The sequence below is a fragment of the Pantoea sp. JV6 genome (assembly GCF_025910055.1).
In the GTDB taxonomy this organism is placed as follows: domain Bacteria; phylum Pseudomonadota; class Gammaproteobacteria; order Enterobacterales; family Enterobacteriaceae; genus Pantoea; species Pantoea agglomerans.
Genome location: NZ_JAPCIM010000004.1, coordinates 342,579 through 442,645 on the forward strand (window position 1 = coordinate 342,579; position 100,067 = coordinate 442,645).

At 54.2% G+C, this 100,067-nt stretch carries 109 protein-coding genes and 2 pseudogenes (1 of these 111 only partly in view); 31 read left to right on the plus strand and 80 right to left on the minus strand.

Translation table 11 applies throughout. From position 1 onward, the window contains the following. From OK412_RS08455 to OK412_RS08490, 8 genes are all read right to left on the minus strand, one after another. Positions 1-491, minus strand: partial view of a YceI family protein gene (locus OK412_RS08455; protein WP_010245067.1) — the 5' portion only. It extends 94 nt beyond the left edge of the window; only the first 491 of its 585 coding nucleotides appear in the window; it begins with the start codon at positions 489-491; its stop codon lies off the left edge, out of view. 114 nt (positions 492-605) lie between these two features. Continuing rightward, a complete protein-coding gene (gene pqqF, locus OK412_RS08460) occupies positions 606-2,882 on the minus strand; it encodes a pyrroloquinoline quinone biosynthesis protein PqqF (protein WP_264353036.1) in 2,277 nt (758 codons plus the stop codon). Continuing rightward, positions 2,882-4,048 carry a pyrroloquinoline quinone biosynthesis protein PqqE gene (gene pqqE, locus OK412_RS08465; RefSeq protein ID WP_413629120.1) on the minus strand — a complete coding sequence of 389 codons (1,167 nt, stop codon included), beginning with the start codon at positions 4,046-4,048 and terminating at the stop codon, positions 2,882-2,884. Before pqqE ends, pqqF begins: the two co-directional genes overlap by 1 nt. Then, positions 4,011-4,289 carry a pyrroloquinoline quinone biosynthesis peptide chaperone PqqD gene (gene pqqD, locus OK412_RS08470; RefSeq protein ID WP_010245072.1) on the minus strand — a complete coding sequence of 93 codons (279 nt, stop codon included), beginning with the start codon at positions 4,287-4,289 and terminating at the stop codon, positions 4,011-4,013. The genes pqqE and pqqD overlap by 38 nt, the downstream gene beginning before the upstream one ends. A 3-nt stretch (positions 4,290-4,292) precedes the next feature. Further along, complete coding sequence (pqqC, locus tag OK412_RS08475; protein WP_010245074.1) at positions 4,293-5,048, minus strand: pyrroloquinoline-quinone synthase PqqC; 756 nt, start codon at positions 5,046-5,048, stop codon at positions 4,293-4,295. A 3-nt stretch (positions 5,049-5,051) separates the two neighbouring features. Beyond that, the gene (pqqB, locus tag OK412_RS08480; protein WP_052271963.1) at positions 5,052-5,969 is read right to left on the minus strand and encodes a pyrroloquinoline quinone biosynthesis protein PqqB; all 918 of its coding nucleotides are present in this window, start codon (positions 5,967-5,969) and stop codon (positions 5,052-5,054) included. Between the two features lie 54 nt (positions 5,970-6,023). Next, positions 6,024-6,095: a pyrroloquinoline quinone precursor peptide PqqA gene (pqqA, locus tag OK412_RS08485; protein ID WP_010245082.1), complete on the minus strand. Its 72-nt coding sequence runs from the start codon at positions 6,093-6,095 to the stop codon at positions 6,024-6,026. Positions 6,096-6,238: 143 nt separating this feature from the next. After that, positions 6,239-7,255 (minus strand): dipeptidase, encoded by a 1,017-nt coding sequence (locus OK412_RS08490; RefSeq protein WP_264353038.1) that lies wholly within the window; start codon positions 7,253-7,255, stop codon positions 6,239-6,241. Between the two features lie 86 nt (positions 7,256-7,341). Here OK412_RS08490 and OK412_RS08495 point away from each other — a divergent pair, with 86 nt between their 5' ends. Then, positions 7,342-7,533, plus strand: coding sequence for a hypothetical protein (locus OK412_RS08495; protein WP_264353039.1), 192 nt, complete (start codon positions 7,342-7,344; stop codon positions 7,531-7,533). Then, on the plus strand, positions 7,514-9,229 hold the full coding sequence (leuA, locus tag OK412_RS08500; RefSeq protein WP_167432951.1) for a 2-isopropylmalate synthase: 1,716 nt from the start codon (positions 7,514-7,516) through the stop codon (positions 9,227-9,229). The genes OK412_RS08495 and leuA overlap by 20 nt, the downstream gene beginning before the upstream one ends. Here leuA and OK412_RS08505 read toward each other — a convergent pair. Together OK412_RS08505 and OK412_RS08510 are read right to left on the minus strand one after the other, a co-directional pair. Beyond that, the gene (locus OK412_RS08505; protein WP_010245094.1) at positions 9,150-9,929 is read right to left on the minus strand and encodes an AraC family transcriptional regulator; all 780 of its coding nucleotides are present in this window, start codon (positions 9,927-9,929) and stop codon (positions 9,150-9,152) included. The genes leuA and OK412_RS08505 overlap by 80 nt on opposite strands. After that, positions 9,926-10,816, minus strand: coding sequence for an NAD(P)-dependent oxidoreductase (locus OK412_RS08510; protein WP_071785072.1), 891 nt, complete (start codon positions 10,814-10,816; stop codon positions 9,926-9,928). The genes OK412_RS08505 and OK412_RS08510 overlap by 4 nt, the downstream gene beginning before the upstream one ends. Before the next feature lie 165 nt (positions 10,817-10,981). On the opposite strand from OK412_RS08510, the pseudogene OK412_RS08515 reads away from it, so the two are divergent. Together OK412_RS08515 and pqqA (OK412_RS08520) are read left to right on the plus strand one after the other, a co-directional pair. Next, positions 10,982-11,251 (plus strand): annotated as a pseudogene (locus tag OK412_RS08515) (TonB-denpendent receptor); the annotation flags it as partial. Between the two features lie 152 nt (positions 11,252-11,403). Next, positions 11,404-11,475, plus strand: coding sequence for a pyrroloquinoline quinone precursor peptide PqqA (gene pqqA, locus OK412_RS08520; RefSeq protein WP_010245103.1), 72 nt, complete (start codon positions 11,404-11,406; stop codon positions 11,473-11,475). 30 nt (positions 11,476-11,505) lie between these two features. Here the strand turns inward: pqqA (OK412_RS08520) and OK412_RS08525 are convergent, their stop codons facing one another. The 30 genes from OK412_RS08525 to OK412_RS08670 form a co-directional block, all read right to left on the minus strand. Next, positions 11,506-11,829 (minus strand): phage repressor protein, encoded by a 324-nt coding sequence (locus tag OK412_RS08525; protein WP_264353040.1) that lies wholly within the window; start codon positions 11,827-11,829, stop codon positions 11,506-11,508. 2 nt (positions 11,830-11,831) lie between these two features. Continuing rightward, positions 11,832-12,071, minus strand: coding sequence for a DNA polymerase V (locus tag OK412_RS08530; protein ID WP_264353041.1), 240 nt, complete (start codon positions 12,069-12,071; stop codon positions 11,832-11,834). Between the two features lie 211 nt (positions 12,072-12,282). Then, positions 12,283-13,455, minus strand: coding sequence for a tail fiber domain-containing protein (locus OK412_RS08535; RefSeq protein ID WP_264353042.1), 1,173 nt, complete (start codon positions 13,453-13,455; stop codon positions 12,283-12,285). Between the two features lie 62 nt (positions 13,456-13,517). Beyond that, positions 13,518-13,802, minus strand: coding sequence for a TonB family protein (locus OK412_RS08540; RefSeq protein ID WP_264353043.1), 285 nt, complete (start codon positions 13,800-13,802; stop codon positions 13,518-13,520). An 81-nt stretch (positions 13,803-13,883) separates the two neighbouring features. Beyond that, on the minus strand, positions 13,884-14,534 hold the full coding sequence (locus tag OK412_RS08545) for a hypothetical protein (protein ID WP_264353044.1): 651 nt from the start codon (positions 14,532-14,534) through the stop codon (positions 13,884-13,886). Positions 14,535-14,845: 311 nt separating this feature from the next. Beyond that, positions 14,846-18,052, minus strand: coding sequence for a host specificity protein J (locus OK412_RS08550; protein WP_264353045.1), 3,207 nt, complete (start codon positions 18,050-18,052; stop codon positions 14,846-14,848). A 75-nt stretch (positions 18,053-18,127) separates the two neighbouring features. Next, positions 18,128-18,997 carry a hypothetical protein gene (locus OK412_RS08555; protein ID WP_264353046.1) on the minus strand — a complete coding sequence of 290 codons (870 nt, stop codon included), beginning with the start codon at positions 18,995-18,997 and terminating at the stop codon, positions 18,128-18,130. Next, positions 18,994-19,725 carry a hypothetical protein gene (locus OK412_RS08560; protein ID WP_264353047.1) on the minus strand — a complete coding sequence of 244 codons (732 nt, stop codon included), beginning with the start codon at positions 19,723-19,725 and terminating at the stop codon, positions 18,994-18,996. The genes OK412_RS08555 and OK412_RS08560 overlap by 4 nt, the downstream gene beginning before the upstream one ends. A gap of 199 nt (positions 19,726-19,924) precedes the next feature. Beyond that, the gene (locus OK412_RS08565) at positions 19,925-20,548 is read right to left on the minus strand and encodes a tail assembly protein (RefSeq protein ID WP_264353048.1); all 624 of its coding nucleotides are present in this window, start codon (positions 20,546-20,548) and stop codon (positions 19,925-19,927) included. Continuing rightward, a complete protein-coding gene (locus tag OK412_RS08570) occupies positions 20,541-21,260 on the minus strand; it encodes a C40 family peptidase (RefSeq protein WP_167432836.1) in 720 nt (239 codons plus the stop codon). The genes OK412_RS08565 and OK412_RS08570 overlap by 8 nt, the downstream gene beginning before the upstream one ends. A gap of 2 nt (positions 21,261-21,262) precedes the next feature. After that, positions 21,263-22,000 carry a phage minor tail protein L gene (locus OK412_RS08575; protein ID WP_264353049.1) on the minus strand — a complete coding sequence of 246 codons (738 nt, stop codon included), beginning with the start codon at positions 21,998-22,000 and terminating at the stop codon, positions 21,263-21,265. 52 nt (positions 22,001-22,052) lie between these two features. Continuing rightward, positions 22,053-22,394: a phage tail protein gene (locus OK412_RS08580; RefSeq protein WP_264353050.1), complete on the minus strand. Its 342-nt coding sequence runs from the start codon at positions 22,392-22,394 to the stop codon at positions 22,053-22,055. Positions 22,395-22,409: 15 nt separating this feature from the next. Continuing rightward, entirely contained in the window at positions 22,410-24,884 is a 2,475-nt protein-coding gene (locus OK412_RS08585; protein ID WP_264353051.1) for a phage tail tape measure protein, read from the minus strand. A 21-nt stretch (positions 24,885-24,905) separates the two neighbouring features. Beyond that, a complete protein-coding gene (locus OK412_RS08590; protein WP_167432832.1) occupies positions 24,906-25,076 on the minus strand; it encodes a hypothetical protein in 171 nt (56 codons plus the stop codon). A 5-nt stretch (positions 25,077-25,081) separates the two neighbouring features. After that, entirely contained in the window at positions 25,082-25,567 is a 486-nt protein-coding gene (locus tag OK412_RS08595; RefSeq protein ID WP_167432831.1) for a phage tail assembly chaperone family protein, TAC, read from the minus strand. A gap of 39 nt (positions 25,568-25,606) precedes the next feature. Beyond that, complete coding sequence (locus OK412_RS08600; RefSeq protein WP_167432830.1) at positions 25,607-26,104, minus strand: phage tail tube protein; 498 nt, start codon at positions 26,102-26,104, stop codon at positions 25,607-25,609. Between the two features lie 58 nt (positions 26,105-26,162). Further along, positions 26,163-26,528 (minus strand): DUF3168 domain-containing protein, encoded by a 366-nt coding sequence (locus OK412_RS08605; RefSeq protein ID WP_264353052.1) that lies wholly within the window; start codon positions 26,526-26,528, stop codon positions 26,163-26,165. Beyond that, positions 26,525-27,010 (minus strand): HK97-gp10 family putative phage morphogenesis protein, encoded by a 486-nt coding sequence (locus OK412_RS08610; RefSeq protein WP_167432828.1) that lies wholly within the window; start codon positions 27,008-27,010, stop codon positions 26,525-26,527. Before OK412_RS08610 ends, OK412_RS08605 begins: the two co-directional genes overlap by 4 nt. After that, a complete protein-coding gene (locus OK412_RS08615; RefSeq protein ID WP_264353053.1) occupies positions 27,003-27,335 on the minus strand; it encodes a phage head closure protein in 333 nt (110 codons plus the stop codon). Before OK412_RS08615 ends, OK412_RS08610 begins: the two co-directional genes overlap by 8 nt. Positions 27,336-27,338: 3 nt before the next feature. Beyond that, positions 27,339-27,536 (minus strand): hypothetical protein, encoded by a 198-nt coding sequence (locus OK412_RS08620; protein WP_167432826.1) that lies wholly within the window; start codon positions 27,534-27,536, stop codon positions 27,339-27,341. Positions 27,537-27,611: 75 nt separating this feature from the next. Beyond that, complete coding sequence (locus tag OK412_RS08625) at positions 27,612-27,941, minus strand: head-tail connector protein (protein WP_167432825.1); 330 nt, start codon at positions 27,939-27,941, stop codon at positions 27,612-27,614. Beyond that, the gene (locus tag OK412_RS08630; protein WP_264353054.1) at positions 27,941-28,927 is read right to left on the minus strand and encodes a phage gp6-like head-tail connector protein; all 987 of its coding nucleotides are present in this window, start codon (positions 28,925-28,927) and stop codon (positions 27,941-27,943) included. The genes OK412_RS08625 and OK412_RS08630 overlap by 1 nt, the downstream gene beginning before the upstream one ends. Next, positions 28,920-30,278 (minus strand): phage portal protein, encoded by a 1,359-nt coding sequence (locus OK412_RS08635; protein WP_264353055.1) that lies wholly within the window; start codon positions 30,276-30,278, stop codon positions 28,920-28,922. Before OK412_RS08635 ends, OK412_RS08630 begins: the two co-directional genes overlap by 8 nt. Before the next feature lie 19 nt (positions 30,279-30,297). Continuing rightward, positions 30,298-30,519 carry a hypothetical protein gene (locus OK412_RS08640; RefSeq protein ID WP_147408632.1) on the minus strand — a complete coding sequence of 74 codons (222 nt, stop codon included), beginning with the start codon at positions 30,517-30,519 and terminating at the stop codon, positions 30,298-30,300. After that, the gene (locus OK412_RS08645) at positions 30,488-32,425 is read right to left on the minus strand and encodes a phage major capsid protein (protein WP_167432821.1); all 1,938 of its coding nucleotides are present in this window, start codon (positions 32,423-32,425) and stop codon (positions 30,488-30,490) included. The genes OK412_RS08640 and OK412_RS08645 overlap by 32 nt, the downstream gene beginning before the upstream one ends. Before the next feature lie 57 nt (positions 32,426-32,482). After that, positions 32,483-34,144 (minus strand): terminase large subunit, encoded by a 1,662-nt coding sequence (locus OK412_RS08650; RefSeq protein WP_264353056.1) that lies wholly within the window; start codon positions 34,142-34,144, stop codon positions 32,483-32,485. Positions 34,145-34,146: 2 nt separating this feature from the next. Continuing rightward, complete coding sequence (locus OK412_RS08655; RefSeq protein ID WP_052271452.1) at positions 34,147-34,647, minus strand: terminase small subunit; 501 nt, start codon at positions 34,645-34,647, stop codon at positions 34,147-34,149. 168 nt (positions 34,648-34,815) lie between these two features. Beyond that, complete coding sequence (locus tag OK412_RS23450) at positions 34,816-35,124, minus strand: HNH endonuclease signature motif containing protein (protein ID WP_319633954.1); 309 nt, start codon at positions 35,122-35,124, stop codon at positions 34,816-34,818. After that, a complete protein-coding gene (locus tag OK412_RS08665) occupies positions 35,102-35,725 on the minus strand; it encodes a hypothetical protein (RefSeq protein ID WP_413629122.1) in 624 nt (207 codons plus the stop codon). Before OK412_RS08665 ends, OK412_RS23450 begins: the two co-directional genes overlap by 23 nt. Next, positions 35,707-37,161: a glycosyltransferase family 2 protein gene (locus OK412_RS08670; protein ID WP_264353058.1), complete on the minus strand. Its 1,455-nt coding sequence runs from the start codon at positions 37,159-37,161 to the stop codon at positions 35,707-35,709. The genes OK412_RS08665 and OK412_RS08670 overlap by 19 nt, the downstream gene beginning before the upstream one ends. Before the next feature lie 13 nt (positions 37,162-37,174). Between OK412_RS08670 and OK412_RS08675 the strand changes: the two genes are divergently transcribed. Further along, a complete protein-coding gene (locus OK412_RS08675) occupies positions 37,175-37,384 on the plus strand; it encodes a hypothetical protein (RefSeq protein WP_264353059.1) in 210 nt (69 codons plus the stop codon). Between the two features lie 153 nt (positions 37,385-37,537). Here OK412_RS08675 and OK412_RS08680 read toward each other — a convergent pair whose 3' ends face one another. The 22 genes from OK412_RS08680 to OK412_RS08785 form a co-directional block, all read right to left on the minus strand. Next, positions 37,538-38,314 carry a DUF4393 domain-containing protein gene (locus OK412_RS08680; protein ID WP_264353060.1) on the minus strand — a complete coding sequence of 259 codons (777 nt, stop codon included), beginning with the start codon at positions 38,312-38,314 and terminating at the stop codon, positions 37,538-37,540. A 145-nt stretch (positions 38,315-38,459) separates the two neighbouring features. Next, positions 38,460-38,729 carry a hypothetical protein gene (locus tag OK412_RS08685; RefSeq protein WP_264353061.1) on the minus strand — a complete coding sequence of 90 codons (270 nt, stop codon included), beginning with the start codon at positions 38,727-38,729 and terminating at the stop codon, positions 38,460-38,462. A gap of 104 nt (positions 38,730-38,833) precedes the next feature. Beyond that, complete coding sequence (locus tag OK412_RS08690; RefSeq protein WP_264353062.1) at positions 38,834-39,070, minus strand: hypothetical protein; 237 nt, start codon at positions 39,068-39,070, stop codon at positions 38,834-38,836. A 153-nt stretch (positions 39,071-39,223) separates the two neighbouring features. Further along, complete coding sequence (locus tag OK412_RS08695; RefSeq protein WP_264353063.1) at positions 39,224-39,658, minus strand: Rz lytic protein; 435 nt, start codon at positions 39,656-39,658, stop codon at positions 39,224-39,226. Positions 39,659-39,671: 13 nt separating this feature from the next. Beyond that, entirely contained in the window at positions 39,672-40,088 is a 417-nt protein-coding gene (locus OK412_RS08700) for a structural protein (RefSeq protein ID WP_264353064.1), read from the minus strand. After that, positions 40,072-40,425: a phage holin, lambda family gene (locus OK412_RS08705; protein WP_264353065.1), complete on the minus strand. Its 354-nt coding sequence runs from the start codon at positions 40,423-40,425 to the stop codon at positions 40,072-40,074. Before OK412_RS08705 ends, OK412_RS08700 begins: the two co-directional genes overlap by 17 nt. 156 nt (positions 40,426-40,581) lie before the next feature. Continuing rightward, entirely contained in the window at positions 40,582-40,989 is a 408-nt protein-coding gene (locus OK412_RS08710; protein WP_167432813.1) for a type II toxin-antitoxin system HicB family antitoxin, read from the minus strand. Positions 40,990-41,037: 48 nt separating this feature from the next. Continuing rightward, entirely contained in the window at positions 41,038-41,214 is a 177-nt protein-coding gene (locus OK412_RS08715; RefSeq protein WP_052271421.1) for a type II toxin-antitoxin system HicA family toxin, read from the minus strand. Positions 41,215-41,517: 303 nt separating this feature from the next. Continuing rightward, on the minus strand, positions 41,518-41,946 hold the full coding sequence (locus tag OK412_RS08720; RefSeq protein WP_264353066.1) for an antiterminator Q family protein: 429 nt from the start codon (positions 41,944-41,946) through the stop codon (positions 41,518-41,520). Positions 41,947-41,967: 21 nt separating this feature from the next. Next, positions 41,968-42,990, minus strand: coding sequence for a DUF968 domain-containing protein (locus tag OK412_RS08725; RefSeq protein ID WP_264353067.1), 1,023 nt, complete (start codon positions 42,988-42,990; stop codon positions 41,968-41,970). A gap of 7 nt (positions 42,991-42,997) precedes the next feature. Next, complete coding sequence (locus OK412_RS08730) at positions 42,998-43,777, minus strand: KilA-N domain-containing protein (protein ID WP_264353095.1); 780 nt, start codon at positions 43,775-43,777, stop codon at positions 42,998-43,000. 115 nt (positions 43,778-43,892) lie between these two features. Next, the gene (locus OK412_RS08735; protein WP_264353068.1) at positions 43,893-44,660 is read right to left on the minus strand and encodes a class I SAM-dependent methyltransferase; all 768 of its coding nucleotides are present in this window, start codon (positions 44,658-44,660) and stop codon (positions 43,893-43,895) included. Then, entirely contained in the window at positions 44,657-45,340 is a 684-nt protein-coding gene (locus tag OK412_RS08740; protein WP_264353069.1) for a hypothetical protein, read from the minus strand. Before OK412_RS08740 ends, OK412_RS08735 begins: the two co-directional genes overlap by 4 nt. Positions 45,341-45,555: 215 nt before the next feature. Further along, positions 45,556-45,924, minus strand: coding sequence for a RusA family crossover junction endodeoxyribonuclease (locus OK412_RS08745; protein WP_264353070.1), 369 nt, complete (start codon positions 45,922-45,924; stop codon positions 45,556-45,558). An 8-nt stretch (positions 45,925-45,932) separates the two neighbouring features. Further along, positions 45,933-46,697 (minus strand): hypothetical protein, encoded by a 765-nt coding sequence (locus OK412_RS08750; protein ID WP_264353071.1) that lies wholly within the window; start codon positions 46,695-46,697, stop codon positions 45,933-45,935. Beyond that, the gene (locus OK412_RS08755; RefSeq protein WP_264353072.1) at positions 46,694-48,010 is read right to left on the minus strand and encodes a ParB/RepB/Spo0J family partition protein; all 1,317 of its coding nucleotides are present in this window, start codon (positions 48,008-48,010) and stop codon (positions 46,694-46,696) included. The genes OK412_RS08750 and OK412_RS08755 overlap by 4 nt, the downstream gene beginning before the upstream one ends. Further along, positions 48,007-48,129 carry a hypothetical protein gene (locus tag OK412_RS08760; protein ID WP_264353073.1) on the minus strand — a complete coding sequence of 41 codons (123 nt, stop codon included), beginning with the start codon at positions 48,127-48,129 and terminating at the stop codon, positions 48,007-48,009. Before OK412_RS08760 ends, OK412_RS08755 begins: the two co-directional genes overlap by 4 nt. Next, positions 48,126-48,560 carry a PerC family transcriptional regulator gene (locus tag OK412_RS08765; RefSeq protein ID WP_264353074.1) on the minus strand — a complete coding sequence of 145 codons (435 nt, stop codon included), beginning with the start codon at positions 48,558-48,560 and terminating at the stop codon, positions 48,126-48,128. Before OK412_RS08765 ends, OK412_RS08760 begins: the two co-directional genes overlap by 4 nt. Positions 48,561-48,572: 12 nt before the next feature. Next, a complete protein-coding gene (locus OK412_RS08770; protein ID WP_264353075.1) occupies positions 48,573-49,469 on the minus strand; it encodes a conserved phage C-terminal domain-containing protein in 897 nt (298 codons plus the stop codon). After that, positions 49,447-49,641, minus strand: a complete 195-nt coding sequence (locus tag OK412_RS08775; protein ID WP_167432802.1) for a DUF4222 domain-containing protein — start codon at positions 49,639-49,641, stop codon at positions 49,447-49,449. Before OK412_RS08775 ends, OK412_RS08770 begins: the two co-directional genes overlap by 23 nt. A gap of 186 nt (positions 49,642-49,827) precedes the next feature. Beyond that, positions 49,828-50,376, minus strand: a complete 549-nt coding sequence (locus OK412_RS08780; protein ID WP_192377684.1) for a YmfL family putative regulatory protein — start codon at positions 50,374-50,376, stop codon at positions 49,828-49,830. Between the two features lie 13 nt (positions 50,377-50,389). After that, positions 50,390-50,644, minus strand: coding sequence for a helix-turn-helix domain-containing protein (locus OK412_RS08785; protein WP_264353076.1), 255 nt, complete (start codon positions 50,642-50,644; stop codon positions 50,390-50,392). Between the two features lie 97 nt (positions 50,645-50,741). Here OK412_RS08785 and OK412_RS08790 point away from each other — a divergent pair, with 97 nt between their 5' ends. From OK412_RS08790 to OK412_RS08830, 9 genes are all read left to right on the plus strand, one after another. Beyond that, positions 50,742-51,437, plus strand: a complete 696-nt coding sequence (locus OK412_RS08790; protein ID WP_110330202.1) for an XRE family transcriptional regulator — start codon at positions 50,742-50,744, stop codon at positions 51,435-51,437. Positions 51,438-52,342: 905 nt separating this feature from the next. Further along, positions 52,343-52,501: a DUF1317 family protein gene (locus OK412_RS08795; protein ID WP_110330201.1), complete on the plus strand. Its 159-nt coding sequence runs from the start codon at positions 52,343-52,345 to the stop codon at positions 52,499-52,501. Between the two features lie 10 nt (positions 52,502-52,511). After that, positions 52,512-52,955 carry a hypothetical protein gene (locus OK412_RS08800; protein ID WP_264353077.1) on the plus strand — a complete coding sequence of 148 codons (444 nt, stop codon included), beginning with the start codon at positions 52,512-52,514 and terminating at the stop codon, positions 52,953-52,955. Continuing rightward, positions 52,952-53,356: a hypothetical protein gene (locus tag OK412_RS08805; protein WP_052271435.1), complete on the plus strand. Its 405-nt coding sequence runs from the start codon at positions 52,952-52,954 to the stop codon at positions 53,354-53,356. Before OK412_RS08800 ends, OK412_RS08805 begins: the two co-directional genes overlap by 4 nt. Positions 53,357-53,366: 10 nt before the next feature. Continuing rightward, positions 53,367-53,987: a hypothetical protein gene (locus tag OK412_RS08810; RefSeq protein ID WP_264353078.1), complete on the plus strand. Its 621-nt coding sequence runs from the start codon at positions 53,367-53,369 to the stop codon at positions 53,985-53,987. Then, positions 53,987-54,646, plus strand: coding sequence for a hypothetical protein (locus OK412_RS08815; protein ID WP_264353079.1), 660 nt, complete (start codon positions 53,987-53,989; stop codon positions 54,644-54,646). The genes OK412_RS08810 and OK412_RS08815 overlap by 1 nt, the downstream gene beginning before the upstream one ends. After that, a complete protein-coding gene (locus OK412_RS08820; RefSeq protein WP_264353080.1) occupies positions 54,646-54,930 on the plus strand; it encodes a hypothetical protein in 285 nt (94 codons plus the stop codon). Before OK412_RS08815 ends, OK412_RS08820 begins: the two co-directional genes overlap by 1 nt. Then, the gene (locus OK412_RS08825) at positions 54,930-55,268 is read left to right on the plus strand and encodes a hypothetical protein (RefSeq protein ID WP_264353081.1); all 339 of its coding nucleotides are present in this window, start codon (positions 54,930-54,932) and stop codon (positions 55,266-55,268) included. Before OK412_RS08820 ends, OK412_RS08825 begins: the two co-directional genes overlap by 1 nt. Positions 55,269-55,320: 52 nt before the next feature. Further along, positions 55,321-55,512: a helix-turn-helix transcriptional regulator gene (locus OK412_RS08830; protein WP_264353082.1), complete on the plus strand. Its 192-nt coding sequence runs from the start codon at positions 55,321-55,323 to the stop codon at positions 55,510-55,512. Here OK412_RS08830 and OK412_RS08835 read toward each other — a convergent pair. Beyond that, positions 55,493-56,671 carry a tyrosine-type recombinase/integrase gene (locus OK412_RS08835; RefSeq protein WP_264353083.1) on the minus strand — a complete coding sequence of 393 codons (1,179 nt, stop codon included), beginning with the start codon at positions 56,669-56,671 and terminating at the stop codon, positions 55,493-55,495. The genes OK412_RS08830 and OK412_RS08835 overlap by 20 nt on opposite strands. Before the next feature lie 212 nt (positions 56,672-56,883). On the opposite strand from OK412_RS08835, the pseudogene pqqU reads away from it, so the two are divergent. The 3 genes and pseudogenes from pqqU to OK412_RS08850 all read left to right on the plus strand — a co-directional run. Beyond that, positions 56,884-58,758: pseudogene (gene pqqU / locus OK412_RS08840) on the plus strand (TonB-dependent receptor PqqU); the annotation flags it as partial. 91 nt (positions 58,759-58,849) lie between these two features. Then, the gene (locus tag OK412_RS08845) at positions 58,850-59,674 is read left to right on the plus strand and encodes an RNase A-like domain-containing protein (protein WP_010245254.1); all 825 of its coding nucleotides are present in this window, start codon (positions 58,850-58,852) and stop codon (positions 59,672-59,674) included. After that, the gene (locus tag OK412_RS08850; protein WP_010670106.1) at positions 59,643-59,984 is read left to right on the plus strand and encodes a contact-dependent growth inhibition system immunity protein; all 342 of its coding nucleotides are present in this window, start codon (positions 59,643-59,645) and stop codon (positions 59,982-59,984) included. Before OK412_RS08845 ends, OK412_RS08850 begins: the two co-directional genes overlap by 32 nt. Positions 59,985-59,997: 13 nt before the next feature. Here OK412_RS08850 and OK412_RS08855 read toward each other — a convergent pair whose 3' ends face one another. The 3 genes from OK412_RS08855 to OK412_RS08865 all read right to left on the minus strand — a co-directional run bounded on the left by OK412_RS08855 (position 59,998) and on the right by OK412_RS08865 (position 61,623). Beyond that, the gene (locus OK412_RS08855; protein WP_010245270.1) at positions 59,998-60,558 is read right to left on the minus strand and encodes an isochorismatase family protein; all 561 of its coding nucleotides are present in this window, start codon (positions 60,556-60,558) and stop codon (positions 59,998-60,000) included. A 15-nt stretch (positions 60,559-60,573) separates the two neighbouring features. Further along, positions 60,574-60,999, minus strand: a complete 426-nt coding sequence (locus tag OK412_RS08860; RefSeq protein ID WP_010245273.1) for a MarR family winged helix-turn-helix transcriptional regulator — start codon at positions 60,997-60,999, stop codon at positions 60,574-60,576. A 66-nt stretch (positions 61,000-61,065) separates the two neighbouring features. Further along, positions 61,066-61,623 (minus strand): helix-turn-helix domain-containing protein, encoded by a 558-nt coding sequence (locus OK412_RS08865; RefSeq protein WP_060680161.1) that lies wholly within the window; start codon positions 61,621-61,623, stop codon positions 61,066-61,068. 84 nt (positions 61,624-61,707) lie between these two features. On the opposite strand from OK412_RS08865, the gene OK412_RS08870 reads away from it, so the two are divergent. From OK412_RS08870 to OK412_RS08885, 4 genes are all read left to right on the plus strand, one after another. Next, positions 61,708-62,919: a benzoate/H(+) symporter BenE family transporter gene (locus OK412_RS08870; protein ID WP_264353084.1), complete on the plus strand. Its 1,212-nt coding sequence runs from the start codon at positions 61,708-61,710 to the stop codon at positions 62,917-62,919. Between the two features lie 172 nt (positions 62,920-63,091). Further along, a complete protein-coding gene (locus OK412_RS08875) occupies positions 63,092-64,459 on the plus strand; it encodes an SrfA family protein (protein ID WP_264353085.1) in 1,368 nt (455 codons plus the stop codon). 2 nt (positions 64,460-64,461) lie between these two features. Then, the gene (locus OK412_RS08880) at positions 64,462-67,425 is read left to right on the plus strand and encodes a virulence factor SrfB (RefSeq protein ID WP_062757599.1); all 2,964 of its coding nucleotides are present in this window, start codon (positions 64,462-64,464) and stop codon (positions 67,423-67,425) included. Then, the gene (locus OK412_RS08885; RefSeq protein WP_264353086.1) at positions 67,422-69,788 is read left to right on the plus strand and encodes a virulence factor SrfC family protein; all 2,367 of its coding nucleotides are present in this window, start codon (positions 67,422-67,424) and stop codon (positions 69,786-69,788) included. Before OK412_RS08880 ends, OK412_RS08885 begins: the two co-directional genes overlap by 4 nt. On the opposite strand, the gene OK412_RS08890 is transcribed toward OK412_RS08885, so the two are convergent. The 3 genes from OK412_RS08890 to OK412_RS08900 form a co-directional block, all read right to left on the minus strand. Further along, the gene (locus OK412_RS08890; RefSeq protein WP_010670099.1) at positions 69,785-70,048 is read right to left on the minus strand and encodes a barstar family protein; all 264 of its coding nucleotides are present in this window, start codon (positions 70,046-70,048) and stop codon (positions 69,785-69,787) included. The genes OK412_RS08885 and OK412_RS08890 overlap by 4 nt on opposite strands. 2 nt (positions 70,049-70,050) lie before the next feature. Beyond that, positions 70,051-70,485, minus strand: a complete 435-nt coding sequence (locus OK412_RS08895; protein WP_010670098.1) for a ribonuclease domain-containing protein — start codon at positions 70,483-70,485, stop codon at positions 70,051-70,053. An 86-nt stretch (positions 70,486-70,571) separates the two neighbouring features. After that, entirely contained in the window at positions 70,572-70,913 is a 342-nt protein-coding gene (locus OK412_RS08900; RefSeq protein WP_009090299.1) for a helix-turn-helix domain-containing protein, read from the minus strand. Between the two features lie 302 nt (positions 70,914-71,215). Here OK412_RS08900 and OK412_RS08905 point away from each other — a divergent pair, with 302 nt between their 5' ends. Together OK412_RS08905 and oqxB are read left to right on the plus strand one after the other, a co-directional pair. After that, on the plus strand, positions 71,216-72,370 hold the full coding sequence (locus OK412_RS08905) for an efflux RND transporter periplasmic adaptor subunit (RefSeq protein ID WP_264353087.1): 1,155 nt from the start codon (positions 71,216-71,218) through the stop codon (positions 72,368-72,370). 12 nt (positions 72,371-72,382) lie between these two features. Next, entirely contained in the window at positions 72,383-75,535 is a 3,153-nt protein-coding gene (gene oqxB, locus OK412_RS08910) for a multidrug efflux RND transporter permease subunit OqxB (RefSeq protein ID WP_010670097.1), read from the plus strand. 391 nt (positions 75,536-75,926) lie between these two features. On the opposite strand, the gene OK412_RS08915 is transcribed toward oqxB, so the two are convergent. The 4 genes from OK412_RS08915 to OK412_RS08930 all read right to left on the minus strand — a co-directional run bounded on the left by OK412_RS08915 (position 75,927) and on the right by OK412_RS08930 (position 79,205). Continuing rightward, positions 75,927-76,220 carry a contact-dependent growth inhibition system immunity protein gene (locus OK412_RS08915; protein WP_010670096.1) on the minus strand — a complete coding sequence of 98 codons (294 nt, stop codon included), beginning with the start codon at positions 76,218-76,220 and terminating at the stop codon, positions 75,927-75,929. Between the two features lie 8 nt (positions 76,221-76,228). Then, a complete protein-coding gene (locus OK412_RS08920) occupies positions 76,229-77,047 on the minus strand; it encodes an RNase A-like domain-containing protein (RefSeq protein WP_122458541.1) in 819 nt (272 codons plus the stop codon). A 271-nt stretch (positions 77,048-77,318) separates the two neighbouring features. Continuing rightward, a complete protein-coding gene (locus OK412_RS08925; protein WP_010245324.1) occupies positions 77,319-77,813 on the minus strand; it encodes an RrF2 family transcriptional regulator in 495 nt (164 codons plus the stop codon). A gap of 207 nt (positions 77,814-78,020) precedes the next feature. Next, positions 78,021-79,205 (minus strand): MFS transporter, encoded by a 1,185-nt coding sequence (locus OK412_RS08930; protein WP_264353088.1) that lies wholly within the window; start codon positions 79,203-79,205, stop codon positions 78,021-78,023. A 202-nt stretch (positions 79,206-79,407) separates the two neighbouring features. Between OK412_RS08930 and tus the strand changes: the two genes are divergently transcribed. Continuing rightward, a complete protein-coding gene (tus, locus tag OK412_RS08935) occupies positions 79,408-80,337 on the plus strand; it encodes a DNA replication terminus site-binding protein (RefSeq protein WP_033771708.1) in 930 nt (309 codons plus the stop codon). Positions 80,338-80,380: 43 nt separating this feature from the next. Here tus and fumC read toward each other — a convergent pair whose 3' ends face one another. Beyond that, positions 80,381-81,778, minus strand: a complete 1,398-nt coding sequence (gene fumC / locus OK412_RS08940) for a class II fumarate hydratase (protein ID WP_010245332.1) — start codon at positions 81,776-81,778, stop codon at positions 80,381-80,383. A 199-nt stretch (positions 81,779-81,977) separates the two neighbouring features. Between fumC and manA the strand changes: the two genes are divergently transcribed. Together manA and OK412_RS08950 are read left to right on the plus strand one after the other, a co-directional pair. Continuing rightward, complete coding sequence (gene manA / locus OK412_RS08945; protein WP_033767150.1) at positions 81,978-83,153, plus strand: mannose-6-phosphate isomerase; 1,176 nt, start codon at positions 81,978-81,980, stop codon at positions 83,151-83,153. A 132-nt stretch (positions 83,154-83,285) separates the two neighbouring features. Then, entirely contained in the window at positions 83,286-84,785 is a 1,500-nt protein-coding gene (locus OK412_RS08950; RefSeq protein ID WP_010245343.1) for a YdgA family protein, read from the plus strand. Positions 84,786-84,827: 42 nt separating this feature from the next. Here OK412_RS08950 and malI read toward each other — a convergent pair whose 3' ends face one another. Then, complete coding sequence (malI, locus tag OK412_RS08955; protein ID WP_033779241.1) at positions 84,828-85,853, minus strand: Mal regulon transcriptional regulator MalI; 1,026 nt, start codon at positions 85,851-85,853, stop codon at positions 84,828-84,830. A gap of 174 nt (positions 85,854-86,027) precedes the next feature. Here malI and malX point away from each other — a divergent pair, with 174 nt between their 5' ends. The 3 genes from malX to add all read left to right on the plus strand — a co-directional run bounded on the left by malX (position 86,028) and on the right by add (position 89,945). Continuing rightward, positions 86,028-87,617: a maltose/glucose-specific PTS transporter subunit IIBC gene (gene malX / locus OK412_RS08960; protein ID WP_031292964.1), complete on the plus strand. Its 1,590-nt coding sequence runs from the start codon at positions 86,028-86,030 to the stop codon at positions 87,615-87,617. Positions 87,618-87,633: 16 nt separating this feature from the next. After that, positions 87,634-88,806 (plus strand): MalY/PatB family protein, encoded by a 1,173-nt coding sequence (locus OK412_RS08965; protein ID WP_264353089.1) that lies wholly within the window; start codon positions 87,634-87,636, stop codon positions 88,804-88,806. Positions 88,807-88,949: 143 nt separating this feature from the next. Next, the gene (gene add / locus OK412_RS08970; RefSeq protein WP_052272060.1) at positions 88,950-89,945 is read left to right on the plus strand and encodes an adenosine deaminase; all 996 of its coding nucleotides are present in this window, start codon (positions 88,950-88,952) and stop codon (positions 89,943-89,945) included. A gap of 397 nt (positions 89,946-90,342) precedes the next feature. On the opposite strand, the gene OK412_RS08975 is transcribed toward add, so the two are convergent. From OK412_RS08975 to OK412_RS08995, 5 genes are all read right to left on the minus strand, one after another. Next, positions 90,343-91,389 carry an oxidoreductase gene (locus OK412_RS08975; protein WP_010670085.1) on the minus strand — a complete coding sequence of 349 codons (1,047 nt, stop codon included), beginning with the start codon at positions 91,387-91,389 and terminating at the stop codon, positions 90,343-90,345. A 102-nt stretch (positions 91,390-91,491) separates the two neighbouring features. Next, a complete protein-coding gene (araC, locus tag OK412_RS08980) occupies positions 91,492-92,409 on the minus strand; it encodes an arabinose operon transcriptional regulator AraC (RefSeq protein ID WP_003853440.1) in 918 nt (305 codons plus the stop codon). A 76-nt stretch (positions 92,410-92,485) separates the two neighbouring features. Next, positions 92,486-93,469: an L-arabinose ABC transporter permease AraH gene (gene araH, locus OK412_RS08985; RefSeq protein WP_010245363.1), complete on the minus strand. Its 984-nt coding sequence runs from the start codon at positions 93,467-93,469 to the stop codon at positions 92,486-92,488. A 12-nt stretch (positions 93,470-93,481) separates the two neighbouring features. After that, the gene (araG, locus tag OK412_RS08990; RefSeq protein WP_010245364.1) at positions 93,482-95,002 is read right to left on the minus strand and encodes an L-arabinose ABC transporter ATP-binding protein AraG; all 1,521 of its coding nucleotides are present in this window, start codon (positions 95,000-95,002) and stop codon (positions 93,482-93,484) included. A 99-nt stretch (positions 95,003-95,101) separates the two neighbouring features. Continuing rightward, a complete protein-coding gene (locus OK412_RS08995; RefSeq protein WP_010245365.1) occupies positions 95,102-96,085 on the minus strand; it encodes an arabinose ABC transporter substrate-binding protein in 984 nt (327 codons plus the stop codon). 365 nt (positions 96,086-96,450) lie between these two features. Here OK412_RS08995 and OK412_RS09000 point away from each other — a divergent pair, with 365 nt between their 5' ends. Both OK412_RS09000 and araA read left to right on the plus strand, forming a co-directional pair. Next, positions 96,451-98,154, plus strand: a complete 1,704-nt coding sequence (locus OK412_RS09000) for a ribulokinase (RefSeq protein WP_264353090.1) — start codon at positions 96,451-96,453, stop codon at positions 98,152-98,154. 202 nt (positions 98,155-98,356) lie between these two features. Next, entirely contained in the window at positions 98,357-99,856 is a 1,500-nt protein-coding gene (gene araA / locus OK412_RS09005) for an L-arabinose isomerase (protein WP_010670082.1), read from the plus strand. Positions 99,857-100,067 lie beyond the last annotated feature (211 nt).

The following is a 100,067-nucleotide window of genomic DNA, read 5'->3' on the forward strand; positions in this document are numbered from 1 at the left end:
GTGCCGGTGGCATCAAAACCAATCGCCTGCTTTTTCACCATCGGATGCTCGCCCTGCTTGTTCAGCGTCGCGTGCAGCGTAACTGGCTTGGTGATGCCTTTCAGGGTCAGGTTGCCTTCAACATCAAATTTGTTGTCGCCCTTCGCCACCACTTTGGTGCTGTGGAAGGTCGCAGTCGGATATTTAGCGGTGTCGAAGTACTCAGCGCCTTTGAATTCTTTGGTCAGCGCAGCCACGTGGCTGTCGATTTTGCTGACTGGCAGGGTCACGTCAACGCGTGATGCCTCTGGATGATCTTTATCAAACACCAGGTTACCGGTTGCATCAGGGATATCAGCGGTAGGGTTTGAGAAGCCGAAGTGGTTCCAGGCAACAATCACCGACGTATGCTCAGGATTCAGCTGGTAGTGCATCGCCTCAGCCTGAGACAACGGGGCGTAGAGGGTGGCAGCGGCTAACAGGGGCAGTGCAATACGTTTGAAGTTTTTCACGGTCAATTCCTTATGCGGACAAAGTGAATTGAGTGTGGTCCAGTTCGCCCGGAATAGACAGTGAAGAGATTTGTCGGTAATTTTCAAATAAATTCAGCAACTTTATACCGGGCGCTACACATTTTCACCGCCGGTGAACAGCACCCGCCAGCGGCGGCGATCCTGAATCAGCGTGCGGTGAAGCTGTTGCAGATCCGCAAGTGTCAGCGCCTCAATCTGCGCCGCATCCGGTTCTGCCAGGCCATTGTCAGCGCGTAAGCACGCCAGTGGCTGCTCCACTTCCCGGCTCAGAAGACGCGCTTTCAGTGCCGCCAGATCGTAACCCGCCAGCGTCTCGTTCAGTGACCGCAGGAAGTTGCGGCAGTAGCGCAGCAGTGACAGCGCGCTGTAATCGGGCGACTGCAGCGCAAACAGTACCCCATCTTCATCGGCACAGCGCATATAGCGGCTGCTGACCACATAACCGATAGGCTGCTCAACGCGATAGCGCTGGAAAAAGCGCGGCTCGTAGATCAGCGCCAGCGCGCGTAGCGCCGCCAGCTGTTCAGGTCGATGCAGCGGGATAAACAGCAGCAGAGCATTGTCCGCGCTGCTGTGTGGCAGGCGCGTCATACCGGTTTGTGTCGTCATGCGCTTTGGCGGCGTGTCAGGATTAACCGGTAGCGACAGTGCGCTCAGCCGCCGGGCAATCAGTGAATGCAGTGCCGCGTTGCCGCCTTTCAGCGCCGCCCGCCAGCAATGTGGCGTAATGGTGGCGGCCAGCTGCCAGGGCAACTGCCGCAACAGTGCACGAATCGCGATGCTTTCACCCGAAGAAGGCTGCGCCGCCTCAACCGGCAGCGTCAGTGCGGCGACAATCTGGCTCAGCGCCCGGTCAGCCACCGCCTCATCCGGCGTCAGTTGTAGTGTCAGTTGCCACACGCCCTCCACTTCCTGCCAGCTGCCGTTGCCGCCCTGATGACGCAACGCGGCAAACAGCGGACGTAACCGCCGCCCCAGCGCTTCGCCTGCCGCTTCGGTGAACGTTGACCAGAACTCTGGTCGCAGGATCAGCGTCGCCTGCAGGTCGTCAGGCTGATGATGCGGCAATGCCACCGTCTGTGCGGGCAGCGGCTCAGACGTTAAGGCGGTCTCGAACGGATAGAATGTGAAATTCGCCGGAGGTAGCGCCTCAGACGGGGCTGGTTGCCAGGCGGTCAGCGCAAGGCTGAATCCCTGCGTCTGAAGGGTTTCCTCAGCCGGGTGCGACGTGCAGAACAGCAGCGTGCCCGGCGCGTCGGTGAGACGCGCCAGCAGCGGCTGTAACGCAGGCACGGCTTCATCTGGCGCAAAGCCGATTGCGCGCTGGCGTAACTGCTCCATCGGTGACAGTGTCACAAATCGCTGCTGCGCCAGATGGTGATAGTGTTGATGTTGTGGCTCATTCGTCTGGCGCAGTGCCTCCAGATAACGGTCGATCAAGACATTAACGGTTTCGGGTTGATGCGTTTCAACGCCCAGCGCCAGCCAGAGCGCGCCTCCCGCCTGATAGATCCACTTCAGCTCCAGCGACTCCGCCAGCCCCTGCTCACGAAGGGTAGCCAGCAGCGATCCGGGTGCTTCATCCAGCAGAAATTCACGCCATAACGTGACACCGTCACTGTTATCCAGTATCCAGCTGCGCCATAGCGCCCCAGGTGCGGTCTCTGCCAGCTGCCAGCAGGTATTGCTGGTCAGTTGCGGCGGTGGCAGATCCTGTCGCCACTGACCGGAGGGCAGCGCGGCAGCAACGTTACGCGCCAGCTGTTCCAGCTCATCCAGTGAGTGTGGCCCCTGCAGCCAGAGCCGCATATTGCTGGCGAAGTAGTAGCGCTGGTGGAACTGGCGCAACGCCCGCTGCAGTGCAGAGAGCTCATCGCCAAAACTCGCCCGGCTGCCAATATGGAACCGGTGGAATTCCGCAGGTGACGCGGCGGCGTGCAGCAGTGCGGCTTCAATGCGTGACGGCTGATGACGCTGCAATAGCTGATATTCCGCATCAATCACCGCCACTTCCTGGCCGATCGCCTGATTATCAAGTAGCGGATGGCAGACCATATCCTGCAGTCGCGCCAGCCCGTCAGCCAGCAGCGACGGCGTGACCTCAAAAAAGAACGCGCTGCGCCGGGCCAGCGTGGTGGCGTTAACCCTGCCACCCTGCGTCTGAATCCAGCTCATCAACCGGCCCTCATCAGGCCAGCCGGTGCTGCCGGTGAACAGCAGATGTTCCAGCAGATGCGCCAGTCCGGGCCAGCGATCGGGTTCGTCGTGACTCCCCGCGCCCACCTGAATCAGGGCGGCGGCCTGGCTGGCATCGGGCTGATGCACCAGTTCAACCGTCAGACCGTTTATCTCCAGGCAACGCGTTTTCATCAGAGGTTCCGTGTTTTATAGATCAGTTGTGAGTTGCTGCGGTTACGGAACTGCAGCTGACCAATTTTAATGTCGCTGCAATCCGCCTCACGCCGGGCGTCAAGGATTTTGCCGTAATGCGGTGATTTGCTGCAGACCGGATCGGTGTTGTCGGCATTGCCGGTCAGCATGTAAGCCTGACAGCGACAGCCGCCAAAATCTTTCTCTTTCTCATCACAGGAGCGGCATGGCTCTGGCATCCAGTCAAAACCGCGATAACGGTTGAAGCCGAATGAGTTATACCAGATATCGTCCAGACTTTGCGTCAGCACTGAGGGAAATTCTATCGGGAGCTGACGCGCACTGTGGCACGGCAGCGCGGTGCCCTCTGGCGTAACGCTGAGGAAGATGGCACCCCAGCCACCCATGCAGGGCTTAGGGCGCTCTTCGTAGTAGTCTGGCGTCACAAACAGCAGGTTGGTCAGATTGCCGGTGGTGCTCATCCGCTCGCGGTAGGTTTTCACCACCGCCTCTGCGCGGGCTATCTGCTCGCGGGTGGGCAGCAGGCCTTCACGGTTAAGCTGCGCCCAGCCGTAGAACTGACAGGTCGCCAGTTCCACGTCATCCGCTTCCAGCTCAATGCAGAGATCGATGATCCTGTCGATCTGGTCGATGTTATGGCGATGCAGTACAAAGTTCAGCACCATCGGATAGCCGTGGGCTTTCACCGCTTTCGCCATCTCCAGCTTCTGCTGAAACGCTTTTTTCGAACCGGCCAGCGCCGCATTCAGGGTTTCGTCACTCGCCTGGAAGCTGATCTGGATATGATCCAGCCCCGCCTCGCTGAACGCATCCAGCTTCTTCTCCGTCAGGCCGATGCCCGAGGTGATCAGGTTGGTGTAGAAGCCGAGGTCGCGCGCCGCTTTGATCAGCTCCGGCAGATCTTTACGAACCAGCGGCTCGCCGCCCGAGAATCCGAGCTGCACGCTGCCCATCGCCCGCGCCTGACGAAACACCTCAATCCACTGCTCGGTGGTCAGCTCCTTCTCCTGCTGGGCGAAATCCAGCGGGTTGGAGCAGTAGGGACACTGCAGCGGACAGCGATAGGTCAGCTCGGCCAGCAGCCAGAGCGGCGGATTCACGTCAGGTTTATGCGGGGTCACGGAACTGTATCCACTTCTGTTCATAGGCTGATTGCAGGAACTCTAAAACGTCTGCACCCACGCCGCCCGCTTCCGGAAAACGGCTATCCAGCGTTGCGATAATCGCGGCGATATCCTGCTTGCCATCCACCAGTTCAAGGATGGCGGCGGCGGTTTCGTTCAGCTTCGCCATGCCTTCGGGATAGAGCACCACATGGGTATCCTGGGCGGCTTCCCACTGCATGCGGTAGCCGCGACGAAACGCGGCAATCGAGTTTTCATTCATCTGTTATACCAGTCGGGTGGTGTGCCACGCCGCTTTATCAGTCACGGTGTGATAAGGCGGACGTTTCAGCTCGTATGCCATGGTCATGGCGTCCAGCATGCTCCATAAAATATCGAGCTTAAACTGCAAAATTTCCAGCATGCGGTTCTGCGTCTCAGCGGTGGTGAAATATTCCAGCGCCAGCGCCAGGCCATGTTCCACATCGCGGTTCGCCTGACCCAGGCGACTGCGGAAGTAGAAATAGCCCTCTTCTTTGATCCACGGATAGTGCTGCGGCCAGCTGTCGAGCCGTGACTGGTGGATCTGCGGGGCGAACAGCTCGGTGAGTGAGCTGCAGGCCGCCTCCTGCCAGTTGGCACGGCGGGCAAAGTTAATATACGCATCCACCGCGAAGCGCACGCCCGGCAGCACATGCTGCTCTGAAAGTAGTTCTTCGCGCGTCAGCCCGACCGCCTCGCCCAGCCGCAGCCAGGCCTCAATGCCGCCCTCTTCGCCGTTGCTGCCGTCGTGGTCGAGGATGCGCTGCACCCATTTACGGCGGGTAGCCGGATCGGGGCAGTTGGCCATGATCGCCGCATCTTTCAGGGGAATGGTGGTCTGGTAATAGAAACGATTCGCCACCCAGCCCTGAATCTGCTCGCGCGTGGCCTGACCGTTATGCATCGCGATGTGATACGGGTGATGGATATGGTAGTAAGCGCCTTTGTCGCGCAGGGCCTGTTCAAAAGCCTGCGGCGACAGCGTGTCAGTGATCTGCATGTTTTAGCCCTGAAGGTGGATCGCCATTCCGTCCCAGCTCACCTCTATTCCCTGCTCCGTCAGAAACTGACGCTGCGGTGACTGCTCGTTAAGGATCGGATTGGTGTTGTTAATGTGGATCAGAATTTTGCGTTTTGCCGGCAGCGACGCCAGCAGTGCCATCAGCCCCTGCTCTTCCGCCAGCGCCAGATGGCCCATCGCCTTGCCGGTGTTATGACCCACGCCAGTAGTCAGCAGCTCATCATCCTGCCAGACGGTACCATCAATCAGCAGGCAATCCGCTTTTTGCAGCCACGGCAGGATCACCGCATCCGGCTCGCCCAGGCCTGGCGCGTAAAGCAGCGTCTGACCATTCGCGCGGTTTTCAATAAACAGCGCCACGTTATGGCCCGGCAGCGGCCGGTCGCGATACGGCGAGTAAGGCGGTGCATTACTGATAATCGGAATCGCGGTGAACTGTAGATCACCACAAACATCGACGCTGAACGGCGTCAGTGGCGCAATGGGACGGTGCTGTAAGCCGCCATTCCAGTGGGTGAGCATAGGAAATATCGGGAAGCCGGTGCTGAGGTCACCATGCACTTCCGCCGTACACCACACCTGATGCGGACAGCCCTCACGCAGGCTCAGCAGCCCGGTGGTGTGATCGATCTGGCTGTCGGTAAGGATAATCGCGCCGATCGCCGTGCCGCGTAACACCCCTTTGCGGGTCAGTTCGGGCGTGTGCAGGATCTGCTGGCTGATGTCGGGTGAAGCGTTGCATAACACCCAATCTTCGCCGTTATCGCTGAGGATAATCGACGATTGCGTGCGTGCCTGGGCCTGGATCGTGCCGTTACGCACGCCGTGGCAGTTGGCGCAGTTACAGTTCCACTGCGGAAACCCGCCGCCCGCGGCTGAACCGAGGATTTTGATAAACATAGAGGAAAACCAGAAGTTGAAAAAAAATGCCCGCTCAGAGGGCGGGCAGAACGATTAACGGTTGGAGATGTAGAGAGTCACTTCCAGACCGAGACGCATATCAACGAAAGTTGGTTTTTTCCACATGAGTTACTTCCTCTTGGTTAACAGTAAATGAGCTGCCTGAAATCAGTGTGACCGGCATTGAATGAGACCGCCGTCACAATTTCCAGGCAGATGTTGCGCCAATGGCGCGTCGGGATCAAGCCCGGAACATCAGGAAATTGTTATCACAGCCCGGTCAGATGCAAAACCCGCTGCCAGTTTCCCCATGCCAGTTTCTCTGTCAGTGTCTGATCATAGCCCGCTTCCTGAAAAGCGGCGAGCAATCGCGGCAATCCGCTGACATCGCCCAGCGCAGCCGGTGGGGTAATCCCGTCGAAATCAGAGCCAAAGGCTACATGGTCGCTGCCCATTATCTTCAACATGTGATCACAATGCTTAACAATTTCTGTTAATGGCGTGTCAGCGTCGCGTTTACCGTCGGCGCGCAGAAAAGCGTTGCCGAAATTAATGCCGACCAGACCGCCGCTGTCGCGGATTGCCACCAGCTGGTCATCCGTCAGATTACGCGGCTGCGGACAGAGAGCATGCGCGTTGGAGTGGCTGGCGACCAGCGGCGCGCTGGAGAGCCGGGCGGTGTCCCAAAAGGCTTTTGCATTCATATGCGACACGTCAATCATCATCTTCAGGTCACTCGCCTGCTGAATCAGCCTCTCTCCGGCGCGGGTCAGGCCTGGCCCGGTGTCGGGCGAGCCAGGAAAGGTGCCGCTGACGCCTTCACCAAAGCGGCTGGCCAGATTCCAGAATGGCCCGATGCTGCGCACCCCCGCCTGCCAGAAGGCGTGCAGCTGCTCGCCCTCCTCATCCAGCGCATCAGCACCTTCGATGTGTGCCACCATCGCCAGTACGCCTGCGGCGCGGCAGGCGGCAATTTCGTCATGGCTGCGGCAGAGTCGCGCCCGTCCGCCTGACGCATCGGCCAGCTGCTGCAGAAGCTCAAGCTGTTGCCACATGATCTGAAGCGGTTGAAACGGCTCGTCGGCACGTGCCGGAACGGTGCGGGCAATGTACTCCTGCGGAGGCACAAAGATTGCAAAAAGCCCGCCGCCGAGCCCGCCCTGCTGAATGCGCGGAAAATCGAGGTGGCCCCGTTCAATCCCCTGATAAAACGCCTGCGCGGGCGCATCACGATGATGCAGCCAGAGATTAAGCAACAGATCGTTGTGACCGTCAAAAATCAGCATAAGAGTCCACCCAAATAAACAGGCGACCATGCTAACCCTGCCCGGCGGATTCACCAAACCAGAGCGCACGCAGGGCAACGCAGGTCATGCAGGTCATGCAGGTCATGCAGGTCATGCAGGTCATGCAGGTCATGCAGGTCATGCAGGTCATGCAGGTCATGCAGGGTATTGTCACTTTTGCGCGTAAGGTTGTCAGCCTTGCGCGCGCGGACCCGGAGGCGTGTCGGCAGACTGGTAAAAAAACCACAGGAGACTCTTATGCTGACCCGACCCGCTGATAAATATCGTCCCTCCCCGCTGATCACCCTGCCCGATCGCCAGTGGCCCTCACGCCAGCTGACCCAGGCGCCGCGCTGGCTCTCCACCGATTTGCGTGACGGCAATCAGGCGCTGGCAGAACCGATGGATCGGGAACGCAAAATGGCCTTCTGGGATCTGCTGCTGCGCTGCGGGTTCCGGGAGATCGAGGTCGCCTTTCCCTCGGCGTCGCAGACGGATTTCGATTTCGTCCGCGACCTGATTGAGCAACAGCGTATCCCGGAGGATGTAACGTTACAGGTGCTGACTCAGGCGAGGGAGGACCTGATTGCCCGCACGTTTGTGGCGCTGCAGGGTGTGCCGCGCGCCATCGTACATCTCTATAACGCCACCGCGCCGCTGTTTCGCGAGCGGGTATTTAAGCAGAGCAAAGCGGAAATCGTGGCGCTGGCCACCGCTGGTGCACGGCAGATCCGCGCCGAATGCGAGGCACAGCCGGAAACCCACTGGACCTTTGAATATTCGCCAGAGACCTTCTGCTTTACCGAGCCGGAGTTTGTGCTGGAGATCTGCGAGGCGGTGGCCGATGTCTGGCAACCGGACGCGCAGCGCCCGATGATCATTAACCTTCCTGCCACGGTAGAGGTGAATACCCCCAACGTTTATGCCGATCAGATTGAGTTTTTCTGCCGTCACTTCAGCCGCCGTGATGCCGTCTGCATCAGCGTGCATCCGCACAACGATCGCGGCACCGGCGTCGCCTGCGCAGAACTGGCGCTGCTGGCGGGCGCTGACCGGGTCGAGGGCTGTCTGTTTGGTAACGGTGAACGCACCGGCAATGTGGACCTGGTGACGCTGGCGCTGAATCTCTATACCCAGGGCGTTTCGCCCCAGCTCGATTTCAGCCAGATGCATGAGGTGATTGAAGTGGTAACCCGCTGCAACCAGCTGCCGGTTCATCCGCGCCATCCCTATGCGGGCGAGCTGGTCTTCACCGCCTTCTCCGGTTCTCATCAGGATGCGATTAAAAAAGGGTTCGCCATCCGCGCTCAGCAGCAGGAGACAGAGTGGCAGATGCCTTACCTGCCACTGGACCCGGCTGACATTGGCTGTAGCTATGAGGCGGTGATCCGCGTTAACAGCCAGTCGGGAAAAAGCGGGGCCGCCTGGCTGCTGGAGCAGAATCACGGGTTACAAATGCCGCGAGCGCTGCAGCAGGATTTCAGCCGCTGTGTTCAGCAGGAGACTGACCGGCACGGCGGAGAGATGACGCACTACGCGCTGTGGCAGCTCTTCTGCCGCCAGTATGGCGTAACGCAGCCCGCGGTGGCATTACAGCGGGCTGACAGCCAGAGCGACAGCGGCGGGCAGACGCAGATTAGCGCCAGCGTGGTGTATCAGACGCAATCGCTGATGCTGACCGGCAGCGGCAACGGCTGGCTGTCGGCGGCGGTCAATGCCCTGCGCAGCGCGTTTGATCTGCATCTGACCATTGAGGACTATCACGAGCATACGCTGGGACGACGCAGTGACAGCCGCTCGGTGGCCTATATCAGCTGCGTGGATGCCCGTGGCGCGCGAGCCTGGGGAGTGAGTATCGACAATGACACCGCCCGCGCCGCCCTGCAGGCGCTGCTCAGCGCGGCAGGCCAGTTTCTGCAGGCGGAAAGTAGTCAGTCGGAGAGACGCCCAGCAGACGACGAAACATCGCACTAAACGCGCTGGGGCTTTCATAGCCCAGTTCCAGCGCCACCCGCAGCACGGAGTCGCCCTGAGCCAGTCGCGTCAGGGCGATAGCCAGTCGGGCGCGCCGCACCCAGTCGCTGAACTGCAGGCCGGTTTCGCGCATAAAATGGCGGGCCAGAGTGCGGCCCGAGACATTCAGGTGGGCACTGGCCCGCAGCAGCGTCCAGCTCTCACCGGGCGTCTGCTGAATCAGCTCGCACAGCGCCTGTAAACGGGGACTGTCGGGCGTTGGCAGCGCAAAGGGCAGCACATCCATGCCCCGAATCTCATCCAGAATCAACTCCATCACCCGCTCGGCCCGACTGCCTGCGGCGTAACGCTCTGGCAGGCTCAGCGCCGTGACAATCAGTTCGCGCAGCAGCGGTGAGATTTGCACCACCTGACAACTGGCGGGCAGATCGGCGCGCGCCAGCGGATCGATAAACAGCGTGCGCGCCGCCACACTGCCGGTAATCTGCAGCGCATGACGGGTAAATGCGGGCAGCCAGACGCCGCGACTCGGCGGCACAATCCAGCTGCCATACTCCGTCTCTACCCGTACCACGCCGCTCAGGGTGTGGATCAGCTGGGCACAGGCGTGCTGGTGCCAGGGTTCGCTGGCACCGTGCAGATAATCGTGTGCCAGCGGCACCAGCGGACGCGTGCTGAAGTCAAAATGCTGCTGACTCATTGCGCCTTCAGGTAGCGGTAGATCACCGCCAGATCCTCTTCACCGTGTCCGGCCTCCACCGCCTGCTGCCAGAGCTGGGCGATATTCTCCAGCGCCGGCAGTGGCGTCTCTGCGGCATCCAGCGCCAGGCGGGCATCTTTCAGCGCCCAGACCAGATGCATCTGCGGCGTGAAGTCGTCGCTGGCGATCATCCCGAGCTTCATTTTCGCATACGGTGCGGCCAGCGGACCGCCCTCCAGCACCTGCCAGAGATCGTCGGTGGAAAAGCCGAACTGCTCTGCCAGCCGGGTACTCTCCGCCAGGCTTTGCATCATGCCAATCAGCCAGCTGTTGATCACCAGCTTCATCCGGGTGCTTTTTCCCGCCTCACCCAGCCACTGGGTGCCTTTACTGATGGCAGCAAACACCGCTTCTGCGGCCTGCGCCCGGCTCTGATCGCCGCTGGCCAGCACCAGAATCTGCGCATTCTCTGCTGGCGCTTTGGTGCCGGAGACCGGCGCATCGATCAGTAACAAATCGGGGCGTTTTTCTGCGAAAAAGGCGATCAGCGCGTCGGTTTTTTCTACGCCGATGGTGCCCATCTGGCAGAGCGTCGCGCCCTGCTTAAACGCCTCTTTGACCTGATGCAGCACCTGCTCAGTGGTGTCGCCATCAGACAGCATGGCGATCACGACATCTGCTTCACGCACCGCCTCAGCTGGCGAGTCAGCCAGCTGCAAACCCGCATCCAGCAGATCTTCGCCGCGCGCGCGGGTGCGGTTCCAGCCATGAACGTGAAAGCCTTTTTTCAGCAGGTTTGCGGCAAATGCGTGCCCCATTGCGCCTAATCCCAGAACCGCCACTTCAGGTTGTTTCATGCTGACTCCCGTGAGTTTTTTTGTCTGCATCCGGGTGAATCGGACGCCATATCACTGCAAAAGATGGATTCCAGCCTGGCGGTAAACAGAGAAAAAATCCAGCCCGAAACGATGTACCCCAGCGCATCAAACCCTTACCATATGCGGAAATTGTTCCACCTGGTTCATATCCTCTCTTTTTTCAGGCCACATATAATGAAAATAATCTCTCTGCGCCAGGCGACGCTGTTGATGTTGCCTGCCATTTTGCCACTGCCGCTGCTGGCGGCGGATAATGACAATACCCTGGTCGTCACGGCTGCACCGCCGGAAACGGGCCTTAACGAACTCGATACGCCTGCGGCCCTGAGCGTGGTCAGTGGCGACGATATGCGCCAGGCAGCACCGCGCGTTAACCTGTCGGAAAACCTCAGCAGCGTGCCGGGTCTGCAGATCCAGAACAGGCAAAGCTATGTACTTCACCTTTAGAAATTATGGCTAATTCTATGTTATCTTTGTGTTTATTAGGATATCGCAGAATGAGTCATGAAAAATAATGTACTCATTTATGTACTCAATTTATCTTTGATTTTTGAAGTATAATTGGGGGGGTGTTTTACTTTTAGGAGGAAATTGCTATGTGGAAGAAGCCAGCATTTATTGATATGCGCTTAGGTCTGGAAGTGACTTTGTACATTTCTAACCGTTAATGAAGATGCCCGCAAATGTGCGGGCATTTTTTAAATGGTCGGCCTACAGGACTCATATACAGCAAAGATCTCGGCCGTTACCTTCCCCAACACGATAATCCCTTCCAGCCCCTCACCATCGATCGTCTCGCCGTCCTGTGTGATAATCCCTGTTCTGAACAATCTTCCCAGTTGCGAATTGTCTCCGAGCTGGAACGCTACTTTATCGCCTGTCTGCCCCCGGACTGCTCTGTCCACAATAGCGAAGCCGGCCGGCGTCTCAATCATCAGCATGTGGGCCGGGTGAGGCATCAGCAGTTTGTTTAGGTCTATGCGACCCTCAACGTAGTCCTGTGCCGGTGATGGAAACCCCATTTTCAGATTCCCCCGTTCGGGTTGAACTGCTTGTAAGTTTTCGCTTCACCTTCCTGCGTGGAGGCGTCGCGGAACGTTACTGTGTTCGCTTTGATCCACTGGTTGGCCTCTCGCAGGCTGAAGTGCCAGTTAAGTAGCTCCAGTTGGCGTACGAATTCCCGGGTGGTTACGATAACGCCCTGCCCCGGCTCTCGCCTCATAGCGTTCATAAATGCATGTTTGATTTCATAGTCGCGCGGCATAATTAATCCTCCCCTGATAAATACTGTATGGATAAACAGTAATATTGATCGGTAGAATTGATCAAGGCGCGCGGGCACACAGATTTGTAAAGGGCTTGAGGCAAAAGGTTTTTTTGGTTGGCGATTGCTATGGTAAGTGACTAATCTCAAATCATACCCGCAGCCTGCACAGATCGGCGCGATTTAAAACTTCCCCGTCGCCGGGGTTTTTTTATGCATCCAGGCCATCAATAGCTTTCATACGCTTTTGCAGTTCACTGATTAAGTCATCGCGTTTCTGGATTGCTTTTTTCGCATCCACGAGCACATCCAGAATATCTGCCATAATGGCTCTGTCAGAAACGCCCATTATCGGCGACCCGGCTGGCGTATAAGCGTATTTATCATCTACTTTAGCCAGTTCCTGTGCGATAAATCCCCGATCCGCTCTGCCATCTGATTTCCAGTTAAAGTCTCGGGTTTTGATTTTGCTTAACCTGTCCCATGCTCCGGATTTATCGCTGTCCTGAATATTTTCTTTTAGTGCTCTGTCCGAGCTTACATATGCAAATGCACCTCTTTTAGAGTCACCACAGCCAGTGACGCCTGCATAAAAGGCATTAAAATCGCCACCGTTGAATGCTACCAGCCGCGCCTGAATATCCGAGCCATTATCGAAACAGTCCATCTCCCAGCGTTGAGAGGCATTGTTGTTGCATCGTGCAAAGAGATTTCGCGTTGTACCTGATCCAACAACCGCTCCGGCCGCTGTTTTATTAAATCCAAAATCGGCACCATAACCACAGAAAAAAGACCCAATGTTAATGGTCACGCTTCCGGAAATGAGTCCGCCAGATTTGCCATCTACGCTGGTTAACCGGGAGTCATTGCCTTGGGCTACGGTGCCCTCTTTAGTTCCATAAGCTACGCCTAGGGTTTTCCTAGCCTCAGCTTTATCAGAAAGGTCTGCCAGGTTCTGGCTTTTATCCATTTTCCCGGTGACGGAAGTAGCGACGGCGTTCCATGATGGTCCGCTATACTGGCTGCCATCCGGGAGAGTAACAGTAATATTTCCCGATGCACTGTATACCTGCTGCCAGTTAGCTTTGTCGAGATTAAGCCCACGAATTGCCTTAGCAACATCAGCTGCAACCTGAGCTGTTATGCCTACCAGCGCTGCATTAGGCACGGCTGTCCACGCCACACCTGTTGCTGTGGGCCCATTGTAAGCAGTGATCAGCGTTAGACCTGTAGCCGAATTTACTGACTGTACGCCAAGCGTATAAGTCACGCCGCCAACAATTGCTACCAGGAAATCGTTAACCTTCAACTCTGTTGAGAAATTGGTACCTGTACCAGTAATAGTTGTGGAATTATTTGTTAATGCGATAGTGCCCGCTGGCATATAGGTCTCCTGACAATAAAAAAAACCGGCGCAATGGCCGGGTTCTCATGACTTAGATTGCGTCACTTCGCTTTAAAAACGACCCTCAAGGCAACATCTTTTTGCGGGTCATTTTTAGGGTAATTCCATGTTGCTATTTGTCTTTTAACATCACGGTCAAAGAAATATTTAGGATTAACGCTTATGATCCTGATGTTTTCCGTTTTACCTTCACGGGATATGTCATAGACCACATTAATCTCACCACCGACCCGAAGGATTTCGGCCCTTTCAGGATAAGTAATTTTATTGTCTGCATGTACGACTATTGAAAAAACAATGAGCAAAGCCGTTAGAAATTTACGCATAATTGCCTCCATAATTGGAAGCATATCACCGCTATATTTAAGTAAAATCAAGTCAGAAAAATGATCGTGTAGATCAATATTTTAACTGAGATTTGAAAGTATTCCGTATGGGATACGCATTCCGTATGGCTTTAGCGTACTGGCCCATGACTGCTGATTCTTGTTCACCCATTGGCACTGCAAAGTCCCATTAATAAATCTGAAGAAAGGACCTGAAAAGCCAGTCACAGATCCATCATCAGAAATGTTTCCACCAGGAATAGAACTAATAAGAAACCAGGTATTGGTCCCTATGTATTGGGAGTAAACCGTGTTATCTAAGTCAAAGTTTGCTGGCACATCAAAGAATCCCAGTATGCGTGGTATTTTTGCTGCCATCACTGCAGACCAGACAAGCTGTCCCGCTGAGTTGAATACATCTCGGTAGCCGCTTTCTACAGGCATGTCGCTCCGTGTGCGCGCCATTGAACCAGCATTGGCAGTCATCCAGTCTGGGCCGGTGAAAAACATTTTCGCGTTATTATTTGGTTTAAACCATCGCAGACTATCATCAAGTGGAACGCTGGCGCTTACGTGTCCCATGTCAGTTGAGTTTCCCAATTGGCATGAGATATCGTAGTAACCGATATCTGTGATGCCTGCATAATTAACCGCGTCCTGATAATAGGTTCCCTTAAAATTAGAATCGATTACAAGGGCCCCCGCCGAGTTCCATACCTGATATCCACTCATATGAATGCGTACATGTCCAAAGTTAAGGTAACGGCAGCGGTATATGCTGAGAGTTTAAAGATTCGATAACCCCCATCGTATGCACGAGCAGCAAAGTTAGAGGGTGTGAAATAAACAGAACTTGAGGCAGAAACGACAACCACAAATGATCCTGATGTCGTCAGCCCCCCGAATGAGCCAGTCACTTGATTGGTATTCGCAGCCATAGTGACAGTCGTTCTGCCGAGATACCGAGTGTTATAGTCTCCAATATCGACGATCAGCTTTCCGGTTGCGTCCCAGCATTGAAGCCCCCCGGCCATATAACCTCCTTACCAAAGACCGTCTCTGATCCGTAATGTGCCATTTGCGTCATATACCTGCCGCAACGTGCCAGTATCGATTACTCTTCCCGAGCCGTTTGCTGCGTTCCGCTCAAAGGTCCCATCTTTACCTAGTCGCCAGCCAGCAGCATTTGGTACGTAGTTCGTTGACTGGATGTATGCAGCGATCATCGCGCTCGTAATTGTCGCATCACCAATAAAGGCAGAGTTGATAATGGTCTGGCCGTTCTGAATGGCAAAGAAGGTTTTCGGTGTAGCGCCTACCTGAGACATCACAGCAAATCGGTCCGCAAGGAAAAGAACTTGTGTTTGCATGCCTGCAGGTGTGTTTTCAACTCCAATTCCCATCCCGGCAGCGTACTGACGCCCGTTGCTATCCACGGCCACTTTGACAGAGTACTGCGCTGACAGCTTGCCGTTGGTATCGGCCAGCGCGGTAGATGTCTGCTGAACTGCGGCAGTATTCTGGTCAACGGTGGCCTGCACCTGTTCAAACTTCTGCGCATAAGCCTGATCGTTTGTCGCTATTGTTTGTTTGACCGTCAGGATATCAGCACGGTTTTTGCCCGACTCAGCCATCTGGTGATCAACGGTTGCGTCGAGGTTGAGCGCGTTCTGCAGCATGGCATCGATGTTGGTATCAACTTTGGCTATAAGCTGCTTACCGGCATCGGTTTTAAGAACCTGTTCGGTAATGTCGCCCAGTAACGCCGTTGCATCTACGCTGCTTGCGCCCTCAACATACGTCGTCCAGTCGCCTGTGTTACCGATACGATCCACCAGCCGGGCGCGGTACCAGCGGCGAACGCCAGCGGGCATAGGGCCGTGCTGATAGCTGACACCGGGATAAGGAACATAAGCAAGGAACTGGGGATTTTGCCCGTCCGGCGTTGTGGCCACCTGAATTTCAGTGTAAGAGGTGTCGCCTGAGCCATCAGGAAATGCCCACGTCACATCAATCGCCCATACCACATTATCAGTGGCACGGAGATTAACTGGTGTGCCTGGCTTGCCCGCCTTGCCCGTAAGCGAAGTTGAGTCAGCATAACCCCACGGAGACGAAACTTCTGCCGCATTAACGCCGCGCACCCGCACGTCATAAACGCCGGTATAAATACCTTGAATGCTGAAACCTTGTGCGCTGGTCTGACTGACGTTTACCCAGTCGCCCTTGTCTTTGCGCCACTGTGCCACATAGCTTATTGCCCCCTGAACCCTGTCCCATGTCACCTGCATTGAAGCAACAGAAAGCCCCTGTTCGACAAAGCTGACTTCGCTGATTTTGATGTTGGCCGGCGCTTTCAGGACGCTGATTGGCGTAACCGTAATTGGGGCTGGCTCAATGCGCACGCCATCGTCAATGTAGCGGTATTTATTCGGGTCGTGTTGCACGCCGGTAATGGTAAACGTACCGTCATCGTTCCCGGCCACGGAGGTCACACGGAAATACTGAATTGCCAGATTATTGCTGTCGATAGCCCATACCGCACCCGCCACCGGCGTGATACGGAATGAGGTGTTAACGCTGACCGTTTTCTTATCAGTACTGATACTGCCAATCGTCCGGGTCTGCGCGGTACCATCCGGCAGGTTCACCACCAGCCGATCACCGGCTGCGTAATCAACAGGACGGTCAAGAGTAACGCGCAGGCCGTTGACAGAACTGATGCGGCCGCCATTCTGCTTGCCCGACCTGAATGGGTCAGCCACACCGATGATTTCAGCGGGGATCGGAATATAACCATCCAGGCCGACGCCAAATGAAACGGTGCCATCTTTGGCATTGGAGAGAATAGCCCAGCGCCCGCGCCGATGCGCCTCGCTCTGTGACGTGCAGCCGATGGCCGTGAGGCTCATCTCTCGCACATCATATCGCTGCACCAGCTCAGAATCGTAAACACCCTCGACAGTGTCGGAGTAGTGATTAATTGGATCAGACCAGCTTACCTGGCACGATGAATACCGATTTTTATAGCTGCCCCCCGCATAGGTGAACAGACCATCAATGACGTTCGCGGCGTGGTAAACAAAATCAACGTCTACGTTGCCATCTGAATCAACCTGCGGCACGTCAGCATTCACAAAAATCTGGCTGTTGCCCCAGAACGTGATACCACGGAATATCGCCGCAATGTCTTTCAGGACCGTATAAGCATCCTGCTGGCTCTGGATGAAGACGTTACAGGTAAAGCGCGGCTCCGTGCCGCCAGCACCGTCAGGCACCATCTGATCGCAGTACTGTGCGATGCTGTAGAGTTCCCACTTGTCGATCATGGTGGCATCGACACGCGTCCCCATACCAAAGATTTTATCCAGCACCAGATCATAGAAAATCCATGCCGGGTTATCGGTATAAGCGTATTTGAAGTCACCCTGCCATGTTCCGGCATAAGTGCGTGAAACAGGGTCATAGGTTGTCGGAACGCGAACCAGCCTCCCTTTTGGCTTGCACGTTACTTTTGGTGCCTGACCGCTGAACTGACTGGCATCAACCTCGATATACAGTAGCGCGGTATTGGGGTAGCGCAGCTTGCTGTCGATGACCTCTGCGAACGAAAAGACTTTGAAGGCGTTAATCAGCTTTGAGGATGAGGAATCAGCGGTAATACGACGCACCCTAACTGACCAGCCGGAAGTGGCTTTAGGTAAGTCGATGCGATGATCGCGCTGATATTCAGACGTGGTTTTACCGTCAAACCTTCCGTCCACCACCGTGACCCATGAACCGCCGTCAGTTGAGAGATCAATGGCATACTGCGTCACGGTACCGACCATGTCGCCGTTGTCTTTGTACTGATACTGCACCGGCAGACTCAGCTTAATGCGAACGGCATCCAGCGTCAGATTGGTAAACTGGCGGGTCCAGGCGACGGCCTGCGTTACTGCTACACCAACAGAAAGCTCATTATCGACTTCAGGCATACCCTGAATATAGGTCTGGTCCTGCGTACCCTTACGCCAGTCCCACACTACACCTGTGAAGTTGTAGGTGCCGTCTTCGTTCGCCAGCTGGGTGTCATTCAGGTAAATCTGCTGCGCGGTTAAATCACCCTGAATCTCACCTTCTGAGATAGCCAGCAGCATTTTTAATTTTGCAATAGACAGCAGATCGTCTGGCTGTTCAACCGGAGTATGAGCGCTGCCACCGCCGCCACCTTTACTGCCCTGAATCACGGCACCTTCGAGAAGTCGCATATTTCACCCATAAAAAAAGCCACCCGAAGGTGGCCTGTAATAAATAGAATTCAAGAATTTTATCGCAATAAATATTTAAGCCACTTTTTTTCGATACCAACTCACCGCTTTATCTGCTAATGATTCGGCATCACTATCGACCTGAGTGTAAATCGATTGTGTTTTTAAGTACCAGCAAAACTTATCGATCTCTGAATCAACCTGATCGCGCTTTTCAATCTTCAATTCACTACTTGGAGAAAGAATAAATATAGCGCCAGAGTCAAACTCATTAAAGTTATTCACAGCAAGTGAAACATCACGTTGAGCGTCATAAAGGTGACATTTCGCTGTGTTTTCATCTGCATATGCTGCAGATGCAATAGTTGCAATGGAGTTCTTAGCTTTGTAAGGTAAGAAAAGGGTTTGCGTTTGATTGCCTAAATTCACTCTTTTGATAGCAGTAGGCTCAACCATATTAAAGTACTCATCATAATCTAGCCTTACTTTTAACTGGCTGTTTATTATTGTGTAGAGCCGCTCCCTGCTAACAGGATAATAGGCTTTCTCTCGGTTCTTCTCTTGTCTGACGGCGAGTGGCACTATATTAGAAAATATAGTAGAAATTATATCGTCAGCAGAATCTCCTTGAGCATAACCATTAGACACGAAGTTGACGCCACAAAAATCAGTTACATTCTTAATCTGCTTTGTAAGCGCAATCTCTTTAGCAACCTCACATGCAAGCGAAAGATGATAAACCGCAGATTGGGAGTATAAACACTTTATCCTTTCGTAATAATCCAAGACCTGGACAAAAGATTCTCCAGATGCTTCATAAAATGCAACACCAATGTTTAGTTTCTCACCAGAGGCGATGTCAGGCGTCCACTGTATGGTAAACCACTCACCGCTCACCACTGGTTTGTTGGAATGCTCTTCCAGAATTGACGAGAAATCAATCATGCAACACCCGCTAAGACCCCATATTTTTTACTTAATCGCATACTGGATTGTTCTGCTCGAACTTCTAGAAAGTTCATAAGCTCATCTTTTTGTTCGCTAGTCAATAGACGATCAGCCCAGTAAACGATTTCTTCTTTGGCGTGTTCTAAGCTTGTTCGCTGACCTGATCCACTTTTTAAAATGTCAATTTTTTGAGGCAAGGAAGGGTTTGAACGGAAAACATCGCCAAGCACATTTCTTGGTTCAAGTGAAACATTAAGTATTTCAGGCGTCCAGGATAAGTCCACCGGCATATTACTATGGTCAATTAAGGTTACAGAGTGATCAGTGCTAACTACAACGTTGCCAAGATTTCGATCTTGGTTAGCCACCCACTCATCAAAGGCGATCGACTGATGCAATTTATCCCATGAATTTAGAACGTTAAAAAGAGCTTGGTAGTTTAACATGTCACGAATCTTATAAAAACTACTTGGGGTTTTTCCGTCAATGCGACTTGTTACAAACGCTACCGAAGCTACAGGTTGCTCAATCTGAGCCTTGACCTGATCGGGAAGAATTAGTATTCCTGCTTTCGATGCAACCGGAAGTCCTTCAGTCTTAGTTAGTAGATAACCCAAGATTTCGTTAAAGACACCAATACTCTGCTCTTGCGAAAAAATTTTTACAAAGCACTGCCTTTTTTGACCATCTGGCCAGTCCAAAATACATAATAACGTCAGAGCCATTAAACCTTCATCAGGCCTGGATAGTATAGATTTGAAGCTAGATTGTGGGAGTACTTCGATTGTTTTCCTCATAGCTCACGCGCCTGTTAGGGGAGTTGAGCCAAGTTTAAATCAGAAAACACCTAATTAAATCATGATAATTTAAACAGTAATTTTAATGAGGCAATGGGAGAGCTTTTCGAAGTAGTTCAATAAATTTTTATTGCTGATCGCTGGTAAAGCTGCCCGCGCTGATGATCGCTCCCCCAATTTCCCGCATCCCATACAGGACAGGAACGGGATAGCCCATCGCAACGGTATTCACCGGCGCGCCGAACGCATAGTTCGGCTTATTGTCCGTGCTGGATGACGCACCCACGTTGAGCTTGGGTTGCGGCGTCAGCATCTGTACGACACCGCCCAGCAGCATGCTGATACCGATACTGGTCAGTGCTGTAGTAGCCAGACCGACTGCGGTCGTGGTACCGATAGCCGCACCATATGCAGCCAGTGACGCACCCGCTGTGAAGAACGCGGCCACAATCGCAACGGCCCCGATGATGATCTGCAGCGTGCCGCCCCGCTTCGAACCCTCCAGAACCGGCTCCATTTCAAACTCAGTCGCGGCTGAAGACATATCAAATTCCTGCAGGCCAATGTTGTCTTTGCCGCTGAAAAAGGCAAAGCGAACACCGTTAAGATGCGCATTCGACACATACTTTTTGAACCCCGGCACCTGTGAGCACATCGCACGCAGCAGCTCCCGCAAATCGGCGACGTGAAACTGGTGCACCTGACCAAACATTTTTGCCATCCGGCCTTTAAGTCGCATGGTTTTAAGCATCCATCAGCTCCTTTCGGCGCACGATGCGCACGGTACGGTTACGCCAGTATTCGCCATAAGGCACCCGCGTAGACAGGCTCCCGGCGTTATGATGAAGAATGATATTGTTGCCCAGATAGATTGCGGCGTGGTTCGTTACCGGGGCGCTGATGCGCATCATGATCATGTCGCCCTCACGCATTTCCGCTGGTTCAATCTCCACAAACCCCTCCGATTGCCAGTTGTCGTCATACAGGTTTTCTTTGCCGTCCACCCACCACTCATAATCAACAGACCAGTTTTTCAGGGTGATGCCGTGCTCACGCTGGTAGTAGTCCATGATGAGTGTCCAGCAGTCATTACCGCCAATCAGCCAGGGACGACCTGTATAGTCGCGTTCAGTGCGGGGGCTGATGGTGCAGAAGTCACCATCCGGCCACGACATGATCCCCCACTCCACGCCGGAGAAGTCGCACTGAACCCGGTCACGTTCTGACGGGATAAGCTGCGGCACGTCCGGGTGAGAATGGATGACCATCAGAATGTCACCCTGCGCTTCCGCTGCCCGCTTATCCTCCGGCGACAGCGTGAAATGCTCAGTCGGCGATTCAGCGATATTCCTGCAGGGGACGTAGGTCTGGGTCCGGCCAGACTGAATGACCAGACCGCAAGCCTCTTTCGGGTATTCGGCAGCGACGTGTTCACGTATGGCCTCAAGAATTTTTTTACGCATGGTTATTTACCCTGAAGGTTTGCAGCCGGGAACCCGCCGAATGGCAGCGGCTGGTCTTCACCAAACCGGGCCTTACAGTCAGCCAGGCGACCGCCACAAACATCTTTAGACGGGTCATTGGTGGGTGTGCCATCTTTCGCAAAGTACCGGTTGCCCGCGTAATCACATCCGGTGCCGGTGCGATACCAGCCACGCATGCACCAGGTGCATACCGGCGTAATCTGACGCGATGGCAGCTGCAGGCTCTGAATGTCAAAGGGTGAACAGAGTTCAAAATCCACCTGGGTGCGCGTTTCAGACGTTTTAGCGTTCACATAAAACAGCTGTACCCGCTCTTCCTGCGGATTGGCGTTGGGGTTGCCTGCCGTCCAGTTTGCCGCATCAAGATACTTTGCCAGCGTGGTATGAATGCGGACCTTAGCCTTAACCATGTCGTCAAACTGCAGGCAGAGTGTAGTGACATAGTTGCCCACGTTGCCAACAGAAAGCTTTGGCGTCGGCTGTGAACCGGTACTGCTCATCTCCATGCCGGTCAGCTCATACGGGTGAGGATCGTACTCATTGCCCTGCCAGATGATTGATGGCAGGTTTTCCGCTGCAAAAGACTTCCAGCCTTCGGTCGGCAGGTTATACGCATGAAAGCGCAGCACGGTATCAAGCCCAAAGGCTGTACCGTCAATCTCAATCAGCTGGACCAGACTCCCCGGATCTAGCGCCTGAATGTCCTGGTTAAAACTCATTTTTCACCCAATAAAAAAGGGCGCATCAGCGCCCTATTGTTATCGTGACATGTCACGGTGCGAAAGCCTGCTCGAAGGTAAAGCTGATCTCGACAAAGTTACCGTTGATGAAGGCGGGACGTATTGAGTCCGCCTTAATGCGATAAAGCTTTTTCTCATCCCACGGATTCACCCACCAGCATGAGGCCGTGACGTGTGCTTTGAGAAAAGCTCTCACCGTAGCCATCTCAGCTTTACTGCCGCTGCAGGTAACCGGCCACGATTCACGCTGGTCATTAATCCCGACACCGGCAACCTGTTTATATCCCTCACCGAACTGAGCCTGAAGGGTGGCAACGGTGATCTCTTCGGTCGCCCCTGTTCTGACGCACCAGCTAAAAGTATCAATCGCCATTTTTCACCATCAATGTTATCCGCCGCGGTAAAGTATGCCGCCAGGCAGTATCTCTTTCTTAAGACGGTCCGAAAGTACAGTCTGGATCATGCTCTGCAGCTGTCGGGCAGTATTGGCCGTGTTGGTGCTGCTGGTTTCACCGGCCCCGCCACCCTCAACTGTGACAGGTGCGCTGACAGAAATAGACGTACCGCCGCTGCCACCACCACTGCCTATCGCGCGCACACCAAGTGAGCCATCTGCCGCACGCGTCAGCGGCATTATCGCTTCAGGACCGGCCTCCCCCATCAGACCGGCACCCTTAGCGAAGGCAAACAGCGTCGGAGAACTGATGACCGATCCGCTGTACTGGCTCAGGTCATGCGACTCATACACGCCGCCTTTGGCGTTAAGCGTCAGGTTGTTGTAGGAACCATTGCTGAATGAGTTATTCGCTGTGCCACCGCCAGCAGATGCTGCGCCAACAGCAGCGCCGCCGACTGAACTCACCAGTCCGCCTATAAGGTTTACAGCGGCCATCTGCAGAGCAACTTTAGCGATCATGCTGAGTACTGATGAAGCCCAATCCTTCCAGCTGGCTTTATTACCCATAAGCATGGACGATACGTTATCCAGAGCACTATCCATTGAACTGCTGACAACGCTTGCCGCTGAGGCTGAATAATTTGATGAGGTATCCAGCCAGTTAGCCAGGCCACCACTTACACCACCTATCCAGTCTGTCTGCATGGCATCCATGCTTTTGTAATAATCCTCCTGCATTTTTAGACGATCACTCATGGCGCTGCTAATCGCGCTGGTTTCTCTGTCATAAAGTGATTTGGTGATGTCGCCCGACTGATACTGCGACTGCAGTTCACGATGTTGATCGAGATATTCCCTTTCAATATTCAGCCGTTCTTTCATGCGCTGTCGCTCTTTGTCGCCAGCACCAGCTCCCTGAACGTCAATATTTAGTGATGATTTAGCGTTGCTGTTCTGTGCCTGCAGGTTGGCAACAAACGCAGCCACCTTGGCATTTTCTTCATTCGCCTTTTTGACAGCGTTCAGCCGGTCAACTTCCTGTGCCAGCGACTCCAGGCGTTTCTGCTGCGTGGCGTTCAGCCCCTGCAGCTTGCCGTCAGCAATATCAAACTGAAGCTTTTGCTGCTCAGTTACTACAGCGGTCTTTTTACCCGTGGTGTCGATGAGCTCAATCTGGCGCATGTAACTGCGCTCAACCGTTTTAAATGCCGACTCTAGTTTAGCCCCTGCAGTATCCTTCGGCGGCTTCCCGTTGGTCTGTCCCGGAGCGAGACCGAAGTTCAGCAGCGATGACGCACTGGCAGGTGTGACGTCAGGTGAGACCCTGATATCTTTCGGCTGCTTGTTCAGCTCTGCCAGGCGGCCAGTCAGCGTCGCAATTTCGTCCGATATAGCCTTAACGCTGTCGTCTTTACCCATGATCCAGCCGAGGAAGGTCTGACTGCCGTCATACATTCCGTTGCCGCGATCTTTTGCGTTGCTGTTGAGGTAATCAATGCGTGCCTGAATCTGGTCCGGGTTATTCATATCAACCCGGTTACCCAGCGCGGCCATCCGGTTGGATGATGATGTGGCGAGTTTCCCTGCGCCGGCTGCGGCTTTAATCAGCCATCCGGCAAGCTGCGCCACCTGGCTGACCAAATCGGCGATACCCTGCAGCACTTTCGGATCGGTCAGTACATCATGAATTTCTGACAGGGAGTTATTCAGCGGACTCAGGTCAACGTGCGCAAGTCCGGCTGCAATCTCCATCTTCAGCCCCTTAACCTGCGCTTCCATATCCTGAAACAGGGCATTGACCTTAACCAAGTCATCAATGGATTGCGGGTCAGGCGCGACGCCATAATCTTTTGCCAGCTGTATGAACTGTGTCAGCTTCGCATTATTGTTGTCGAATAGCGGAAGAAGTTTTGTGAGGTCATTGCCCAGGCTTTCAAGGATGGTGACCTTGCCGGCGTTGGTGCTGATTTTGCCCAGCGCTTCGCCGATCGCCAGCAACTGCTTGTCCGGTGATACCTTCGACAGCTTGTCGGCAGACAGGCCAAGCGAGTTAAGTGCATCAACGGCCTCACCTGACTTATTCAGGACCGCATCACCGATTTTATCGCTGATGTCTTTGAAGATGTCAGCCATATTGTCACCGGATATACCGGCTTTTTCTGCAGCAAACTGCCAGGCAAGAAGTTCTTGCGTGGACATCTTCAGCGATTTCGCCCACTGGTCTGTGGCGTTCACCTGTTCTGAGGTCGATTTCAGTAAAGCGAAACCGGCTGTGCCTGCGGCTAATGCAGCTGCCTGTACCGCGCCCCCCACTGAAAGCAGTGCAGCAGAGCTGGCAGCAGAATCCTTCTGGACCTGCTTAGCCCATTTTTCAGAGGCACGCTCCGCCTTATCCATGCCTGAAACGAAGCCGCCCACCTTCGCAATAAGGTCAATCGTCAGGGTGCCAAGTGATTTTGAAGCCATAAACTCTCCGTCTGGCGGCCGTTATCCCCAGCTGGTCATGGCTTCATCAAGTGAAATCGGCTCATCAGCAGCAGTGACTTTTGTGAAATGCAGCGTGAAGTCGGTCGGGCTGAACGGCGGCGTTTTAGCATCCCGGTTCACATTGGCAATGGTACTTGCAACAACCCCCGCTCCCCATTCGGTCCGCATCATGGGGTTCAGGCTTCCGTAGCGTTCCCGGAATTTCGCCCAGAGCTGCGACTCTTTGAAGCTGATCGCTTCACGCGCTTCGGCGATGGTGCGCCCGCCGATACCGTTGAGGACGAGCTCGCACCAGAATTCGTCTTCGGCACTGAGCTCGAAGTCTTTCCCAAGTCGTTAACTTCCTGAATCGCCACCAGCAGTGCAATGGTCAGCGCGCCATCAAGAGAGCCACGATCCGGGTCAGCCTCACCGGTAATGTCTGCCGGGGTAAAAATGGGCTTGCCGAATTCATCACAGATTGATGCAGCGATGCGACCGGCCACTCCGTCCACCTTCCCGCCCATTGCTAAAACATCTGAGGTTGCAGTGTGATAGCCCATAGGACGCACATAGACCGTAGCGGTAAAATCTTTATCGCCCTGCTTCCAGTTAATTTCTTTTTCGACCGGTCGCCCAGTAAAGGCTCCGGAGGATTTGAGTGCTTCAAGCGTCAGTTTCATGCTTATCCTGCTATGAATTGGGGCCGGAGCCCCGGTGAATTAGGAGCCGGATTCAGCCTTTGGAATCCACGCACCGGCTCCGGAGCGCTGAATGGTCGCCGTGGTCTGAACCACCGTGTTAGCCTGGAAATCAAAAGGGAAATCGGCGACGTACCCTTTGAACACATACCAGGTGCGGTCGTCAGGCAGGTTGAGCCCATCAACAGCGTTTGGTGCATTCGCAGCGGCCACGGTTGGCACTGATTCGCCATCTGACCAGCCGATAGCGAATACCAGATCTGTCTGGTCAGAGGTTTCTGCGAGATTGCTTAGCATCAGGTGGCTGGCATTTTTGGGGTCAGCATTGAGCGTTGCCGATGCCTGAGCCGGCGTGCGCAGACCTTTCTTATAGGTGCGCGTACTTTTCTCACTCAGACAGGTATCTTCAATCTGATCCGCCGGGCTACTGCCCGGGTTGAATGCGGTAATGCACTCGATTTCACTCACCGTGTTATTTGCAAACACATAGAGCTGTGTGCCCTGCGTCAGTACAGACATGGTTATCTCCGGACGTAAAAAAACCGGCTCAGGGCCGGTTGGTTAGTTGGTGAGGTGATTAGCGAAGGACTATCCAGTCCACATCAAATGAGTAGCGGTAGCGTTTAGTTTCACTGTCGCGAGTCTGATCTCCCCAGCGCGCTATATTTGCGTGTGGCTCAATCGCGTCTCGCAGAGCAGCGGCGACGGCGATTGCTTCGTCGGGGGTATTCGCATAGACATCAACCTGCAGCGTAAACGAGTCCGCGTCAGGTCGTTGTCCAAGATAATTTTCTGGATCACCGCTGATGTTCTGCCATACCGCATAGGGATAGATGACATCATCATCCTGAAGGCCGAACGGATAAAGCCTGAGGCGATCACCACCAATCAGCGCATTCACTGCAGCACTGGAGGAACAGACCGGAAAGATTGGTGCAATCATGTCTGTGTCCCTTTTTTGCGGGCGCGGGCAATAGCCCGGTCCAGCGCCTTATCGTATTCATTGGCGAACGTGTTGATGACCATATCCACACCGTTCTCAGCAGCTGGCCGCATAATTGGCTGAGCCCGCATTTTTTCAGTACCAAACTCCAGTAAACGCCAGTGAGGGGTTGGTGCATTCACAGCTTTATCAGGATGATTTTTGAGTACTGCACCGTGTAGTACGCCGATCCGAAAGGCAAGATCACCGGTGCGCCGGAATACGCGCCCGTTCCACCGCAGTGCTATGTTGTCGGCGATGCTCCGCCCGGTATGAATATCATCAACGCGACGGGCATTAGCCTTTGCCCTGTCCACAATGACATTTCCTGCTCTGCGTAGTGCTGCCCGGCCCCCTTTTTTCTTCAGGTCATCGCTTATTGAATCCAGCCGGCCAAGCAGCGTATCCAGACCGGTCAGGGAAAACCCAACACCATCAGCCATCGTTAACGCCCTCCGAACACGGCAATGTCAGGTAATCCCGGCCACTTTCAGGGTCAGGAAGTACACCCTCAATGTTGAATATTTTATTCCCGTATACGATGCGATGTTTTGAGGTGATGTCGCTGCGGAAACGGATCGTTATACGCGTAGTGACCTCAGCCTGTGTAGCCTGCGCCGCTATAAACTCCCGCGCTGACAGTGGTACAACGTCAGCCCATAACTTTTTAATTTCCTGCCATGAGTTGACGGTTGCTCCGGTTAAAGGGTTCTGGGTTTTAACCGGCTCCTGAAGCGAGACGCGATGCCTCAATTTTCCTGCCTGCATGAACTACCCCTTTGGCTTTCCGCTTAGATAAGTGGCAGCCGGCATATCATCCTGCACCTCATCAGCAAAGGTCTGATAAAGCACCGCGGCTAACGACTCGTTTGATTCAGCCAGGCGGCTTATTGCCGCTGTCTGATCGGTCATTGCTTTTGTTTGCGCTGACATCGCTTTCAGCAGCTCGCTTACCTGTTGCTCGTTCATAGGCGATTCTGGTCCATTTCTTTATCCAGTCACGGCGCGCCTGACATCCACTGCATGCCATATATGCTCCTGCGCTCAGAGAATGGTTGGTTTACGAAGGGAATAAATGAGGCATGTCACAGAGTAAGGTAATTCGCCCTGCTTATACTGGCTCTCTTCCTCGCCGCCACGGACGCGATCAAGGATGCCTATTAAAATCAGTGTTGCCTGTTTTACGCGCTGAAGTTCAGGTGCGGCGTCAATGATTTTGCCATCTTCGCCGACAACTTTGTCACGGCTCCCCTGTATGTAATCCAGTACGGCCGCACTCGCAGAGTAAATTTTTAGCTGCAGATCTGAATCACCATCATCGGTATCAATACGCAGATGATCTTTGGCTTCGCTAAGCGTTACAAATTCCAGCATCACTTAGCCCTCGCATCACGACCGCGCTTAACAGCAAGTTTCCAGCCTTTAGAGCCATCTTCACCAGGCTTATCGCCTGTTTCCTGATGGCAGTACCAGACCGAACCGCCCCACGTAACGCTGTCACCCGGGTAATACTTCACGCCGTCTTTGAAAATGTCGCGGTAGATCATTACCGGCATGCTGAACGTTTTCTCTGTTTTTTCACCGCTTGATTTAACCGCGGTGACAGTAAACTGACGATCTTCGGCCTGAGTGATATCAATGTCGCTGATACCGTCTACCAGGCACTCCCAGCCATTCATACCCGTTGTTTTCTGGAATGAACGCCACAGGCCGCCATGATGAATAGCATAGGTGCCACGCGGGTATGATTTCTCAGCATCGATATGCGGCATAATTTCAATCTGAAGCGCGTCTTTTCCATCTTCGCCAGGCTCACCATCTTCCGGCTTAGGTATTTTAGCCACCGCATCTTTCACCATCTGCGCGATATCCGGCAGCGGCTCGGGTTGCGGCATTTCAATGGCAGAAACGGCCCGTTGTATCATGCCGTCAATATCCGGCAGAACTGGCGATTCCGGCACCGGAATCTCAGACACCGCATCTTTCACCATCTGCATGATATCCGGCAGCGGCTCGGGTTGCGGCACCACAATGGCAGAAACGGCCCGTTGTATCATGCCGTCAATATCCGGCAGAACTGGCGATTCCGGCACCGGAATCTCAGCCACCTCATCTTTCACCATCTGCGCGATATCCGGCAGCGCCGGCGCGGCAGGAACATAAATCTTCGCCAATACTAAATCGGCAATAGCCTGCTCATCCGGTACTGACTGTTGATACTCTTCGACCTGAGATTTAAGCCTGTTAATTACTTCTGCCTGTTCCGTCAGCGCGGTTTCATAGCGTTTTTGCACTGCAAACAGCTGCTCTTTTACTGCTTCGCTGACAGCCTTAAGCAGTGACATGTCACGTTTATTCATGGGTAAGCAGTCCTTTCAGCATTGCCTTGACCATGAAATGCTCATGCTCAGTAAGAGCTTTGCTCCTTTCATCGTCAACAGGTGGTGTCGGCGTGGTGGCCGCTTCAGATTTGGATTGAGTGCCAAACGGATCGTCACTGGCGTCCCTTCTGGCTAAAGCTGACAGCGCATAGTTCTGCTGCTGCAGATATGGTGTATCGCCACCTTCAACAGGCGGCATATTTTCGCTTTTGCGTGCCTGATTGGGGGTGAGGAAACCAGCACCGATGCCTTCGCTGTAGGTTTTGTAACGCCCTTCAGTGTCCATGCGGATAAGTGTATTCAGGTCGAATTCCACCCCGGTCTGCGCGTCCAGTTCTAATGCCTCATCCAGAAGAAGTTCAATACCTTCAATGTGTGTCTGGAGACACTGCGAGTAATACCCCTGGTCGAGAGCTTCAATATTGTTATAGGACGGTGTTGATGCGGTGTTGACCTTATAAATCGGGACGTGGAATGTTGAGCAGATGATTTCAGCAGTCAGTTTTAACTGCTCCACCATCTGAGCATCTACGGCTGTCATAGCAATAACTTCAAATGATGCATTATCAGCCAGCAATGCTGTTCTTCCGGTATTTTCGCCGGAATAACCCTCGTCCCAGTTCTGTTTTATTTCCCGTGCTTTATCTGCATCGACCGCCCCCGGAACTTTAATAACGCCTCCGGGTTTTCCGCCGTTTTTAAAATGATTTGCGGAGTTTGTCAGGATCGCATCGCCCTGCATTGCTGTCAGCCCACAGGCATAAATGGGTGACAGTCCGCAAAGAGGATGGAAAAAGCAGTTGAACCGATCGTGAATAATTTCCCGTGCCGGCACCATTACCTGCTGCTCCAGCCCGTGAATATTATCCGGCCTGACCTGATAGAAAATTTCTCCATCATCGGTCACGTAAGGCGTAACTTTGTTTGGGTCCAGCACGCGCAGTTGCTTAACGTTCCCGCTGACATCACGCAACTTCAGCACATAGGTGTTGCCATCAGAAAGCTTTGAATTCATCCAGCACTCGAAGAACTGCATACGTGTCTGAAAGCTGTTTGGCTTTCTCAGCAACGGGGAAATCTTCGCATCGCTGTGATCCGTCCAGATACCGCTGCTCAGTTTCTTTTTAAGCAATATCGGCATTTTCGCGATATCTGCGGCAATTAGAGAAATGCAGGTGAAGACCGCGTGGTAAGCCAGCACTGTTGTACTGTCTACTTCTATATTTCGCTGCCATGCGCCGGAAAATGACTCAAAAATCCTTCGCCACCAGCCACCATTAGCAGCCTGAAGCGCCTTTTCTTCCTTTGGTTTTTTGCGGAAACCGAACATTGGCTGCTTCTCCTGAGCGTTAATTCTTTTTCTGGCTCTTTGCCTTTTTCTCGACAATATCGATAAATTCAACATGGCCGGTTAAGCGGAGAACCTCAGCGTGATCGTCACGCAGAAAGCGTTTCTCACCCGCATGTGCATCATGGGTGTTTTTGAGATAACGAACCTGTTTCATAGAGAAAAGAGCGGGGATTTCTCCCCGCATCTCCTTAGCTGCCAGCGTTAGCGCTGTAATTAACACCGGTAATCACCGCCACCGCCGCAGTACGGCGACGCTTCCAGTTGATCCAGCGTTCGGCGCGGATTGCCACGCTGTTGGTCTGGAACATGGAAACCATTTCAGTCGGATTCGGCGTGATGCTGTCGCCGGTAGGTTCGCTCTCCATTTCAAGAGATGCCTCACGGGACATATCAACCGCAACGCCACCATCATCTGCCAGGTAGATATCCGGCGCGTTAACCAGCACCAGAAGATTACCTACATACTGAGAGACGATGGCCGGCAGACCTTCGAAAGTACCGCCAAACATGGTCATGTCCGGATACTCTCTCTGGCCCAGCGCATTTTTACGTTTTGACAGCGCCAGCGCTGTAGTGCTGGACATCAGCCATACGCCACCAGTCGGTTGCAGACCCGCATCGATAAACACCTGAAATGCGTTAGTGCTGTCGGTGTCAGGGTTGCCTGCACTTGGAATTTGCTGCGCGCCATTGGTGATAGAGGCCGGAGACACGTTAGCGACTTCTGCTTTTGCCGGATTGACAAAGTCAGCATCCAGTCGGGCGATTACCGCTTCAGCCAGGCTGTTGCGCACCAGTGCATCAGCGGCAGGATTAGAGAAGCGGATCAGCTCATCAGTCAGCACAGCAATGGCAGCGACTTTGGAGAAGCCAAAGGTGATTGATTCAAAATCGAATTTAGTCAGGGGCTTAGCTTTACCCTGACCAACCCAGTTCGCAGAGCCGCCAGAAGTCTGAGCCGGAATGCGGATGTTGAACGGAACCTGACGCAGTGCAGGAATATCCCCCTGACCAAAGCGGCCGATAATGGTCTGTGGCCGCAGGAATTCGACGAAGTCCTGAGCGTACTCCTGATACTCCACCAGGCTGCCAGCCCACTGCGGATCAGTTGTGGTACCTGCACCTACAGCAGCTTTCAGAACGTGGTGAAGCTTGGCATCTCGCGGATACTGACGCTTTGCGATCTCCAGCGCTTCGGTACGGCTGCCATTTGCAGCGGCCAGTGACTTGGCGAAACGCGCAAAAGCGATCCCTTTTTCCAGCGGCTTCTCAACATGGATCACCGCAGGAGCGCGGTTATCAACAGTGTTTACCACCGTACCACCTGCTGCTTTCTGAACCGGTTGAGCGGTCGCGGCTTTAGTCGATTCCATGTCACGAAGGCGAGCCAGGTGCGCATCAACGGATTTAATTTCCGTACTCACTTCGTCATACTTATCTTCTTCTTCCGCATCAAGCGTGCGGCCTTCATCGAAGGCTTTTGACATAACATTTTGACGCTCAGCATCGAGCGTAGCGCGCTTGGTTTCGAAAGTTTTAATCATCTCGGCAATGTTCATCTTGGTTCCTTTAGTCTGAGAATTTTTAACTGCTGTAGCGCCAGCGGGTTTTATTTTTTTCGAGTCGTTCTGCACTACGCCTGACGCGGCCCGCAGCTTCTCATCGATGGATTTAACGGTCTGGATCGTGCCTTCGGCATTGGCCGGCACCGTTACGACAGAGAGTTCGTACCACTCCCACTTCGTGAACCGGATGCCGCCTTCGTCGATGTAGGCGTATTCAATAGGCCGGAAGCCGATCGACAATCCTTTTACAAGGCCAAGCCGGATGCTCTGCCATGCTTCTTCAAGTCGTGCCGCGAGCTGACTGGGTGCATCTGCCTGCGCCAGTGTGGCTTTGATTTCGATACCCTCAGCGGTAACCTTGGCGCTGGTCACCTGGCCGATGGGAGACTGATGGTCATGCTGCCAGAGCAGCGGGATGGGTAACTGAAACTTTGCGCCCTCGGGCATCACAATGTCGCCATACCGATCCGGTGACGGCGTTGTCGCGATGCCGGTGATTTCCCGCGTATCCTCATTGACCGCCTTTACCTTCAGAAGGCTGACGGCGTGCTGATTCTTCATTTCCCTTTCTCCAGAAACGAAAAAACCCGCCGGAGCGGGTCGTTGAAAGCGGAATTTCTAAATGAAAAACACGCTGTATTCTTTTTTGGTAGCAGCCGGATTCAGCGCCATCAGATACATGGCATTAAAGAGAGCCATCAGCGGGTCGATTTTACCGACGCCGCTGGCACCCTTGGTTACCAGTGGTGCATTGCCGCTGATGACAACTTTGGCGTTACCAACGCACCAGTTCATCAAGGGCTGAGGTGCATGCTTCAGAGCACCCTCTGCCAGTTTGCGCTCAGTAGTCTTACATGCGCCGCCCAGCCGCCAGCCCTGACTGACACCCACAACTGAATCCTGCGGTATTCCTGCATCAATCAGCGTATCCAACAGCACCCCGATCCCTGCCGGGTCCATACCTACCTTATCCAGCAGGCCTGCTTCGTAAATCTGCGATACATACATCGCAACTTCATCCGCATCATCACCAACTCTTTTCACGATGGTAAGATCGCCCTGCTTTTCAAAGTCACGCAGTTTGCTTTCTTCGCTTTTGCGGCGCTCCAGCATCTTTTCATGGCACCAGGCATGAGACCAGGTGAGCCAGTCGCGGGTTTTCTTATCGCGACCGGCCACAGAAAGCCCCAGAAGATCATCCAGCCCGCCCCCGTCAATGCCGACAGTGATAACTTCGCACCGGGTTAAAATCTGTTTGAATGTCACAGACGGATCAGACTGCGTTTCCCAGAACTCCGCACCGGCCCAGCGGTCGTTACGGAGATTCATGCCGATTTCAACGTTCAGATGTTTGGCGAGAAACTTTCTCAGGCTGCCTTCATCTTCCTGCGACCGCTTAAGATACTCATCATCAAGCCACTCTTTACTGACAGAGCGGCCCATGTTCGGGTTGGTGATATAAAAGTTATCCGGGTTGCGGAAACCTTCATTTTCCACCATTTCAGGCGGGAACTCATAAAGGATGCCGAGCGTTTTGCCATCCTTGATGATCCCGTCACGGACGTTACGCCAGTAATCCAGTTTCTTTTTGAAGACACCTGCAGGCGGCTCATCGCTCTGCGTGGTCAGGTAAATCACCCAGCCTTCATTACGCGACACCTGCCCGCCCAGCGCCTCAATAAACATCGCATCCGCTTTGGCATTTTTGCCAAACAGCCACAATTCCTCCACCAGAATTCGACCGGCCTTTTTGCCCGACACCGTATCGCTGTCAGCAGCCACGACCTTCAGGCTGTTGCGATTAACCCGATGGGTAATGGTGCGAATGTGATCCTGAACGTGAAAAAGTGCTGAGAGCTCTTCATCTTCACGGACCATGCTGGCAGCTGGTTTAAAGCAGTTGTCGGCAACCTCTTTTGTCGGTGCCAGAATCAGATGCTCTTCATCAGCACGCCAGCAGATAATCAGCGCGGTCAGCATAATCCCGGCAGCAATAGTTGATTTCGTGTTCTTCTTGCTGATGAGAAGACCATACTCCCGGATCATCTGATTGCCGGTTTGTTGGTCATAGCCGCCGAATATTGCCAGCACAAAATCAAACACCCACTGTTCTGAACACTCGCCAAATGTCGGCTTTCCAGGCAGGTCAGTTACCCTGAGTTCTTTAAAGATAGACAGTGCGTGCTCACCAGAATCTCTGAAAATAGGCGGCGGAATTATTGACTCACGGTTAATGAGCCTGCTGGCCCAGTCAGCGCATGCGGTGGACCACTCAGGCATCTTTATCTCCCGTTATTCACAATCAGCTGTGGCGGAGCCATGCCCATGAACTTGCTGGCAACCGCCTTAGCAGCAGCCTGCTTCGCATCCTTCTTGCCGCCCTCACCTTTTTTGCTATGTAGGTAGGGGAGCATCGCCTTTGCGGCATCTTTGCGGGTATCAATATCCTCAGCACGGTCATTCATAACCGACTTCAGAAACTCAAGCGGGTCATCATACTCACCAGCCGCCCGGACAATTTCCGGCACTGGCTCGGGATCAGGATTCAGTGGCGTGTTTATCGCTGGGGTATTAACTTTTTTTCCATGCGTTGGCACGTCGTCAACTTCAACTTTTTCATTCTTTTTGCGGCTCATAAAAGCGATGACTTCCGGGTCTTTAGCAAGCTGCGAACCCTTGGAGCGTGCGGAGTTTGCGGAATACCCAGCCTTTATAGCCGCATCTTTTTTCGACATACCGGAAATCAGCGCCAGCGCGAATTTTCGCTTCTGGGCTGTTAACATGTTTACACCCTCCAAAAGGGGATATTTTCTGTGCGTGAGAGGGGGCGAGGTTTCGTAGAGGATCGGCCTGAATCTTTTGGCCCCCCCCACCCTCAAATGATAATTGATATCATTCTCATTGAAATAATTGCAAATGCAATTATAAATTAGGTTGAATGATAACTGTTATCAGTTAACTTTCATGTCTGCATTGGTCTTCTTCCGATGGCAACCTTCCTCGCCACAGCAAAGGATTTGGCAATTGGCATCGGTGTCTTCACCACCCTGATGCAGAGCAACCTTGTGATCCAGCTCGAAGCCGTGAGGATACTCAGTCAGGCGACCACACATCGCGCAGCATGGATTGGCAGACCATAGTCGCTTGCGTCTTGACTGCAGCTTCCAGCCAGTGATGCGAGTTTCAGCTACGGTTGCAGTCCTCACACGTTGCGTTCTGTCAACTGAGAGCCGGGGCTTAAGCGTTGCGAGACGTGCCATGATGATCCTTTGAATCCAGCCGCCATGCTCTGCGGCGCTCTGTGCGTGGTGTGTTATCAGGGTGTCTTTCGACAGTATCGCTATCTAGGTGGTCCACCAGCGAGTAACACGGATAAACTATCGTGCCACCGTAGGCATCACCGACTGCATAGTCAGCAGGTGATCGATGATTCCAGCGCGACAGCACCTGCTCTAACCTGTGAGTCGGGACGCTATAGCAGACGCCATGAATAAGTCGGCTGATAGTGATGTGTTCTGCCTGACGCCGGTCTGCATCAATCAGCTTTGTCGCTATCTCAAGCTGATACTGAGGCGGCCTGCCGGTACCAAGGTAAAAGCTCAGCAGTTCATTAGGGAAGCGTGACAGCCAAGTTTCGACCTTCTGCGCGAAGCCGGGCACCGGCAGTGCATCGTCTTCCAATATGACGACACGGCAGTGCTGCTGGCTGGCCCACTCAAGAGCACGGCGATGATTCCAGTTCGCGCCATGCTCACACTCGTCAATAAGCAGGTGTGCGTTAATCGACTCTGCCAACTGTTCTGCCTGATGCCTGCGTGAGTGATGACCGACCACCACAAACTTTATTTGTGTTTCCACCAGGCAAACTCCTTACCGATTCCATCTGACTTGAACACTGTATGCACGCTGGGACCGGTCACCAGCCTGTCGCTGTAACGGTGGGCGACGATACCGAATGTCATCATGTCACCGACAGCGGAGGCCGATGATTCCTGCCCCCAGAAGCGCAGCGATTCAATGTGGTAGTAGAGCCGGACGATGCCATGCGCTATCGCCATCACGTCAGCGCGGGAGCCACCGAGCAGGCCAGCGTTGAGCATCACATCATTACGATACTCACTGATGAATGCCTGATAGATAGCTTCAGGGTGAGACTGCTTAGCCCAGGGATCGGTATATGTCTTTGGCTCAGAGCCAACGTAGATTTTGCCCGGCTCCATCTCATCCCACGGTTCGCGCAGCATCTCAACGTCAGTTCCATCAGTGCACCAGACGAAGTGATATTCAGGATGATCGCGAAGGTGCTGCCAGATATGCAGCCACCGGCGGAAGTAGACATTCATTTTCACGTCTGGAACACGCCATAGCTCAGCGCTGGCCGGTGGCTGTTCAAGCTCATCAGCCAGTATTACTGGCGTCGCGCCTTTGACCGATGCAGCCCACTTAGCCAGCAGGTCAGGCGATGCTGTCATTCTGGTGTTTCGCTGTGGGTCATGCTGACTGGTCAACAGCGTGGTAATCACCACTTTGCGCTGCTGTCGGTACTCTGCGTATCCGGTATAGCCGCTGTTGCGGCGCTCGTTGTGAATGGTCACGTTGCGCTTAACCTGTGCTTCACGGTCAGGCTTAGGCACTGACCGCTCAACAGCCTGATGCTCATCAAGCGAATAAATAAGCTTTTCAGACCCGACGACATCAGCGAACGCCCAGCTCGTTAACCCGGCATTGTGGATACGCAGCGCCAAATCAGAGTGTTCATACATTCCACGCTGATAGATGGGATCGAAACCGCCAACCTTCTCAATCGTGCTGCGATGGTAATAAAGCATCACGCCGCGCTGGCCGGTGTATGCGACGTGCTGTTCATCCCGGTAGAGTACCGCTATATCGTTAAGCTTCTGCCCGGTGGCAAAGTCCTGAAACTGGTAAGCCAGATGCGGCTCGGGTGATTCGATGTAGGGATGCTCCCAACCACCAGCAATCGGCCAGGCATCGTCATCCCACAGGAACAGGTGCTCGCAACCGGCGTCGATTAGGGTTTCAAGGCTGGCGTTTTTAGCGGCCACAATGCCACGTGACGCTTCATGCCGTATGACCCTGACGCCTTCAGGCGCTGTTACCGGCCTTGCTGAACCGTCATCAATAACAACCACCAGCGCACAGGCTGGCAGAAACTTCAGATGGTGATCCAATGCGCGGGATAAAACGTCATGGCGGTTATGGGTGCTAATGGCAATGCCAATGCATGAATTGGTTGCCACTGGTTTATACTCAATACCATCAATCATTACGCGCACGGAGTCCTCCCCGATGAAAAGGGTCTTGGCCTTTATTGCTTCATATTTTATTTTTGGCTTAACTGCCTATGTCTTTATGAAGGCAGGTATGTATGTTTCTGAAGAATATTTTTCTGGCGGCACCTTCCCCTTAGTGATGATCACCGGAGCTGGTTGCTGCATTGGCTATGTGTTAGCTATAACCTTCATGAAAGGTGCTGGCTTCGATAAAGATGTCGAATAATATCCATGCTGAGATTCCTGACTGGCGCGCGTGAAAAATGCTAGTTACTGCTGAGGCCACCAGCCGATGATTCATTGTGTTTATGCTTAAAATTGAGTTTAAGGAACTCACTTTTAAGCATAAAGTAAAAACGCCCTAAGGCGTTCATGTAAATCAGCTTACTTTGCTTAAGCTCTTACTGCAGCACTCGAAAAACAGTTTGCCAAATTTACTAACTCTGATGAACCAACAATTGTAGAATGAATCTCTGCGGTTCTTACATGGCTCAGAAACGTCATAATCATTACTGTACTCAATTAATTCAAGCGCCCTCAAGTGATCAATATAGATATAAAAGTTATCGGGGAAATGTAAGTCTTCAGGTTTGAGTAAGATATCAATCAGATTTGATTGTTCTTGTCCAAGCGTATAGGTTGCAGTTGAATAAAAATTCTCACGTTCCTCTTTGCTTACCACGTCCCAATCAGACACTCTCCTCATATATGCGCACACCTCGAAACCTGATATTTTAAGGAGCATAAATGCTTCATCAGATGAGAGCTGAGAAATCAAATGAATGAAGGATGGATGAGCCAATTTCACCCTTTCTGAATCCATTGAAGCAGATAACAAATCAACATACATATCTGAAACCAAATTATCAGTTACTTGATATTTTAGCTTGTCAGCAACCTCAAGTATTAAGCTATCTCGGGGAGTAATTCTTTGCGATTCGGGTACGTCAGAAAGCGCTTCAGCGATCCTTCTGTCAATTAGATCCTGACGCAAAGCGGCTGCTTGTATAGGGTATGTTAAGTACCGCAAAGTTTTGAGTATCTGCTCACCAAACAAACCAAGTTGAACTAATGGCCCCTTCACACCATCTTTGTAAGCATCTTCTATAACTTCCGGTGGAATCGCTTTTAAACCGTCCAATACGTCTTTACACATGCCACACCTCCCTTGAATGATTTATGGAGGATATTAGCATTACATTAGTGGCATCGCTCATTGTAAAAAACGGTGTCTCAACGCTTCACAGCGTCGCTAAAGGTTATCCCTTGTCGGAGGATTCAAAAAAACCGCCATAAGGCGGTTATGATTTTTGAAAGTTATGCTTGAAGTGATCAGTGACTTCATCGACGGCAAACTGCACATGTGTCGTTTCGTCTGGAAAGTTTATTTCTAGACCGTCGTAAACCCATATGTGATGCCCTGTTCCTGGAACGGCTTCGTCTAGCCTGGAAACCATTGCATAGAAGCTTGAACCATCACTTCGCTGAAATACCTCATATTTGTAATTGATTCCACTGTCACTGATGTATTGGATAGTCTCTTTAAGGTATCCCTTCTTTACGTAAGTCATAGCTAGTCCCGCATGATGTAGGATTGCTTAACTTATAACCTTCCTTAATGATCTCCAAGTATTTTCATCATCAGGCACACTCGCAAATGCGCCTTGTGATGAACTCAGCAGTCGTCATCCGGCTGAGCAATTGCACGACAGGCAAACATACAGGCTTTCTGCATCTCCGTTTTTGCCATCGCAATCCAGCGCGGGTCTGCACCAGTTTCTTTTGATGTGTCCAGCAGATTCAGGAAGTGGCGGCTAACATCTTTCAGCCGGTTCATCACTTCAATATCGCCTGGGGTTAACGTCCGGTACCCCTTAACGGTACTGCCGTCCTGCGGTTTTGCTTCGCTCATGTGTTTACCTATCGGTTTGACTCTATTTTACGGATGGCGGCGCGGTCGAAATTGCACTGACCCAGAGCACTATATAACTCAGCGTTCAGGCTTACGCTGTCACCGAACGTCATATCCTGTGATGGCGCTGGCACGTCAATCTGACTGGTCAATTCAGCCGGAAGGCTTAGCTGAGGCTGCTTTACTGTCCGGTACTCCACCAGCGGCTTTTGCTGCGTCGCGCAGCCTGTCAGCAGCATCAGGGGGAACAGGAGCAACAGCACACTTGTCCGCCGCAAGGTAACGCTTAATTTCATTCTGTAGTTTCCGGTTCTGCTGGGCTGTTACGGCACGCTGCTCTGTGACCTGACTCATCACAACGTTCTGTTGCTTAACGGCTGTTACCAGCTCAGTGACGCTTGATGCCAGGCCATCGTTCTTTGACCGCAGGTCCTTAATTTGATCATCTTTGCTGTTGGCTAACTTCTCCAACCGCTGGTTGGTTGCTTCAAGCTGTGAGCTGCGAGCATTTAGCATCCACAGGCACACGCAGATAATTGCGATAACCAACAGGTGTGAATAGTTTTTGATGAACTGGATAGCAGCCATGCGGCCTCCTGTTTCAGACAAGGTCGAGCGCCCGGATAAAAACGTCAAATTCGTAGGGCTGATTGCCATTCTCATGCTTGATGATCGCCTGCAGGAGAGGAATCAGCTTGCGGCTGTCATTCAGATCAATTGGCTTATCCGCGTCAGTGCCGGTCGCCTGAGCCACGCTGCGGATGTAGGCCTGTGTATCGTTCTCGTTCGGTGGAGCCCAGCGCTTCACAATGCCCGTAATGGTTTTCAGACCGTATTTGCTCTGGTAATTGCGCAGAATGATGATCATTGCCCGAATGCCATACTCCGGACTAATGAACTGACAGAAAGATTTATCATTGTGCTGCGGCTGCGGCACCAGCCCTTTCCACTCATCGCCCCAGCGGATGTTGCCAGGATTATTATTCCGGATGCCGCGTGATTTATTGCTGCCCGTCATTTGTATACCCTGCCTTTCTTTCTATCAGCCTGCGAAGCCTTTCGCTGATGTAGTCATTGCCTACATACCCGATGTAAACCGCGAATACCTGTGCGGCAGCGTCAGGGATGCTCCAATTAAATAAAGCGCCCATCACCTGCAGCGTCGGGCCAGCAAAGAACGCCAGCGCGCTGCAGGAGACAGCGTCGAGAACCCGCTTACTCCACGGGCTTTTTGCATAGGCACTGCGTAATAGTGAAAACATGCCTGCTACCCCGGCATATCCCCATTCTGTTTTGTGGGCATACAGCCACAGCAGCACTGTGGCCCAAAAGCCCGGGTCTTTTTCTGGAGGCATGCTCTGATTCCCGCCACCGGGATGATGGCGGCTGACTGTCGTTAAATGAGTTGCGCAGCACCACGGCGTCAAAAGTGTGTGTGGAGACTGATTGGCGTGCGCAAAAACGAAAAAGGCCCACCGAAGTGAGCCTTTGAATTTATTATTTGATGCCTGTCAGGCAGCGACTAATTCAAGCCGCTTGCCCAGCGCTGAGAGCGCCTTTTGAACAGTATCTATTTTGGTCGAGTGATGCAGATCGAAGATGCGCGTTACCTCCTGCTTTTTAACTCCCATGCGTGAAGCCAGCTCAACCTGGGTTAAGCCGGAAGCAAGGAAAGCATTTAGCAATAGCACCTTCGCCGACACACTCGCCGGAACCTCTACAAAATCCCCTGTCACCGGTCCAGGTGCCGGAACAGGCTGGTTATCTTCAAAGTAGAAATCAAATGAAGTAACCAGCGCATCCAGCCCCATCGCTAACGCCTCCTCGCGCGTATCGCCCTGAGTAAGCGCCTCCGGTATATCCGGGAACGAAACCACATATCCGCCGTCGCACGGCTCAAGATTTATCGGGTATCGCATATCGTCTTAGTGAAACTCCGCGAGAACCAGCCCCGGAGGGCTGGTTAATTATTTCAGGCCTAACTGCTTCATTATGGCCTTTCGCAGTGGTTCTTTTAACTCAGCACCGGGATGCCTTGGCATTACACTTCGCTTCCCGTTGTATCTCAGCTTCAGATGGTTAGTACCGTTTGAAACTTCGACTCCCTGAGATTCAAGCCACCGCCTGAACTCGCTTTGCTTCACTACTCCTCCTGTCTGTTGAACATGAAGCTATAGTAAACATTTATGCTTACCTGGTCAACATTTTTGTTTACCGGAGGCCGATATTTTTGAAAAATAACCCTGACGCAAAAGCGGTAAGTGCCTTGCCCGTCGGCAACAGGGTGAATTTCTTATCCCCTGCAAGGGATAGACAGATCGCTATCCCCTTTAGGGGATATTTAAAATAAAAAACGCCTCCAGGCTGGTAAGGCCCGAGGCGCTTTGACATCCACATTTGGAACTGACTTTTAGCAGATAAGCTGCACTGCTTGGTAATCGACCTTATCAGATTACTAAGGAAAATGCGGACCGCGTGAGAGGTTTTTTCAATATTTTTTTCGGCGTCAGTTCGTCGTCCATATCCAGCCGCACATCCAGCATTGCCAGGCAGCCTTCAATGAACCCCTCAGCCATCTGGATTTCAATTCTCACTATCTTTTCATCGCGCCTGGCCTGCTTCGCAAGGGTGCGCTTTGAGATATTGAAAAAGTAATGCAGCACAATGATCGCGTGCTCATCAGGGCGCTTGGCTTTAAGCCGGGACAGGCAACCTTCAATAATCAAACCGTCTCCATCGCTGCAGGTAAGCGTTAACTTTGAATCCTGCGGCAGCAGCCCTTTAAACCCCGCTGCGATTGCTGAGTAATCAACACCGCTGCTGTCTGACTTAGCCCATCCGGCCCAGCGCTCTAATACCTGTGACATGTCACGCATGTTTAATCCTCTCCACACACTTTATTTTTTGTCCGCCCCGATCACGCCGACTGCAATCGCGAAATCGAGGAACCTGAACAGCAGCTCAACCTGGCTGCCGTACTTCGCTTCAAACGCTTTCATATCCCGGTGCAGTTCATCGTGATGCGCTCTGCATAGCGGTATCACAAATAAATCATGCGCCTTCGTTCCCATTCCCCCCTGTCCGTGTCCAATGATGTGATGAGGATCGTCAGCCTGTATGCCGCAACATGCGCAAGTCTGCGACTTTACCCATCGTGTGTATTTCTCACTTTCCCAGCGCTTACGCTTGGGGCGCTTCATGAATGATTCTGGTGATTCCGGGTCTGCATGGAGGCTGATTATCTTTTTGACGATCTGCGCTGCATCCTGAATAACTTCCCGCGCCGGTCGCACCGGAACAATGCGAGCCTCTTTCAGCTCGCCGCTCTGGATAGTCTCTTTCGGCATGCGCAGAACGCGCCTGGCCGGTGCCTCTGGTATAAGGTCAATCACATCATTCAGGGTTGCCCACCAGCACAGTTCAGGAAGGGTAAGCTGGTGGTCACCTAGTAACGCCATCTGGTTACAGGCGGCGCTGATTATCCAGAGAGCGGTGTTACCTTTTGCGATGCTCTCAACCTTGCCGGGAACACCATTTTCCCTGAACTCATTATCGTGGCTGTAGCAAAGAGACACCAGGCCGTTTTCAGTTTCTGACACAGTAAATTCATGATGATGCCAAACGTCCAGCTTCTCCCGCTCCCATTGGCAGCAGTTGAAAGACTGGACGAAGGATGCCAGCGCATTCGGTCCACCAGCAGCCTTTATCACGCGTTCGTGACTGAAGAAGGGAATCAGTGAGGGTTCATCAAGTAACGGCTGTGTACCGTCATTCAGCCGCCCTGATGGCAGGTCTGCCATATCCATTGTCGGTGTGCTGACCACCACCCTGCCCTTAAACAGCTTCAACAGGTCTGGTCCTGGCTTCAGCAATACAATCCCGGTGCGAGGTGCTACCTCTGGAGTAAGTAATGCTCTCACAATCACCTCAATGTACGGTGTCGAGCAGGCGGAGAAGCTCGGCAAATTTTGATTCGAAGAAATGAGGCTGGGTTTCACGCGGATTAGCCGGACTGGTGATGTTTTTACCGTACATGCAGCCTTTAGCCGTCAGTGACCAAAATAGCTTTACACCATCGGTGCCTGACCGGCTGGCTCTACTTTTATGTTCAACGATCCCCAGCTTCTCAAGCTGACGATAGGCCTGGCTCGCATTCATCCGAATATTATTTGCCTTCAGCAGTGCGCTCAAAGACAGAGTAGGACGGCTTGATCCGTCTTTTGCATCAACTGGTGCGTCGATAGCATATGCAGGCATCATATTAGGGATGCCGTAATGCTGTTGAATCTTGTGATATGCGCCAAGCTTTGAGGAGTTTGAAAAGTTCAGCATTCGGGAGGCTGATTCAAGCAGGATGATACTGGCCTGCACTTCTTCTGGCATTGAAACTACTGGGGGTTTTGATACCAGAGAATCGTACGTGCGAATTACTTTTAAACTGAATTCGGCGCTGATCCACATCGCGTATGAATAGACCAGTTCTTTGCATACGAACGTACCCTGGTTCATTCCGCCCTTAATTACCGATACAGGAATTCCTGTATCGCTCAGAAGCTGAACGAGTTCATTGGTCTGTTGAAGATTACGCCACAAGGTAGGTTCATGTCTGCGTTCTCCGCCTGCTGCACGATGAAGATCGTTAAGGCAATAACGGCCGGAGCTGTCCTGACGAACGGAAACCCCATCAATCACTAAAAGCTGATTCATGCTTTCTTCTCCACACACTGTTTTTAACCGGCCACGCCACATCACCTGCATGTGAAAGAGGCCGACCTTTATCTCAGGCATCTGCAATATGCCTGGTCATCATGCTATAACTTCTTTAGCTTCTAACCCATTTAAATGCTAAAAACCGAGGAAAATCCCACGAATTTGGATATAACGACTGAATCTCATTTTTAGGCATCGGCTCCGAAATATTAAGCAACTGAAAACCATATTTAGAAAAGATTGAAATATATTTCTCCAACGGCCTATGAATGTGTGTGGTTTTAAATTCCGAGCCAGATAAAGATATCTTAAAAGGAGATTTAATCATTATCTCTTCTTTATAAGAAAACCACGACTCTTTTTCGTAACCCCAGTACCTTGGCCAGAAGCATGGGTGAGGAATAGTTGCAACAAACTCATCACCTGACTTTGAAACCTTTGATAATTTACTAGCAAACTTGTCAAGATGAGGATCTGCCGAAAGCATCATAGCAGCCAAGAAAACTTTTTTCTCGTATGAAGCATTAAATAACTCTTCTACACAATCTTCAAAATCTGAATGAACAAAAGATATATTAGTAAATTTGGAAAGAATTGACTTTGCTACTTCCAAACTTCGGGCTGATGGCTCTACACATATAATCTCCTTAAACCGTCTAGCAAGGCATGAAGTAAGTTCTCCTGTACCTGATCCTATATCTATCAGAGTTGCGTGAGTATCATGGGCTAAAAGTGACTCAACTAAAGGTACCATCACATGAGTGAATGTGATGTCTAAACCTGCGCTTATCTGACGATGTCTCTCATCAGCCAAGTTGTCCCACTCACTAGCTAACTCAAGAGAGGATATATTTTTGATGTGTGAGAATCTTGGAATCATAACTCGTTTCCATTAATTTTTTCTGAGGCATTTTTTGCGATTTGAACAAGCTCATTAGCCAAGTTAAAGGCGGGATGAGAACCAGTGTCGAACTCTTCAATTATATGTTTATCTGATTTGGCTCTACCAATTGCCACTTGGCTACCATCTCTACCGTAGTAAGCAATAGTAAATCGAGCACTTGGATTAATAAGTAACTCCACACCGTAAACATAAATTTCAGCACCTTCTTTTTGTAACTCCTTTGATAAAGTAGTATGAGTTGGTAAACAGATAATTAATTCGCCACTTTTTGCTTTTTTTGTCAGAAGAAACTTTGATCGCTCATCACTAGCCCAACTCATGTCCCGAGTCCATATTGCTACTCGCCCCCCATGGGCAATCCAGCTAAGCATATATTTCTTTATTGAAGCTGAGTCCGATTGTTTAAAGATATGCTTTCCATCAAGATTAGAGATTTCATAGTAGACCAAAAAACTGTATAACATAAGCAAAACTATAATTACCGTAGCTATAGCTGCAGCAATCCAAGGTGTTATCTTACTATGGTCCACTAAAGGGTAAAGTGTAGCAAACAACCCGACCATACCTAAAAATATAAGAACCAGTTTTACTGTAAGCGCCTTGTAATCTTTAGACCACTTAGGACGGGGCCATTCATCTTCACTTATATTTGACATTTTTTATCCTTAAAATTTCGTTCTCTTGTAAAGGCCAAGCATGTACAACCTGTCGGATGCCATGTTGAATGAACTAATAGTAACAATAAAATATTATCATAAATGATGAGCTTCCATAATTTGTTTTATGTTTTATGAATACAGCATGATCTTCATTGCGCCTCAAGTGGCTTACAAAAATTTTTAAAACACACAGCTCACGCTCATTGTGTACGTTAGTGCGCTATACCCCCCCTAAAAGGCTTAATCGTAATGTCTGCTTTGCCTTTCTTAACCTGGACTCCCCATTCCACAGTGAATCGCTTAATCTGCTTATCATCGCCCCATACACCCGCATGTGTAAGGCTGTCGAATAATGCTTTGAGATAGTTATCAAGATCACGCTGGCGCTTGTCTGGGGGGAACAGCAGCACGCTAACCTCAACATTCCCTGTAATCGGCTGAGGTCGGCGTTTAAGTTGCTCCATGACGGCGGCAAGCGCATTGGAGCGGAAACAGCGCCCGGAGGCGCTGATCAATACTCCCTTTCTGGTATTACGCCAGTACGTGTTAACGCTTGGTGGGAAGGGCAATGTAAGTTTCATATTTCTCTCTACACCGCCAGCTGAAACTGCATGTTGAACCTGTCCCGTTGCTCGCAGTAATTCAGTGAGCCAGGGCTGTTGTGTGACTCGATACGTTCGACCATCAATGCAGCGCGGGTTTCTTTTGATGCCGGGGCATACGCTCCTGACCATGCCTTATCGATACCAATATTTCTGGCAACGTTAGTGCTGTCAGCGCTCGCCAGCGGTAGTTTGGTGAAAATTAGAGGATTGAGCATGCGAAGGCCGTGAAGCTTGGCGATGGGCTGACCGAACTCATCTGTAACGTGACGAATAAGGTCTTTCATACGCGCTACAGCAAGGTTGGGACGCTTAACGTCGTACTCTCCGCAACTACCGATCGCTACGCGCGGATACTCATTGCAAAGCCGGATGAATCGATCATCGCTCTCGTTCATGTGCCATACCGGTACGCCAGAGCAAATTCCGTGAGGCCACTCATCAATAAGTGCATCGTTCTCAGACTCATCACCGTTGATTACGTCAGGAATAATGGCGAAATCACAACCAGGGTGATTCAACCATTTTTTCGCCCATTCATAGTACGGCCCCCAGCCCTTAAAAGTGCTCTTTCCCTTTTCAGCGCGCTTCCATTCGGGATATGCACCGTTATCAAGAAAGAACGATTGGCAGTACTCTGCAGCCAGATTAATTTGCCCTGGGTTTGCAAATGAAATGCAGGCGTGCCGCCCTTTCCATGCCCGAATGGCACATGTATCAGGTGTTATAGGTCCACCATGGTAATGGATCATGCAACCCTCCCAGCCAAAGCGGGCAGTTCTTTAATTGCCTGACGCAGCATGCGGATGTTTGTCCAGCAATCACGGTTAGTCTGCTTCACCAGCGCGATAAACTCCTGAACTGTGCACGGCCTGTCCTGGCGAACGTCAATCAGCACCGCTGAAAAACGCTGCAACTGTTCCTTTGCCAGCTCTGGATCATCGTACTGCTCTGACACCCACAGCTTCAGTTCAAGATCGTCATGATGCTCTTTGATGAGGCGCACCGCTTTAGCAATGGTCTCTGCCGGAACTGTCACACAGGTAGGGTTCTCAACGGAGTCCGCCGCCCAAGTATGCGCGTACTTTGATTCGCTGTAGGTGTACTCAGCTTTCATTTTGAATGCGGCAATAACGCACGCCCACGCTTCAACACCGCTTTGCTCAAGGATTTCGTGCTTCAGCAATGGCAGGTCATCACCGTCCTCTGCCTTAACTGCTGCCGGTTGTTTGCTTACTGATTGAGTCACACCGTAGTGCTCTTTGGCGATCAGGATAATATCCATGAGCTCAGCGGCCTGCAGGTCAGTTTCAAACGTCAGCGTAATGCGTGCGCCTTCATCGCTCTGCTCTGTCTGAGAATGTTTAGCAATCAGTTCTGCAAGCTTACGTGCCTGGGCAGCACTGAACTGCGGCATAGCATCGGTCTTAGTCAGCTTCTTCTTCCCTGCCGCTTTCGCCTTCTGCATCTGCTCCTGTGCTACTGATGATGCTTTCACGCCATGCTCACGCTGCAGGGCTACTGCTGTGGTTGCGGCCACTTCGCCAGACTTCACCATCTCAATCAGAGGTTCGCCAACGGTCAGTAGCTGCAGGTGCTGTTCAACGTCGGTGATCGAACGTTTCACCTTGGCGGCGATTTCGGCTGGCTCTAAACCCTGGTTAACGAGACGCAGATAGGCTGCTGCCCGCTCCAGCGGCAACAGGGCGCGTCCCTGGCTGCTGGTGACCATGAATGCCACACTGTCTGCTTCACTGCCCACGAAGTCTTTGCACTCAAGGCGCAGCGTATAGCCTGCTTCCTGTGCCAGCTTCGCACCGTAATAGCGGTGATGGCCATCGATGATCTTAATGCCCTTTTCGGTGACCTTGACAGCCAGCGGAGGCACGTGTTCACCAGCGATAAAGGCGTCGCGGAACTCCTCGACATGGGTCTGATCGATATCACGAATGTTGTAATTGGTTTCGACATACAGCTCATCAACGCCCAGCAGGTAGGTTTTACGGGTAGTGATGTCGGTATCGCTATTTTTTTTGTCGTCGTAAATGCGCGCTAATGTGCTCATGCTGTGGTCAGCTCCCATGTCAGGACAAAAATCAGGGCGGCAATCATCACCGCTGCGGTGCGGATGGCCTGGTAGAAAATCTCATTGCGTTGGTAGTGGCTCTTCAGGTGCGCTTTCATTGGCGATCCTCACTCAGGAAGCTTTCGCCAATACGGCCTGTATCAAGCCCGCCATAGCTGCCACAGTTAAGCGAGCCTCTTGCGGCACAGCGGTCGCAGTTCTCTTTGGCTTCATTGCGGGATGCATCGAACCGGGCCACCAGCATCGCTTCACGCCAGACCTGTGCAGCACGCAGCCAGAACCCTTTGGTCTCCAGTTCGGTAGCCTGCATCGCCAGCTGGCGATGCTTTTCGCTCTCTTCTGGCACCGGCGCGGTGTTGATCGAATAACTCCAGTCGCTGGCACGCTTGAGAGTCCCTCTGGTGAAAAGTGGTTTGATAAAGCGCTTCACTGAAGTCTCATGCAGGCCGGTAAGCTTGCAGAGTTCGCGCACCTTCAGCGGGCCATTGCGGGTAATCAGTTCAAGAATTTTTGATTCGTGGTTAATCATCGCTCTATCCCCTTATGCGCCGCGAAAGCCGTTAGGAATTTCATAGTCCATTGATGAGATAGCCATCACATCACGCTGCCACTTACCGTTGATGCACTTAGGCCGCCCCGCTTTATCCCACTTCTGAGCGGAACTCAGATAGCCGGGGAACTTACCCGGACGGAAAATTGTTTCCGGTCGGACGTACTCACACATTTTTGGGTCTTCAGCCCACTTCGCGATTGAGTAATCCACAGTGAGGATCAGTTCATCAGCAGTGAAATCTTCAGCAAGCCGACCGCGAATTGGTGCCAGTGAGGATTTTGATTTCTGAAAGCGCATGCCTGCTGCGCGGTTCAGGTGCTCCAGAACGCTAAAAGCAGCTTGATTTGCATCAGGGGCATGGTCGGGTTGCCCCGCAACCTGACAAGAAGGGGTTGTTGTAATCTCTGTAGTATTCTCTGTTGTATTCTCTGTTGTATTCTCTGTAAGACGAGGGCAATTTGCCCCCATCGATGGGGTTAAAATGCCCTTATCGATAGGTGCAGCTTGTCCTTTTCGATGAGTGCAACTTGCATCCTTCGATGAGGGCAATTTGCCCTCATCGGCCAACAGTGGGTTTGCGTGGTTAATTGCGTAGAAATTCGTGCGATCATGTTGAGTCTTTTTCAGCTGCTCAACATAGATGAGCCCGCTTTTCTTAAGCGAGGTCAGAGCACGTTTAACCGTATCTGACGACCACCAGGGGAATTGTTCATTCCAGTCTTCAATGGTGTTATAAACCCAGCGCCGGCCTTCATGCTCAACGCCAGATGTGGTGTCCTCCAGCCAGTAACAAATCTGCTGCAGCACGATGGCTTCATTCAAACCAATCCGCTGGGCAAGCATCGGGCTAATCACGAGAGGCTTAACCTTCAGAAGTAAACTCATTGGCTACCTCGACCTCTCTAAAATATTGCTTAAACCGTTCGAGAGAGCTGAAGCACTCACCATGTTCATAGTCGTCACGCAGGTAGATAACCCGGTCGTTCTCTGGCTCCCAGCGTATGACCCGTACAGGGACGCCGCGCTTATCGCGGAAGATTCGGTCAAGCTCTCGCATTTGGTCGCCTTCATTCGCTGGTTAGCATCGCCCACAGCCCAGTCAACAAAGCTGTGGTTAACTTCCTCTGCGCCGCCTGGTACATTAAGCACATACCGCAGCGGCTCACTGCTGAAGCGGCCACCAGCTGAAGGGAGGCAACGGAATTGCGGTAACCCTGGTAATCTGGTTAAATTGATCACGCGATTAGTTCTCCACACACGTTGATTTAGTCGCATCGAACGCCGCGGGCTGCAATCCTGCGGCGTTCACCTTTTCTGGGGGGCAAAACACGCGGTACAGCAGCGTCAGATGCTCCTGCCACTTAGCCATAACCTGATAGCTGTTCTCTTCAATCTGCTCACGCTCCGCCGCATCAATTAGGCCGTCAGCTGTTGCTTTGCGAATATAGGCAGAGTGCTTGCCAATCCACTCAACTGACTCCATCAGTCGCTGATTGATATCTGCGTTATCAACATCCTCAATATCCACCAGCGGAACGTTGACGCTGTTTGACTGACGGGACACCGCATTAGCGATGTGCTTGGTGCCGCTTGCCTGTTGCAGGACCATCGCCCAACCCATTGGGAAAATCTGATCGCCATTAGTGCGCAGGCGGTTAAATAGAGCATCCTCAGTAACACCCAGCCATTCGGCAGCTTCTGCATACCCACCCGGAAGACTTGAGATGGTCTTTTTAATTGATGCCACCAGCCAGGCTGGTTGCTTTTCTACTTGCCAGTGCTTTTGATCCACGGCTAAACCCTCTCTACTGTGGTTTCGCTACTGTTGGAGTAGCTGATAAAGTTTTGGAGTCGGTCTGAAAGCGCTGGGGATAAAGAATCTCCAGTTCAGTGATTTCGCCGTGAAAAAACACGGCTAAGCGCTCAGCAACATCCAGTGATGCAACCTGAAGACCTCGCTCAATGCGGCTTAGGTTTCCGACATCCAAGTGAATAGCTACAGCAACTTCACTTAGGGTTTTTCCTTGCGACTTGCGCAATATTCTTAATGGTGAATGCATTTTTGCCCCCTTAATTGCGTAACATGCATATTATTTCACGCAATCAGATTGCGCAAGTTAATTTGCGTTTCATGCAAACCAGCCATTAAATAGGCACATGAACATAGGAAATCGAATCAGAGAACTTCGCCTTGCGCGAGGAATGAGAATCAATGATCTGGCTGATGCCGTTGGCGTCGATCAGGCAAATATTTCACGCCTTGAGACAGGAAAACAAAAATCCTTTACTGAGCAATCGCTTAATAAAATCGCAAATGCTTTAAATGTGAGTCTCGGCGAATTATTTATTCCCTCCGGTCCAGAAAATACTGTATATAATGACAGTAAGGATATCGTTAAAGGCATACAAGGGGGGGATGTGTATCGTGTGGAATTGCTTGATGTAAATGTGAGTGCTGGCCCAGGGGCGTATGTAGGAAGTGACATTATTGATGTCATACGCTCTATTGAGTACAACACAGAGCATGCCAAGAACTTCTTCGGTGGTAAGCCTCAATCCACTGTTAAGATGGTCAACGTACGCGGCGACAGCATGTCAGGAACCATTGAGCCTGGAGATCTGATTTTTGTAGATGTTTCAGTGACTCAGTTCGATGGTGATGGGATTTATGTCTTTGGCTTTGATGGGAAGATACACATCAAGCGCCTGCAGATAGTTCCTGACAAAATCGTCGTCATTTCTGATAATACTCGTTATCGGGACTGGTTCATTGATGAAACTAATGAGCACCGCTTTTACATCTTTGGCAAAGTCATGATCAGTCAGTCGCAATCGTTTAAGCGACACGGCTAGCCCTCAACTGAGTCCAATAAAACCCGGCCTGACCGGGTTTTTTTGCGCCTGCAGCATTCAAATTTTGCAATTAACGCATTTTATTACTTGCGTTATATGCATATCGGTTTTATTGTTTATCTCAACAGCGGTTACTTAGGTGGGATAGCAGATGAATTTCTCCAAACAAATGGCTAACAGTAAGCTTTGGGACCTAATTACTTTCCTATACCTATTCCCAGACGCAGACCTTATCTGTGATGGAGATACTGGGGTGGTAACTATGCATTGCGGCAATGAAAGCCTGGCTTACGGTTTAGCGTTTTAAGAGTAAGGAATTGCTGTGTTGGCGGTTACTCATGAGGGTTTGTTTAACCGCCCTTTTTTAAAAAGATTAGAGCAAGCCTCGCTGAAAGAATTTTTGAAAGTTCTTTGAACGAGACTGGATGGCTTACTACTTCAAGACGGTCTCAATAAATGTCCACCAAGTAGCGGTACTGCTACCGATATTAGCGGCGACAAGACTATGCAAGCGGTAAAGGTCGTTAAAACTCGTTAGGCCGATGAGTTCAGATGGCAATAAAGAACAGACAGCCGGGAAAGACCGGCACACAACAGGAAAGAGTATTTGGAGGCGCAGTATTAAGCCGTTGATGAATGCTCTATCCGTTGTGGTGAATGCGGCCAGCGCGCGCGGAAGACTGACAAAGATTGCACACAGTCTAAGAGTTTCCGCTCTGGTGTTTGTCAGTCTGACCAGAGCACCGGGAGGCACCCGGCACCGCAGCAACCTTTCAAGTGTGTGGAGTAATCGGGCTGTGGGTTATTGCAGTAACCCACCAGCCAACTTAAACGAATTCCAAAAGTTTTTATTGCCGTCACTGGCAAGGGATTCATGTAACAAAAAATCGTGTGTGGAGAATTTCATGGAAAAGCCGAACGACCATATAACCGTAGGCATTATCACCCTGCCCTATAGCCATATCCTGAACGGCTGGATATTGCCTGACGGCTCTGTAGTCACCAATCCAATTAAGGCGCAGAACGAAGCTGAGCGCCTTAACAGCACCATCACCATTCACTGAGGGCGATGACATGCATCATTTCAAATCGAATAAAGAAGTCGTCGCTGCCGGCCACCAGTTCGCTAAGAACATCGGGATGGATACTCCTCTGATCGAAATGGCAAAGATGGTGACTGAGCTATCGTCGCGTCTCGACGTTGCCACCGTTCGTGCCAATCTGATGGCTTCAGAAGTGCTGCGTATCAACAGCGTGCTTCCTGACACTATTTCAGCCCTACAGGCAGCAGGCACAGACCTGACGCTGATTGATGACCTGAATGCAGCACTTGCTACGCCAGCCTGCGACCAGTGGATTCGAACACTGCGCGGTGAAGCACTCGGTGAGGCGCGCCGGGCTGTAGCAACTATGGGTAATCAACAGATGCCAGGTACTTCACAAGCGATCAACATCATTTCCCAAATGGAAATGGATTTGCTGCGCTCACGTACCGTAACGCTGAAGGTGGTGTCATGAAAAAGGTCGCCCAATTTCGCCGCAGTAATGGCCCAAATGCTGGTTTCAGTGAAAAGCTGGCCTGGCAGTTATCCAAAGGCCCGGCAACGGGTCGGGAGCTGGCGCAGCAACTCGGTATGACCCTCAGTGAGTTCAACCGTTTGGTCCTTCACATCATGCGGCGCGGTGGTGAAACCCTTCAGGTTGAGGCATCCAATCAGGTCTGTCTCGGTGGCGGATCAATTGACCGCACTTACACCCTGGTCAGAAATCCTCGCCGGGTTGCGCCCCCGCCATGTAAGCCAATGGTTATCAACTACAGCAACGACCGTTCTGAAGAGGCTATTAAGCGCCATCGTGAAGCAGCTGCACGCCGTGCTCGTCTGATTGCCAGCGGGCTGTATCTGGAATGCATGGGTTAAGGGGAAGACGATGAAAGAACAAAACGTTGTGATGTACGAATCTGATGAAGCGGCCAGCATTCAGACTGTTACTGGCTGGGTCGATCGCACTGGTCGTTTCTGGGGTAAAGACGAACACATGGCTCGTTACGCGGGCAGCACGCACCGTATCTGTCAAAAAAACCATGACCATGGCTCCCATGCAACAAATGGCTATTGTGAGAAGTGCTATTCAGAAAGCCGTCAAAAATATTTTGCTTCTCTTGAAAGAAAGGCCTGGGCAGGAGAACCACTCGTTATCTTCGACAACGATAACTACTTTTTTGACTCTGAGTCTCTCGCAGATTACTGCTGGGAGAATTGCTTGTTGCCGAGTGAGCTCCAGTTACTTATTTGCGAGTCGAATTACCCCCGCGAAATCGATATGAATGATCATTGTGAAGAGATCATTCCTGATGGCGGCGATCACCATGATATTACCGAAGCGATATGGCAGGCAGCAGAGGCGCTGAATAAAGCCATTCGAGAAAGCTCTCCAATCTCATGGTCAGGTGGAAAGTTTGCAGCGATCATCTCTGATGACCTGCTAACGGATGAGCAGAAGGCTGAAATTTTTGCTGAGCGCGCTAGTGCCGGTAAGGATGGTGAGTGATGGAAAGAACAAATAAAGGTGAAATCATCATCGGGCCAATTATGGATTTGCGCTTAAAACCAGGCATTGAGCGCACACGTAATGGAAGCATTCAACAGTTCGGTCCTCGCATCGTTAAGGGCGGAAAAGAAATTCAGGCATGTGACTTCTCTATTAAACCAAGCGAAAGAAACCACTACGCACTTGAGATTGAAGGTCAATGGATGTGGGTTAATGGCTGCGGTCACTGCAATCAGAATGGCGAAAAAATGTCTTATGTGGTTTGCGAGGAACACGACCGTTGTCAGTGTTGCAAAGTTAAGCGTGGAGAGGCAACTACAACTCCTCCTCGTAGTGAGTGGGATAGAGGTGGTGCGGTATGGGGTTCGCGTGATGACAACGGTGTATGGGGATGGATGTGCCATGCATGCCACGAAGCCAAAGAGGCTGACAAGCTTTCTGAGGCGCTGGCAAGAATAGTTCCTGATGAAGATTACGACGAATGGGACTTCTATCATGCTGACTCAGCCAAGTGCCCTTGGTGCAGTGCAGAGATTTGCACAGATGAAAGTTACGATGCTGATGATGAGTCTCATGAATGTGATGAGTGCGGGCATTCGTTTTCATTAACTGCCGAACATTCAGTTTCATGGACCACTAAGCGCGTGGAGGGTGAGTGATGGCAAAGACCATGATCGATTTTACCGGCGCGAAGTTCGACCTGAACGGCAGCAGCTGCAACGTATTGCCGGATGGCACCCGAAAGAACGAAGTACAGCACCGCCGGATAATTCTGGCGGACGGCACCGAGTATCAATTTGATCGTTATGGCTGGTCTCGCTGGTTTCCAAACAAAGACCGTCGTCGTTTTTCTGACAGCTCCGGCTACTCCCGAAAATGTAACGACCGTTATAGCTGGATGCTGAATCAGGGCTGGAAAGAAAACTTTAAGGAGGCGGGTTAATGCCTAAATCCCCCGCCGAACGCAAAGCATCGCAGCGTGCCAGGCAGGCCGCTGCCGGTGGTAAAAAGCTGGAGCTGGCTCTGGATAGTCAGGAACTGGAGATGCTGGCGCAGAACTGCGCCGCACGCCGCCCCGGTCGTGAACCGTATGAGCTGAACGAGTACATAGCGCTGTTAATCCGCCAGGACAATGCACGGGTCCGTAGCCGGTTCAGGGCGATGAGTAAGCGCAAGTGCGGTAAGTGTGGTGACAATCTTCCTGTGCAGGATTGCCGATTAAAAGAAGAGTCAGCCTGCTGGGTTCGGCTGGGCTGGCACGAAACAAAACTTAACGTGTGACATGTCACATTGATTAAAATCCTGATGCAGCAGGAATGTGTGGAGAAGAAGAATGGCTAATATTGAAATGATCTTTGAAAGCGAAGCGATGCAAAAAATTGGGGTTACCTCGCGGACAACAATGAGGACTTATGTGATGCATCATTCCTTCCCCAAGCCAGTAAGAAATCGCCCAAAAAAATACTTACTGGCTGAGGTAGAGCAGTGGATTTTAAACGGCGGCGTTAATCAGAGATCAGCTTGATCTGCTCAAAAATCTTGTCAGCGTAAAGTTCATAAGCAACCTTTTGTTCCGCTAACCAATCGTGCTTGTTATAAACTGCAAGCACTCCTCCAAGATCATGCCCCAGCATTTTCTCAATGACATGGGGCGCAATCCCTTCCTCTGCCAAACGAGTAGCCATCGTTCTGCGGAAGTCATGAGCGGTAAATTCACCAAAATTAACCTGATCGCGCAGAAGTCGGACATACCTGGTTGAAGAACCAATGCTCAGCGGAACATTCCTTTCGAAAGCACCGTGAAACAGCAGGCCATTGCCATTATCGATTGACTGTTTGAGTAGTGGCTCGATTTGTTTGAAGATCGGCCTCCTGATGATTTTATTTGTTTTGCTACGGTCTGAGGGTAATGTCCAGATACCCTCTTCAAAATCAAAATCCTCCTTTCGTGACTCTCTCAATTCGCTATTGCGTGATCCATACAAAATGAGGGACTTAATGAGCATTTTGCTCGAAAACGTTGCGGTAGATTTTTCGTTCTCAACCCATATCTTTGCCAACTGCCGATAGGTAAGAACCGTGTCGCCGGTTTTAGGGTTCCTGCCAAATTCTTTGGGATTCAATCTTAGAAGCGATGAGTCTTCAATAAACTGTCTTCGTGAGCACCAAGCTATTGCGCCGCGCAAATGCACCAATAGCTTACGGGCTTTTAATGGATTTGCCTGTTCTTGCTCCGTGAAAAAGTCTACCCAGGCACTGACCGGGATGTGCTCTATTGGTATATCCGCAAAATACTTTTCCATCTCATTAAGCACTATGCGCTCGTACACTTCAGCGGTGCTTTTTCTCAGTGACTGAAGCACATAGTTGTCATACCAATACTTGATGCACTCATGTACGGTAGGCTTCTTCTTTTTAACTAGAAGTTGATGCTTAGGATCGATCCCTTCAGCAATGAGAGATTTATACTCACCGACTTTTATACGAGCATCACGTAGAGATACCGCGGGGTAACGGCCTATCCCAAGTCTGTGTTGGCTGCCATTTATTCTGTACCGGTATTGAAAGCTGACTATCCCTTTAGGGGTTATCCTTATCCCTAATCCGTCAGCATCGGTTATTTCCGCTGGACCGCTGTAAGGTTTGCCATGTAACCCGCGCAGTTTGGTATCGCTAATAGCCATTGTGTACTCACCATAAAATTTCATGACTCAATTTGTACTTAAATGGCATTGTACACAGATGTTTATAGGTGTACAGAAGTGATGGCAAGTGCAATTAAATGAGAAAATAATATATTTAAAATCAAATATATATGAGCTTAATTGGTGATTATTAAACGCTGCTGTTTTTAGATGAACATTAGATTCGGAAACGCCAGAACTCTAAACATAAGAGGCAAAATTACGCACAGGACCTGCAGCTGTCGATGCGTGGCTTTGGCTCCCGCTCAACCTACGGCGTACGCGGGCTGCGCATCTATGTGGATGGCATCCCGGCCACCATGCCGGATGGTCAGGCGCAGACCTCCAATATCGATATCGGCTCGATTGATCATGTTGAGGTACTGCGCGGCCCGTTTTCTGCGCTGTATGGCAACGCTTCGGGTGGCGTAATCAATGTCACTACCCAGCAAGGACAACAGCCGACCACGCTTGAAGCCAGCAGCTGGTATGGCAGTTACGGCAGCTGGCGCAACAGCGTGAAAGCCAGCGGTGCGACCGGTGACGGCAGCCATGCCGGGGATGTTAACTACACCGTCTCCGCCTCACGCTTCACCACTCACGGCTATCGTGATCACAGCGCTGCGCAGAAGAACCTCGGCAACGCCCGACTGGGCGTGCGTATTGATGATGTCAGCACCCTGACGCTGCTGTTTAACAGCGTTCACATTGACGCGCAGGATCCCGGCGGCTTAACCGAGACGCAGTGGCGTGAGAATCCACGTCAGGTGGTCAGCAACGTCCCGCTTTATAACACCCGTAAGACTGTCGATCAGACTCAGGGCGGCCTGCGTTATCAGCGCCAGATGAGTGAAAATGACGACCTCAGCGTGATGCTCTACGCGGGCATGCGCGAAACTACCCAGTTCCAGTCGATCCCTGCAGCCGTGCAGCGCAACCCGTCTCATCCCGGTGGCGTGATCGCCCTGACCCGCCACTATCAGGGCGTCGATACCCGCTGGACCCATCGCGACACGCTACTGTCGATTCCGGTGGCGCTGACCGGCGGACTCGACTACGAAACCATGACCGAGCGCCGCAAGGGCTATGAAAATTTCACGGTCAGCAACGGGGTGACGCAGCTGGGCGAACAGGGCAATCTGCGTCGCAACGAACGCAACCTGATGTGGACGCTCGATCCCTATCTGCAGACCGCCTGGCAACTGACCGATAAGCTGTCGCTGGATGCGGGTGTGCGGTTCAGCACCGTTAACTTTGACTCAAATGACTTCTATATTCAGCCCGGTAACGGCGACGACAGCGGTGATGCGCGCTATCACAAATGGCTGCCCGCTGCGGCACTGAAGTATGCCTTTGATCCAGGCTGGAACGCGTGGATCTCCGCCGGTCGCGGCTTTGAAACCCCGACCATCAATGAGCTCTCTTACCGTTCGGATGGCGCGACCGGTCTGAATCTGGGGCTGAAACCGGCCACCAGCGATACGCTGGAAATTGGCAGCAAGAAACGCATCGGCAATGGCCTGATCAGCGCGGCGTTGTTCCAGACCGATACCCAGGATGAGATTGTGGCGGATGCCAGCAGTGGCGGACGCACTACCTATAAAAATGCCGGTCAGACCCGCCGTCGCGGTCTGGAGTTAAGCCTGGATCAGCAGTTTGCCTGGGACTGGCGTCTGAAGATGGCCTACACCCTGCTGGATGCGCGCTATCGCACTAACGCCTGCGGCAGCGACAGCTGTGACGGCAACCGCATTCCTGGTATTGCCCGTAACATGGCTTACGCCGGACTCGGTTACCTGCCGGAACAGGGCTTTTATGCAGGCAGTGAGGTGCGTTATCTGAGCCAGATCGCCGCTGAAGATCAGAACAGCGTGAACACCCCGTCCTACACCGTGGCAGCGGTTAACAGTGGCTATAAGTGGCTGGTTGAGAACTGGACACTGGATCTGTTTGGCCGGGTCGATAACCTGTTTGACCGGCACTATGTGGGTTCAGTGATTGTGAATGAGAGTAATGGTCGCTATTTCGAATCCGCGCCGGGCCGCAATTACAGCGTCGGTTTAACGCTGGGTTACGCCTTCCGCTAAAACAATTCGGGCCACGGCTGTGGTGGCCCGGATATTACCTTCACACGCGAATCAGGCGCGCGAATTGAATTTCTTTTAAGGATTGATTGTTATGGACAACGAGCTACAAATTGCAATGTCTCCGGTACATCTTGCTGCGGTGCTTTCCGATAAGTCAGTTACTGAATCCGAGGGAATGAGCAACCGTCTTATGGGTGGTCTTGACCTGCTCATGGGTAGTCTGGAGTTGGCTGGTGCAACCGCATTGTGTATGGCTCCCGAACCCACCGGGATAACCAAGGCAGCATGTATTGTCGTTGGTGCTCACAGTATGGATAGCATTAATGCTGCAGCTAACCGGGTGCTGACCGGCCAGAATACCCGAACTGCCACCTACCAGACGGCTGTTGCTCTCGCAAAGAAATTTGGCGCTGACGACACAGCAGCATGGAATATCGGTCTGGCCATAGATGTGGGTGTTCCAGCTGCCTTTGGACTTACTGTTAGTGCAGCCCGTGTTGTATACGTCCGGGCGGGTACGTTTAAAATTGCTGAGCATGAGGCTGTCAGCTCAGTAAGGGCTGGCGGCCACACCATTGCTAAGCACGTCGCAATTTCTGATAATGATTTACTCGCCAGGCTGGCCCTCAGCCCAAATATGCACTCAGTATCATCATATTATTCAGTTCAGATTGCAGAAAAAGCGATCAGCTCAGCCCTGAAAGCTAACCGACTACGGATCATTCATTGGGCGAACTGGGGGAATAACGCCAGTCCTCTGGAACTGGTATATCGTAGCAGGGCTGCTGTGGGTTATGGATTCAGGCAGGGTAAAGCGGCAAAAGAAACCTGTTACGCTGTGCGAGTGGTGCTGCTTAAGCAAACTTATAACGGGAAACCTTACTATGTTCTCACGTCTTATCCGTGGATGGGGTGATAAACCCGAGAAACAATACCCGGCGCTAACCGGCATGTTAAGAGTATTTTTAAGCTGCCACCATGACGACTTTGGCAATACCCTCGAAGAAATGCTTCAGAGCTATATTGATCATGACATGCCTGTTATCGAAGCGCGGAATGAAATAAACATCCTGCTTCAGAATGAGGATGATGATTTGAATGTCATTATGTCAGCGATTGCTGGTGAAGAGTTTCGTCCGGCCCCCTGGGGAGAAACGTGGCGCAGTTTTTTGATAAGAGCTGTGGCTGCCCTCAACGGGCCACCGTCGCGGTGGCCCGACGCTTAACGTCACACGCCAATCAGGCGCGCGAATTCAGCTGCGCCTTAATATCCTCACAGCTGCCGGTTTCACCCAGGCGTGGGAAGATCAGGTTCACGCTATTGTTGTGCGTATCCAGGTTGAGATCGGTCATCGCATCGGTCGCCAGCGTGACGTTGTAACCCAGCTCATACGCCTGTCGTGCGGTGGATTCCACGCCGATGCTGGTCGCGATACCACAAATCACTACCTGAGTAATGCCGCGCTTTTGCAGCTCATCGTGCAACGCCGTGGCGTGAAACGCACCCCAGGTTTTCTTGGTGACCGTAAGGTCATTCTGCTGTGGGGTCATCGCCGGAACCAGCGTCGCCCAGTCGGCGGGCAATTCGCCGCTGTGACGTGCCTGCTCATTGCGGCCCGGCGCCCCACCAGCCACGTTAACCAGCACAACCGGCAGATCGTGCGCGCGAAACGCCTCAGCCAGTCCGGCACAGCGTTCGATCACCGGCTGCGGTTCATGAACCAGCGGCAGCGCCACAATGCCATGTTGCAGGTCGATAACAATCAGCGCAGTTTTTGCATCAAGTGTGGTTACAGCCATGTTGAATCCTCAGATTTAATAGTCAGTGAGTCGTTGCAGCAGAGGGAGAACGTCGGTCAGTTGCTGCTGTTCTGCCGGACTCAGTCGCGCTTCCAGCGTCCGGACCAGCCAGTCATCGCGCATCGCGCGACTCGACGTAATCACCGCCAGGCTGGACGTCGTGGGAAGATAGCGGGTTTTACGGCCATCATGGGGATCCGGCTCGCCCGTCACCAGTTCCGCCGCCAGTAACCCGGCGACGGTCGCGCCCATTGACTGGGTGCGTACGCCCTCGGCCGCCGCCAGTTGCGTTACCGTCATCGCCCCATCGCGAACCAGATGACCCAGCACCGCGACCTGCGACCAGGTTAATTCGCCAGGCGGTGCTGACTCGCGCAACCGGCGGCCCAGCTTGCCCACCAGCATGCGCAGCATTGCAGCGGATTCAGTCAGATCGCTCATTACCCGTCTCCATCGATAAGCGAAAGTATAAAGATACGAAGGTAACCTGTGTAGTTTGCTCAGGTATCAATTTGTAACGTCCGGGCGCTGCAGATAGTGGATCAGACTGTGGAAGCGCAGCGGCGTGCTGAGCGGGTTCCGGTAGCTGTGCAGCACGTCGGCCCTGAACTGGAACGCCTCCCCGGCGAGCAGACGTCGCCAGAGGTCACCGACGCCCAGCAATAGTTCGCCCTCGATGACCACCACCTGCTCCACACAGCCCGCTTCATGGGGCGAAGAATGACTCTGCGCGCCCGCTGCCAGCTCCACCGCCAGCAGATCAAAACGCAGTTGCGGATCGTAAGGCAGCAGCGACCGTACCGACATGTCGGCATTGGGCTGACTGAATCCAGGCGCGGCGCCTGAAGGCAGTACGCTGCCGTCGATAAAAAAGGAAAAAGGAACGTTGAAACCGGTGGCAATCTTCCACAGCGTCGCCACGGTGGGACTCGATTCGCCGCGCTCAATCTGGCCCAGCATCGCTTTACTGACGCCGGTTCGCTCCGCCGTCAGCGTCAGGCTCCAGCCATTGGCCTGCCGCAACTGTCTGAGCGCGCTGCTCAGGTGTTGCTGAAAATCCGCCATTTTTTCTCCTGCTTTCTCGTCATCCTGGTGAGTGACGTTATGGTAATAGTGTAACACTTGTGCGTTATAGCGCATCATGCGACCATGTGCGCTATAACGCACAACCTCATAAAGAGTCTGACCATGACGAGAGCGGAACCTCCCCGTTTTACCCTGCCGATGCTGGTCTCCGGCTTCGTGGCTGTGCTGGTGGGATACAGCAGCAGCGGCGCAATTATCTATCAGATGTTTCAGGCGGCGGGCGCCACGCCCGCGCAGATTGGCGGCTGGCTGTCGGTGCTGGGCATCGCGCTGGGGATCGCTTCGCTGGTCCTGTCACTGCGCTACCGCATGCCGGTGCTGGCTGCCTGGTCAACGCCCGGCGCTGCGCTGCTGGCGACCAGTTTTCACGGCATTTCGCTGAATGAGGCGGTAGGCGTCTTTGTTTTCGCCAACCTGCTGATCGTATTGTGCGGCGTCACCGGTCTGTTTGCCCGGCTGATGAACTACATTCCTGCCTCGCTGGCAGCGGCGATGCTGGCAGGTATTCTGCTGCGCTTCGGGCTGCAGACCTTTGCCGATTTGCAAAGTAACTTTGTACTATGCGGCAGCATGTGCCTGGCCTGGCTGCTGGCCCGCCGCTGGCTGGCCCGCTATGCAATTCTGGTCACGCTGCTGGTAGGTGTTGCCGTCGCGCTGGCACAGCACGCCATCCATTTTCCGCCGCAGCCGATTAGGCTGGCGATGCCGGAAGTGGTGATGCCGCACTTTACGCTCACCACGCTGCTGGGGATCGGCGTGCCCTATTTCCTGGTCACGATGGCGTCGCAGAACGCCCCCGGCATCGCCACGCTACAGGCGCACGGCTACCGTCCGCCCGTCTCTTCACTGATGAGCTGGACCGGATTAATTGCGCTGCTGCTGTCGCCATTAGGGGGTTTTTCGGTCTGCGTGGCGGCGATTACGGCGGCCATCTGCATGAGCGATGAGGTCGACCCTAATCCTCAGCAACGCTGGCGCGCGGCGGCGCTGGCGGGGATCTTCTATCTGCTGGCGGGCGCGTCCGGTGCGCTGATCGCCGTGCTGTTCAGTGCCCTGCCTGTGGTGCTGATTGAGGCGCTGGCGGGTCTGGCACTCCTTGCCACGCTGGGTGGCAGCCTCCACCGCGCACTGGATCTGCCTGCCGAACGCGACAGCGCGCTGATCACCTTTCTGATCACCGCATCCGGCGTTTCGCTACTGGGCATTGGTCCGGCCTTCTGGGGACTGGCGGGCGGCGTCATCGCCCACCTGCTGCTGGTGCGCAAATCCGGCTGATTGCGTCATACTCTCTGAAATAGCGGTGGTTTTTCCGTCAGCCGGTGAAAAAAACAGTGGATTTACCCCCTTTTTCTGCCGTTTGATTTGTCATTGCCCCGCGTAAAATCAACCTAATCGTCGATAACACGCGATTTTCTGCCTCAGACAACGACCGATAAGGGCCCAACAGGTGGCAAAAACTTTTCTGCGCAGCGGTAATTTAGATGCAGTTCTGGCGTTAGGTGAAAATGGCCAGCCGGTCTACGCTTCAGCACTGCAAATTCGTGAAACCCTGCGCCTGCGCCGTCAGAGCGCACTGGCAGATTGCCTGGCCATTCCTCAGGCCAATGAACGGGGCGATCGCCTCGACTGGTATGCCCCTTTTAGCGGCCGGGTGAAATCCTGGCTGGGTGCCAGCGATCATGAACGTCGCGCGGCGCTGCAACAGCTCACCGCCTGTCAGCAGGATATGCAGGATCTCAGTACGCGCGCGCGCGCGGCAGAGAATCCATCAATGCGGCTGTTTGGTGCGCTGCTGAGCAAAACCCTGCAATTCCCCGACCAGCAGTATGTCTATCTGGTTGATGGCAAACCGGTCATCACCTTCTGGGGCTTTGTCGATGCCCAGGCGCGCAGCCGCGATGACGCGCTGGCCTGCCTGCGTGACACGCTGGAAGAGAACCTGCCGGTGGCGCTGGTTGAACCGCTGCCTGAGCTGCCTGCTGCACCGGTCATCGCTGAACCAGTGATGATCACTGAGCCCGAACCTGAACCCGAAGCTATGGCTGAACCGCTGCCGGTTGCTGCACCCGTTGAAGCTCAGCCGGTGACGCCTGTAGCGGCTCGCCGCCGTTTCCGCGTCTGGTATCTGTTACCGCCGGTGGCGATTGCTGCCGCCGTGATGGTGGCCGTGTTGCTGCATCGTTCAGAACCCGTAAAAACACCGGTTGCCACCGCGAAGCCAGCGTCAGCCCCGGCGACGGTATCCACTCTGGCCCCTGCTGCGACTCCGGCACCGGTTGCGGCGACACCGTCTGTCACGCCACCTGCCGAGCAGGCAGCACCGGAAAAACTCCCTGAATCGCAGCCGCAGAAACCGGCCAACACCACCACCGATACCGCACCGGCAGACGCATCTGCTACCCTTGCCACAACGGTGACGGCGCCGGTTCCGGCCAAACCCGATGACCTGATCGTGACGCCGGATGCGGTGCGCGATGGCCAGGTTAGGGTGATTGATGGCCGCTGGCGTGTCACTATCGACCAGATGCCGACGCCAACCGGTAAGCCTCCAGTGATGCGCTTCCAGTTTAAAAACGGCAAAGGCAGCGTGCAGATCGCCCAGGGCAATACCACCTGTAAAGCGGATGTCAGCGCGGCCATGACCAGCGCCGGTAACCTGGTGATTGAGAGCCGCTACACGGCGAAGTGCCAGAACAATTCGCGCTACCGTATGCCGCTGCTGGTCTGCCATGCGAGTATCGGTGCCGCAGTGTGTGAAGCGCAGTATGCTGATGACCGGGTCTTCCCGATGACGATTAAGCGTGAGAGTAAATAACGATGCTGGCTCCCCTGATCGATGACAAACAAAAAATTTCGCTGATTGAAAACAGCGGCGTGCAGTTTCTGGATTTCGGCCTGCAACTCTCAGATACCCCGGCGCGCCGCCAGTTTGTGCGCCAGACCGCCAACGGCCCGCTGCTGCGCCTGAACGTCGATGGCAACAGCGGTAAGTTCCTGCTCTATCCGGAAGATGGCGGCGCTGCGGAAGTGGTGCGCCCGGAGTCTGATATCGCGCTGGCGGACTCGCTCTCTCTGCTGTCAGCCTGCTGGCTGCCGCTGCCGATGCTGCGCTGTGCCAGCGGACGTCGTTTTATCGGCGGTCCTGAAAACTGGGCGCGGATGCGTCTGGTTGCGCTGCCCGCGCCCGATGCAGCGGGCAATACCCATCGCGTCAGCCTGGCCTTTGATACCCGCTGCGTGGCGGAACAGGATGGCGGTGAACAGCTCGGCCTCAGCACGGCTGATGCACAGAACGGTGTGACCTTTGCGCTCGCCTGGCACAACTACGAGCTGGGTGATTTTCTTGACCTGACCTGGGTTGACGGCTGGCTGCGCGAATCCTTTACCGACCGCGTCTCCGATCGCCGCGAACAGGCGATTAATCAGGCGCTGCGCGAGTTTGAGTATCAGGCGCACTACCTCAATCTGCTGGAGCTGCTGGGCGAACAGCTCGACCTCAGCGAGATCCATATTCAGGCTGCCACGCTGCAGACCCCGGCGGTCAATGTGGATATCATTCTGGATGTCGGTAACTCCCATACCTGCGGCATTCTGGTGGAAGATCACCCGGAAGAGAGCAACGGCCTGAAGCAGACCTATGAGCTGCAGCTGCGCGATCTGTCGCAGCCGCATCAGGTTTACAACGAGCTGTTTGATAGCCGTCTGGAGTTTGCCGAGACCCGTTTTGGCAAAGCGAACTTCTCGCTGGAGAGCGGTCGTGAGCAGGCCTTTATGTGGCCTTCTCTGACCCGCGTCGGCCGTGAAGCGAGCCGTCTGGCCCTGCAGCGTGTGGGACTGGAAGGCAGCACCGGCCTCTCCAGCCCGCGTCGTTATCTGTGGGATGAGGCGCGCTATCAGCCAGGCTGGCGTTTTAACACGCCCGGCGAACAGACTGAACCGCTGGCCTATGCCGCGCCCTTTACCACCCTGCTCAACGACGAAGGTCAGCCGCTCTCGACGCTGGCACCCGACGATCGTCTGCCGGTCTTTTCTCCGCACTACAGCCGCAGTTCGCTGATGACCTTTATGCTGTGTGAGCTGCTGGCTCAGGCGCTGATGCAGATGAACAGCGCGGCACAGCGTCAGCGGATGCCACAGAGCCACGCGCCACGTCAGCTGCGCCATGTGATCCTGACGCTGCCGTCAGCGATGCCGAAGCCGGAGCGTGAAATTTTCCGCCGCCGGATGCAGGAAGCGCTGGCGCTGGTCTGGAAAGCGGAAGGCTGGCTGGCTGACGAAGATGACCTTTCACCAGCACTGCCACGTCAGAACCCGAAACCGCTGCCGGATGTGCAGATGGAGTGGGATGAAGCGACCTGTGGTCAGATGGTCTGGCTGTTTAATGAAACCCAGGTCAATTTCGCTGGTCGCGCCGAAGACTTTTTCAGCAGCATGGCCCGTCCGGATCGCCCGCGCGATGCTGACGAACTGCCAGGCAAGAGCCTGCGCATCGCCTCGATTGATATCGGCGGCGGCACTACTGACCTCGCCATCACCCAGTATCGTCTGGATGATGGTCAGGGCAACAACGTCAAAATCACGCCGCGACTGCTGTTCCGCGAAGGCTTTAAAGTCGCGGGCGACGATATCCTGCTGGACGTGATTCAGCTGTGGATTTTACCGGCGCTGCAGCAGCATCTGCAGAAAGCGGGCCTGACGCTGGCGGAACCGCTGATGAACAAGCTGTTTGGTCACGACAGCCGCATGGACGGTCAGGCCACGCTGCGTCAGCAGATCACCTTACAACTGTTTATTCCGCTGGCGCAGGCGGTACTGGAACGCTACGAAAACTGGGATCCGCTGGAGAGCCACGCGGAGATCAACGCACTGTTTGGCGAGCTGGTCGATCAGCCGCCGGGCGAAGCGGTACTGGCCTTCGTCAACGGCGAGATTCAGCGCGAGCTGGGCGGTAACAGCCGCTTTGACCTGCTGCAGGTACCGCTGGTGGTGAGCCTGTCACAGCTGCACGGTGAATTTATGCAGCACCGGATGGCGATTATCCCGGCGCTGCGTTCAATGTGTGAAGTGGTGTCGCTCTATCAGTGTGACGTGCTGCTGCTGACCGGTCGCCCGTCGCGCTTCCCGGGCATTCAGGCGCTGGTGCGTCATCTGCAACCGCTGCCGGGCAGCCGTATACTGTCGCTGGAAGGCTATCACACCAGCGACTGGTATCCGTTTAACAAACATGGCCGCATCGACAACCCGAAATCGACCGCGGCGGTCGGCGCGATGCTCTGCCTGCTGGCGCTGGATCTGCGCCTCAGCAGCTTCTGGTTCCGCGCAGGCGATTTTGAACCCTACTCGACGATTCGCTATCTTGGCATGCTCGACGAAAACCAGGCGCTGACGGACGAGAACCTCTGCTACAGCGAAATTGACCTCGACGATCCCGGCTATGTGCTGGATAAAAAGCGCAGTTTCCGTATTCGCGGCAACGTCTGTCTCGGCTTCCGCCAGCTTGATAACGATCGCTGGCCCGCCTCGCCGCTCTATAGCCTGACGCTGAACGACGCCACCCTGGCGCGTAAAGTGGCCGGTGAGAGCGTGCTGCGCATCCGGCTGGCGGTAAAAGCCGGACCCGACGCGTCCGGCCCGGAAAGTCTGGTGCTGAGCGATGCCCGTCTGGATGATGGCACCCGCGTGCCGCTGGAGCAGTTGAGTCTTAAGCTGAATACCCTGTCGGCGACCGGCAATGCCAATGCGCAATACTGGATTGACAGCGGGAGCGTGTGTAAACGATGAAAGCCCTGAAACCCCGTCAGCCGCAAACGCTGGCAAAACGTCTTGGCCTGTTGCAGGACGCCCTGAATAACAGTCTGGCCTGGATTGAGAGCAGCCGTGAGCAGTCGCCGCGTCTGGCGCTGGAAGCAGAAACCCTGACGCTGCAACTGCGCCAGGCGCGCGTGCAGACTCAGGCGCTGGCGCAGCAGGTGGCGCGTCCGGTGACGCTGGCGCTGTTTGGCCAGTCGCAGGCGGGTAAGGCCTGGCTGCTGAACGAAATGGTGGCCGATGCACAGGGCCAGTTAGTGACCCGCATGGGTGATAAACTACTGAACTGGTTTCAGCATATCAATCCCGGCAACCTCGATTTTGCTACCGCCACCCGTTTCAGCCATCAGCGCGAGCCGCTCTCAAACGAGTGGCCGGTTGAACTGATGCTGCTGAGTGAAGCGGAGATCGTACGGCTGATGGTCGCCTGTGCCGGCGCGACAACGCCCGATACCGCACAGATCGACAGCGCACTGCAGCGCCTGCAGCGTCATCGTCTCGCCACGCCGCTGGCGGGTCTGGAAGGCGATGCGCTGGTAACACTCTGGTCCTGGTGCCGTCGCCGTGCGCACCACGATGCGCGGCTTGATCGTCATTTCTGGCCGCAGGCGGTTGAGCTGGCGCCCTGGCTCAGCGTTGACGACCGGGTACAGCTTTTTTCACTGCTGTGGCCTGGTCAGCCTGAACTGAATGAGATGCTGCGCACCCTGCTGCATCTGCGTCACCAGCTGCGTAACAGCAGCCGGGTGCTCGCCCCGCTGAGCCTGCTGACCGACACATCACTGCTGCCGGCCGAGCAGCTGATTGTTCCGGCCAGTGAGCAGGATCAGCAGCAGCTGGTGGAAGTCTGCCCGCTGAATGGTAACCGCATCGGTAAGGCGCAGAACGTGCCGCTGGGATTACTGGCGCTGCTGACGCTGGAAGTGCTGGTCCCGCTAAGTTCCACACCGCGAACCGCGCTCTATGATGATGCTGATATGCTGGAACTGCCCGCGCCAGGCCAGTCCGGTGACGCGGCAACCCAGGAAGATCGTCAGCGCCTGCAGCAGCAGGATCCGCTGCGTGCCCAACTGCTGGAGCAGAAACGTGCCCTGCTGCCCGGTTTTTACGCCGCGCGTCAGGCAATTGATCTGCTGCTGGTCTGTACCGCAGCCAGCCAGCGTCAGGATGCCGACCTCGCCAGCGAAACGCTGCGCGAATGGCAGCGTCAGCAGCCCGCACAGGAATCTGCAGAGAAACCGCGCCTGATCTGGGCGATTACCCCTTTCGATGCCCGCCATCAGCAGGTCAATGTGGATGAAGCGGTGCAGCGTCAGATGGGACAGCCCGGTCAGCACTGGGGGTCGATGCTGGCACTGGATCGCGCGGGCGTCGACCGCATGGCGAGCTGGTTGCAGGATGAGATGCAGCCGGAAGCGCGCCGCGACATGCTGCTGGCTCAACTGGCGCAGATTCAGCATACCGTGGTGGAGCGGCGTCTGCTGCCCTGGACCGAAGCGGGTGCCAGCCCGGAACAGGCGGCACGCAAACAGAATATCGCCGATACGCTACTGAAGTGTTTACAGCATCGGACCGGCCTGCATGGCGAGCTGCTGGAACGCCTGCAGCCGCCGCGTGAGGCGCTGCGTCAGCTGTGGCTCAATCAGTCCGCCTTACAAGGCAGCAAACCGACCAGTATTCAGGCCCCGGAAAATCAGTTCGGTATCGGGTTTGAATTTGACCTGTTCAGTGAGAGCCCGGCTGAAGCGCCGGTTCAGCCGCGTCAGAGTCTGCAGAGCGCGCAGCAGTATCCGCGTCAGGTGCTGCTGCTGTGGCTGGATCATCTGCGTCAGCTGCCGGAAAACCGCAGCCTGCTGGCGTTGCTGAACGTGGATAAGCCAACGATGGAGTGGCTGGTTGAAGAGCTGATCACGGCCGGGTTCCGCACCGATATCGCGCAAAAGCTGCAGCAGGCGCTGCATGAGCCCGATACGCAGAGCGTCAGCCATGAATCACGCGCGGATCGTCAGGTGACGCGGGCGATGACGGTGCTGGGGGATTTTGTGGCCTGGCTCGGCTTTTTACAGCGTCCTGAAAATGAACGCCCTGCCAGCCGCGTTAACCGGGGTCAGGTGATTTTCTCGCGGCCTCCGGCTCCCAGCGTCAGCTTCAGTTCCGGCCAGCGTCTGACCAGACTCTCTGCCGCCCCGGCCAACCACACGGCCTACTATATCTACGACTGGCTGGTGGGGCTGAACCAGGTCATCATTGAGAACAATGGTTACACTGGCGGCGGCGATCTGCCACTGGCAGCCCGCGAAGCGCTGGTTGCGCTGCTCAAGCCGCTACGCGCTTAATCAATGATCAGGCGCAGTTCGCCCTCCAGCGACTGCGCCGCCTCTTCCAGCAGCGCCAGCACCGGCGCTAAATCGGCCTGATGCGCGGCATAGTGCTGCAACCACATTGTCGCAGGCAGCGCCATCCCGCCCGTCAGCCAGTCCCATAACGCATCCAGATTATGTCCGAAGGTCTGCGGACAGCCGCTCTGCTCAGCAAACTGCTGATAAAACGCCGCGCGCGTGGTGAGCTGACGCAGGTCAAAGGTCAGATTAAGCATGATCAGGGCACCTGCCTGAAACTGCGGTAGTGATCGGTGGAGAGAAACACCAGCCCGTCAGAGGAGTAAACCAGGCGATCGGCGTCGCGATGCCCGCAGCGATAATTCACATCCGCTTCATACCACTGACGGCCCGCACGCGCGGGCAGACGCTTTTCACGGTTCGTAAAGCGATCGCCGCCGATGGCTCTGCCTGGCAACACGTCACACAGGTTGCCTTTAGCCGGATTCCAGCCACGCTTGCGCGCGTCGTTTTTGGTGAGGTAGTAGTCCGGCAGTTGCTGATGCTGCAGCACCCAGCGCGCCACGGTATGGGCGTCAGTCAGGGTGGCGATATCCGCCTGGGCAGGGGCTGAAACGGAATTCAGATAGGGTTTAAGGCCGTAGAAACAGGCCGCGAGGACGAGAAAAAGTCCAATCCAGAGTTTTTTTGACATGATGGCATCCGTGACGACAGGACGCAGATGATACCAGTTTTGCGCGCAGAGAAAAGCGCGGGCCAGACAAGCTGGCCCTGGCGAGGTTATGCTGCGTGCGAATCCCCGCTGTGCCGACGCCATGCACCCGGCGCGACGCCATACTGGCGTTTGAAGCTGCGGTTAAAGGATTGCTGGGAGTCGAAACCTAACGAGATAGCCACATTGAGAATCGGTTCATCAGTGCTGGTCAGGCGGTCGGCTGATTTCTTCAGCTTCTTAACCCGGATGTATTCACCCAGTGGATAACCGGTGTGCTCTTTAAACATGCGCTGCAGGTGCCATTTGGAGTAGCCCGCGCGCTCTGAAACGGTATCCAGATCCAGACGTGCTTCGATGTTGTTATCAATCCAGTCGATTAAATCGTGAATAAAAGCATCACTCATCATTCCAGTCTCTCCTGTCGCCGTGGCGAAAAGTATTAGTATCAGTTGCAGTTACACTTAAGGGTGGCTGACTATGCCATTTAATGCAAGTTTTATTAGTACATTAAATGCCGCACTATTTGTGGGGTTTTAGCTAAGTTGTTCAGGCTTTCATCGCCCTGCCCTAAACCGCACATAAAGTGTATCTGTTATTCTTGCAGTTGCCAGCCACGCAAGCCTACACTCACCGCGATTAATTGCAATCTTAAAAGTTGCAAATATTGGCCTGCAGGCCGCCTGTTTATATCTATCGCGGAATAACAACAATGATTACGAACCGGGTTCGTCAGGGTTTAACCCTCTTAGGGATGGTACTGCTCATCACGCAACTGAGCGGCTGCGATAAGGGTGTGGCGCAAAACGCCGCTCCCCCGCCGCCTGAAGTGAGTGCCGCACCCGTGCTGATCAAACCGGTCAGTCAATGGGACAATTTCAATGGCCGGGTTGAAGCGGTGCAGAGCGTGCAGTTGCGTCCGCGCGTCTCTGGCTACATTGATGCCGTTAACTATCGTGAAGGCGATGAGGTCAGAAAAGGTCAGGTACTGTTTACCATTGATGACCGGAGTTACCGCGCGGCGCTGGAGCAGGCCAAAGCGGAACTGGCCCGGGCGCGCAGTCAGGCGAGTCTGGCCCGCAGCGAATCGGGCCGCAGCGAGAAGCTGATCGGCACGCAGGCGATTTCCCGCGAAGCGTGGGAGCAGCGTCGTTCTGCCGCCAGTCAGGCGCAGGCGGATGTGCTGGCCGCAGAGGCCGCGGTCGATATGGCGCAGCTGAACCTCGACTTCACCCGCGTCACCGCGCCGATTGATGGCCGCGCCAGCCGGGCGATGATCACCGCCGGTAACCTGGTGACCGCCGGCGACAGCGCCAGTGTGTTAACCACGCTGGTGTCGCAGCAGCAGATGTATGTCTATTTCGATGTCGATGAGAACACCTTCCTGAACTATCAGGCGATGGCGCGTCAGGGCCAGCAGCGCCATGCGCTGCCGGTTGAGATTGCGCTGGTCGGCGAACAGGGTTTCCCGCACCAGGGCAAAATTGACTTTCTGGATAACCAGCTGACCGCCAGCACCGGCACCATTCGTATGCGCGCCCTGCTCGACAATCAACAGCGGCAGTTTACGCCTGGCCTGTTTGCCCGCGTGCGTCTGCCCGGCAGCGCGCAGTTCGAGGCGGTGCTGATCGATGATAAAGCGGTATTGACCGACCAGGATCGCAAATATGTCTACGTGGTGGATGGCGAAGGTAAAGCGCAGCGGCGCGATATCCAGCCTGGCGCGATGGTGGATGGTTTGCGCATCGTTAAATCGGGTCTGCAATCCGGCGACAAAGTCATCACCGCCGGTCTGCAAAAAGTATTTATGCCCGGCATGCCGGTCACTGCTCAGCCGGTCGCCATGCGTGCGGCAGCCGCTCAATAACCCGAGGCCGCTATGGACTTTTCCCGCTTTTTTATCGACCGGCCCATTTTTGCTGCGGTGCTGTCGATCCTGATTTTTGTGACCGGGGTGATTGCTATTCCGCTGCTGCCAGTCAGTGAATATCCCGACGTGGTGCCACCCAGCGTACAGGTGCGCGCCGAGTATCCAGGCGCTAACCCTAAAGTGATTGCGGATTCCGTGGCGACGCCGCTGGAAGAGGCAATCAACGGCGTCGAAAACATGATGTACATGAAGTCAGTAGCCGGTTCTGACGGCGTGCTGGTGACCACCGTCACCTTCCGTCCAGGCACCGATCCTGATCAGGCGCAGGTGCAGGTGCAGAACCGCGTAGCGCAGGCGGAAGCCCGACTGCCGGAAGATGTGCGTCGGCTGGGGATCACCACCCAGAAGATGTCGCCGACCCTGACGCTGGTCGTCCACATGTTCTCACCGAACAATACCTACGATTCGCTCTACCTGCGTAACTACGCCACCCTCAAGGTGAAAGATGAGCTGGCCCGGCTGCCGGGTGTCGGTCAGATTCAGATTTTCGGCGCAGGCGAGTATGCGATGCGCGTCTGGCTTGATCCTAATAAAGTGGCGGCGCGTGGTCTGACCGCCTCTGACGTGGTAACGGCGATGCAGGAGCAGAACGTGCAGGTCTCTGCCGGTCAGCTGGGTGCCGAGCCGCTGAAAAAACAGAGCGATTTTCTGCTGTCAATCAACACCCAGGGACGACTGGAGAGCGAGCAGCAGTTTGGCGATATCATCCTGAAAACCTCGGAAGATGGTTCGCTGGTGCGGCTGCGCGATGTGGCGCGGATCGAGATGGGCTCGGGCAGCTATGCCCTGCGCTCGCAGCTGAATAACAAAGATGCGGTCGGTATCGGCATCTTCCAGGCACCTGGCGCCAACGCCATCGACCTCTCCAATGCGGTTCGCGCCAAAATGGATGAGCTGGCGACCCGCTTCCCCAATGACGTGAAATGGGCCGCGCCTTACGATCCGACGGTGTTTGTCCGCGACTCCATTAAAGCCGTGGTGCAGACCCTGCTGGAAGCGGTCATTCTGGTCGTGCTGGTGGTGATTCTGTTCCTGCAGACCTGGCGTGCCTCGATCATTCCCCTGCTGGCGGTGCCGGTTTCGATAGTCGGTACCTTTAGCGTGCTCTATCTGCTTGGCTTCTCGCTGAATACGCTGAGCCTGTTCGGGCTGGTGCTGGCGATTGGTATCGTGGTGGATGACGCCATTGTGGTGGTGGAGAACGTCGAACGTAACATTGAGATGGGGCTGTCGCCGCGCGCCGCTGCACATCAGGCGATGCGTGAGGTCTCCGGGCCGATCATCGCCATTGCTCTGGTGCTGTGCGCGGTGTTTGTGCCGATGGCGTTTCTCTCTGGCGTCACCGGGCAGTTCTACAAGCAGTTCGCCACTACCATCGCCATCTCTACAGTGATCTCTGCCATTAACTCGCTGACGCTCTCGCCTGCGCTGGCGGCGATGCTGCTGAAAGATCATCACGCGCCGAAAGACCGGCTGACGCGGATCATTGATGCGCTGTTTGGCTGGCTGTTCCGGCCGTTTAACCGCTTCTTCCAGCGCAGTGCCCATGGTTATGAATCGCTGGTGGGCCGTACGCTGCGTCGCCGTGGCGCCGTGTTTGGCGTCTATATTCTGCTGCTGGCGGGTGCCGGATTTATGTTCCACACCGTTCCAGGTGGATTTATTCCGACGCAGGATAAGCTCTACCTGATTGGTGGCGTGAAGATGCCGGAAGGTTCATCTCTGGCGCGCACGGATGCAGTGATTCGTAAGATGAGCGAAATCGGTATGCAGACCGAAGGCGTCGCCTATGCGGTAGCGTTCCCCGGCCTGAATGCATTGCAGTTCACCAATACACCGAACAGCGGCACGGTGTTCTTCGGTCTGAAGCCGTTTAATGAGCGCAAACATACGGCGGCGGAGATCAACGCTGAGATCAATGCGAAGATCGCTCAAATCCAGCAGGGCTTTGGCTTCTCGATTATGCCACCGCCGATTCTGGGGCTGGGCCAGGGCTCGGGCTATTCGCTCTATGTGCAGGACCGGGCGGGTCTGGGTTATGGCGCACTGCAGACGGCGATTAATACGCTGTCAGGCAGCATCATGCAGACACCAGGGATGCACTTCCCCATCTCCTCTTATCAGGCCAACGTTCCGCAGCTTGATGTGAAGGTAGACCGGGATAAAGCCAAAGCGCAGGGAGTATCGCTGACCGCGCTGTTCAGCACGCTCCAGACCTATCTTGGCTCGTCTTATGTGAATGACTTTAACCGCTTTGGCCGCACCTGGCGGGTGATGGCGCAGGCTGACGGGGATTTCCGCGACAGCATCGAAGATATAGCTAACCTGCGGACCCGAAACGATCGCGGTGAGATGGTGCCGATTGGCAGCATGGTCAACATTACCACCACCTACGGTCCCGACCCGGTGATCCGCTATAACGGCTATCCGGCGGCGGATTTGATTGGTGATGCCGACCCACGCGTGCTCTCCTCGGCGCAGGCAATGAGTCAGCTCGAAGCGATGTCCGGTCAGCTATTGCCAAACGGCATGAACATCGAGTGGACCGATCTGAGTTATCAGCAGTCAACGCAGGGCAATACCGCGCTGATTGTCTTCCCGATGGCCGTGTTGCTGGCGTTCCTGGTGCTGGCCGCGCTGTATGAGAGCTGGACGCTGCCGCTGGCGGTGATCCTGATTGTGCCGATGACCATGCTCTCTGCGCTGTTTGGCGTCTGGCTGACTGGCGGTGACAACAACGTCTTCGTGCAGGTCGGACTGGTGGTGCTGATGGGGCTGGCCTGTAAGAACGCGATTCTGATCGTCGAGTTTGCGCGGGAGCTGGAGATTCAGGGCAAAGGGATTGTGGAAGCGGCGCTGGAAGCGTGTCGCCTGCGTCTGCGTCCGATTGTGATGACCTCCATCGCCTTTATCGCCGGTACAATACCGTTGATTCTGGGTGAAGGCGCGGGTGCAGAGGTCCGTGGCGTTACCGGTATTACGGTCTTCTCCGGCATGCTCGGCGTGACGCTGTTCGGCCTGTTCCTGACGCCGGTGTTCTACGTCGCCCTGCGCAAGCTGGTGACGCGCCGGTCAGGTAGTGCATCGTCCGTGACGGCGTAAACCGTAAAAGTTAAAAGGGGCGATCATGCGGTCGCCCCTTTCTTTGCCTGTGATTCACTGATTTCAGCAGACCCCGCCTCGCAGGTTAGCGCCGCTTCAATCTTTCATTCAGCGTTTCTCTGAATCATTATTCATCTTTGATCTTCAGCGTTCTGCTTATCTGCTTATCTGCTTATCTGCTTATCTGCTTATCTGGATATCAGGAATGAATTTTCCAAATAATAAATTGATTAATAATATAAAATTTAAAATTCATACCACATACATCGGTACTCTTCAGTGAAAGCGAAGCTGGCCCTGACACGTCTTACGCTCCCTCTCTTCATCTGCTATTCACTAAGCCAAAACTCCACTCACAGTCATTAACCGTATGACCCGTTAATCCTTTAAGTTAAAGTCTGGCACTTAAATGACTTTTTATCTTTTCCAAAAAAGTCCGTACTGTTTCTCCCCAGGGTTCAGGATAGAACTCTCCCTGACTGATGGATTCAAACGCCTCTGTAAGTGCTTGATCATTTAAGGACAGTAAATACTCTGCTTCCTGACAGACCTTTGCTGCTGTTTTTGGGTTCTCAGTTTCTAAATAACTGTCCAGTACTTCTTCTACCGTTTCCCCAAAAAGATCATAATCCTGACCAAAAAAAACCCGAATAAGCGTTCCAGTATTTTTATAACTTTTATTCATTGATAGCCTCAGAAAGAAGGATATGAAGTCAGAAGATAATAGGGTTTGCCGTTAAACACTTTACGGTGCAAAACAATCCTGACAGCATACGCTTCCAGACGAGTTGTACTGCCTTGCCTGAAACCATAACCGACTACGGTTCGGGACTGCCAGCTTAATTCCAGTATGCTTTCGCTTTTGGCGGCAGCCCAATAGATGATCTTCCAGCGGTTCGCTTTCAAACCGGCGCTTATGAATCGCTCTGCCTGCTCAATATTAACAAATGAACTTGCAAGCGGCGTTTTAGGACTTCGCGCAAGACGCGCGAGCAAATCCGCTTCGGAAATATTTACATGCTTAGCAATAGTATGTCCGCCAGCCTTAATACCTTTAACGGCTTCATGCTCAGCCAGCTTTAACCTACCGAAGCGTACAGAGGCGACACGTGCCGCTCCGGCAGCAAAGGCAAAGGCCGTCGGAACAGAAATATCGACCATTAAACCTATATTCATTGCGCTCTTATTATCGGCGCCAAGCTTTTTAGCCGTCGCTGTGGCCAACTGGAAAGTTGCTGTACGCGTATTTCTTCCTGTCAGTACCTGATTAGCCGCAGCATGAATGCTATCCAGACTATGTACGCCAACGACAACGCATGCCGCTTTTGTCAGTCCGGATGGATCTGGCGCTATGCACAGCGCGGTTGCTCCGGTTAATTCAAGTGTCCCTAATGCAAGATTCAACCCACCGTATAAGCGGTTACTGAGTGATTCACCTTCAGTAACCGTTTCATCCGAGAGAGCAGCAGTGAGCTGAACCGGGGACATCATGATTTTTATATCATCATCCATAATGAAGCCTCATGTGAGCAGTAGATACGTGGCTAAATAGTCTCTTCTTTTCAGATTTTAGATCCACTAAAAACCAGAAAATAGATTTTACATGAATGTGTTCACCTGTCATTTCAGAAAACGAAAAAAACATTAATGTTGTTAAGGATGCTGAATTTTCAAATGTTTATCAGGTTCAGCGTGATAACCGACCCCAGGAAAGTGAGTTATTGGCTTATGGCAGATTTGAGGCAGGAAGTTACTGACCAGCATGCATAAAAAAAGCCGCTAATCAGCGGCTCTTTTTGCAGAGATCATCAATCTCTTCGGGTTCAGGTTCCGGCACGGCGGTGCAGTTGCTGGTGTCGCGTTTCTTCAGTTCGTTCAGTGCGTCTGCCACGGTGCGTTTTGCCAGCACATCCAGCGACGCCTGCTCGGCTTCATCGGCTATCGACTTGAAGTACCAGCAGAGGTTGGCACTGACCAGACAGCGCGGCGCGACGTCAGGACGCGCGGCCCAGATTTTTTTGTCTTCGATCACTGAGACATAGATATCCCGCAGAGTAATTTCTGCAGCAGGACGGCCCAGATGAATCGAACCGGTACGGCCCAGCGTGGAGACGATAATGCCGTCACGGGTCAGCGGGACCATTAATTTTCGTATGAAACTGGGATTCGCTTCCAGCCCGTAGGCCAGAATCGCGCTGGTAGAGCGTTTTCCCATTTGCTCCGCCATCGCTACGCTCAGAACCATTTGCAAAGCTGTCGGGAAGCGGTAATCAAGCATTTCTTTATCCTGAGTTGCGGTGCATCTTATTGTTTTATTGCCGCATAAGTGAACAATCAATGAGCAATAAATATAACAAACACTGTTGCTTTTTTGAAGCAAACCGGCGGTGACAAGGCACGTATTCACCAAAGGCTGAGGCCCGATAGCACAAGGTGCTTAGCCTGCTAACTGCCCTCTTCCTGCGGAGCAGGAAGAACCGTTCCGTTATGCCGTGGTGGCCGATGCCGCCGGTAATCGCTGCTTCAGCGCCATAACCAGTACCACGTTAAAGATTGCCAGGGCGCAAAGCAACCACAGCGTCGCCGATGCACCCATCTTTTCAAACACATATCCACCTATCAGCGGCGTCAGTGCCTGCCCCATCAACGCCGGGCGGGCCATTTTACCCACCACAATCGCATAGGACTCTGGTTTGACCATCGCCAGCGGTAAAGTTCCCCGCACGATGGCACGTAAGCCATTTCCTGCGCCATACAACACCATGCTCAGCAACGCCATCTGCGGAAACAGTGCCAGCAACAGCAAGCCCAGTGCCACCAGCCCGACGGAAAAAAAGGTGGTACGGATGGGATGACTGCGTTTAAAGGCGATATCGACGAGTCGGGATCCCACCTGACACGGGCCAAGTACGGCGCTGATCGCCAGCGCCGAGGTCAGCGTATGACCACTCGCCTGCAACAAGGCGATAAGCTGCACGGAAATAGCTGTCATGATCACGGACGCCAGAGTGAAAATGGCACACAGCAGCCAGAACAGCGCAGGCGCAATCTCCGCCGTGCCAGGCTGCGGACTCAGTCGTTTCTCCGGCCGCTTAGCGTGACTGTCGGGTAAGGCAAACAGATAGGCAGGCAGCACGCAGACGACCATCAGTGCCGCAATTATCAGCGACGCGTTTCGCCAGCCGAATCCGTGGATTAACAACGCCGTTCCCGGCCAGACCAGCGTGGTGCAGAAGCCAGATATCAGGGTGATACCGGTGATCGCTGCACGCGCCTGACCGCCATAGCAGGTGCCGAGCGTGGCAAACAGTGCGTCATAAAGGCCCATCGCCATACCGATGCCAATAATTACCCAGGCAAACAGAAACAGCGGCAGAGAGTGGCTATAAGCCATGATCATCAGCCCCACCGCCATCACCATGCCACTCAGTGCCAGCAACAGGCGGCCACCGGTGCGGGCGATAATCCTGCCTGCCAGCGGTGACAGCAGGCCCGATACCAGAATCCCGGTCGAGAGTGCGCCATAAATCCACTGCTGTGACCAGCCTGTCTCAGCCGCAATCGGATTCGCCATCACCGCCATCAGGTAGAACGACCCGCCCCATGACAGGATCTGCACCCAGCCCAGGGTAATAATGGCGGCGATGCCGGGTTTATTGTTCTGATTCACAGGCAATCTCCTGGTTAGCAGGCGAACCGTTTTTATAACATGTTCTGCGATAAGCCAAAATGCGTGATGCCCTTTTGACTGGATAGCTATGCAGGCCGCACGGTTTTGAGTAAACTACTTATAGTATGTTGTAACTATATGACGCTTGCATCCTCGCCAGGCTTCTGCCACATTGTGGACGTTGTAACTATGGAGGCACAACATGACGCGCTACGACTTAGTGGCTGATATGCATCAATGTGTAAATGACCTGGAACTGGCGCTGGGTGAATTGCGTCAGCAGATTGAAGCGCAGCCTCTGCTGATCGCCCGCGTCTTCAGCCTGCCGCCGGTAGTTAAAGGTCGCGAACATGAAGCGATCACCCGGATTGCCGTCGAGCAGCATCTCGGGGAGAGCGCGTTAAAGATGGCGCTTGACCACTACTGCCGCCTGTTTATGCAGCATCAGTCAGAACAGCTGAGCACCAAGGCTGCCGTGCGCTTGCCTGGCGCACTCTGTATCGAATGCGACGCGCAGCAGGAGGCGGAGATCGGCGCACTGGTCGACGTCATCAATCAGCTGAAAGCACGGCTGGAGCAGCTGATTACGGTGGACTCTGGCCTGCCGAGTGAAGCGCGTTTTGAGTTCGTCCACCAGCATTTGCGCGGGCTGATTACCCTGAATGCCTATCGCACTATCACCCTGCTGAGCGCACCGGACAGTCTGCGTTTCGGCTGGGCTAACAAGCACATTATCAAGAATCTCAAGCGTGAAGAGGTGATCGCCCAGCTGGAAAAAAGCCTGAAGTCGGGACGTGCAAAAGCGCCGTGGTCACGTGAACAGTGGGCGGAAAAAGTGCAGGAGGAGCTGGCAAGCGTGCGTGCCCTGCCCGCCTCGGCACGATTGAAAATCAAGCGCCCGGTGAAAGTCCAGCCGGTTGCACGCGTCTGGCGCGCGGATGAACAAAAACAGACTCAGCTGGCCTGTCCTTCACCGATTCTGGTTATCTGTCGCGATCGCACCCAGGTTCCGGTTCTGGGTGAATTGCTTAACTACGATGCCGATAACATTAACCATCGTTATAAACCTGCTGCAGAACCGCTGAATCTTTTAATCCCCAGACTGCATCTGTGGGTCGATTGTCCGATATAAATGAAAAAGGCCAGCATTCGCTGGCCTCTGATTCACTCAAACCCTACGACTTCATGCTGCCGACCATCTCTTCCGGACGAACCCAGGCATCAAACTCCTCTTCGGTAAGATAACCCAGCTTCAGCGCCGAGCCTTTCAGCGTCAGCCCCTCTTTGTGCGCCTTCTTGGCAATTTCTGCCGCTTTGTCATAGCCAATATGGGTATTCAGCGCCGTCACCAGCATCAGCGATTCGTTAAGCAGTTGATCGATGCGCTCACGCACCGGCTCAATGCCGACCGCGCAGTGATGATTAAAGCTGTCCATGCCATCCGCCAGCAGGCGAATTGATTGCAGGAAGTTATGGATTACCATCGGACGGAACACGTTAAGCTCAAAGTTACCGGATGCGCCGCCCATATTGATCGCCACATCGTTACCCATCACCTGACAGCAGAGCATGGTCATCGCTTCGCACTGGGTCGGGTTAACTTTACCCGGCATGATGGAGCTGCCTGGCTCATTTTCCGGGATGGCGATTTCGCCGATGCCGCAGCGCGGGCCGGAAGAGAGCCAGCGCACGTCGTTCGCGATTTTCATCAGCGAGGCGGCCAGCCCTTTCAGCGCGCCATGCGCATGCACCAGCGCATCACAGGTTGCCAGCGCCTCAAACTTGTTTGGCGCAGTGACAAACGGCTGCTGCGTGAGATCGGCCAGCGCCTTCGCCACGCGCACCGCATATTCCGGATGGGTGTTCAGGCCCGTACCTACTGCCGTGCCGCCCAGCGCCAGTTCCGCCACGTGCGGAATGCTCTGCTCAATATGCTTCAGGTTATGCTCCAGCATCGCCACCCAGCCGGAAATCTCCTGGCCCAGGGTCAGCGGCGTGGCATCCTGCAGGTGAGTACGGCCAATCTTGACGATATCTTTGAAGGCGTCGGACTTCTGGCTCAACGTCTTTTTCAGTACCTGAATCTGAGGGATCAGCTGTTCGCGCAAGGCGATAACGGCGGCAACGTGCATCGCCGTCGGGAAGACATCGTTGGAGCTCTGGCTCTTGTTCACATCATCATTGGGATGAACCAGCCGCGCCATACCACGCTCGCCGCCGAGGATTTCACTGGCGCGGTTCGCCAGCACTTCATTCATGTTCATATTGGTCTGGGTGCCGGAACCGGTCTGCCAGATCGCCAGCGGGAATTCATCCGCATGCTTGTCAGCCAGCACCTCATCGGCCGCGCTGACAATCGCCTCGGCGCGGTCAGCGGGCAGCAGTCCCAGATCGCGGTTAACGCTGGCCGCGGCGCGCTTGGTCAGTGCCAGCGCATGCACCAGCGCGGTCGGCATTTTTTCGGTTGAGATGCGGAAGTGTTCCAGTGAGCGCTGTGTCTGCGCGCCCCACAGTTTGTCTGCCGGTACGTCGATGGGGCCCATTGAATCTTTCTCAATGCGATTGGCTGCCATGAATACGTCTCCTTCATCTGGTTTTTAAAAGAATGACCGCCCGGTACGTCATTACGATCGACTGCCGGGCGGTCAGGATAGTAATACACAATAATTTAACATTATCAGAGCTTAGCGTCCTTTTGCGCTGGAGATGTATTTTTACCGGCAGTTTCTGCTTTAATACTGGCAATAATTTCCCGTGATAAAGGGTTATACAATGCAAAAAATGAACAATACGCTGCAAAACTACGCATGGGGCAGCAAAACTGCGTTGACTGAGCTTTACGGAATCGCCAATCCACAGGGACTGCCGATGGCGGAACTCTGGATGGGCGCACATCCGAAAAGCCCCTCCACCGTGATTGACCAGGGCAGCGAGCGTTCGCTGCGTGACGTGATTGATGCCGCGCCTGCCGCCATGCTGGGCGAAGCGGTGGCGCAGCGTTTTGGTGAACTGCCCTTCCTGTTCAAAGTGTTGTCTGCCGATCAGCCGCTGTCGATTCAGGTCCATCCCAGCAAACGCGCGGCCGAAGTGGGCTTTGCCCGTGAGAATGCGGCGGGTATTCCGCTGACAGCTGCTGAGCGTAATTATAAAGATGCCAACCACAAGCCGGAGCTGGTCTACGCGCTGACGCCCTTCCAGGCGATGAATGGCTTTCGCACCCTGACGGAGATGGTCTCACTGCTGGAGCCGGTTGCGGGCGCACATCCACAGATAGCCCATTTTCTGCAGCATCCCGATCAGGATACGCTGGCCGCGCTCTTCTCTACCCTGCTGTCACTGGAGGGTGAGGCGAAATCGCTGGCGCTGGGCATCCTGAAATCCGCGGTTGATGCACAACAGGGTGAGCCGTGGCAGACCATTCGCATGATTGCGGCAGAGTATCCTGACGACAGCGGCCTGTTTTCGCCGCTGCTGCTGAACGTAATCACGCTGCAACCGGGCGAGGCGATGTTCCTCTACGCGGAGACCCCGCACGCTTATCTGAAAGGCGTGGCGCTGGAGGTGATGGCAAACTCTGATAACGTGTTGCGGGCCGGTTTAACCCCGAAATATATCGATATCGCGGAGCTGATGGCGAACCTGAAGTTTGAAGAGAAGCCAGCCAGCACCCTGCTGACCGAGCCAGAGCAACAGGGCAACGCGCTGCGCTTCCCGATTCCGGTGGAGGATTTTGCCTTTGCCATTCATACCCTGAACGCAGAGCCACAGCCGCTGGCGCAGCAGAGCGCCGCACTGCTTTTCTGCATCGAAGGCCAGACGGTGATCGCCAAAGGCGAGCAGCAGATAACGCTGAAACCAGGTGAATCCTGCTTCATTGCCGCCAGCGAATCCCCCGTAACGGTCGCAGGCACGGGCCGACTGGCGCGGGTATTTAACGACTTAGGGTGAAGCGGCTGACGGAGTGCCTGTTAACTGCTATTATTTCAACCTATTAGCTTTTAAACGCCTGCGGGCGTTTTTCTTCAGTCGCTGGGGTAAACCTGCGGCATAAGCGGACTCAAGGATAAGGACGAATCAGCAATGAAAAAGACCAATGTTGCCGTAGGTGTCATCATCGCACTGGGCGTAGTCTGGACTGGCGCGGCATGGTTCACCGGCAAGCAGATTGAAAGCCACAGGGATGAGCTGGTGCAGAACGCCAATGCCCAGCTGAATGCTTATGCCCCTAACAGCCGACTGAAGATCAGCTATCAGGACTATCAGCGCGGCGTGTTCAGCAGCAAAGTGAATCTGGTGATTCAGGCCAACTCGCAGACGGAAGATAATCCTCTGCTGAAACCAGGCCAGAGCATCATCCTGAACGAAACCATCGATCATGGCCCTTTCCCGTTTGCTCAGCTGAAGCATTTCAATCTGATCCCGAGCATGGCGTCGGTTCATACCGAACTGGCTAACACCGATGCGGTGAAAAAGCTGTTTGAGCTGACCGGCAACAAGTCGCTGATTAACGCCGATACCCGTATCGGCTACAGCGGTGCCACCGATACGGCGCTGCGCGTTCTGCCGGTTGATTATCAGAATGCGCAAAGCGGCGAGCGTCTGGCCACCAATGGGGGCACCTTCAACGTCAGCGCGGATAACAAAGGCGACAAAGTGTCGCTGGACAGTGACGTTGATAGCCTCGCGCTGACCAGTAAAAATGAGATGGGCCAGCCGGTGCTGTTCACCATTAATGGTCTGAAGCTGAGCGGTAACACCCATCTCAGCCCGGAAGGCGTGCGTATTGGTGACCAGTCAGTGGATATTGAGAAGGTCAACGCCAGCATCAATGGTCAGGACGCCCTGACGCTGCACAAAATGAAAGGCACCTCCTCTTTCGATAACAGCGCCGGTAAGATTGGCGGCAATATCGACTACAAGGTTGAAGGCATTCAGCTGCAGAAGCAGGATTTTGGTCAGGCAGCGCTGAAGATGAAACTGTCACAGTTTGATGCGCAGGCGGTAAAAGCCTTCTCCGATCGTTACAACGCGCAGATGCAGGAACTGCTGAGCCAGCCTGGCGTCGCGGAAGATCCTATCCGCTACCAGGCGGGTGTGCATCAGATTCTGATGAGCAACCTGCCGATGCTGCTGAAGGGCTCACCTGCGATCAGTATCGCCCCGCTGAGCTGGAAAAATGATAAAGGTGAAAGCACCTTTAACCTGAACGCTAATTTCAACGATCCCTCTGCGGTGACCGGCGAAGCCCAGACACTCAGCGCCATGGTTGATCGGGTACTGAAGAGCCTGGACAGCAAGCTGGTCATCAATATGCCAATGGCGACCGAAACCATGCATAAAGTGGGACTGGCTGAAGGATATCAGGCCGATGACGCACAGAAGCTGGCAGATCAGCAGGTGAAAGGACTGGCGGCGATGGGTCAGATGTTCCGCCTGACCCAGCAGCAGGATAACAATATCGTCACCAGCCTGCAGTATACCAACGGTCAGGTGAACATGAACGGCGACAAAATGACGCTGGAGCAGTTCCTCTCCCGCTATATGCTGGGTATGCCGACCAGCGAAGGGATGCCGCAGTAATTCTCTACTCTTCCTTTAAAGGCGACCTCCGGGTCGCCTTTTTTATGCCGAGCCGCGAATAACCAGCTGCGGCGGCATAATCACGTTCTGCCGGGCGGCATCCGGTTGCGCTATCCGTTGCAGGATACGCTCAGCTGCCACACGGCCAATCTCCCGGGCTGAACTGGTGACAAACGTCAGCGGCGGATCGGTCAGTTCCGCCTGCGGTTCATCGCCAAAGCCCATCAGAGCCAGCTGCTGATCGTAATAGCTGTCGACTGCACCCCGGGCGAATGTTCGCCCGGTGCGCAACAACCCAAAATAGCATCCCAGCGCGGTAGTGGCGTTATAGGCCAGCACGGCAGTCAGCCGCGGATGGTGCTGAAACAGCTGTACCGCCGCGTCAGCCGCCTCTTTTTGCGTGTTACCGCATTCAATAATCCACTCCGGCCGGAACGGCAGCCCATATTGCAGCAGGGTGGCGCAGTAGCCGCCAAGACGTTCTGCCCGGGTCAGTGATGCGCTATGGCCGCCCAGCCAGGCAATGCGCTGATGCCCCTGACGAATCAGGTATTCTGTGGCCAGACGCGCAGCCTGAGCATTATCGGGGCGGATAGCGTCCACCTCCTCCAGGCTACTGGCGCGCGCGGCACAGACTAAGGCCATATTCACCTCTCTGGCCCGTGTCACAATCTGGCTGGCCTTATCGGCACCGCCTCCCAGCACCACGCCATCCACTCCCTGAGCGACCAGTGACTCAAAGCAGCGATGCAGATGCTGTCCCTGGGCGCCGCTCTGCGTCAGGAACAGCAATTTGCCCTGCTTCTCCAGCGCTTCACTCAGACCTGCCGTCATTTCGGCATAAAATGGCTGGCTGAGATCGCGGACGATCAAGCCAATCACGCCACTCTCACCCCCGCGCAGCATGGTTGCCGAACGGTTACGTACGAAACCGAGTTGCTCAATGGCCTCGTTCACGCGCGCCATGGTGGCCGCAGAGATCCGTCCTTTGCCGGATAACACCAGCGATACCGTGGTCACCGACACGCCCGCCGCCGCCGCAACATCATTGATGGTGATTTTACTCATCAGATTACTCAACTGAACTACAGCATTAGAAAACAAGGTAAAACGTTACACCTTATGACGTCAGAATTATATCGTCCATGACCTGAAGAGTGTGATTCAGCGCGCATAAGATCCAGGTAAAACGTTTTATCATCCCGCCACTTCACTCAGTGGTCCGTTTATCCAGGAGCGTTCATGTCACCCTCTCACCAAAAAATGTCCGTCTGGGAATTTTTCCAGAGTCTGGGCAAAACCTTTATGCTGCCGGTTGCCCTGCTTTCCTTCTGCGGCATCATGCTCGGGATTGGCAGTTCGCTGAGCAGTCGTGATGTCCTGACCCTGTTACCTGTGCTGGATCACCCCTGGCTGCAATATCTGTTTCTCTGGATGGCCAAACTGGGATCGTTCGCCTTTAGCTATCTGCCGGTGATGTTCGCCATTGCGATTCCGCTGGGTATGGCGCGCGAGAACAAGGGCGTGGCAGCGTTTGCCGGCTTTGTGGGGTATGCCGTGCTAAACCTCAGCATCAACTTCTGGCTCAATATCCACGGCATTCTGCCAACCACCGATGCCGCCCTGCTGAAAGCTAACAACGTTCAGCCGATCCTGGGGATCCCGTCGATCGATACCGGCATTCTGGGCGCGGTCATTGTGGGTATTGTGGTGTTCTGGCTGCATGAGCGCTTTCATAATATCCGACTGCCCGATGCGCTGGCTTTCTTTGGCGGCACCCGGTTTGTGCCAATTATCACCACGCTGGTGATTGGTTTACTGGGACTGGTCGTCCCGCTGATCTGGCCTTTTTTCGCACGGGGCATCACCGGATTAGGCTGGATGATTAACAGCGCGGGTGATTTCGGCCCGATGATTTTTGGTACCGGCGAACGTCTGCTGCTGCCGTTTGGCCTGCAGCATATTCTGGTCGCCATCATGCGCTTTACCGATGCAGGCGGCACACTGGATGTGTGTGGCAAGAGCGTGAGTGGTGCCTTAACCATTTTCCAGGCGCAGCTCGCCTGCCCGGAAACCCACGGTTTTGCTGAAAGCGCGACCCGCTTCCTGTCACAGGGTAAAATGCCTGCCTTCCTGGGTGGTCTGCCAGGTGCTGCCCTGGCCATCTATCACTGCGCTCGCCCGGAGAATCGTCATAAGATCAAAGGCCTGTTGATCTCCGGTGTGGTGGCCTGCGTGGTCGGCGGCACCACCGAACCTATCGAATTCCTGTTTCTGTTTGTCGCCCCGTTCCTCTATCTGATCCACGCCCTGCTGACCGGCGTTGGCTTCAGCATCATGGCGATACTGGGCGTCACTATCGGCAATACAGACGGCAATATCATCGACTTTGTAGTGTTTGGTGTGCTGCACGGGCTGTCGACCAAATGGTACTGGGTACCCGTTGTCGCAGCGATATGGTTTGTTGGTTACTACCTGATTTTCCGATTCGCCATTCTGCACTTCAATATCAAAACACCGGGCCGCGAAGTGGAAAGTGCCAGTGCGGTTGCGCAGCAGGTCAGCAATGCCGGTAAAGGTAAATCTGGCTATAACTCACCGGCTATTCTGGCGGCACTTGGCGGCGTGGAGAATATTACCTCGCTGGATAATTGTCTGACGCGTCTGCGTCTGACCCTGGCGGATATGAGTAAAGTAGATGATGCGGCGCTGAAAGCCAACGGCGCGATAGGTGTGGTCCATCTTAATCAGACCAGCCTGCAGGTGGTTATCGGTCCACAGGTGCAGTCGGTGAAAGATGAACTGTCACACCTGATGAATGTCCCTGCCTGATGTGCCGGAGTCGATAATGTTTAACTTTGACGAAGTCATCGATCGCCGCGGCAGCTGGTCGACCCAGTGGGATTTCGTGGCTGACCGCTTTGGCGTCCCCGATCTGCTGCCGTTTACCATTTCGGATATGGACTTCAGAACTGCGCCAGCGGTTCAGCAGGCGCTGACGCAGCGCGTAGCACACGGCGTGTTGGGTTACAGTCGCTGGCAGCATGATGATTTTCTTTCCGCCTGCTGCCACTGGATGTCCAGCCGTTTCGGCTACCAGCCCGATGCTGACAGCCTGGTTTATGGCCCATCGGTGATCTATATGGTGGCGCAGATGCTGCGCCGCTGGAGCAACCCGGATGATGAAGTGGTGCTCCACACCCCCGCCTACGATGCTTTTTATAAAACGGTACGCGGCAATCAGCGACAGGTGCTGGAGATGCCGCTGCAGCGGGATAATGGTAGCTGGCGATGTGATATAGCCGCGCTGGAGACGCGCCTGGCGCGCCCGCGCTGCAAAATCCTGTTGCTCTGCAGCCCGCACAATCCCACCGGCAAAGTGTGGACAGCAGCTGAGCTGCACCAGATGGCGGCGCTCTGCGATCGTCACGGCGTGCGGGTGATCAGCGATGAAATTCATATGGATATGATAATGGGTAATCAGCCCCATACTCCGTGGGCCAGCGTGGCGCGCAGTGACTGGGCGCTGTTTACCTCGGCGTCGAAAAGCTTCAACGTGCCGGGACTGACCGGTGCGTGGGGAATTATCCCGGATGCGGCAGACAGAGCCGCCTGGTTTCAGGCGCTGAAAAATGCTGACGGCCTTTCGTCGCCGGCCGTTCTGGCCGTCACGGCACACGTTGCCGCCTACCGACAAGGCGCACCCTGGCTGGATGCCCTGCGCAGCTATCTTTATGGTAATTTCATACTGGTTGCCAATCGGCTTAACGCTGAGTTTCCCGCACTGAACTGGCACATTCCCGAGGCGACCTATCTCGCCTGGCTCGATATCAATCCGCTGGGCATTCCAGAAGAGGCCCTGCAACAGGCGCTGATCCAGCAACGGGTCGCAATTATGCCCGGATCGACCTACGGTGATGCAGGCAAAGGGTTTTTGCGTCTTAACGTTGGCTGTCCGCGCAGCAAAGTTGATGAGGGCGTTTCACGCCTGATTGCGGCGATCCATCAGTTGCAGGGCTGACATTAACCGGCGAGGCAACCATTGCTCGCCGGTTATGCGTAATTAAGCAGCATCCGGCGCGGCTGTTGCGCAAATAGCTGGCGCTGTTGCGCAAGATATTTTTATAATGCTCTGCACTTCACCGACAACTGAGCGAGTGCGCCATGATCGATTCTAAAATTCCTCTGACTGATATTCACCGCCACCTTGATGGCAACATCCGTGCACAAACCATTCTCGATTTAGGTCGCCAGTTTAACCTCGCCCTGCCTGCTTCCACGCTGGAGACGCTGCGTCCGCATGTGCAGGTCGGCCAGAATGAGCCTGACCTGGTGAGTTTCCTGCAGAAGCTCGACTGGGGTGTAAAAGTGCTGGGTGATCTGGATGCCTGCCGCCGGATCGCGCAGGAGAATGTCGAAGATGCCGCCCGCGCGGGCATTCACTATGCTGAACTGCGTTTTTCCCCTGGTTATATGGCGATGACCCACAACCTGCCGATTGCCGGTGTGGTTGAAGCGGTAATTGAGGGTGTGCGCGCAGGCCGTCAGCAGCACGATATCGACGTGCGTCTGATCGGTATTATGAGCCGTACCTTTGGCGAAGATGCCTGCCTCAGCGAACTGGAAGGTTTGCTTGCCCATCGTGATCACATCACCGCGGTCGATCTGGCGGGTGATGAGCTGGGCTTCCCGGGCAGCGAGTTCCTGAGCCACTTTACCCAGGCGCGCGATGCCGGTTTCCGCGTGACCGTCCATGCGGGCGAAGCGGCCGGACCCGAGAGCATCTGGCAGGCGATTCGGGAGCTGGGTGCAGAACGTATCGGTCACGGCGTGAAAGCGATTGAAGATCGCGCGCTGATGGATTTCCTGGCGGAGCACCGTATTGGTATTGAATCCTGCCTGACCTCCAATATCCAGACCAGCACCGTGCCATCACTGGCGCAGCATCCGCTGAAGACCTTCCTGGAGCATGGCATTCTGGCGACGATTAACACGGATGATCCGGCGGTTCAGGGCATTGAACTGGCGCATGAGTATCATCACGCCGCTCCGGCTGCCGGTCTGAGCGCGGCGCAGATTCGTCAGGCGCAGGAAAATGGTCTGACGATTGCGTTCCTTAGCGAAGCAGAGAAAGCGGCTCTTTGCGCACGGGTGCAGTAATCCTGAAGCGTAGCGACAAAAAACGGGCCGGATAACCGGCCCGTTTTTATAGTGAGGAGCTCAAGGGACAGGTGGCTTTAAGACCGAGCTTGCACAGGGAACAGGGTCAGATCGGAAAGACGCAAAAGCCGCCATCCATGGCACGCTCGGCCCACGCAATTACGCACCTCATCCCTGAGGTGCGCCCGTACCGGGCCAACGCGTTGCGTTGTTCAAAAACGCTCCCGGCGTTTTTGTCCATGGCGTGGGACGCTTTCCTCTTCTGACCCTGTTCCCTGCACGTTAAGTTAGTTAGTTGCGGCCAGAATCGTTCTGAGTGGGTTGTGGCAGCAGAGTGACGGGCCGGATATCCGGCCCGTTTCGCTTTTTTACTTATTGCGTTTTAAGCACCGACCGATTAAACGCGCTTCAGCGACATCGTCTGGCGTTTCTCGGCGGATTGCAGACCTAACTCGATCAGCTCCATCACATGAATCGCCTCTTCCGCTGTCACCGGATTGTTACCACGTCCGGCAATCGCATCGCGGATGCCCGCATAGTAAGCGGGATAGTTGCCTGGCTGGGTCAGCTGGGTCGTTTCGGTCAGGGAATCTCCGTCAACCAGCGTCAGAGTGCCATCACGCATGTCATAGCCCCAGTCTTCCTGCGGCGGGAAATCACCTGACTTCAGGCGATCTTCCTGTGGATCAAGACCATATTTGACGTAACTGCCGCGCGTGCCGTGGACGGTATAACGGGCAGATTCTGCCGCGACCAGCATGCTGGCGTGCAGCACGACACGGCGCTGCGGATAAGTCAGCGTCGCGTGGAAGTAGTCGGTAGTCTGCGCGCCCGGACGCATCTCGGCCAGATCAACCGTGATAGCGACCGGCGGGCCAAACAGCTGCAGCGCCTGGTCCAGCAGATGCGGCCCCAGGTCATACCAGATTCCGCTGCCTGCGCCTTTCATTTCACGCCAGCGATTACGCACTTCCAGACGGAAGCGGTCAAAGTGCGATTCGAAGTAGCGCACTTCACCCAGCGTACCGGCCTCAATCAGCGATTTCAGCGTCAGGAAGTCACTGTCCCAGCGGCGGTTGTGGAACACCGACAGCAGCAGCCCTTTGGCTTTTGCCAGCGCATCCAGTTCACGTGCCTGTGACAACGTCACGGTGAAAGGCTTATCGACCACCACATGTTTACCGGCGTTCAGCGCTGCTTTTGCCAGCGGGAAGTGCGTGTCGTTCGGGGTAGGAATAACAATCAGTTGCAGCGTCGGGTCGTCCAGCAGCGCCTGAGGGTCGGCCACCACCTTAACGGCAGGCCAGTCGGCGTGGACTTTGCTGGCGTCGCTACTGGAAATGGCTGCCAGTTCGACGTCTGGCGTCCCCGCAATCAGCGGGGCGTGAAACGTTTTACTGGCAAAACCGTAGCCGATCAGACCAACACGTAATTTATCGCTCATTTGGATTCCTCTCAGAGCCTGATTGACCAGGCTCTTAGTTGATAACCTGATTGATTTAAGACTATTAACCAAATGACGACAAGCCGGAATTCCCCGAAAAAACTAAGAGATAGCACTTCGCGCCAGCGGCCAGGCGGTCTGAGCAGCCAGGCTGTCGTGCGCATCCTGATTACGGCGGCGGAAGTCGCTGGGACTGACGCCGACCCGCTTGCGGAACACCCGCGAGAAGTAGAGCTGATCGTCATAGCCCACTTCACGTCCTACCGAGGCGATCGGCTCCTGGGTGGTCTGCAGCAGCAGTTTCGCGCGGATTACACGCTGATCTTCACGCCAGCGCAGCAGGTTCACGCCCATCTGCTCGCGGAACAGGTGCGCCAGCCGCGACGGTGACAGACAGACGTGGCGCGCCACCTCTTCAATCTTAACCTCACTGGCGAGATGGTTGGTGACGTACTGGCAGGCTTCAATCACGCGTGGATCGCGAATTAACTGATGGCTGCGTGGATCTTCTTCAACGGCGCGCAGCAGCAGCCGCTCCAGCAGGTTCATCGCCAGCTCTTCTGCAAAGCGACGGCCCGAATTGTGGGTCTGTTCGATACTGGCAAACAGGCGATCAAATTCGCCGCGCAGCGATTCAGGCAGCAGCAGTCGTCCCACGCCCTCCTGCTCATCCTGCCAGCGTAGCCAGTCGTGCCAGTAGGCGCGCGGACGGAAATAGACCCAGCGGTGAAACCACTGCGGGCTGTCCGGCGCGCGACCATAATAGTGAGCCGTTTTCGGCTGAAACAGCAGCATTTCGCCAGGTTCGCAGTCAAATGCCCGCTCGCCGTCAAATACCCGCCCTTTACCTTTGATAGTGAGATTCAGAATGTAACCTTTCATGCCGTGCGGGCGATCGATAAAGAAATCGAGCGGACCATCGGCGGTGATCGGCGTCAGCCCCGCCACCAGCCAGGCATTGAATGAATAGCCCGGCAACAAGGGGTTTTGCTGCTCGGCCGGTAATTCGCGGTGATACATAGCGTCCTCACTCAGTCTGTTATTGTTCGGATAGCCCGCAGAGGCTTCTGCCTCTGCGGACCAACGGCTCGCTCAATCAGGCTTTTTTCTGTTTGTAACGGTCAAAAATCACCGCAGCTAACAGTATCAGACCGCGTACCACATACTGTGAGAATGGCGAGATATTCAATAAATTCATCGCATTCTCTACCGTGCCGAGGATCAGCACCCCTGCCACCACATAGGAGATTTTACCGATGCCGCCCTTCAGCGAAACGCCACCCAGCACGCAGGCAGAAATCACCACCAGCTCATAGCCGATGGAGGTCATTGGCTGGCCGCTGGTCATACGTGACGCCAGAATGATGCCCGCCGCCGCTGAAACCAGACCGGAGAGGATAAAGATGATGATGCGGGTGCGCACCACCGGCACACCGGCCAGACGTGCGGCTTCTTCATTGCCGCCAATTGCCAGGGTGTTACGGCCAAAGGTGGTTTTGTTGAGCAGGAAGCCGAAGATCAGCATGGTGGCCAGAGTCAGCCAGATGGGAGCGGGCACGCCAAGCCAGTTGGCAAAGCCCAGTTCGAAGAAACGCTCATCTTCGATACCGACCGCTTTACCGTCAGAGAAGATATAGGCCAGGCCGCGGACAATCTGCATGGTCGCCAGCGTGGTGATCAGCGCATTGATCTTGAGTCGGGCAATGACAAAGCCGTTGATAAAGCCGGTGATCATACCGAGAACCAGGCCGGCACCCACGCCAATCCACAGGCTTTCGGTCATGTTAATCACCACGGCGGTAACCACACCCGCACAGGCGATGACGGAAGCGACCGACAGGTCAAAATCACCGGAAGCCAGACAGAACAGCATGCCGCAGGCGACCATGCCGGACATCGACATTGCCAGCCCTAAGCCTTTCATATTGATAAACGAGCCGAAGTTCGGCACAAAGATCGCACAGACAATAAACAGCAGTGCAAATACCACCAGCATGCCGAAGTTGTCCCAGATGCGACCTAACTGCAGGCCGCCGCGTGAAGCGGGCTGCGGCGTATTTGAGGTCGTGGATGAAGCCATGATGATCTCCTGTCAGGCCACGGCGGCCGCTTGAGTGGTTTTGGGCATCGCCAGGCTCAGCGTCTGCTGCTCCGTGGCGTCGTCGTGTAGCAGTTCACCGGCAATGGCACCTTCGCGCATCACCACGATGCGATCGGCCAGGCCCATCACTTCCGGTAAATCGCTGGAGGCGAACAGCACTGCAATGCCCCGGTTCGCCAGCTGATAAATCAGGTTATAGATTTCATGTTTGGCACCGACATCGATACCGCGCGTTGGCTCATCCAGCAGGATCACTTTCATATCCTCTGACAGCCAGCGTCCCAGAATCGCCTTCTGCTGGTTGCCGCCGGAAAGGTTCATGATCAGCTGATCGGCGCTGGGCGTTTTGATGTTCAGCGAGCGGATATGGCTGTCGGCATTTTTATTTTCCCAGCCGTTTTTAATCAGGCAGCCCGCAGTAAGGTTATGACGACGGGCGCTGATGTTGATGTTGTCGCGCACCGAATGCACCGGAATAATGCCCTCGGCTTTGCGATCTTCCGGGCAGAGCATGATGCCCGCACGGATGGCATCGATCGGCTCCCGCAGCGGCAGCGGTTTGCCGTCCAGAATCACCTGACCGCCGCGCAGACGCGTGCCGCCAAACAGCCCTTTCAGCAGTTCACTGCGACCGGCACCGACCAGGCCAAACAGGCCGACGATTTCACCGGCATGGACTTTCAGCGAAATCGGCGTCCGCACGCCCTTCGCTTCGACCTTGTCCAGCTCCAGCCGCACCGCGCCTTTGGCACGCGGTGAATAGCCATAGATATCACCAAGGTTTCGTCCCACCATCGCCTGCACCAGATCGTCGTGATGGGTGTTAGCCATATCGGTAAACGTCCGCACGTAGCGGCCATCTTTAAAGACGGTGATGGCATCGCTGAGGGCGAAGATCTCCTCCATGCGGTGTGAAACGTAGAGCACCACCCGGCCCTCCTCACGGAGCTGACGGATGACGCGGAACAGGTTGTCGATTTCACGCGCCGACAGGGAGCTGGTTGGCTCATCAAAGGCGATAATACGCGCGTTACGCGCCAGCGCTTTGGCAATCTCCACCATCTGCCACTGCCCCAGCGACAGATATTTCAGCGGCATATCGGGATCGATATCCATGCCGAGATTTTTCAGTTGCAGGCCCGCCTCAAAACGCATCAGCTTACGGTTGACCAGCCCATGTTTGTGCGGGATCTGACCGAGATAGATGTTCTCTGCCACGCTCATTTCCGGCACCAGATGCAGTTCCTGGTAAATAATGGCGACGCCCGCGTCCAGCGCATCGGTGGTGCGCTGAAAGCTCATCGGCTGGCCTTTAATACGAATCTCACCGCCGCTCGGCTGATAACTGCCGCTGAGTATTTTTAACAGCGTCGATTTGCCTGCGCCGTTCTCGCCCATCAGAGCATGGACTTCACCGCCACGGCAGTCGAAGGAGATATCCTGCAACGCTTTGACGCCAGGGAAGGTTTTACTGATGCCATGAAACGACAGAAATGCTGAATCAGTGTTCATGTTTTTCCTCACTCTTTCGCGCCACCGGCCGGTTATGGCGGGCGGCGCGAAATTGGCTATTAAGGATGCCAGGCGACAAACTGCCTGGCAGGCTCAGGGTTACATCAGTCCTTTTTTCGCCAGTTCAGTTTTGAAGTTGTCACGGGTGATCAGCACCACATCGGTAACTTCGGTGAATTTCGGTGGCTCTTCACCTTTGCTGACCCAGTTGTAGAGCATCTGGCTGCTTTTGTAGCCGTGGATATCCGGGCTTGGCAGCAGCGATCCGTAGAAGCCGGTTGCCTTCTCTTTCGACAGTTCACTGATGGCATCCACGCCGTTGATGCCGATACCGATGACGTCAGCGGCTTTAAAGCCCTGACCTTCGGTCGCACGCACGCCGCCCAGCACAGTGTTGTCGTTCATGCCGACAATCAGCCAGTGTTTGACTTCAGGATGCTGAACCAGCAGAGAGTTACCGGCGTCAAACGCGCCAGGGATGTCGTTAGATTTGGTGGGGACCTGGTAGATCTGCGCTGCCGGGAAGCCAGCGGCTTTGATCGCGTCCATGGAGCCGCCGGTACGACGACGAGCGGTGTCGAGTTCGTTAGCGGTAATCGCCATCACGCCGGTGGTTTTCACATCCCAGCCGCGTTTCTGCATCTCTTTATAGAGTTCCTGACCCTGACGCTCACCAATTTTGGTCGCAGCCATCATCACCAGCGGCACGGTATCCATTGGTTTGCCTTTGGCGGTGACGAACTGGTCATCGACCGCGATGACTTTCAGACCGTAGCCACGCGCTTTTGCCATGATGGCAGAGCCGAGTTTCGGATCGGGCGTACAGATAACAAAACCTTTCGCGCCGTTAGCCGCCAGGCTGTCGATGGCATTCAGGGTTTTTTCACCATCCGGCACGGCAATTTTAATGACATCAAAGCCAAGATCTTTGCCCGCTTTGTCGGCGAATTTCCATTCAGTCTGGAACCAGGGTTCTTCTGGTTGCTTGACTAAGAATCCCAGCTTCATGGTCTCGGCGATAGCGGATTGTGACATAACCGCTGCCAGGCCGATGGCCGCGAACGCTTTAGTGAATTTATGCATGATGCTCTCCGGTACCAGGTTATTTTTCGCTGCTAATAACGAATCGGTGTAAACGCTACCAGTTTGTTTTGTTTTGTGGGTACAGCCATAAATCAGTGCGTTAGGCTGGCATGTGCTGACAGACTGTCCAGACGCTGGGCTAGTTTTAGCGGTATTAGCGAAGAAAAATGTAGAGCGGTATCACATCTTAAAATCACGACAAAATGATCCATATATTCAGCAAATTTAACCGGACCTTAACTTTTGCAATGGATCACAAAATCACTGCCGATGACAGAAAAGTGCATATTGTCAGCCAGCGATGACTAACTGATTTGGCGCGCCGAACCCAGGATACAGGAGTTAACTAACTACAGGAGATTCCGATGCGTGCTGGAGCCATCACCCTTGGGCTGGACTTTGGTAGTGATTCGGTGCGTGCGCTGGCCGTGGATTGTCATAGCGGCAAAGAGCTGCAGAGTGCGGTGTTCAGCTATCCGCGCTGGCAACAGGGCTTATACAGCGATCCGCACACTAACCGTTTTCGTCACCATCCACAGGATTACATCGACGCCATGGAGCAGGCGCTGCTCGGCGTGCTGAATGCACTGAGTGAAGATCAGCGCAACGCCGTGGTCGGCATTGGTGTTGACAGCACCGGTTCGACCCCTGCCCCTATTGACCGCGACGGCAACGTGCTGGCGCTGCGTCCGGAGTTCGCCGACAACCCCAACGCGATGTTTGTGTTGTGGAAAGATCACACCGCTATAGAAGAAGCGGAAGAGATCAATCAGCTGTGCCACAGCGGCCGCTTCCTGGATTACAGCCGCTATATTGGCGGGATTTACTCCTCGGAGTGGTTCTGGGCGAAGATTCTGCACGCGTCGCGTGAAGATGCGGCCGTGCGTGACGCCGCTGTCTCCTGGGTCGAACTGTGCGACTGGGTGCCAGCCCTGTTAAGCGGCACCACCGCACCTGACAAATTGCGCCGCGGCCGCTGTGCGGCCGGGCACAAGGCGCTGTGGCACGGCGACTGGAACGGCCTGCCCGATGTGGATTTTCTCAATGCGCTGGACCCGCTGTTAACGCAACAGCTCGACTCTCCCCTGTTTACCGATACCTGGACCGCTGATCTGCCTGTCGGCACGCTTAGCCCTGAATGGGCGCAGCGTCTTGGCCTGACACAAACCGTGACGCTTTCGGGTGGCGCATTTGACTGTCATATGGGCGCGGTCGGTGGCGGTGCCAAACCCTATACCCTGGTGAAAGTGATCGGCACCTCGACCTGCGACATCCTGATTGCGGATACTGAAAAGGTCGGCGATCGCGACATCAAAGGCATCTGTGGTCAGGTCGATGGCAGCGTAATGCCAGGCGCTATCGGGCTGGAGGCGGGTCAGTCTGCCTTTGGTGATATCTACGCCTGGTTCAGCCGTTTACTGGGCTGGCCACTGCAGCTGGCGGCGCAGCAGCATCCGGAGCTGAAGCCTCAGCTGGCTGAGATGCAAAAAAGTCTGATTAAAGATCTGACCGAGGCCTGGGCCGCAAACCCGCAGCTCGACCATCTGCCGGTGGTGCTGGACTGGTTTAACGGTCGCCGCACGCCAAATGCCAATCAGCGGCTGAAAGGGGTGATTACCGACCTCAATCTGGGCACCGATGCCCCCGCGCTGTTTGGTGGTCTGGTCGCCGCCACCGCATTTGGCGCACGCGCAATTATGGAGTGCTTCGAACAGCAGCAGATCCCGGTCGAGAGCATTCTGACCCTGGGCGGCATCGCGCGGAAATCCCCGGCGATTATGCAGGCCTGCTGCGATGTGATGAACCGCCCACTGGATATCGTCGCCTCTGACGAGTGCTGTGCGCTGGGTGCGGCCATTTTCGCCGCCGTCGCCGCCGGTGTGCACGCCAGCGTTCCCGACGCCCAGCAGGTGATGGCCAGCCCGATTGCCGTGACGCTGCAGCCCGATCCGGCGCGCGTCGCCCGCTATCAACAACTTTATCAACGCTATCAACAATGGTGCGTGGCGGCTGAACCGCAATACGCCGCACGCCCCGCTTCCGCTAAGAGCCTATCTCAGCAGGCGTAATGTTGCAGGCAGTCTGGACACGGACAGCGCGGAACAATCCGTAGTACACGGAGTACGTGAGGATTACTCGCTACGCTCGCCCTTTCAGGGCCGCCCTGACGGGCGTTCAGGTTGCTAAAGCAGCCTGTGTGAGCACTGCCCAGGTTCAGACTGACAAATAAAATAGCCTATTGAGGTAGGCTCAAAGTAAAGGAGTGATTTTATGGAACAGTCAAACAGCTACAGCGTGTGGTTTGTCATCGGCACGCAGCACCTCTACGGGGCGGAGACGTTACGCCAGGTTGAACAGAATGCACGTCAGGTGGTAGAGGGTTTAAATCAGGCCGGTTTACCGCTGCGTCTGGAGCTGAAACCGCTGGTTAAGTCACCGGATGAAGCGCTGGCTCTGTGTCGCGACGCCAATTATGACAAGGAGTGCGTCGGTATTATTACCTGGCTGCACACCTTCTCCCCGGCCAAAATGTGGATCGGTGGTCTGAGCGTGCTGAATAAGCCGCTGCTGCAATTCCATACCCAGTTCAATGCGGAGATTCCGTGGGACAGCATGGACATGGACTTTATGAACCTGAACCAGACCGCACACGGCGGCCGCGAGTTCGGTTTCATCGGCGCCCGTATGGGCCTGCAGCACAGCGTGGTGACCGGTCACTGGCAGGATAGCGCCAGCCAGCAGCGCCTCGGCAACTGGATGCGTGCAGCACTGACAAAACAGGCCAGTCAGCAGCTGAAAGTTGCGCGTTTTGGCGACAACATGCGTGAAGTGGCCGTGACCGAAGGCGATAAAGTCGCCGCGCAGATTCAGTTCGGTTATTCGGTGAATGGCTGGGGCGTCGGCGATCTGGTTGAGGTGATCAATGGCGTCAGCGATGGCGACGTGAATGCGCTGGTCGATGAATATGAAAGCCTTTATCGCTTTACCGATGTTGCCGCTTCCGGCGGCGAAAAGCGTCAGAACGTGCTGGATGCCGCGCGCATCGAGCTGGGTCTGAAGCGTTTCCTGGAAGCAGAAGGCTGCCACGCTTTCACCACCAACTTCCAGACGCTGCATGGCATGACGCAGTTGCCAGGTCTGGCGGTTCAGCGTCTGATGGGTCAGGGCTATGGCTTCGCAGGTGAAGGTGACTGGAAGACCGCTGCGCTGCTGCGCATTTTCAAAGTGCTGGCAGGCGATCGCAAAGGTGGCACCTCCTTTATGGAGGATTACACCTATCACTTCTCACCCGGTAACGATCTGGTTCTCGGCTCGCATATGCTGGAGGTCTGCCCGTCGATTGCCATTGAAGAGAAGCCATTGATCGATGTGCAGTTCCTGGGCATTGGTGATAAAGCCGATCCGGCGCGCATGATTTTCTCAACGCCAGCGGGTCGCGCGATTAACGCCAGCGTAATTGATATGGGTGATCGTTTCCGTCTGCTGGTTAACGTGGTGGATGCTATCGAACAGCCGAAACCGCTGCCGAAGTTGCCGGTTGCGCGCGCACTGTGGAAAGCCCAGCCGTCACTGGCAACGGCATCCGAAGCGTGGATTCTGGGCGGCGGCGCGCACCATACGGTGTTCAGCCAGGCGCTGACGCTGGATGATATGTATCTGTACGGTGAGATGAACGACATTGAAGTGCTGGTGATTGATGAGCACACGCGTTTACCTGCGTTTAAAGACGCACTGCGCTGGAACGAAGCGTATTACCGTTTGAAACGTTAATAACTAAAGGGCGCTGTTCAATTTTTTAATTAACAGCGCTCTTAAGTAAGTTAATGAAACGGCCGACGCAGGATTATGCGGCATCAGTTTTTGATAAATACTGTGCTATTCAGTCGGGAATTGAAAATCCCATGCGGCGAACACCTTAATTCACTGCTCGTTATCTACCCCTTATTAATACTTTCTCGCATGTTTTTAAAAGCAATGATCA

Bases quoted from the DNA above. Each gene is read 5' to 3' on its own strand.
- OK412_RS08750 (WP_264353071.1), bottom strand. From the start codon at position 46,697: ATGATCCATTACCATGGTGGACCTATAACACCTGATACATGTGCCATT.
- OK412_RS08920 (WP_122458541.1), bottom strand. From the start codon at position 77,047: ATGGATGATGATATAAAAATCATGATGTCCCCGGTTCAGCTCACTGCT.
- OK412_RS08550 (WP_264353045.1), bottom strand. From the start codon at position 18,052: ATGCGACTTCTCGAAGGTGCCGTGATTCAGGGCAGTAAAGGTGGCGGC.
- add (WP_052272060.1), top strand. From the start codon at position 88,950: ATGATCGATTCTAAAATTCCTCTGACTGATATTCACCGCCACCTTGAT.
- pqqD (WP_010245072.1), bottom strand. From the start codon at position 4,289: ATGAATGAAAACTCGATTGCCGCGTTTCGTCGCGGCTACCGCATGCAG.
- OK412_RS08815 (WP_264353079.1), top strand. From the start codon at position 53,987: ATGGAAAGAACAAATAAAGGTGAAATCATCATCGGGCCAATTATGGAT.
- OK412_RS23450 (WP_319633954.1), bottom strand. From the start codon at position 35,124: ATGGCACGTCTCGCAACGCTTAAGCCCCGGCTCTCAGTTGACAGAACG.
- OK412_RS08530 (WP_264353041.1), bottom strand. From the start codon at position 12,071: ATGCCGCGCGACTATGAAATCAAACATGCATTTATGAACGCTATGAGG.
- OK412_RS08785 (WP_264353076.1), bottom strand. From the start codon at position 50,644: ATGCATTCACCATTAAGAATATTGCGCAAGTCGCAAGGAAAAACCCTA.
- OK412_RS08655 (WP_052271452.1), bottom strand. From the start codon at position 34,647: ATGTTAACAGCCCAGAAGCGAAAATTCGCGCTGGCGCTGATTTCCGGT.
- OK412_RS08635 (WP_264353055.1), bottom strand. From the start codon at position 30,278: ATGTTCGGTTTCCGCAAAAAACCAAAGGAAGAAAAGGCGCTTCAGGCT.
- pqqC (WP_010245074.1), bottom strand. From the start codon at position 5,048: ATGCAGATCACTGACACGCTGTCGCCGCAGGCTTTTGAACAGGCCCTG.
- OK412_RS08995 (WP_010245365.1), bottom strand. From the start codon at position 96,085: ATGCATAAATTCACTAAAGCGTTCGCGGCCATCGGCCTGGCAGCGGTT.
- OK412_RS08820 (WP_264353080.1), top strand. From the start codon at position 54,646: ATGGCAAAGACCATGATCGATTTTACCGGCGCGAAGTTCGACCTGAAC.
- OK412_RS08625 (WP_167432825.1), bottom strand. From the start codon at position 27,941: ATGCTGGAATTTGTAACGCTTAGCGAAGCCAAAGATCATCTGCGTATT.
- OK412_RS08720 (WP_264353066.1), bottom strand. From the start codon at position 41,946: ATGCGTGACATGTCACAGGTATTAGAGCGCTGGGCCGGATGGGCTAAG.
- OK412_RS08925 (WP_010245324.1), bottom strand. From the start codon at position 77,813: ATGCTTGATTACCGCTTCCCGACAGCTTTGCAAATGGTTCTGAGCGTA.
- OK412_RS08835 (WP_264353083.1), bottom strand. From the start codon at position 56,671: ATGGCTATTAGCGATACCAAACTGCGCGGGTTACATGGCAAACCTTAC.
- OK412_RS08885 (WP_264353086.1), top strand. From the start codon at position 67,422: ATGAAAGCCCTGAAACCCCGTCAGCCGCAAACGCTGGCAAAACGTCTT.
- OK412_RS08950 (WP_010245343.1), top strand. From the start codon at position 83,286: ATGAAAAAGACCAATGTTGCCGTAGGTGTCATCATCGCACTGGGCGTA.
- pqqE (WP_413629120.1), bottom strand. From the start codon at position 4,048: ATGAACAGAAGTGGATACAGTTCCGTGACCCCGCATAAACCTGACGTG.
- OK412_RS08790 (WP_110330202.1), top strand. From the start codon at position 50,742: ATGAACATAGGAAATCGAATCAGAGAACTTCGCCTTGCGCGAGGAATG.
- OK412_RS08565 (WP_264353048.1), bottom strand. From the start codon at position 20,548: ATGCTTAAAACCATGCGACTTAAAGGCCGGATGGCAAAAATGTTTGGT.
- OK412_RS08865 (WP_060680161.1), bottom strand. From the start codon at position 61,623: ATGGCGGATTTTCAGCAACACCTGAGCAGCGCGCTCAGACAGTTGCGG.
- OK412_RS08560 (WP_264353047.1), bottom strand. From the start codon at position 19,725: ATGGCTCTGACGTTATTATGTATTTTGGACTGGCCAGATGGTCAAAAA.
- OK412_RS08585 (WP_264353051.1), bottom strand. From the start codon at position 24,884: ATGGCTTCAAAATCACTTGGCACCCTGACGATTGACCTTATTGCGAAG.
- OK412_RS08730 (WP_264353095.1), bottom strand. From the start codon at position 43,777: ATGAATCAGCTTTTAGTGATTGATGGGGTTTCCGTTCGTCAGGACAGC.
- OK412_RS08685 (WP_264353061.1), bottom strand. From the start codon at position 38,729: ATGACTTACGTAAAGAAGGGATACCTTAAAGAGACTATCCAATACATC.
- OK412_RS08650 (WP_264353056.1), bottom strand. From the start codon at position 34,144: ATGCCTGAGTGGTCCACCGCATGCGCTGACTGGGCCAGCAGGCTCATT.
- OK412_RS08575 (WP_264353049.1), bottom strand. From the start codon at position 22,000: ATGAGTTTTAACCAGGACATTCAGGCGCTAGATCCGGGGAGTCTGGTC.
- malX (WP_031292964.1), top strand. From the start codon at position 86,028: ATGTCACCCTCTCACCAAAAAATGTCCGTCTGGGAATTTTTCCAGAGT.
- OK412_RS08495 (WP_264353039.1), top strand. From the start codon at position 7,342: ATGCAGGTCATGCAGGTCATGCAGGTCATGCAGGTCATGCAGGTCATG.
- OK412_RS08745 (WP_264353070.1), bottom strand. From the start codon at position 45,924: ATGAAACTTACATTGCCCTTCCCACCAAGCGTTAACACGTACTGGCGT.
- OK412_RS08590 (WP_167432832.1), bottom strand. From the start codon at position 25,076: ATGATGCGGACCGAATGGGGAGCGGGGGTTGTTGCAAGTACCATTGCC.
- araG (WP_010245364.1), bottom strand. From the start codon at position 95,002: ATGAACACTGATTCAGCATTTCTGTCGTTTCATGGCATCAGTAAAACC.
- OK412_RS09000 (WP_264353090.1), top strand. From the start codon at position 96,451: ATGCGTGCTGGAGCCATCACCCTTGGGCTGGACTTTGGTAGTGATTCG.
- OK412_RS08630 (WP_264353054.1), bottom strand. From the start codon at position 28,927: ATGAATAAACGTGACATGTCACTGCTTAAGGCTGTCAGCGAAGCAGTA.
- OK412_RS08705 (WP_264353065.1), bottom strand. From the start codon at position 40,425: ATGCCTCCAGAAAAAGACCCGGGCTTTTGGGCCACAGTGCTGCTGTGG.
- OK412_RS08545 (WP_264353044.1), bottom strand. From the start codon at position 14,534: ATGAGTGGATATCAGGTATGGAACTCGGCGGGGGCCCTTGTAATCGAT.
- OK412_RS08765 (WP_264353074.1), bottom strand. From the start codon at position 48,560: ATGATTAACCACGAATCAAAAATTCTTGAACTGATTACCCGCAATGGC.
- OK412_RS08570 (WP_167432836.1), bottom strand. From the start codon at position 21,260: ATGCGTAAAAAAATTCTTGAGGCCATACGTGAACACGTCGCTGCCGAA.
- OK412_RS08600 (WP_167432830.1), bottom strand. From the start codon at position 26,104: ATGTCTGTACTGACGCAGGGCACACAGCTCTATGTGTTTGCAAATAAC.
- leuA (WP_167432951.1), top strand. From the start codon at position 7,514: ATGCTGACCCGACCCGCTGATAAATATCGTCCCTCCCCGCTGATCACC.
- OK412_RS08805 (WP_052271435.1), top strand. From the start codon at position 52,952: ATGAAAAAGGTCGCCCAATTTCGCCGCAGTAATGGCCCAAATGCTGGT.
- OK412_RS08490 (WP_264353038.1), bottom strand. From the start codon at position 7,255: ATGCTGATTTTTGACGGTCACAACGATCTGTTGCTTAATCTCTGGCTG.
- OK412_RS08795 (WP_110330201.1), top strand. From the start codon at position 52,343: ATGGAAAAGCCGAACGACCATATAACCGTAGGCATTATCACCCTGCCC.
- OK412_RS08535 (WP_264353042.1), bottom strand. From the start codon at position 13,455: ATGCCAGCGGGCACTATCGCATTAACAAATAATTCCACAACTATTACT.
- OK412_RS08770 (WP_264353075.1), bottom strand. From the start codon at position 49,469: ATGAGTTTACTTCTGAAGGTTAAGCCTCTCGTGATTAGCCCGATGCTT.
- OK412_RS08700 (WP_264353064.1), bottom strand. From the start codon at position 40,088: ATGACGGGCAGCAATAAATCACGCGGCATCCGGAATAATAATCCTGGC.
- OK412_RS08610 (WP_167432828.1), bottom strand. From the start codon at position 27,010: ATGGCTGATGGTGTTGGGTTTTCCCTGACCGGTCTGGATACGCTGCTT.
- OK412_RS08810 (WP_264353078.1), top strand. From the start codon at position 53,367: ATGAAAGAACAAAACGTTGTGATGTACGAATCTGATGAAGCGGCCAGC.
- OK412_RS08900 (WP_009090299.1), bottom strand. From the start codon at position 70,913: ATGATGAGTGATGCTTTTATTCACGATTTAATCGACTGGATTGATAAC.
- oqxB (WP_010670097.1), top strand. From the start codon at position 72,383: ATGGACTTTTCCCGCTTTTTTATCGACCGGCCCATTTTTGCTGCGGTG.
- OK412_RS08890 (WP_010670099.1), bottom strand. From the start codon at position 70,048: ATGCTTAATCTGACCTTTGACCTGCGTCAGCTCACCACGCGCGCGGCG.
- manA (WP_033767150.1), top strand. From the start codon at position 81,978: ATGCAAAAAATGAACAATACGCTGCAAAACTACGCATGGGGCAGCAAA.
- OK412_RS08775 (WP_167432802.1), bottom strand. From the start codon at position 49,641: ATGCGAGAGCTTGACCGAATCTTCCGCGATAAGCGCGGCGTCCCTGTA.
- OK412_RS08915 (WP_010670096.1), bottom strand. From the start codon at position 76,220: ATGAATAAAAGTTATAAAAATACTGGAACGCTTATTCGGGTTTTTTTT.
- OK412_RS08850 (WP_010670106.1), top strand. From the start codon at position 59,643: ATGTTCTCACGTCTTATCCGTGGATGGGGTGATAAACCCGAGAAACAA.
- tus (WP_033771708.1), top strand. From the start codon at position 79,408: ATGACGCGCTACGACTTAGTGGCTGATATGCATCAATGTGTAAATGAC.
- OK412_RS08620 (WP_167432826.1), bottom strand. From the start codon at position 27,536: ATGAACGAGCAACAGGTAAGCGAGCTGCTGAAAGCGATGTCAGCGCAA.
- malI (WP_033779241.1), bottom strand. From the start codon at position 85,853: ATGAGTAAAATCACCATCAATGATGTTGCGGCGGCGGCGGGCGTGTCG.
- OK412_RS08555 (WP_264353046.1), bottom strand. From the start codon at position 18,997: ATGATTGATTTCTCGTCAATTCTGGAAGAGCATTCCAACAAACCAGTG.
- OK412_RS08695 (WP_264353063.1), bottom strand. From the start codon at position 39,658: ATGGCTGCTATCCAGTTCATCAAAAACTATTCACACCTGTTGGTTATC.
- OK412_RS08825 (WP_264353081.1), top strand. From the start codon at position 54,930: ATGCCTAAATCCCCCGCCGAACGCAAAGCATCGCAGCGTGCCAGGCAG.
- OK412_RS08735 (WP_264353068.1), bottom strand. From the start codon at position 44,660: ATGATTCCAAGATTCTCACACATCAAAAATATATCCTCTCTTGAGTTA.
- OK412_RS08710 (WP_167432813.1), bottom strand. From the start codon at position 40,989: ATGCGATACCCGATAAATCTTGAGCCGTGCGACGGCGGATATGTGGTT.
- OK412_RS08800 (WP_264353077.1), top strand. From the start codon at position 52,512: ATGCATCATTTCAAATCGAATAAAGAAGTCGTCGCTGCCGGCCACCAG.
- OK412_RS08680 (WP_264353060.1), bottom strand. From the start codon at position 38,314: ATGTGTAAAGACGTATTGGACGGTTTAAAAGCGATTCCACCGGAAGTT.
- OK412_RS08505 (WP_010245094.1), bottom strand. From the start codon at position 9,929: ATGAGTCAGCAGCATTTTGACTTCAGCACGCGTCCGCTGGTGCCGCTG.
- araA (WP_010670082.1), top strand. From the start codon at position 98,357: ATGGAACAGTCAAACAGCTACAGCGTGTGGTTTGTCATCGGCACGCAG.
- OK412_RS08645 (WP_167432821.1), bottom strand. From the start codon at position 32,425: ATGAAGAATCAGCACGCCGTCAGCCTTCTGAAGGTAAAGGCGGTCAAT.
- OK412_RS08605 (WP_264353052.1), bottom strand. From the start codon at position 26,528: ATGATTGCACCAATCTTTCCGGTCTGTTCCTCCAGTGCTGCAGTGAAT.
- OK412_RS08975 (WP_010670085.1), bottom strand. From the start codon at position 91,389: ATGAGCGATAAATTACGTGTTGGTCTGATCGGCTACGGTTTTGCCAGT.
- OK412_RS08615 (WP_264353053.1), bottom strand. From the start codon at position 27,335: ATGCAGGCAGGAAAATTGAGGCATCGCGTCTCGCTTCAGGAGCCGGTT.
- OK412_RS08965 (WP_264353089.1), top strand. From the start codon at position 87,634: ATGTTTAACTTTGACGAAGTCATCGATCGCCGCGGCAGCTGGTCGACC.
- OK412_RS08860 (WP_010245273.1), bottom strand. From the start codon at position 60,999: ATGAGCGATCTGACTGAATCCGCTGCAATGCTGCGCATGCTGGTGGGC.
- OK412_RS08740 (WP_264353069.1), bottom strand. From the start codon at position 45,340: ATGTCAAATATAAGTGAAGATGAATGGCCCCGTCCTAAGTGGTCTAAA.
- araC (WP_003853440.1), bottom strand. From the start codon at position 92,409: ATGTATCACCGCGAATTACCGGCCGAGCAGCAAAACCCCTTGTTGCCG.
- OK412_RS08855 (WP_010245270.1), bottom strand. From the start codon at position 60,558: ATGGCTGTAACCACACTTGATGCAAAAACTGCGCTGATTGTTATCGAC.
- OK412_RS08905 (WP_264353087.1), top strand. From the start codon at position 71,216: ATGATTACGAACCGGGTTCGTCAGGGTTTAACCCTCTTAGGGATGGTA.
- OK412_RS08845 (WP_010245254.1), top strand. From the start codon at position 58,850: ATGGACAACGAGCTACAAATTGCAATGTCTCCGGTACATCTTGCTGCG.
- fumC (WP_010245332.1), bottom strand. From the start codon at position 81,778: ATGGCAGCCAATCGCATTGAGAAAGATTCAATGGGCCCCATCGACGTA.
- OK412_RS08755 (WP_264353072.1), bottom strand. From the start codon at position 48,010: ATGAGCACATTAGCGCGCATTTACGACGACAAAAAAAATAGCGATACC.
- OK412_RS08675 (WP_264353059.1), top strand. From the start codon at position 37,175: ATGAAAAGGGTCTTGGCCTTTATTGCTTCATATTTTATTTTTGGCTTA.
- OK412_RS08830 (WP_264353082.1), top strand. From the start codon at position 55,321: ATGGCTAATATTGAAATGATCTTTGAAAGCGAAGCGATGCAAAAAATT.
- OK412_RS08510 (WP_071785072.1), bottom strand. From the start codon at position 10,816: ATGCAGACAAAAAAACTCACGGGAGTCAGCATGAAACAACCTGAAGTG.
- OK412_RS08525 (WP_264353040.1), bottom strand. From the start codon at position 11,829: ATGGGGTTTCCATCACCGGCACAGGACTACGTTGAGGGTCGCATAGAC.
- OK412_RS08540 (WP_264353043.1), bottom strand. From the start codon at position 13,802: ATGCGTAAATTTCTAACGGCTTTGCTCATTGTTTTTTCAATAGTCGTA.
- OK412_RS08870 (WP_264353084.1), top strand. From the start codon at position 61,708: ATGTGCGCTATAACGCACAACCTCATAAAGAGTCTGACCATGACGAGA.
- OK412_RS08760 (WP_264353073.1), bottom strand. From the start codon at position 48,129: ATGAAAGCGCACCTGAAGAGCCACTACCAACGCAATGAGATTTTCTAC.
- OK412_RS08880 (WP_062757599.1), top strand. From the start codon at position 64,462: ATGCTGGCTCCCCTGATCGATGACAAACAAAAAATTTCGCTGATTGAA.
- OK412_RS08595 (WP_167432831.1), bottom strand. From the start codon at position 25,567: ATGAAACTGACGCTTGAAGCACTCAAATCCTCCGGAGCCTTTACTGGG.
- araH (WP_010245363.1), bottom strand. From the start codon at position 93,469: ATGGCTTCATCCACGACCTCAAATACGCCGCAGCCCGCTTCACGCGGC.
- OK412_RS08580 (WP_264353050.1), bottom strand. From the start codon at position 22,394: ATGGCGATTGATACTTTTAGCTGGTGCGTCAGAACAGGGGCGACCGAA.
- pqqF (WP_264353036.1), bottom strand. From the start codon at position 2,882: ATGAAAACGCGTTGCCTGGAGATAAACGGTCTGACGGTTGAACTGGTG.
- pqqB (WP_052271963.1), bottom strand. From the start codon at position 5,969: ATGTTTATCAAAATCCTCGGTTCAGCCGCGGGCGGCGGGTTTCCGCAG.
- OK412_RS08690 (WP_264353062.1), bottom strand. From the start codon at position 39,070: ATGAGCGAAGCAAAACCGCAGGACGGCAGTACCGTTAAGGGGTACCGG.
- OK412_RS08895 (WP_010670098.1), bottom strand. From the start codon at position 70,485: ATGTCAAAAAAACTCTGGATTGGACTTTTTCTCGTCCTCGCGGCCTGT.